The 91976-nt window shown below is 68.1% G+C and carries 94 protein-coding genes and 1 tRNA gene; 49 read left to right on the top strand and 46 right to left on the bottom strand.

The annotated features are described in order from the left end of the window. Positions 1-184: hypothetical protein (locus MBA17_RS44925; protein ID WP_238504719.1), on the top strand; the 184-nt coding region annotated here is incomplete at its 5' end. Between the two features lie 126 nt (positions 185-310). Here MBA17_RS44925 and mscL read toward each other — a convergent pair. From mscL to MBA17_RS44960, 7 genes are all read right to left on the bottom strand, one after another. Further along, positions 311-712, bottom strand: a complete 402-nt coding sequence (mscL, locus tag MBA17_RS44930) for a large conductance mechanosensitive channel protein MscL (protein ID WP_455432974.1) — start codon at positions 710-712, stop codon at positions 311-313. A gap of 57 nt (positions 713-769) precedes the next feature. After that, a complete protein-coding gene (gene cpaB, locus MBA17_RS44935; protein ID WP_238504721.1) occupies positions 770-1381 on the bottom strand; it encodes a Flp pilus assembly protein CpaB in 612 nt (203 codons plus the stop codon). A 567-nt stretch (positions 1382-1948) separates the two neighbouring features. After that, the gene (locus MBA17_RS44940) at positions 1949-2755 is read right to left on the bottom strand and encodes an S-methyl-5'-thioadenosine phosphorylase (RefSeq protein WP_238504722.1); all 807 of its coding nucleotides are present in this window, start codon (positions 2753-2755) and stop codon (positions 1949-1951) included. Positions 2756-2765: 10 nt separating this feature from the next. Beyond that, entirely contained in the window at positions 2766-4772 is a 2007-nt protein-coding gene (locus tag MBA17_RS44945) for an MFS transporter (RefSeq protein WP_238504723.1), read from the bottom strand. A gap of 31 nt (positions 4773-4803) precedes the next feature. Next, positions 4804-5139: an FmdB family zinc ribbon protein gene (locus MBA17_RS44950; RefSeq protein WP_238504724.1), complete on the bottom strand. Its 336-nt coding sequence runs from the start codon at positions 5137-5139 to the stop codon at positions 4804-4806. A gap of 157 nt (positions 5140-5296) precedes the next feature. Then, a complete protein-coding gene (locus tag MBA17_RS44955) occupies positions 5297-6805 on the bottom strand; it encodes a potassium/proton antiporter (RefSeq protein ID WP_238504725.1) in 1509 nt (502 codons plus the stop codon). Positions 6806-6871: 66 nt separating this feature from the next. Beyond that, positions 6872-7441: a 5-formyltetrahydrofolate cyclo-ligase gene (locus tag MBA17_RS44960; protein ID WP_238504726.1), complete on the bottom strand. Its 570-nt coding sequence runs from the start codon at positions 7439-7441 to the stop codon at positions 6872-6874. Positions 7442-7466: 25 nt separating this feature from the next. Here MBA17_RS44960 and galU point away from each other — a divergent pair, with 25 nt between their 5' ends. From galU to MBA17_RS44995, 7 genes are all read left to right on the top strand, one after another. After that, on the top strand, positions 7467-8366 hold the full coding sequence (galU, locus tag MBA17_RS44965) for a UTP--glucose-1-phosphate uridylyltransferase GalU (RefSeq protein WP_238504727.1): 900 nt from the start codon (positions 7467-7469) through the stop codon (positions 8364-8366). 93 nt (positions 8367-8459) lie between these two features. Further along, positions 8460-9671, top strand: coding sequence for a molybdotransferase-like divisome protein Glp (glp, locus tag MBA17_RS44970; RefSeq protein ID WP_238504728.1), 1212 nt, complete (start codon positions 8460-8462; stop codon positions 9669-9671). Further along, the gene (moaC, locus tag MBA17_RS44975; RefSeq protein WP_455432975.1) at positions 9668-10138 is read left to right on the top strand and encodes a cyclic pyranopterin monophosphate synthase MoaC; all 471 of its coding nucleotides are present in this window, start codon (positions 9668-9670) and stop codon (positions 10136-10138) included. Before glp ends, moaC begins: the two co-directional genes overlap by 4 nt. A gap of 91 nt (positions 10139-10229) precedes the next feature. Beyond that, positions 10230-10706, top strand: a complete 477-nt coding sequence (locus tag MBA17_RS44980; protein ID WP_238504729.1) for a MogA/MoaB family molybdenum cofactor biosynthesis protein — start codon at positions 10230-10232, stop codon at positions 10704-10706. Positions 10707-10709: 3 nt separating this feature from the next. Next, entirely contained in the window at positions 10710-11390 is a 681-nt protein-coding gene (locus MBA17_RS44985; RefSeq protein ID WP_238504730.1) for a GNAT family N-acetyltransferase, read from the top strand. Between the two features lie 124 nt (positions 11391-11514). Next, a complete protein-coding gene (gene sepX / locus MBA17_RS44990) occupies positions 11515-12309 on the top strand; it encodes a divisome protein SepX/GlpR (protein ID WP_238504731.1) in 795 nt (264 codons plus the stop codon). A gap of 73 nt (positions 12310-12382) precedes the next feature. Beyond that, a tRNA-Ala gene (locus tag MBA17_RS44995) sits at positions 12383-12456 on the top strand. Between the two features lie 68 nt (positions 12457-12524). Here the strand turns inward: MBA17_RS44995 and MBA17_RS45000 are convergent. From MBA17_RS45000 to MBA17_RS45035, 9 genes are all read right to left on the bottom strand, one after another. Further along, the gene (locus MBA17_RS45000; RefSeq protein ID WP_238504732.1) at positions 12525-13727 is read right to left on the bottom strand and encodes a tyrosine-type recombinase/integrase; all 1203 of its coding nucleotides are present in this window, start codon (positions 13725-13727) and stop codon (positions 12525-12527) included. Beyond that, positions 13727-13912 carry a helix-turn-helix transcriptional regulator gene (locus MBA17_RS45005; RefSeq protein ID WP_238504733.1) on the bottom strand — a complete coding sequence of 62 codons (186 nt, stop codon included), beginning with the start codon at positions 13910-13912 and terminating at the stop codon, positions 13727-13729. The genes MBA17_RS45000 and MBA17_RS45005 overlap by 1 nt, the downstream gene beginning before the upstream one ends. Then, positions 13905-15275, bottom strand: coding sequence for a replication initiator (locus MBA17_RS45010; protein ID WP_238504734.1), 1371 nt, complete (start codon positions 15273-15275; stop codon positions 13905-13907). The genes MBA17_RS45005 and MBA17_RS45010 overlap by 8 nt, the downstream gene beginning before the upstream one ends. A gap of 101 nt (positions 15276-15376) precedes the next feature. After that, positions 15377-15505, bottom strand: coding sequence for a hypothetical protein (locus MBA17_RS50065; RefSeq protein WP_274386931.1), 129 nt, complete (start codon positions 15503-15505; stop codon positions 15377-15379). Next, a complete protein-coding gene (locus MBA17_RS45015) occupies positions 15502-15675 on the bottom strand; it encodes a hypothetical protein (protein ID WP_238504735.1) in 174 nt (57 codons plus the stop codon). The genes MBA17_RS50065 and MBA17_RS45015 overlap by 4 nt, the downstream gene beginning before the upstream one ends. A 15-nt stretch (positions 15676-15690) precedes the next feature. Continuing rightward, positions 15691-16053, bottom strand: coding sequence for a hypothetical protein (locus MBA17_RS45020; protein ID WP_238504736.1), 363 nt, complete (start codon positions 16051-16053; stop codon positions 15691-15693). Positions 16054-16069: 16 nt separating this feature from the next. After that, positions 16070-16747 (bottom strand): DUF2637 domain-containing protein, encoded by a 678-nt coding sequence (locus MBA17_RS45025; RefSeq protein WP_238504737.1) that lies wholly within the window; start codon positions 16745-16747, stop codon positions 16070-16072. A gap of 30 nt (positions 16748-16777) precedes the next feature. Then, positions 16778-18154: an FtsK/SpoIIIE domain-containing protein gene (locus MBA17_RS45030; RefSeq protein ID WP_238504738.1), complete on the bottom strand. Its 1377-nt coding sequence runs from the start codon at positions 18152-18154 to the stop codon at positions 16778-16780. Continuing rightward, on the bottom strand, positions 18151-18486 hold the full coding sequence (locus tag MBA17_RS45035) for an SCO3933 family regulatory protein (RefSeq protein WP_238504739.1): 336 nt from the start codon (positions 18484-18486) through the stop codon (positions 18151-18153). The genes MBA17_RS45030 and MBA17_RS45035 overlap by 4 nt, the downstream gene beginning before the upstream one ends. 140 nt (positions 18487-18626) lie before the next feature. Here MBA17_RS45035 and MBA17_RS45040 point away from each other — a divergent pair, with 140 nt between their 5' ends. The 3 genes from MBA17_RS45040 to MBA17_RS45050 all read left to right on the top strand — a co-directional run bounded on the left by MBA17_RS45040 (position 18627) and on the right by MBA17_RS45050 (position 20907). Next, positions 18627-19019 carry a winged helix-turn-helix domain-containing protein gene (locus MBA17_RS45040; protein WP_238504740.1) on the top strand — a complete coding sequence of 131 codons (393 nt, stop codon included), beginning with the start codon at positions 18627-18629 and terminating at the stop codon, positions 19017-19019. 263 nt (positions 19020-19282) lie between these two features. Continuing rightward, positions 19283-20320 (top strand): P-loop nucleotide/nucleoside kinase family protein, encoded by a 1038-nt coding sequence (locus MBA17_RS45045; RefSeq protein ID WP_238504741.1) that lies wholly within the window; start codon positions 19283-19285, stop codon positions 20318-20320. Next, positions 20317-20907: a nucleoside/nucleotide kinase family protein gene (locus tag MBA17_RS45050; protein WP_238504742.1), complete on the top strand. Its 591-nt coding sequence runs from the start codon at positions 20317-20319 to the stop codon at positions 20905-20907. Before MBA17_RS45045 ends, MBA17_RS45050 begins: the two co-directional genes overlap by 4 nt. Here MBA17_RS45050 and MBA17_RS45055 read toward each other — a convergent pair. After that, positions 20846-21820: a hypothetical protein gene (locus MBA17_RS45055; protein WP_238504743.1), complete on the bottom strand. Its 975-nt coding sequence runs from the start codon at positions 21818-21820 to the stop codon at positions 20846-20848. The two genes, MBA17_RS45050 and MBA17_RS45055, sit on opposite strands and share 62 nt — an antisense overlap. A 406-nt stretch (positions 21821-22226) precedes the next feature. On the opposite strand from MBA17_RS45055, the gene MBA17_RS45060 reads away from it, so the two are divergent. Beyond that, complete coding sequence (locus MBA17_RS45060; RefSeq protein ID WP_238504744.1) at positions 22227-22640, top strand: GntR family transcriptional regulator; 414 nt, start codon at positions 22227-22229, stop codon at positions 22638-22640. Between the two features lie 216 nt (positions 22641-22856). Here MBA17_RS45060 and MBA17_RS45065 read toward each other — a convergent pair whose 3' ends face one another. Both MBA17_RS45065 and MBA17_RS45070 read right to left on the bottom strand, forming a co-directional pair. Beyond that, on the bottom strand, positions 22857-26024 hold the full coding sequence (locus MBA17_RS45065) for an NACHT domain-containing protein (RefSeq protein ID WP_238504745.1): 3168 nt from the start codon (positions 26022-26024) through the stop codon (positions 22857-22859). A gap of 778 nt (positions 26025-26802) precedes the next feature. Further along, positions 26803-27528: a Crp/Fnr family transcriptional regulator gene (locus MBA17_RS45070; protein ID WP_238504746.1), complete on the bottom strand. Its 726-nt coding sequence runs from the start codon at positions 27526-27528 to the stop codon at positions 26803-26805. A gap of 729 nt (positions 27529-28257) precedes the next feature. Here MBA17_RS45070 and MBA17_RS45075 point away from each other — a divergent pair. The 6 genes from MBA17_RS45075 to MBA17_RS45100 all read left to right on the top strand — a co-directional run bounded on the left by MBA17_RS45075 (position 28258) and on the right by MBA17_RS45100 (position 34087). After that, complete coding sequence (locus MBA17_RS45075) at positions 28258-28905, top strand: HAD family hydrolase (protein ID WP_238504747.1); 648 nt, start codon at positions 28258-28260, stop codon at positions 28903-28905. A 909-nt stretch (positions 28906-29814) separates the two neighbouring features. Continuing rightward, positions 29815-30294: a SigE family RNA polymerase sigma factor gene (locus tag MBA17_RS45080; protein WP_238504748.1), complete on the top strand. Its 480-nt coding sequence runs from the start codon at positions 29815-29817 to the stop codon at positions 30292-30294. Continuing rightward, complete coding sequence (locus MBA17_RS45085; RefSeq protein WP_238504749.1) at positions 30291-31445, top strand: hypothetical protein; 1155 nt, start codon at positions 30291-30293, stop codon at positions 31443-31445. Before MBA17_RS45080 ends, MBA17_RS45085 begins: the two co-directional genes overlap by 4 nt. Positions 31446-31507: 62 nt before the next feature. Next, positions 31508-31651, top strand: a complete 144-nt coding sequence (locus MBA17_RS45090) for a hypothetical protein (RefSeq protein WP_238504750.1) — start codon at positions 31508-31510, stop codon at positions 31649-31651. 294 nt (positions 31652-31945) lie between these two features. Continuing rightward, on the top strand, positions 31946-33490 hold the full coding sequence (locus tag MBA17_RS45095) for an MFS transporter (RefSeq protein WP_238504751.1): 1545 nt from the start codon (positions 31946-31948) through the stop codon (positions 33488-33490). A gap of 15 nt (positions 33491-33505) precedes the next feature. After that, entirely contained in the window at positions 33506-34087 is a 582-nt protein-coding gene (locus MBA17_RS45100; RefSeq protein ID WP_238504752.1) for a TetR/AcrR family transcriptional regulator, read from the top strand. Between the two features lie 359 nt (positions 34088-34446). On the opposite strand, the gene MBA17_RS45105 is transcribed toward MBA17_RS45100, so the two are convergent. From MBA17_RS45105 to MBA17_RS45130, 6 genes are all read right to left on the bottom strand, one after another. Continuing rightward, a complete protein-coding gene (locus MBA17_RS45105) occupies positions 34447-35100 on the bottom strand; it encodes a response regulator (protein ID WP_238504753.1) in 654 nt (217 codons plus the stop codon). After that, the gene (locus tag MBA17_RS45110; protein WP_238504754.1) at positions 35097-36335 is read right to left on the bottom strand and encodes a sensor histidine kinase; all 1239 of its coding nucleotides are present in this window, start codon (positions 36333-36335) and stop codon (positions 35097-35099) included. Before MBA17_RS45110 ends, MBA17_RS45105 begins: the two co-directional genes overlap by 4 nt. Positions 36336-36370: 35 nt before the next feature. Then, positions 36371-37156: an ABC transporter permease gene (locus tag MBA17_RS45115; protein ID WP_238504755.1), complete on the bottom strand. Its 786-nt coding sequence runs from the start codon at positions 37154-37156 to the stop codon at positions 36371-36373. A gap of 30 nt (positions 37157-37186) precedes the next feature. Next, on the bottom strand, positions 37187-38107 hold the full coding sequence (locus MBA17_RS45120; protein ID WP_238504756.1) for an ABC transporter ATP-binding protein: 921 nt from the start codon (positions 38105-38107) through the stop codon (positions 37187-37189). A gap of 231 nt (positions 38108-38338) precedes the next feature. Continuing rightward, on the bottom strand, positions 38339-38497 hold the full coding sequence (locus MBA17_RS45125) for a hypothetical protein (RefSeq protein WP_238504757.1): 159 nt from the start codon (positions 38495-38497) through the stop codon (positions 38339-38341). A 17-nt stretch (positions 38498-38514) separates the two neighbouring features. Further along, the gene (locus MBA17_RS45130) at positions 38515-39087 is read right to left on the bottom strand and encodes a dihydrofolate reductase family protein (protein ID WP_238504758.1); all 573 of its coding nucleotides are present in this window, start codon (positions 39085-39087) and stop codon (positions 38515-38517) included. Between the two features lie 225 nt (positions 39088-39312). Here MBA17_RS45130 and MBA17_RS45135 point away from each other — a divergent pair, with 225 nt between their 5' ends. The 5 genes from MBA17_RS45135 to MBA17_RS45155 all read left to right on the top strand — a co-directional run bounded on the left by MBA17_RS45135 (position 39313) and on the right by MBA17_RS45155 (position 42807). Then, entirely contained in the window at positions 39313-39657 is a 345-nt protein-coding gene (locus tag MBA17_RS45135; protein WP_238504759.1) for a MerR family transcriptional regulator, read from the top strand. Continuing rightward, on the top strand, positions 39654-40058 hold the full coding sequence (locus tag MBA17_RS45140; protein ID WP_238504760.1) for a carboxymuconolactone decarboxylase family protein: 405 nt from the start codon (positions 39654-39656) through the stop codon (positions 40056-40058). The genes MBA17_RS45135 and MBA17_RS45140 overlap by 4 nt, the downstream gene beginning before the upstream one ends. 276 nt (positions 40059-40334) lie before the next feature. Continuing rightward, positions 40335-40712 carry a hypothetical protein gene (locus tag MBA17_RS45145; protein ID WP_238504761.1) on the top strand — a complete coding sequence of 126 codons (378 nt, stop codon included), beginning with the start codon at positions 40335-40337 and terminating at the stop codon, positions 40710-40712. Positions 40713-40771: 59 nt separating this feature from the next. After that, positions 40772-42238, top strand: coding sequence for an alpha/beta hydrolase (locus MBA17_RS45150; protein WP_238504762.1), 1467 nt, complete (start codon positions 40772-40774; stop codon positions 42236-42238). A 14-nt stretch (positions 42239-42252) separates the two neighbouring features. Next, entirely contained in the window at positions 42253-42807 is a 555-nt protein-coding gene (locus MBA17_RS45155) for a hypothetical protein (protein ID WP_238504763.1), read from the top strand. 95 nt (positions 42808-42902) lie between these two features. On the opposite strand, the gene MBA17_RS45160 is transcribed toward MBA17_RS45155, so the two are convergent. The 4 genes from MBA17_RS45160 to MBA17_RS45175 form a co-directional block, all read right to left on the bottom strand. Next, positions 42903-44693 (bottom strand): ABC transporter permease, encoded by a 1791-nt coding sequence (locus MBA17_RS45160; protein ID WP_238504764.1) that lies wholly within the window; start codon positions 44691-44693, stop codon positions 42903-42905. A gap of 5 nt (positions 44694-44698) precedes the next feature. Continuing rightward, complete coding sequence (locus tag MBA17_RS45165; protein WP_238504765.1) at positions 44699-45439, bottom strand: ABC transporter ATP-binding protein; 741 nt, start codon at positions 45437-45439, stop codon at positions 44699-44701. Further along, positions 45436-45948, bottom strand: coding sequence for a PadR family transcriptional regulator (locus MBA17_RS45170; RefSeq protein ID WP_238504810.1), 513 nt, complete (start codon positions 45946-45948; stop codon positions 45436-45438). The genes MBA17_RS45165 and MBA17_RS45170 overlap by 4 nt, the downstream gene beginning before the upstream one ends. A 187-nt stretch (positions 45949-46135) precedes the next feature. Beyond that, a complete protein-coding gene (locus MBA17_RS45175; protein WP_238504766.1) occupies positions 46136-48244 on the bottom strand; it encodes a transglycosylase domain-containing protein in 2109 nt (702 codons plus the stop codon). A 343-nt stretch (positions 48245-48587) separates the two neighbouring features. On the opposite strand from MBA17_RS45175, the gene MBA17_RS45180 reads away from it, so the two are divergent. The 4 genes from MBA17_RS45180 (at position 48588) to MBA17_RS45195 (ending at position 51900) form a co-directional block, all read left to right on the top strand. Then, positions 48588-48794, top strand: a complete 207-nt coding sequence (locus tag MBA17_RS45180; RefSeq protein WP_238504767.1) for a hypothetical protein — start codon at positions 48588-48590, stop codon at positions 48792-48794. A gap of 94 nt (positions 48795-48888) precedes the next feature. After that, the gene (locus tag MBA17_RS45185; protein WP_238504768.1) at positions 48889-49389 is read left to right on the top strand and encodes a hypothetical protein; all 501 of its coding nucleotides are present in this window, start codon (positions 48889-48891) and stop codon (positions 49387-49389) included. Positions 49390-49613: 224 nt separating this feature from the next. After that, positions 49614-50786 carry an NAD(P)/FAD-dependent oxidoreductase gene (locus MBA17_RS45190; RefSeq protein WP_238504769.1) on the top strand — a complete coding sequence of 391 codons (1173 nt, stop codon included), beginning with the start codon at positions 49614-49616 and terminating at the stop codon, positions 50784-50786. A gap of 292 nt (positions 50787-51078) precedes the next feature. Then, positions 51079-51900, top strand: a complete 822-nt coding sequence (locus tag MBA17_RS45195) for a nitroreductase/quinone reductase family protein (protein ID WP_238504770.1) — start codon at positions 51079-51081, stop codon at positions 51898-51900. 347 nt (positions 51901-52247) lie between these two features. Here the strand turns inward: MBA17_RS45195 and MBA17_RS45200 are convergent, their stop codons facing one another. Next, entirely contained in the window at positions 52248-52655 is a 408-nt protein-coding gene (locus MBA17_RS45200; protein WP_238504771.1) for a MerR family transcriptional regulator, read from the bottom strand. Between the two features lie 49 nt (positions 52656-52704). Between MBA17_RS45200 and MBA17_RS45205 the strand changes: the two genes are divergently transcribed. Then, a complete protein-coding gene (locus tag MBA17_RS45205; protein WP_238504772.1) occupies positions 52705-53589 on the top strand; it encodes an NAD(P)-dependent oxidoreductase in 885 nt (294 codons plus the stop codon). Between the two features lie 292 nt (positions 53590-53881). On the opposite strand, the gene MBA17_RS45210 is transcribed toward MBA17_RS45205, so the two are convergent. Further along, the gene (locus tag MBA17_RS45210) at positions 53882-54589 is read right to left on the bottom strand and encodes a hypothetical protein (RefSeq protein ID WP_238504773.1); all 708 of its coding nucleotides are present in this window, start codon (positions 54587-54589) and stop codon (positions 53882-53884) included. A gap of 250 nt (positions 54590-54839) precedes the next feature. Here MBA17_RS45210 and MBA17_RS45215 point away from each other — a divergent pair, with 250 nt between their 5' ends. Beyond that, positions 54840-55385, top strand: a complete 546-nt coding sequence (locus MBA17_RS45215; RefSeq protein WP_238504774.1) for an NUDIX hydrolase — start codon at positions 54840-54842, stop codon at positions 55383-55385. A gap of 243 nt (positions 55386-55628) precedes the next feature. On the opposite strand, the gene MBA17_RS45220 is transcribed toward MBA17_RS45215, so the two are convergent. Continuing rightward, positions 55629-56552 (bottom strand): AraC family transcriptional regulator, encoded by a 924-nt coding sequence (locus MBA17_RS45220; protein WP_238504775.1) that lies wholly within the window; start codon positions 56550-56552, stop codon positions 55629-55631. Between the two features lie 69 nt (positions 56553-56621). On the opposite strand from MBA17_RS45220, the gene MBA17_RS45225 reads away from it, so the two are divergent. Beyond that, on the top strand, positions 56622-57395 hold the full coding sequence (locus MBA17_RS45225; RefSeq protein WP_238504776.1) for an SDR family oxidoreductase: 774 nt from the start codon (positions 56622-56624) through the stop codon (positions 57393-57395). A gap of 35 nt (positions 57396-57430) precedes the next feature. After that, complete coding sequence (locus tag MBA17_RS45230; protein ID WP_238504777.1) at positions 57431-57811, top strand: DUF4440 domain-containing protein; 381 nt, start codon at positions 57431-57433, stop codon at positions 57809-57811. Here the strand turns inward: MBA17_RS45230 and MBA17_RS45235 are convergent. After that, positions 57777-59543: a hypothetical protein gene (locus MBA17_RS45235; protein ID WP_238504778.1), complete on the bottom strand. Its 1767-nt coding sequence runs from the start codon at positions 59541-59543 to the stop codon at positions 57777-57779. The two genes, MBA17_RS45230 and MBA17_RS45235, sit on opposite strands and share 35 nt — an antisense overlap. A gap of 172 nt (positions 59544-59715) precedes the next feature. On the opposite strand from MBA17_RS45235, the gene MBA17_RS45240 reads away from it, so the two are divergent. The 5 genes from MBA17_RS45240 to MBA17_RS45260 all read left to right on the top strand — a co-directional run bounded on the left by MBA17_RS45240 (position 59716) and on the right by MBA17_RS45260 (position 65614). Continuing rightward, complete coding sequence (locus MBA17_RS45240) at positions 59716-60246, top strand: hypothetical protein (RefSeq protein ID WP_238504779.1); 531 nt, start codon at positions 59716-59718, stop codon at positions 60244-60246. A gap of 406 nt (positions 60247-60652) precedes the next feature. Then, positions 60653-61936 carry a S1 family peptidase gene (locus MBA17_RS45245; RefSeq protein ID WP_238504780.1) on the top strand — a complete coding sequence of 428 codons (1284 nt, stop codon included), beginning with the start codon at positions 60653-60655 and terminating at the stop codon, positions 61934-61936. A gap of 290 nt (positions 61937-62226) precedes the next feature. Further along, positions 62227-62910: a formylglycine-generating enzyme family protein gene (locus tag MBA17_RS45250; RefSeq protein ID WP_238504781.1), complete on the top strand. Its 684-nt coding sequence runs from the start codon at positions 62227-62229 to the stop codon at positions 62908-62910. A gap of 214 nt (positions 62911-63124) precedes the next feature. After that, positions 63125-64663 carry a hypothetical protein gene (locus tag MBA17_RS45255; protein WP_238504782.1) on the top strand — a complete coding sequence of 513 codons (1539 nt, stop codon included), beginning with the start codon at positions 63125-63127 and terminating at the stop codon, positions 64661-64663. Positions 64664-64690: 27 nt separating this feature from the next. Beyond that, positions 64691-65614, top strand: coding sequence for an arginase family protein (locus MBA17_RS45260; protein ID WP_238504783.1), 924 nt, complete (start codon positions 64691-64693; stop codon positions 65612-65614). Between the two features lie 2 nt (positions 65615-65616). On the opposite strand, the gene MBA17_RS45265 is transcribed toward MBA17_RS45260, so the two are convergent. From MBA17_RS45265 to MBA17_RS45280, 4 genes are read right to left on the bottom strand one after another with little or no spacing between them, the layout of a single operon-like run. Next, complete coding sequence (locus tag MBA17_RS45265; RefSeq protein ID WP_238504784.1) at positions 65617-66363, bottom strand: class I SAM-dependent methyltransferase; 747 nt, start codon at positions 66361-66363, stop codon at positions 65617-65619. Between the two features lie 20 nt (positions 66364-66383). Then, the gene (locus MBA17_RS45270; RefSeq protein WP_238504785.1) at positions 66384-66551 is read right to left on the bottom strand and encodes a hypothetical protein; all 168 of its coding nucleotides are present in this window, start codon (positions 66549-66551) and stop codon (positions 66384-66386) included. A gap of 5 nt (positions 66552-66556) precedes the next feature. Continuing rightward, on the bottom strand, positions 66557-67204 hold the full coding sequence (locus MBA17_RS45275; protein WP_238504786.1) for a response regulator: 648 nt from the start codon (positions 67202-67204) through the stop codon (positions 66557-66559). Then, entirely contained in the window at positions 67201-68340 is a 1140-nt protein-coding gene (locus MBA17_RS45280; protein ID WP_238504787.1) for a sensor histidine kinase, read from the bottom strand. Before MBA17_RS45280 ends, MBA17_RS45275 begins: the two co-directional genes overlap by 4 nt. Positions 68341-68449: 109 nt before the next feature. Between MBA17_RS45280 and MBA17_RS45285 the strand changes: the two genes are divergently transcribed. Together MBA17_RS45285 and pyrH are read left to right on the top strand one after the other, a co-directional pair. Then, the gene (locus MBA17_RS45285; protein WP_238504788.1) at positions 68450-69658 is read left to right on the top strand and encodes an alpha/beta hydrolase family protein; all 1209 of its coding nucleotides are present in this window, start codon (positions 68450-68452) and stop codon (positions 69656-69658) included. Between the two features lie 7 nt (positions 69659-69665). Then, on the top strand, positions 69666-70520 hold the full coding sequence (pyrH, locus tag MBA17_RS45290; protein ID WP_238504789.1) for a UMP kinase: 855 nt from the start codon (positions 69666-69668) through the stop codon (positions 70518-70520). A 208-nt stretch (positions 70521-70728) separates the two neighbouring features. Here the strand turns inward: pyrH and MBA17_RS45295 are convergent, their stop codons facing one another. Further along, positions 70729-71169 carry a PASTA domain-containing protein gene (locus tag MBA17_RS45295; protein WP_238504790.1) on the bottom strand — a complete coding sequence of 147 codons (441 nt, stop codon included), beginning with the start codon at positions 71167-71169 and terminating at the stop codon, positions 70729-70731. Between the two features lie 268 nt (positions 71170-71437). Between MBA17_RS45295 and MBA17_RS45300 the strand changes: the two genes are divergently transcribed. Beyond that, positions 71438-72451: a DUF3800 domain-containing protein gene (locus MBA17_RS45300; protein ID WP_238504791.1), complete on the top strand. Its 1014-nt coding sequence runs from the start codon at positions 71438-71440 to the stop codon at positions 72449-72451. 35 nt (positions 72452-72486) lie between these two features. Here MBA17_RS45300 and MBA17_RS45305 read toward each other — a convergent pair whose 3' ends face one another. From MBA17_RS45305 to MBA17_RS45320, 4 genes are all read right to left on the bottom strand, one after another. Then, positions 72487-74085, bottom strand: a complete 1599-nt coding sequence (locus tag MBA17_RS45305; RefSeq protein WP_238504792.1) for an ABC transporter permease — start codon at positions 74083-74085, stop codon at positions 72487-72489. Further along, complete coding sequence (locus MBA17_RS45310; protein WP_238504793.1) at positions 74082-75005, bottom strand: ABC transporter ATP-binding protein; 924 nt, start codon at positions 75003-75005, stop codon at positions 74082-74084. The genes MBA17_RS45305 and MBA17_RS45310 overlap by 4 nt, the downstream gene beginning before the upstream one ends. Next, on the bottom strand, positions 74998-75678 hold the full coding sequence (locus MBA17_RS45315) for a TetR/AcrR family transcriptional regulator (RefSeq protein ID WP_238504794.1): 681 nt from the start codon (positions 75676-75678) through the stop codon (positions 74998-75000). Before MBA17_RS45315 ends, MBA17_RS45310 begins: the two co-directional genes overlap by 8 nt. 100 nt (positions 75679-75778) lie before the next feature. Further along, positions 75779-76984: an MFS transporter gene (locus MBA17_RS45320; protein ID WP_238504795.1), complete on the bottom strand. Its 1206-nt coding sequence runs from the start codon at positions 76982-76984 to the stop codon at positions 75779-75781. A 68-nt stretch (positions 76985-77052) separates the two neighbouring features. Here MBA17_RS45320 and MBA17_RS45325 point away from each other — a divergent pair, with 68 nt between their 5' ends. Beyond that, positions 77053-77676 carry a helix-turn-helix domain-containing protein gene (locus tag MBA17_RS45325; protein WP_238504796.1) on the top strand — a complete coding sequence of 208 codons (624 nt, stop codon included), beginning with the start codon at positions 77053-77055 and terminating at the stop codon, positions 77674-77676. A 252-nt stretch (positions 77677-77928) separates the two neighbouring features. After that, positions 77929-78708, top strand: coding sequence for a S1 family peptidase (locus tag MBA17_RS45330; protein WP_238504797.1), 780 nt, complete (start codon positions 77929-77931; stop codon positions 78706-78708). Here MBA17_RS45330 and MBA17_RS45335 read toward each other — a convergent pair. Then, on the bottom strand, positions 78695-79603 hold the full coding sequence (locus MBA17_RS45335) for a helix-turn-helix domain-containing protein (protein ID WP_238504798.1): 909 nt from the start codon (positions 79601-79603) through the stop codon (positions 78695-78697). The two genes, MBA17_RS45330 and MBA17_RS45335, sit on opposite strands and share 14 nt — an antisense overlap. Before the next feature lie 113 nt (positions 79604-79716). Here MBA17_RS45335 and MBA17_RS45340 point away from each other — a divergent pair, with 113 nt between their 5' ends. Next, positions 79717-80541 (top strand): phytanoyl-CoA dioxygenase family protein, encoded by an 825-nt coding sequence (locus MBA17_RS45340; protein ID WP_238504799.1) that lies wholly within the window; start codon positions 79717-79719, stop codon positions 80539-80541. A 37-nt stretch (positions 80542-80578) separates the two neighbouring features. On the opposite strand, the gene MBA17_RS45345 is transcribed toward MBA17_RS45340, so the two are convergent. Beyond that, the gene (locus MBA17_RS45345) at positions 80579-81748 is read right to left on the bottom strand and encodes an ROK family transcriptional regulator (RefSeq protein ID WP_238504800.1); all 1170 of its coding nucleotides are present in this window, start codon (positions 81746-81748) and stop codon (positions 80579-80581) included. A gap of 173 nt (positions 81749-81921) precedes the next feature. Here MBA17_RS45345 and MBA17_RS45350 point away from each other — a divergent pair, with 173 nt between their 5' ends. From MBA17_RS45350 to MBA17_RS45380, 7 genes are all read left to right on the top strand, one after another. Continuing rightward, positions 81922-83244 (top strand): glycoside hydrolase family 36 protein, encoded by a 1323-nt coding sequence (locus MBA17_RS45350; protein WP_238504801.1) that lies wholly within the window; start codon positions 81922-81924, stop codon positions 83242-83244. After that, positions 83241-84179 carry a carbohydrate ABC transporter permease gene (locus tag MBA17_RS45355; RefSeq protein ID WP_238504802.1) on the top strand — a complete coding sequence of 313 codons (939 nt, stop codon included), beginning with the start codon at positions 83241-83243 and terminating at the stop codon, positions 84177-84179. The genes MBA17_RS45350 and MBA17_RS45355 overlap by 4 nt, the downstream gene beginning before the upstream one ends. Before the next feature lie 6 nt (positions 84180-84185). Beyond that, entirely contained in the window at positions 84186-84992 is an 807-nt protein-coding gene (locus tag MBA17_RS45360; protein WP_238504803.1) for a carbohydrate ABC transporter permease, read from the top strand. A 15-nt stretch (positions 84993-85007) separates the two neighbouring features. Further along, positions 85008-86327, top strand: coding sequence for an ABC transporter substrate-binding protein (locus tag MBA17_RS45365; RefSeq protein ID WP_238504804.1), 1320 nt, complete (start codon positions 85008-85010; stop codon positions 86325-86327). Positions 86328-86446: 119 nt separating this feature from the next. Further along, the gene (locus MBA17_RS45370; RefSeq protein WP_238504805.1) at positions 86447-88057 is read left to right on the top strand and encodes a beta-N-acetylhexosaminidase; all 1611 of its coding nucleotides are present in this window, start codon (positions 86447-86449) and stop codon (positions 88055-88057) included. A gap of 397 nt (positions 88058-88454) precedes the next feature. After that, complete coding sequence (locus tag MBA17_RS45375; protein WP_238504806.1) at positions 88455-89024, top strand: hypothetical protein; 570 nt, start codon at positions 88455-88457, stop codon at positions 89022-89024. After that, entirely contained in the window at positions 89008-89682 is a 675-nt protein-coding gene (locus MBA17_RS45380; RefSeq protein ID WP_238504807.1) for a class F sortase, read from the top strand. Before MBA17_RS45375 ends, MBA17_RS45380 begins: the two co-directional genes overlap by 17 nt. On the opposite strand, the gene MBA17_RS45385 is transcribed toward MBA17_RS45380, so the two are convergent. Together MBA17_RS45385 and MBA17_RS45390 are read right to left on the bottom strand one after the other, a co-directional pair. Continuing rightward, the gene (locus tag MBA17_RS45385) at positions 89669-90982 is read right to left on the bottom strand and encodes a hypothetical protein (RefSeq protein WP_238504808.1); all 1314 of its coding nucleotides are present in this window, start codon (positions 90980-90982) and stop codon (positions 89669-89671) included. The two genes, MBA17_RS45380 and MBA17_RS45385, sit on opposite strands and share 14 nt — an antisense overlap. Positions 90983-91096: 114 nt before the next feature. Then, positions 91097-91976 (bottom strand): dolichyl-phosphate-mannose--protein mannosyltransferase (locus MBA17_RS45390; protein ID WP_455432976.1); only part of this gene is annotated, 880 nt, incomplete at its 5' end.

Genomic DNA, 91976 nt, shown 5'->3' on the forward strand with positions numbered 1-91976 from the left:
GGCCATCGCTTTGTTCTCCTTCGATCTTGTACTTTCGCACTCGAAGGATCACGCGATGGCCGTCCTCATTAACGACGCCACGCCTGTCACCAGGCCAAACTCATACACCACTTCCGTGGACGCAACCCGCCGCGTGGCCGCAGCGCAGGCGGGTCGCCGCGAGTGCGTGCCTTGGGCGGCCTGATCGCGGACGGAACGGCGGATGCCGGGGGACGTACGCATTGAAGACGCCAGGTTGGTCAGGTGATGGGCCAGGCCACGCCGGGAGGCGTTCACCTGCATCCTCTCAGTCAGGCGAGGTCAGGCGAGGTCAGGCGAGGGCGTCCACTCCGGAGGTGCAGTGGGCGCAGCGGGTGGCGGCCCTGGGAATCTCGGAGAGGCAGTGCGGGCAGTCGCGGGTGGTGACCTCCTCCTGTCTGGCGAACCGAGCGCTGACCCGGGTGTAGGGGAGCACGACCAGGAAGTAGACGACGGAGGCGACGATCAGGAAGGCGACCACGGCGTTGATGAACGCGCCGTAGCGGAAGACGGCGTCGCCCACGGTGATGGTGAGGCCCTGGAAGTCGGGGAGTCCGCCGAAGGCGGAGATCAGGGGAGTGAGGACGTCTTTGACGAAGGAGTTGACGATCGCGGTGAAGGCGGCGCCGATCACGACTGCGATCGCCAGCTCGATGACGTTTCCGCGCATCAGAAACTTCTTGAACCCGCTCACATGGTCCTCCAGCACTAAAAAGGGGGGTTCGGCCTCGGAGAACATAGCGTGTGCCGGTTAACCGCGTGGCGCGATCGTGACGGACAGGTGGCCGCCGGTCTGGGCCGCGGCGAGGCGGGCGGCCTGCTCGGAAGTGGTGGCCAGCACTATGAGGGCGCCGGTTTCGGGCTTCGAGGGCGGGGTGCTGAGCACGGTGACGTCGTCGGCGACCGTTTCGGCCGGTGCGAGGTGGCCCTCAAAGCCGCCTTCGAGGGTCGCGAGCACATCGACGATGTCACCGGGGGTGAGCAGGCGGGCGGCTCCCGGGTCGGCGACGCGGATCGGAGTGGCCACCGTCTGCGGACCGTGGGCCGCGAGCAGGCCAGGGCCGAGCAGCCGGACGTCGGTGAGCGGCTCGCCTCTGCGGACGGGAGAGGCGAGGACCCGGCCGGCGACGCGGGCTCCGGACGGTAGTGCGCCGTCGGGCACCGTGGTGGCCGGGAGATCGATCGTGGTCAGGTCGCCCGGGGTGAGGACTCCGCCGTCGAGGTCGCGGGCGGCGGTGAGGACGCGCACCGAGTCGGCGGGTCCCGGGCGCAGGGCGGTGAGGGCGCAGGCCACCGCCAGCGCGGCGAGCGAGGCCGCGAGCAGGCGGCGATGCCGGGTGAGGGCACGGCTCAGGGCACGCATGACGGCTCCAGTTACGAGGTCTCGGGTGAGTACACCCGGAAACGGAAGGTGGGGAAGGGCAGGGGTAGGCCGCCTGGAAGCGGCGGCGACAGAGGTGAGAGCGACTGTGGATATGAGTCCGTTAGGCACGGAAGCGGGGGGGTGGGCGAATGTGCGGGCGGTAATGGTGCGCGTCGCTTGGCTCGGTTTGGAGGGCTGGGTGGGTGACTCCGATGTGCATGTGAGTCCGTTAGGCACGGAAGCGGGGGGGTGGGCGAATGTGCGGGCGGTAATGGTGCGCGTCGCTTGGCTCGGTTGAAGGGCTGGGCGGGTGACTCCCGATGCGCGTGTGAGTCCGTTAGACACGGACGCGGGGTGGGGCGAACGTACGTGCGGTCATGCCGAGGTGCTGCGTGCCGCCTGGCTCGGTTTAGAGGGGTGACTTCGGAATCGGGCGCCGGGCAAGGGAGAGCGACTGACTAGGCGCCCGGAAGCGGATGAAGGGGGGCGAGCAGAACTCGACGGAAGGTGGGCAGGGTGAGGCGGCCCGTTGTCCTGTGCAGAGGAGCGGGCGGGCAGGGCGGGGGGTTAAGGGAGGTCGAAGGGGAGTTTGATGCCGTCGAGGGCGCTGCCGCAGGGGCAGGTGCGTTCGTTGGGCAGGGCTTGGACGACGTCGGAGACCAGGGAGCGCATTCGGGTGATGTTGGCGGAGAAGAAGGCGAAGACCTCCTCGTGCGTCACGCCCTCGCCGGCTTCGAGGCCGGCGTCGTGGTCGGTGACCAGCGAGATCGAGGTGTAGCAGAGGGCCAGTTCGCGGGCGAGGATCGCCTCGGGGTGGCCGGTCATGCCGATGATGGTCCACCCGTTCGCGGAGTACCACCGGGACTCGGCGCGGGTGGAGAACCTGGGCCCTTCGACGACCACGAGTGTGCCCCCGTCGACCGTGTCCCAGCCGCCCGCCGTGGCCGTGGACACCGCGGCCGATCGGCCGGAGGGGCAGTAGGGGTCGGCGAAGGGCAGGTGGACGGCGCCGGAGGTGTCGTAGTAGGTCTGGACGCGGCCGATGGTGCGGTCGACGAGCTGGTCGGGGATGACCAGGGCGCCGGGCCCGTTCTCGGCGCGCAGGGAGCCCACGGCGCTCGGTGCCACGATCTGGCGGACGCCGAGGGAGCGCAGCGCCCACATGTTGGCGCGGTAGGGGATGCGGTGGGGCGGGAAACGGTGGTCGCGGCCGTGCCGGGGCACGAAGGCCACCGTGCGGGAACCGATTTTGCCGACCGTGACGACGTCGCTGGGCGGGCCGTACGGGGTTGTCAGCTCGACCTCCTCCGCGTCGTCGAGGAGAGAGTAGAAGCCAGAACCGCCGATGACGCCGATCTCCGCAGAAGTGACCATGGAGCAGACATTAGTGCTCGGTGTGGGGCTTCGTAGAGACCCGAATCTCATTCTGTGGATAACCGAAGGAGTCTTCGGCGAGTGTGCACAGGATGTCGGTCAGCTCGGGGTGGTCCTCGGGCTTCCAGTGCTCCACGTGCTCGCTGATCGCCGCCTGGCGGGCCGCCACGAGCCGCCTCGCCGTACGTTGTCCGAGGGGGGTGGTCACCAGAAAGCCGCCGTCCGTGCGGTCCACGAGGCCGTCGGTGACCAGGCGCTCGATGTGCGGGCGGCCCTCCGAGGGCGCGACTCCGGCGCGTTCCGCCAGGTCCACGCCGTGGATCCAGGGCTCGCGGGCGATCCTGCAGAGGGCCCACATGCTGCCGGGCGGAAGATCGATCCCGGCGATGGCGGCGAGCTTGGCGTACATCTCGCGGGCCCGCTCGTCGCGGCGGATCAGTGAGCTCAGCGCCCGCTCCGCCTCCGCGTGGGACGAGCGGTGGGTGGCGGTCCCGCCGAACCCCTCGCCGTAGTCGGGGACACGCGAGGTGCCACGCAGCGGCGTCTCCCTGAGCAGCAGCGCGAGCGCGAAGGCGAGTACGGCGAACGGCATCGCCCACAGGAAGACGGTCGTGATCGCGTCGGAGTAGGAGTAGACCAGGCCGGACCGTACGTCGGGCGGCAGCCTGCGGAGCGTGGTCGGGTCGGCCTGGACGGCGGTGGGTTCGAACCCGGGTGGCAACTGGACGCCGCGCAGGGCCGCCGCCAGGTCGGTGTTGAGGCGGCTCGCGAAGATCGAGCCGAAGAGGGCCACGCCGAAGGAGCCGCCGATGGACCGGAAGAAGGTGGCGCCCGAGGTGGCCACGCCTAGGTCCTCGTAGCCCACGGAGTTCTGCACCACGATCACCAGGACCTGCATGACCAGGCCGAGTCCCAGGCCGAGCAGCAGGAAGAAGAAGCCCATCGTGGTGGTGGACGTCTCCGGGTCCATGGTCGACAACAGGAAGAGCGCGACGGCGGTCAGCGCGGTGCCCAGGATCGGGAAGATCCGATAGCGGCCGGTGCGGGTGATGAGCCGGCCGCTGGTCACCGAGCTGCCCAGCATGCCGAGCACCATCGGCCACATGTACAACCCGGACAGGGTGGGCGTGACTCCCTGCACCACCTGCAGGAACAGCGGGATGAAGGTCAGAGCGCCGAACATTGCGAAGCCGACCACGAAGCCGATCGCCGAGCACATCGCGAAGGTGGGGACGCGGAACAGCCGCAGCGGCAGTACGGGCTCGGCGGCCAGGCGCTCCGTCCGGATCCAGACGGCCACCAGCACGAGTGCGGCGACGCCGAGACCGATGATCATCGGAGAGTCCCAGGCGTACTCGATCCCGCCCCACGACGTCAGCAGGACCAGGCAGGTGGCGGCGGCGGCGATCAGGAAGGTGCCCAGGTAGTCGATCGTGTGCCGTTCCCTGCGGCCCGTGGAGCGCAGGGCGGCCATGATGACGAACAGGGCCACCGCGCCGATCGGCAGGTTGATGTAGAAGACCCAGCGCCAGCTCAGATGGTCGACGAACAGGCCGCCGAGCAGCGGGCCGACCACGCTGGACACACCGAAGACCGCGCCGAACCACCCTTGGTAGCGGCCTCGTTCGCGCGGGGGCACCACGTCGCCGACGATGGCCTGGGACAGCACGATGAGTCCGCCGCCGCCGAGCCCCTGGAGCGCCCGGAAACCGATGAGCTGACCCATCGTGGCCGACTGGCCGGACAACGCCGAGCCTGCCAGGAAGATGATGATGGCGACGATGAACAGGCCCTTACGGCCGTACTGGTCGCCGAGCTTGCCCCACAGCGGCGCGGAGGCGGTGGTGGCCAGCAGGTAGGCCGTGACCACCCAGGAGAGGTGCTCAAGGCCGCCCAGGTCGCTGACGATCGTGGGCAGGGCCGTGGAGACGATCGTCTGGTCGAGCGCAGCGAGCAGCAGGCCCAGCATGAGCGCGCCGAAGACGGCTACCAGGCCGCGTTGCTGCTGCTCCTCCACAGGAGCAGCATAACGCTACGTATTCAGGCAATTACGTCGAGGTCGACGCCGCTGCGGGGGCGGGGGTGCTCGACTCCTTCTTCGCGGGCTTGGCCTCCGAGGACTTGCCGTTGTCGGAGGACTTCCCCGACTCGGCCGACGAGGAGGCCCCGGACGCGGCGGGGGTGGACGCGGTGGCGGGGGCGGTCGACGACCGGTTGTCGGTGCGGTAGAAGCCCGATCCCTTGAAGACGATGCCGACGGCCGAGAACACCTTGCGCAGGGAGCCGCTGCAGCTCGGGCACTCGGTGAGTGCGTCGTCGGTGAACTTCTGGACGACCTCGAACTGCTCGGTGCAGGCGGTACAGGCGTACTGGTAGGTGGGCACGCACTCCTCCTCTATGGTTCGCGTCGGCTGGCACTCGGCCGACGCGACTGCTAATGGTACGCAGCCGAAATGGTTAAACGCCACTTCGGCCCTGGCAATTCCGCGCGGCCGGTGGCCGGGCGGCCCCTGATCACGCCCAAGAGGCCCCTGCTCGCGCCTAGGAGGCCCCCTGCTCGCCGAACCAGCTTGCGAGCTTGCCACGGCGGCTCACCGCGCGCAGCCGTTTCTCCACGGCGTCGCGGCAGGCGGCGGTGGTCACCACCAAGAGCTGGTCGTCGACCCGGAGGCGGGTGGAGTCGGCGGGGACGAAGCTCTGCCCGTCGCGCACGATCAGGGTGACCGCCGCGCCCGACGGCAGCCGTAGTTCGAAGATCTCCACTCCGTGCAGCAGGGACGACTGCGGCACCCTGACCTGGAGCAGGTCCGCGTTGAGCTCCTCCAGCGGCGCCGACTCCACCTCCAGGTCACGCGTCTCGTCCGGCGCGGAGACGCGGAGCACCCTGGCCACGTACGGCAGCGTCGGGCCCTGGAGCAGGGTGAAGACGATGACGATGACGAAGACCTCGTTGAACACCGTCTCCGCCCCCGGCACCTCCGTCCCCCACGGGATCGTGGCCAGCACGATCGGCACCGCGCCGCGCAGGCCCGCCCACGACAGGAACGCCTGTTCCCGCCAGCTCAGCCGGTCGATCCTGGCCAGTCGCAGAAGCAGGGTGGAGATCACCACCGACGCGGGCCGGGCCACCAGCAGCAGGACCAGGCCGGCCACGAGACCGGGCACGATCGCCGACGACATGGACGCGGGACTGGCCAGCAGCCCGAGCATGACGAACAGGCCGATCTGGGCGAGCCAGGCCAGTCCCTCGGCGAACCCCCGGGTGGCGGATCGGTGGGGGAGACGGGCGTTGCCGAGGATGAGGGCGCAGATGTAGACGGCGAGGAATCCGCTGCCGTGCAGGAGCGCGGCTCCGCCGTACGCGACGATGGTCAGCGCGAGCACCGCGATGGGGTAGAGACCGGAGGCGGGGAGCGCGACGCGGCGCAGGGCGTAGGCGCCCAGGGGGCCGATCAGCAGGCCGGCCGCCGCGCCGATGACCAGCTCCATCCCGGCTTCCAGCAGGAAGTCGCCGAAGGTGGGCATGGGCAGCTGCGCGCTGCTGAGCAGGACGACCACGATGATCGCGGGGGCGTCGTTGAAGCCCGACTCCGCCTCCAGGATGCCGGCCAGCCGGGGCGGCAGCGGCAGCCTGCGCAGCACCGAGAAGACCGCGGCGGCGTCGGTGGACGCGAGCACCCCGCCGAGCAGAAGTGCCGTGCGCCACTCCATGCCGAGCAGGACGAGTACGGCGAGCGCGACGACCATGATGCTGACCGCCACGCCGACGGTCGCCAGGGTGAGGGCGGCGGGAACCGCGCGTTTGACGTGGCTCCAGTTGGTGGTGAGGCCGCCCTCGGCGAGGATGAGGGCCAGCGCCGACAGGCCGATCTGCTGGGCCAGGTCGGGGTTGTCGAAGACGATGCCGCCGGGACCCGACTCGCCGAGCAGCAGGCCGAGGCCGAGGAAGATGAGAAGGCTGGGCAGCCCGCTGCGGTGGGCGACACGGACCGAGGCGATGGCCGCGATGACGACGGCGGCGCCGAGGAGCAGCCAGACGTCGAGCTCCACCCGGCCCCCCTCTTCCGTGTCGGTGATGACATTGTGTCGTATGGGGCCGGGTGTCCGACTCGACGGTCAGCCGAGTTTGACGAGCCCCGAGGGCATGGCGACAAAACGGATGGTTCGGTCGTGTGGCTCGACGGGCACGCCCTCGATCAACTCACCGTCGTTGAGCAGGGCGACCGTGGGCACGTTGGGTCCCACTCTGGCCAGCGCCCGGTCGTAGGACCCGCCGCCCCTGCCCAGCCGTACGCCTGTCTTCTCGTCCACGGCGAGGGCGGGCACGATCACCAGCGCGGCCGTGCGGATCGTGTCGACGCCGCGGCGGGTGTCCACCGGTTCCATGATTCCGAATCGGCCGGGCGCGAGGGTGCCGGGACCGTCGTAGACCGCCCAGTCGAGGTCGTCGTCGTCGCGCAGGACGGGCAGGATGACGGTCGCGCCGTGCTTCCACAACGCGAAGACCAGCCCGTGGGTCGACGGCTCCTCCTCGTCCGACCAGTAGCACGCCACCAGGCCCGCCATCTGCACCCATGGCTGGTCGAGCAGGTTCTCCCTGATCGCCACCGAGGCCGAACGCCGCTCGTCCTCCGGAATCGCCGCGCGCGCCGCGCGGATCGCCCGCCGCAGCTTCTGCTTGTCCACAGGTCCCTCCACTAGGGTTTCCTCCATGGCTGACTTCGACCCCGTCACTAAAGCCGTCGTTCCCGCGGCGGGTCTGGGCACCCGGTTCCTGCCGGCGACCAAGGCGACACCCAAGGAGATGTTGCCCATCGTCGACAAGCCCGCGATCCAGTATGTCGTTGAGGAGGCGGTTTCGGCCGGGCTGCTCGACGTTCTGATGGTGACCGGGAAGACCAAGCGCTCGATTGAGGACCATTTCGACCGAGCCGTCGAGCTGGAGGACGCCCTTGAGGCCAAGGGCGACGACGAGCGCCTCTCCCAGGTCCGTGAGCCCGCCGACCTGGCGACCCTTCACTACGTACGGCAGGGCAAGCCTCGCGGGCTCGGTCACGCGGTGCTCTGCGCGAAGCAGCACGTCGGCGATCACCCGTTCGCGTGCCTGCTCGGCGACGACCTGATCGACGCCCGTGACGAGCTGCTCAAGCGCATGATCGAGGTCCGCGCGACGTACGGCGGCAGCGTCATCGCACTGATGGAGGTCCCGCGCGAGCAGGTCTCCCTGTACGGCGTGGCCACCATCGAGGCCACCGGCGAGAACGACGTCGTCAGGGTCACCGACCTGGTCGAGAAGCCGCCGGCCGAGGACGCGCCGTCCAACTGGGCGCTGATCGGCCGGTATGTGATCGATCCCGCCGTCTTCGAGGTGCTGGAGAACACCCCGCCGGGGCGCGGCAACGAGATCCAGCTCACCGACGCGCTGCGCGAGCTGGCCACCCGGGATTCCGCCGGCGGCGGGCCGGTCCACGGGGTGCTGTTCCGCGGGCGGCGCTACGACACCGGCAACAAGATCGACTATTTGCGGACGGTCGTCCAGTTCGCGGCGGATCGGCCTGATCTGGCGCCGGAGTTCCTGCCCTGGCTGCGGGAGTTCCTCGCCGGTCGCTGAGTCGGGAATGTCGTGACATCTGGTGAGTTACCTGTAAGAGAGCCCATAAGCGAGCCCGTAAGAAAGTCCATAAGAGAGCGCGGAGGAGCTGCGATGCGATCGGTGGACGAGCATCTCGCCGACATCCTGGCGACGGTTCGCACCCTGGCGCCGCTGGAGCTGGAGCTGGAGCGTGCGCTCGGCACCACCCTGGCCGAGGACATCACCTCACCCGTGCCACTGCCGCCCTTCGACAACTCCGCCATGGACGGCTACGCCGTACGCGCGGCCGACGTCGAGACCGCGACGGAGCAGGATCCCGTCGTGCTGCCGGTCGTCGACGACGTGGCCGCCGGAGACGGCGCGATGTACGCGGTGGGGCCCGGCATGGTGGCGCGGATCATGACGGGTGCGCCGGTCCCGGCCGGGGCCGACGCGGTGGTCCCCGTGGAGTGGACCGACGGCGGGACGGCGTCGGTGACCATCAGGCGTCCCGCTCCGCTCGGCAACGCGATCCGCAGATCCGGCGAAGACGTGCAGGCCGGCGACCTCGTCCTGCCCTCCGGGACCATGATCGGAGCCGCTCAGCTCGGTATCGTGGCGGGCGTGGGCCGTCGTCGCGTCCTGGTCCGGCCACGGCCCCGGGTGGTCGTGCTCTCGACCGGGGCCGAGCTGGTCGAGCCGGGCCTGCAACTCGGCGCCGGCCAGATCTGGGACTCCAACAGCTACACCCTCACCGCCGCCGTACGAGAGTCCGGTTCGGACGGCTACCGCGCGGGAGTCGTCGCCGACGACGCCGGTCAGTTCCTCGACCAGCTCGACGCGCAACTCCTCCGCGCCGACGCCGTGATCACCAGCGGCGGCGTGTCCATGGGCGCCTACGAGCCGGTCAAGGAGGCGCTCGCCCCCCTCGGCACCGTCCGCTTCGAACGCGTCGCCATGCAGCCCGGCATGCCCCAGGGGTTCGGCGTCGTGGGCGAGGACCAGGTCCCGATCTTCGCGTTGCCCGGCAACCCCGTGTCCTCGTACATCTCCTTCCTGCTGTTCGTACGGCCCGCGCTGCGCAAGATGCGCGGCCTGCCGCCCGAGCCCGGCCCGACCGTCACCGCGACGACCACCGCGCCGATCCGCTCCCCGCAGGGCAAACGCTCCTACCTGCGCGCGGTCCTGTCCGGCGCCGTCGGCGGCGCCGCGACGGTCACCCCTGTGCGGGGTCAGGGTTCCCACCAACTCGCCGCCCTCGCCTCGGCCAACGCCCTGGTGATCGTCCGCGAGCACGTCACCGAACTTCCGGAAGGAGCGATCGTGGAGGTGATCCCACTGTGAGCGGTCTCACCCATCTCGACGAGTCCGGAGCCGCCCGGATGGTCGACGTCTCGGAGAAGGACGTCGGCGCCCGTACGGCCCGCGCGTCCGGCAGGGTGCTGCTGTCCGCCGAGGCGGTCACGATCCTGCGCTCGGGGGAGGTCCCCAAGGGCGACGCGCTCGGCGTCGCCAGGATCGCCGGGATCATGGGAGCCAAACGCACCCCCGACCTGATCCCGCTCTGCCACCCGATCGCCCTGCACGGCGTCAAGGTCGACCTCACCGTCGTCGACTCCGGGGTCGAGATCGTCGCGCGGGTCAAGACGGCCGACCGCACCGGCGTCGAGATGGAGGCGCTGACCGCGGTCACCGTCGCCGCCCTCGCGCTGATCGACATGATCAAGGCGGTCGATCCCGCGGCGGTGATCAGCGACGTCCGCGTCGAGGAGAAGACCGGCGGCAAGACCGGCGTCTGGACCAGGCCGTGAGCGGCCGGCCCGGGGATCGACCGGGTCCGGCCGCGCGGTGACATGTCATGATGGGTTCCGTGATCACCATGAGTAACCACTGGAGCATGCCATGAGGGGCCTGGTGATCACCGTGTCCAACCGCGCGGCGGCCGGTGTCTACACCGACACCTCCGGCCCGCTGCTCGCCACCCTGCTCGCCGAGGCGGGCTGCGATCCCGTCGACGGCCCCCGGATCGTCCCCGACGGCGAACCCGTCGAGCAGGCCCTGCACACGGGCATCGCGGAGGGTTACGACGTCATCGTGACCACCGGCGGCACCGGCCTGACCCCGATGGACCTCACCCCCGAGATGACCCGACGGGTCCTCGACCGTGAGATCCCCGGAATAGCCGAGGCCGTACGGCAGGCGAACCGGGAGAAGGTGCCGGCCTCCGTCCTGTCCCGCGGCCTCGCCGGTCAGGCGGGCATCAGCCTGATCGTGAACCTTCCCGGCTCTTCAGGCGGGGTCCGCGACGGCATGGCCGTACTCGCGCCGATTCTCAAGCACGCCGTCGAACAGATGCGTGGCGGTGATCACCCGCGCTGAGGGATGCGCCGATTCGCCCCTTGGGGGGATGATGGAGTGGTGGATCGACTTCGTGGCTGGCCGGCGACCTTGGCTGAGGGTCCGGTGGGGCTTCGGCCGCTACGCCTGCGTGACGTGCGTGCCTGGCGGGACACCCGCATCAGAAACGCCGACTGGCTTCGTCCCTGGGAGCCGAGCAATCCCGAGACACCCCTGTTCAAGACGGGTCTCGGGCCCTATGTCTCGATGGCCGGCACGCTGCGGCGCGAGGCGCGGCAGGCGCTCGCTCTGCCCTGGGTCGTGACCTACGGCGGCGAGTTCGCCGGGCAGCTCACCGTGGGGGCCATCGTGTGGGGCTCCGCCCGCTCCGCCCAGGTCGGTTACTGGGTCGACGGCGCCCTCGCCGGTCGCGGCATCATCCCGACCGCCCTCGCCCTGGCCGTCGACCACTGTTTCTTCACCACCGGCCTGCACCGTCTCGAAGCGAACATCCGTCCCGAGAATCAGGCGAGCCGCCGAGTGGTGGAAAAGCTGGGATTCAGGGAAGAGGGCATCAGACGGCGTCAACTCCACATCGACGGGGCCTGGCGCGATCACATTTGCTATGCGATAACGGTTGAGGACGCCCCCAGAGGCCTTCTGGTCCGGTGGCGACGAGCAAGGGAGGCCGCAGCACACGGTGGCCCTCCCCATGAAGAGGTTTGACGATCTCGCGACACACCGCACCGAATGCTCGTCAATTAGTGACACGCGGTCTTACGGTGCGTGACGTGAGCACTTCGAGAACGCCGACAGTCGAGAGGCGTTTTCGTGCTGCCCGGGGGTGGTCGTGAGCAGCGCCCTAATCTACATCGCCATCGTCGTCATGTGGCTCGGTGTCCTGATCCCCATGTGGCTGCACCGGGACAAGAACCAGCTGGCAGAGGCCGAGGACTCCTTCGTAGCCGCCGCTGCGGACGATGACACGGGCGTACTCCCCATTCCGGTGCCGGACGCTGATTCCACGCAGGAGTACGTGCCCGGTTCCGTGCCGGATTACGCATCAGAAACGGCATCGGATTACGTGTCCGGCGAGGCACCGGATTACGCTCCGGCACACGTGTCCGGCGGGGCGGATCACACGCCTGGCCAGGTGCCGGAATACGCGGCCGATCAGGTGACCGGCTCCGCGCCGGAACATGCGGCCGACCCCGGTGACCTGGACACCCCAGAATCCGAGGCGGTCCGTACGCCCGCCGCCGACCCGCGTCGCGCCGCCTACCGTCGCAGGGCCGTCATCGTGGCCCGCCGCCGTCGTCGGCTCTTCTGGTGCACGCTGCTGGTCCTCGCCTCCGTGGTGACCGCCACGGCCGGTGTGATCCCCTGGTGGGGCGTCGTTCCCTCCGGCCTGCTCATGGCCGGCTACCTGACCGTCCTGCGGGTCGCCGTGGGCGTCGACCGCGAGCGCGCCCGCCGCGTCGCCGAGGCCCGCGCGGAAAGTGCCAGGCGCGCCCGTGAACGCCGTCGAGCCCTCGAAGCCGCCGCCCAGCAACACGAGGCCGAGATCATCGAGCTCGCCGCCCACCAGCAGGACGAACTCTTCGACCAGTACGCCGAGATGTCCCGCCGCGCGGTCGGCGACTGAGCGACCGGACCGGACGGTTCGCCTGGATGGCGCGGAGCCCTTCCAGAGTTTGCTAATCTAGTCGAGTCCCCATGGGGCTGTAGCGCAGTCTGGTAGCGCACCTCGTTCGCATCGAGGGGGTCAGGGGTTCGAATCCCCTCAGCTCCACCCATGTCGAAGGCCACTTCCTCTTGTCGGAAGTGGCCTTTTTGGTGCCGTACAGCAGCGAAATACAGCTACGTGAGCTTCCCGCCCAGTTTCTTGAGCGCTTCGCGTGTGTCCTCCAATGAGACCTCGCTGTACACGTTCATGGTGACCGCGATCTGGCTGTGGCGGAGGATCTGCATCGCGATCCGCGGGTGGACGTCGAGGGCGACCAGAAGCGACGCGCAGGTCTTGCGGGTGGCGTGGACGGGGACGGCGCGTACCTCAGCCCTCTTGATCGCGGCGGCGAAGCTGCGGTTGAAGTTGCGCGGCTCGACCGGCTGACCGGTCCTGGTCGTGAAGACGAGGCCGTTGTCCGTCCACTCCTTGGCCGCTTCGCGAGTCGCCTTCTGGGTCCTCCGTCGTTCGTTCAGGGCCGTGACGCAGATGTCCACGAGGGGAAGGACGGCGTCCGACGATTCGGTCTTGGTCTGGCGATGGAGAAGCCGGCCGCGTACCCGCTGGATCTGCCAGCCCACGGTGAGTTCGGCCTGGTCGAGGTCGACGTCTTCCCAGCGGAGCCCGAGCATCTCACCGCGCCGCAGCCCGAGGGCCAGAATCAGCACGTAGGCGGTGTAGAGCGGGTCTCCGTGCGTGCGTGCCGATTCGAGGAACTGCCGGGCCTCATCCACCGACCATGGCTTGACCTTGCGGCGTCGAGGTTTGGGCACGCGCATCAACGCGGCCACGTTGCGGGTCAGGACCTCTTCACGGACGGCGTTGCTGAGCCCCGCCCGGAGAACCGTCCAGGCGTCACGCACTGTCCGCTCGGATGCCGTCTGCCCGCAGCACATCCCCTTGTCGCAGCACTTCTTGGTGGAACGTCGCGCGTCCTTCCCCTGAGCGCAGCACTGGCAGGCCGTACGGAGCTTGTTGTGCCAGGTCTGGACGTCCCGGACGCCCAGCTTGTCGAGCCGTTTCCCGCCGAGCCCAGGCACGATGTACAGCCGGACGAACATCTCGTACGTCTCAGCTGTCTTCGGCGCCAGGTTGGGCTCTACGACCTCGCGGAGCCAGTACGCCAGGTAGTCGGCGAGCTTCGGCGACTTGGTGACGACCGGTCCCTTGCGCGCCATCTCGTGGAGCTTGAGCCACTTGTCGTGGGTCTCTTCGCGGGTCTTGCCGTAGCACCATTTGCGGGTCTTCTTGCCTTCTGGGGTGGTGACCCAGACGTAGCCGGCCCAGCCGTTCTTGTAGGGGAAGACCGAGCCTTCTCGGTTCGCGCGCTTGCTCATCAGGCGGCCTCCTCACACAGGCGGGTCACGTAGTCGCTGAGGGCGGATTCGGGGATACGGCGGCAGCGGACGCCGACCAAGATTGAGTCCAGCTCGCCCGCGTTCATGAGCTGGTAGAGCGTCCACCGGCTGACCTGGAGAGCAGCCATCGCTTGGGGGACGGTGAGCAGCTTGGGGCTACTCATGGACGCCTCCCGAATCGGTTGAGCGGCTTTCGGTGAGGGCGGCGGCGAGGAGGGCGTCACCGAGGGAGTAGCCCTTACCGGCGTACTCCCATTCGGCGATGACAAGGACGGTGTCCTCGTCGAACAGGGGGAGGCGGCCAGTGTTGATCTCCTCGTCGCGCATGTGGTCGGCGCGGTCGGCACGGAGTTCGCCGAGGGTGGTGGAGTAGTGGCGGCTTTTGGTGGAGAAGTGGCCGCGGAAGCCGAGCATGTGGGCCCATTGGGTGAGGCGGAGGTCGGCCAGGTCGTCGAGGTCGCCGAGGCGGAAGCATTCGGCGATGAGGCGGCGGGCATGGTCGCGGAGGGGAAGTGCGGCGAGGTCTTCCATGGGGTTGATTCGGCGGTCGAGGGTGCCGACGCATTCGGCGGCTTTGGTGGCGTACTTGGCGATGTAGCCGGCTACGGCCTGGTCGGTGAGTTCGCCGGTGGTGGTGATGGGGCGGGTGTCGACCTGGGTGCCCCAGCGGAGCGTTTCGGCGGGGCGGTTGTCGAAGGCGGGGATGGTGACGGTGACGGCGGAGGCGGCGTGTTGTATGGCTTGCGCCAGGAGGTCAGCGGTTGCCCAGCCGGGCGGGGCGGAGGTCGGGCCGCCGGGGCCGTCGAGGCGTACGACGGCGTGGAAGTGGACCAGGCCGCGCCGCTGGTATTCGGCGACCTTGGCGAAGGACACCGTGACGTGGTCGCGCAGTTCTCGCATGGTCAGGCCGGCGAGCTTGGCGAGGCGGCGGCGCAGGGCTTCGGTGAAGCGGCGCCACAGTTCCGGGGACAGGGCGTTGAACAGCACCGAGCCGGTGTAGTCGTAGCAGTCGGGGCACAGCGGTTCGCCAAGGCGTGCCTCGTCGGCTCCGTGGCGCGCGGTGCAGGACATGACCCGCCCGTGGGGGCAGGTGGGAGCGTCGCGGCGGGCGTGGCAGGGCAGCGGCTTGCCGTTCTTCTCGCGGCGGGTGTGGACCGCCCCGAAGGACGGGGCGGTGAGGGTGAGGAACAGCGCTGGGTGTGCGGTGACCGTCTCGGGGACGCCTTTCCCGCCGGTCAGGCCGGCGCGGATCAGGTGGTAAGTGTCGGCCCGGTAGGTCTCGGCGCAGGCGGGGCAGCGGGTGGCGCGGCGGGTCTTGCAGGGGACGCGGAGCACGCCGTCCGGCTCGGTGGCGGTGGTGTAGGTGTGCAGGCGTTGCCCGGTGGCGGTGTCGACGTGGATGACGTGGCCGCGGAGGTGGATTGGCTGTCGGCAGCCGCCGGTGTGGCGGATCTGGCTGGCCCACCGGTCGTATTGGGGGTCATGGAGCCGGGCGATGAGGCCGGCTACGGCGTGGTTGGTTGGCATGATGGGGCTGTCCCTTCCGGGCTTCGCGGTTCGGTGTGGGATGGCCCCCGACGTGACGCGTGTCTTGGCGGATGTGTGGTCACGCCGGGGGCGCTCGGGGTTCAGCAGAAGCCGAGGCCCTGGCAGTGCGGGCAGGTGTCGCCGTAGCTGTCGCTTCCGGTGCCGCCGCAGTGGCAGCACTGCCACCGCTTGGGCTCGATCTCGACCGGTTCCAGGTCGTCGAGGGTCATGCGATCCACCTCCTTTCGCGCTTGGGCGCGGTGTTGAGGAACACGCGCCAGGTATGGGGGCGGTGCTGGAGTGGGATGAGCGGGGTGATCTGCCGGATCGGCAGGATGGCGCGGATCTCGGTGATGGCGTAGGCGAGTTCGGTGTGGGTGCCGTCGATGCGGATGCGCATGGTGATCTCCGGTGGTCAGCCCGCGTGCGCGGCAGAGTCGGTGGTGGGGGCCGGGTCCATGACGATGGAGTCCCGGTAGCTGTTCTCGGCGTCGTGGCGGGCGCGGGCGTCGGCGAGGATGCCCACGGCGGTGTACTCGACCGGGCCGAGGTGGACGCTTGCGTAGTAGTGCCCGTAGATGGTGGCGTGGGGGTCGATCTCGGTCTCTAGGAGTGCGGCGACCCGATCAATCTCGGTACGGATATCGGCGTCGGTGCCGCGGGCGTAGTGGCAGACGCTCACGTAGTCAGGGGCGGGAAGGTCGGGGTTGGCCTTGAGAAGGACGGCGAGGTTGATCAGGCCGGTGATGAGGTCGGCGCGGTTGTCGGTGGTGTCCATCGGGTTCTCCTCTTGGTCAGGCGGTTTCTGGGGCGTTGCGCAGGGTGTGCAGGAGTTCGGAGGCGAGTTGGCTGGAGACGCCGAGCCGGGCGCGGAGGGTGTCGCGGGTGATGTGTTTGCCGTGCCGGGCGTGGTGTTCATCGGCGACGCGGCGGGCGTAGTCGAGCAGCGGCCCCGCCGTATCTGAGGAGCCGTCGTTCTTCGCGTCGTTCTCGGTGTCGTTCTGGCCGTTCTCGTCGAGTACGGCGGGCAGAACGGGAACAGGCGCGGGAACGAGGGACGGGGACGGTTCGGGACGGGGGTCGGTCGCGCGGCGTTCCAGCATGGAGACGGCGATGAGGAACGCGCCGGCGGGAGTGGCGGCGGTGATCCACCCCCAGGGGGAGGGGTCAGCTTGGGCGAGGTTCGCGGCCAGGGACAAGGCGACTCCGCCGACGAGAACGAGGGTGGGCCAGGAGATCCAGCCGCTCCGTTCCCGCCCGTTCTTCTTGTCGCGTTGCCGTTCGCGGGCGGCCATGACGCACGTGAGGTCGACGCAGACGGCTACGGCCCAGGCCATCCAGCCGTCTTGTCCGTGCTCGGTGGCGGTGTCGCGGATGTGGGTGAAGCTGCCGGCTCCGGCGATGAGGGCGAGGATCACCACGGGGGCGGAGTCGGCCAGCCGCAGGGCCAGGCGAGGCGTCGTGGTGGTCATGGTGGGTTCCTCCTTTCTCGGTGCGGCGGGTCAGGCGGCGAGTTCGGGGGTGGGGTCGGTGGCGGGGAGTTCGTGGCCCAGGCCGCTGGCGGCGAGCTGGGACCAGGAGGGGGTGATGTTGGCGTAGGCGCAGGCTGCTTGTTCGGCGGTGGTGGTGGAGACGTAGCCGGAGCGGGCGCGGTACCAGCGGCCGTCACTGTCGGTGATGACGGCGACGCCGGGGAGTTCGGGGGCGATGGATCGGGCGGCTACCAGGGCGTCGGGGTCGAGGTCGCCCAGGGTCATCACGGCGGTTTCGGGATCGTTGACCCGGTGGCAGACCCGCCCGCCGACCTGAGCACGCAGGGCGGTGACGCCGGGGCCCAGGTCGGAGCCGATGCGCTGGCCGGAGAGGACGAGGTGGATGCCGAAGGCGCGGCCGAGTTGGGCGATGCGCAGCAGGGCGGTAGCCGTACGGGTCACCTCGTCCTTCTCGCTCTTGTCGGCGGTGAGATACAGCTCCGCCAGTTCGTCGACCAGGACCACGGCGGGGATGGGGCGGACGTCGTCGGGGAGTTGCCAGATGTCGCGGACGTTGTAGCGGCGGCAGGCGAGCATCCGGGCGCCCATGACGGCGATCAGGTCGGCCAGCAGTGACACGCATTCGGCGCGGGTGGTGGCCAGGGCGGTGAGCCGAGGGTCGTAGGCGGCCAGTTCGACGCCGCCTTTGAGGTCGAACCCGATCAGGGCGATCGGTTGGGGGGCGAGAGCGACGAGGAGGGCGTTGATGAGGTTGGACTTGCCGGACTGGGTGGCGCCGGCGTTCATCCAGTGCGGGATGAGCCGGAAGTCCATCCGCCAGGCCGCGCCGGTCTCCAGGACGCCGACGATCGGGCGGAGCAGGTCGTCCGCGCGCCAGCCTTCGCGGGGTTCGGGTGGGGGTACGGCGGGCGTGGTCTGGGCTAACGGGTCGACGGTGACGCCCTGGAGGGTGACACGGCCGGGCCGGGAGCCGACGACCCGGACCGCTTCGACGCGCCAAGCGTGGGCCAGGCGTTCGCAGACTTTGGCGTAGTCGTCGGGCACCTGTCCGTCGAGCAGGTGGAAGGTGAGGCGGAAGCCGTACCGGATCGGTCGCGGGAGACCCATCCACGGTTTGGTGTCGACGGCGACCCGCTGGAAGCGCCGCCGGACGCGGACGACGCCGGTGGAGGCGACGAGGCCGGGGACGGTGGTGAACCACCAGCGGTGACGCTTCTTGGTCAGGGAGCAGCCGGAGGCGACGTGGCGCCAGGACCAGCGGAGCCAGATGGCTTTGCGGGGGAAGACCAGGGCGTACCAGTAGGAGACCGGGGCCCAGCGGCGCCAGGCCAGCAGGATCAGCAGCGCGCCCAGGACGAGGAGCACGGGTTGGTGGAGGGTGTTCATCTGGCCACCGCCGCAGGGGTGAAGGAGACGGCGCGGTAGGAGATGCCCCAGCGGGTGACGCCGTCGCGGGCCTGTTCCCAGACGTAGCCGACGAGGCCGACCGGGATGACTTCTTCACCGGCGGTGATCTGCGGTTCGGGGCTGGCGCTGACCTTGACCAGCTCCATGCGGCCCCTGTCGTCTTCCATCAGGAGCGTGACTTCGTACATGGTGTTGCCGTCTTTGTCGCGCTTGATCTCACCGGTTTCCTTGCTGACCAGGCGGGGGCGGGGTGCCTTGACGCAGGTGACGGTGAGGCGGGCGACGTCGACGGGGATCGGGATGTTTCGCATGATCGTTTCCTTGGATCGAGGTGGAGGTCTTGGAGTACATGGAACACTTGGCATTCTATGTTGTCAATGGCTTCTTCGGCGTCCTGGTTGGTTTCTTTACCGGGGTGTGCTCAACTGGTGAATGTTGAGGGAGGGCCCCGATGGTGGAGAAGAGTGGCCGACCGGCCTACTTGCAGATCGTCGACGACCTGCGCCGGCAGATCGACGCCGGGACGCTCGCGCCTGGTGACGCGCTGCCCTCGATCGCTCAGCTGTGTGACCGCTACGACGTGTCGGCGAGCGTGGTCAAGGCCGCCATCAGTGTCCTGCGGACCAAGGCCATCGTGGTCGGCCAGCAGGGCAAGGGCGTGTTCGTCAGCGAGGCCGCCATTGCCATCCCCTCCGACGATCCGGAGCCCGAGCTTGTCTCGCCCGGCGCCGCAGGGGAGATCCTTGACGAGCTGGCCAAGGTTCGCCGCGGTCTCAAGGATCTGGGGGATCGGCTGACCGCGCTTGAGTCGGCGGTGTTCCAAGAGCCGAAGCGATCTCGCTGACCCGGCATCCCAGCTCGTCGATCTCGGCCAGGATCGCGGCCAGTTCGCCGGCGATTCGTTCGGTGCTGTTCACGGTGGTCTGACTCCCTTGTCCCTCCCTTCGGCGCTTATCGCCTTTCGGGATGACCTAAGTTCACCGTGAGCTGGGGGTTTCCGGTATCACGAGCCCATAGCTAAGATTCTTCATTGCTGTCTAACAGCGTTTTACACAGCGTTTTCACATGCACCACCGCACCTGCCCCCGTGTCACGCGAAGGGACGCAATGAAGACGACCCAGCGACATGGCTGGACGCCCGCCCGGCTGCGGGAACACCGTGAGGCCCACGGTCTGACCTTGGAAGCCGCAGGTGAGCGGCTACGCGAGACGGCAACCCGGCACGGCTTGACCGTACTGGCAGGGAACTTTCAGACCATTTGGGGACATGAACAAGGGTCTATTTATCCCGGACCGCATTACCGGCGCGCGTACTGCCTCCTATACCAGGCGACCGAGCCCGAGCTTGGATTTCGCCCCGCTTTGCCCGGTGAGTCACAGAAAGCGGAAATCGTGATATCTGCCTTGCCTACGCCGAGCAACCCGGCAGCCGACAAGGCCGCCGCCCAGGTCATCGAGGAGGCGTTCACCAAGGTCTCCATCGGAGGGATCGACGCCGCGGAGTCCCCGCAGGGTCTCCTGCGCAGCCGGGTCGTCGACGCGTGGCGCCGCCGGCACGGCGGAGGCAGCCCCAAACCGATCCTCGTCCTCGTCGGCGGGTACGCAGGTTCGGGCAAGACCGAGTTCTCCCGCTTCCTGTCCGATATCACCGGTTGGGCGTTCCTGGACAAGGACTCGTTGACGCGGTGCATCGTGGAGCGGCTGTTGATCTCTCTGGGTGGTGATCCCAACGACCGGCACAGCGATCTGTATCTGAAGGAGGTCCGGCCGCTGGAGTACCGGTGCCTGATGGAGACCGCGTGGGACAACCTCGGCGTTGGTACCTCCTCCATCCTGTCGGCCCCGTTCATCACCGAGCTTCGCGATCCGGCGTGGTTCACCCGCCTGGAGAATCGGTGCGCCGCGAAGGGCATCGACGTGGCGGCCATCTGGGTTCGCTGTGATCCCGAGTCCATGCGTGAGTACATCGAATTCCGCGGGGCCGCCCGCGACGTGTGGAAACTGGACAACTGGGCCGCGTACGCCGACGGCCTGGACATCGAGGCCAGCCCGCCCACCGCACACATGACCGTCGACAACCGGCACGGGGCGGCGATCAGCCTTGCCGACCAGACCCGCGAAATGCTCAAACGGATCTTAACGTGACCGTCCAAGGCGTGGTCCTGTACGGCCCGCCGGCCAGCGGCAAGGACACCGTCACCGCGGCCCTGCACGAGCTGGACCCGCGCTTCGTGCTGCTGCCCAAGCTCAAGGTGGGCACCGGCCGGAGCGCGGGATATGAGTTCGTCTCCGCCGAGCACCTGGACAAGCTCCGAGAGGCGGGCCGCCTGATCGCCGAGACCCGCAGGTACGGCAACGTCTACGCCATCGACCGCCACGCCATCGAGACCCGGCACGCCGCCGGCTGCGTGCCGGTGGCCCACATGGGCAACATCCCCGACCTTCGCCGACTCATCGGCCGCATCCCCGACGCGTGGCTTCGGGTGCTGCTCTGGGTACCCCGGCACATCACCGAACAACGCTCGACAGAGCGCGGAGACCCCGACACCGCAAAGCGCCTGTCCGCGTGGGACGAGACGCTTTCCGACCTGGAGACCAACACGGACGCAGGCTTCTTTCATCTGCGCATCCACACCGACCGCCTCAGCCCCGACGCGGCAGCGAGCGAGATCATGAATGCCTACGATCGGTTGCACACGGCCGGTTCTTCTCCGAAGCGGTCTCGTCTGTGAGCCGCGCGGCGACATCCGCCGGGATCAGGTCCAGCCGCCACCAGGTGTCACAGTCACGACACCGCGCGCCATCCGGCAACGGACGCTGGTAGGTCCACTCAACCCGAAGGTGATCGCATGCTCCGCCGGGTTGGCGAGGTGGACGGTGGTCCCGCGCTTCCCCTCCTTGACGGGCGCGGGACCACCACTGACCGGGCGCCGAGTGTGGGTCGCAGCGCTCGGTCAGGTCTTCATTCGCCGCCGCATGCGCGGGACGAAGATTTTCGAGGATGACGACGAGTTGTTGTGACAGTGCGCAGGTGAGGCGCCGGAACTCTTCGAGCAGGACCAGGGCGTTGCGCTCGACCAGCGTCGCCCCATGTTCTGGATGCGGCTCGAAGGTGTGCGCCAGGACGGCGTACGGCGAGCAGTCGCTGACCGTGTAGACGCCGGCACCGCGCCTCAGGCGAGGGCAGGAGGCGATGGCGGCGGGGATGCATGACCGGCATGTGGGCGGAGCATTGGCGTAGCCCATGCCCAGATCAGAGTCTTCAGGATCATCGGCCAGCACCCACCAAGTGCGCCCCGTGTCGGCATCCACGGCGGTTCGGCCGCAGACCTGACAGAGCCGGTATTCCATGCAGCGCCACTGCCGAAGGGTGTTCACGAGCTGCCACACCGGTTGCCCACCGCGGGTGAGCCCTTGCCGAGCGCGTAGCACCCCGTAACGCCAATCCTGGTCAACCGGATCGGGGTAGGAGAGCCGCAGGCCCCCCGACTCGGGATCAGCGGCGAAGGTCAGGTTGAGCGGTAGCGCCTCACCCGACCAGGCTGTGATGTAGGGAACCGGCACGCTCGCGCCACTCACGATGCGCTCCCCGAATGAGGGGCGATCTTCGGGAACGACCACCGCACAGGAGTCGGCACGCGGCATTCTGCCAGGATCTCGGCCAGCCTCTCCAGGGTGGGCCCGTGGAACGTCCTCACGCAGGAGCAACCCGGACTCGGGCACGCCCCCGTCGCATGCCAGATCTGCCCCGCCTTCCAGATCGACCAGTCAGGGAACCGCGCGGCCACGTCACGGCTCGATATGGCAGACACCGCTACGTCACTGGCGCTCATGAGCACGGCCGGCCCTCTTCCCGTACCGGGGTGGGAGAGCTTGCTCACCAGCCTGCCGACCACGCGCGCACCTCCGCGACTCGCCTTTGCCGGTCCGCCGCCTGCGCGAGCCTGGCCCTGCCTGCGCACCAAGCGCGGGCTAATGTCAGTACGAATGTAGCTACATAGCTGTGTACGCACAAGGGAATGCACCTACCCTGCTACATAGCTTCGACCGCATGACGATCGACTCCAATGCGGACCGCCCGGTCTACAAGCAGCTTGCCGACCTGATCCGGGCTCAGATCCACGCAGGAGTCCTTCGCCCCGGTCAACGTCTCGCGGCTGAGAACGACTACGCCGCCGAGCACGGGATCTCCCGAGACTCGGTGCGCCGTGCCATGGCCGTGCTCCGAGGTGAAGGGTTGATCGTGACCGAACTACGCGGCTCACGAGTCCGCGAGACAGAGGAATCCGTGGTGGTTCAGATAAGCAGCGGTGTCACGATCACCACCCGCATGCCCACCGAGCCCGAACGCAAGAAGCTCGGCATCGGCGAGGGCACTCCCGTCCTCTTGGTCACCGATACTGACGGAGAGACCCGGCTGCTTGCAGGAGACCGGACCGTTCTCCAGGTCAGCGACGCCGAGTAGCGCCAACCAGGTCCGCTCCTCGTCAGAGCGGCAACGGCACGCCGGCTAGACCATCGAGCTACCAAGATCAAATTGGCACAGCCCAGGCGAATGAGAACTTTCTCTACGTCTTCAAGGCGAGGCGCCAGCGGCGCCTCGCTCGCCAGCCCGGCTGCGGCTCTTCGGCCGGTCCGGGCTGGCGCCGAACGCTTTTGCACCTAGCGTGAACCGCGACCACTACGAACTTGGCGCCGCGACCTCAGCGGTCGATTCTCCTTCCAAGGAAAGCAGAAGACCTTTCAGCGTAGTGACTTGATCCGTGAATGTGTCGCCATCCCTAAGGAGCTCCTTAGTTTGGGCTACCAGCTCATTCTTATCCCACATTACATCAAGCAAATAGGCTAAGACTAGAACTGCTGTTTCATGACTGCGGAAATGAACGCGGTCTCCACGGCGTCTACCCTTGAATTGCTCGCGCATAAAATCTACGAGAACCTGCTTGTCCATTTCGCAGGAGAAGGAAGTATCCAGCGGAAGGGCGTGGACTAGCCACGCATAGAGTCGACTACGCTCCCTGTCGTCGGTATGCATCCATAATTCCACAGCGCGATTGCGAAGCTTGTTAGTGGTATCTGATTCCAGATCTGCAGATCGACACCCCCAGCAAAGGGCCCATACTGCAACGTGATGCAGAAGCGAGCTGGGGTCGATAGACGAACCAAGAAACATATCGATGCACTTTGTAATAGCATCCTTAAATTCATTCTCCGGGGCTACGCCACCAACAAGTCTAGATCCGTGCGCGTCGGCGGCTGGGTCATCCTCAGGATGACATGCAGCATAGTAAGAAGTGATAGCGAGCGAAGCAACCCCATACAATCTGTCTTGTAGACGATCCGATTTAATAAGCCTTGGCAAACTACTGACTGAATCACGGTCCGCGAGCGCCTCATAACGGTATATGGTTCCTACCGTCGAGGATAGATCCAGTGATGCGTTTGGGCTTCTTGCTAATGCATCTAGACAGGCGTCCCTGAACACACTCGCATATCGACCTCCAGTTAACGAATTACTATAGCCCCGAGCTCCTAACACTTCTAGGTCGAAATATAGGCAAGCATCTATAGCCTCGCGAGCGACTTCCGGGGTGATGGGAACTTCATCCGTAAGACACGTCATAAGGCTATCGAGCGGGATTCGCACATTCGCCAACTCAGGCTCTGGCATATTCTTTCTGGAGTTTCGGCTTATCAAGTTTATAAGATGCTTCACAATATCAGTGGCTCCACCCCGCCTACTGAGTACAGCGGACAGAGCCACGGTCTCACGCCAACTATCGTCAACAAACCTGTCGCCGATAATGTCAACAAGACTGTACCCCGAGAATTCCTGCGGTAGATGTCCCTCGGCGATGGCGAGAGCAGCAAGATACTCTTGGAACGTGAGGTGTTTGAACTCATATACATCGACCAACGAGCCATGCTCTATTGCAACGCCACTGACGGTAAGGAGACTGCTGCGTTCTTCAACTCTGTTTAGAAAGTCGGTGACGGACAGGCTGGTATAAGCTAGCACTTCTGGCAGATCGCGACGTGCCTGAGTTATATACTCCTTCAATTTGGGAGCTGTGATTGTCGTGGCGCCCGAGCTCATCATGCAATAGGCTGCATATGAAAGCTGCGGTAGAACCTCCTCTTGATCAAGTGGCTCATGTCCTTCTACATTCCAAGTCATGAGAAGAACTTCAATAGCTTTTCGGTACAGTACGCTGCGTCTCCGGGGTAGCTGTCCCATCCAACGTCTCACGAGTAGAAGCGTTGTCAGCATGAGAGGATTCGTCGCGAGGCGAAGAACCCGATCAGAGGCGATGATTCCCGATGCTAGTTCCTGCGCTTCCCGCTGGATTGCAACACCGGGGCCAACCACATGACGATGCCATGTAAGGGTAAGCGCTACAATCGCCTTTTCGGATAGGGGGGAAACCCGTAGCGGGTGGCAGAAGCTGCGTATAGCGCCTGCGACAGCCTTATAGCCGGTTTCTCGCGATGTTATAATCAGAGGCGAGTTAGGGTATTGGGATAGAAAAGTTCTAAGTTGGGTAACGAACGCTTGTCGAGCGGACTGCATACGAATCTCGTCTAAACCATCTACCAAAAGCAGTACTTTGCCTTCACGCAACCGCGCCAAGATCATTTCGTAAAAGGCATCCGCTAGTTCAGGCATTTCTGCACGAATAGCCACGTTATGGATTACTTCGGATATTGGGCGAGATGCCAAATCTCCTAAGTGCCGGCAACGAATAACCAGTGGAAGCCAATCATGTGCAGGGAGGGGATCGCTGGATGACCGTGAAAAAGTGCTGCTTGCATATGAAACCGCTAGATGCTTGAGAAGAGTTGTCTTTCCAGCTCCTGGAAGTCCTAAAATTGCAACATGCTTGAATCGCTGCAAGGTACGCCCGACAGATATCTGTTCTTCTGGTTTGTGCGTACCCTCGTCTAGCTCGTCCATCTGGCTTTCTATAAACAGATCATTCTCAACTTCATTATTGCTCTGACTGATCACCTCTTCCATCTGCATATCGACGTAGAGATCCTTTAAGCTGAAGCTGCGAGCGCCAACTTCGTGGTCTGCGGGCAACCCTTCAAGAGTGATCGCGTCGCACTCTTTCCGCAAATGTTTGCGATACGTTTCCTCCGCCATGACAGTGTCTAGCGTGGAGTCCATTGCGGGAAGGTTGAGCAGAGAGTATCTAGAAGATTCGTGGCCAATGACACTTGCCTCGCTAAGTATCTCCTCACATATTTCCCTTGCAAGGATTTGTCCGTCGGCATGAACCAGGGTTACGTGCGTTCTAAGGCGGCCGTGGCGGATATAAATAGCCCAAATCCATCCATGTTCATGAGCAAGCAATTCAGCAGCTGGGTCGACGTAACCGGTCACACCGCGGGACTCACAGAGCCGAGCGACGCTTTCAATCGCACGACTTCGATCTACGACAACGCCACCCGTCACGAGTTGCTGTGTCAAAGTTTTGCTATCGATGAGCACTATACGCTTTGGGGTGAAATCTGCCTCTTGAGCTATAACGGAACTGCGGAATCCGCCAAGTGAGATGAAGTATCCGTGAATAGTGGCAGAGGGATCGCCGCGCCGTTCGGCGTCGAGAACCCCAACGAACTTATTAATATCTGATCCACCTATGGCGCCTTTAGATGCTTTGCATTCGGCGCGAATTTTTGATGGCTCGTAGCGATGAGTACCAGAAACGTCGAGTTCTCTTCCAGATTTGGCTGTATCGAAAATAAAGTCCTCATATCCTAATGAGTGGAAAAGGTCCGCTGATAGGCGTGTCAGCAAGTCGCCTTTGACGTTGTTATCGTGTGCAATTACGGACACCTTCATGTCAATTTGCCTGCTCGACACTTAGCCCTCCGAGTGGCTGGAGTGGAGACGTATGGTTACATTGCTACTATCGTACTTGATCGCTCTTGCGTTACAGTCGTCTGGGCCGCCTTCCCCCCCTGCAATGATCATCGATTCAAATTCGCCGATATTGCACGATGGGTGTGTCTGGTTCAGGGTGGCGGGCCCGGTTTCCTCCGTAACAAGCCAGGCTGTGACTCCTGGCGTCGAATAATCGAGGAACGGCGGCCGGCGAACGTACACAAGGGCAGAGCCTTACACTCCGATAGTCGGACGCCCCAAATGACCAGCGCGCGGGGTCCAGGTGTACCACCAGCGGTGCCACCACCGAACCGGACTTTCGGGCCTGCCTACGCCGGAGGGCAACTGTTGATCACCGAATGCCATGTGTTTCTCCGCCCGTCGCCGGGGTTCGGGTACGACAATGACGCGAGACAGGGTTGCAACCCCCGCAGCTCCCGCAGGCCATCGAGTCTTTCATCGTCCTGCGAGGCGTTGCAACTGCGAGAGGCAAGGGCTCGACAATTCCCAATGCGTTCCCATGGAGGGGATGCATCTTTAAGGATCTAGTTCGAAGCGTTTCGCGGCCCGACGTCGAGCGCGGGTAGAAAACGCGCGACGCGGGCTCGCTACCATCCCTGCCGGCGTGGGGGGCGCGAGCCTTATGGATCACGCCCCCGCTGTAACTCAGGGGAGGATGCCGCGTGGGGAAACTGCATGCCCCAAAGGGATTGAAGGGACGTGTCGAGCCGGGAATCTATCCCCACGCAGGCGGTTTCCAGTACGACGTATCCGATGTGTATGTCTCGTCCCCTAAACGTTTGACATCGAGAATTGATACCGAGGCATAGCTGGTTTTCACCAAGTTGGCTGTTCGCCACTGCCTGAACACTCTTGCGACTGACGTAGGGCTGGCCGCAGCCCAGGAGGCTAGGGTGTCCTGCGATAAAGGGGGGGCGAGAATATATTCTTTCCCTATGGCCTTCCGCTCGCCGAATCTATAAAGCATGATAAGGAGGATGCGAGCCAAACGGGGGCGGACGTCGAGGCTGCCCGTGGCGGCATGCAGTTGTTGTGCCATGTGGAGCTGTGTCCCAATGGCGCGGATGATAGCTTCTCGAAGTTCGTCTCTCTTTAAGATTTCTGAAATGGCTTTCGTTGGAATAATAAGCGCGCGCCCCTTTTGTATCGTGATACCGCGCGGTATCCCCGCTTCTCCTAGCCACGGGGGCCCGATGGGTTCTACGGCGTGTAGAGCATTGACGAGGTCGCCTGGGCCAGCTATATCGAGAACTGTATGCTTGTCGGGGCCAGACTCGATCTCGAGACGCACCCAGCTGTCTGATAGGGGAATGACCAGCTTGGGATCCTTGGCGGAGAACAAGTCGTCACCCCGGTAGGTGGTTACCTCTACACCAGCCTTCCGGAGCGCGGTCCTGCCTTCAAGCGATAGTTGCTGCCAGAACTTGTACCGTCGTTTCATTCTCGTACGTCTGTTCACGGGATCTTCCGGGGGATTAGCCACCATATAGGGCGTATAGGACGGCAGGCACGACGCCGAGCAGTGCGGCGAGCGCCAAGAGGGTGCGAGTGATACGGGTTGGCGTGGTCTTCGCCAACCTGGGGATGATGTAACCGGCGACTCCCAGTATCGCGACGATTACCATGACTCCAGCCATAAGGGCAAACGGATCTCGGGTCATCAGATTTTCCTCGCCTCTCCGCCGAGCGTTTTGGTCGATTTGTGGCGCTTGGTAGTGAGCCCCACAGAGGAAGACCATAGAGGAATAATGATCCGAGGGCATAGCTTATGCTCAGCTTCCCGGGATGGTGGCCATAAGTTCGCCTTGACGTGCGGATATGCAGCATTCGAGGGGATGGGAGTTACCCACATGGCTGGATCTCAGATAGAAGAGTACTTACTCGAATTGGAAGGAAATTCATCCGACGGGATAAGGATTTTCCTCTAGAGATCATTATGTACTGTAGTTTGGAAGCGCTGATGTTCCCCGTCGCTTCGCCGAGCGTGCTGGATCTCAGCTGGGGGTGGGGCTCCGGGGGTGGTAGCCCGCGGGCCTCACTCCTGCGAACCTGCCCCTGCTATGGGAGGGCGGCAGGCAAGCCGGCAAGCGAACAGAGCCGGCACCCACGGTGGGCTGTCTGGGAACCACTCCGGAATCTGCTGGGCGCCTCATCTCGTAGGGTGAGCAGCGTGCGGCTTGCGCTTTTCGATCTTGATAACACGCTGGTGAACCTTGACGAGGCTTTCTGCGGGTGGGTGGGCGAGTTCGTTGAGGCGCATGTTTTGGACGACCACGCGGCGGGTTGGTTGCGTGCTCTCGACGCTGCCGGCTACCCACACCGTGAGGTGTTCTTCGGCAAGGTGCGGGAGCGGTTCGGGTTGCGGGAGTCGGTGGATGAGCTGTGGCAGGCGTACCGGCGGCGTATGCCGGATCTTGTTCGGTGTCGCCCTGAGGTGATGGCTGGGCTGGCAAGGTTGCGGTCGGCAGGGTGGCGGGTCGGGATCGTCACCAACGGGACGGCGGACAACCAGCTCGGGAAGATCCAGCGGACGGGGTTGGCCGATGCCGTCGACGGGTACGCGCTGTCAGGTGTCGAGGGCATCCGTAAGCCTGATGTCGGGTTGTTCGAGGTTGCTGCTAAGCGGTGTGGGGTGAGCCTCGCTGACGGGGGATGGATGGTCGGTGACAACCTCGTTGCCGACATCGCTGGAGGGCGTGCGGCGGGGTTGCGAACGATCTGGGTTGACCGTGGCACGTGGCCGGGGGAGGAGCACCGTGCGGACCATGTGGTCTCGGATATTCTCGAGGCTATGGCGATCCTGCACGCCGAGGGATGAAGGGGAAGCATGCCGTCCGAGACAGGGGAAGGTTCACCCTCTGCCGCGCGGCTTCCGTTTCTCGGGCCTGGCGGCCCTGCGATACGGGTCCACTTGCCACCGAGTCTCCATGGCTGAGCGCGTTCGCCCAGGTGAATGCTCTTGCCGTACAGCACAGAAGTACAGCAACGCAGCCGCACACCGCCGGTCCACGCCGCCCCTCAACACACCTCCCAGCAGTCCAAGAAGGCTATGGCCACGCCTGTGCCTACAGTTCGCATCGAGGGGGTCAGGGGTTCGAATCCCCTCAGCTCCACCCAGGGCCGTTCTTGAAACGGCCTGAGAGACGTTGACGGGATCCCGTCTGATCATTGCGATCGGGCGGGATCTTGTCGTTTCAGGGGCTTTTGTCGAGTTCAAGGAGCTTGACGAGCGCTACGACTGGAGGGCCGCCTGGCTCGCGGTCATCGATCAGACCACAGGAGCATGGCTGACCGGCGAGTGGCTGGAGCGAGCACATCCGTTCATAACGGTTCGCATGCCCGGCGCTCGCCGGTGAGACACGGCGTGGATGGCGGCTCATGTGGTCGAAGCGGGGCAGTGGCTCGCCGCGTTGACGGCCGTGGCGGTGCTGACCCGGTCTGGGAGTGGCAGGCGGGTCGCTGGCGCCGGCTCCTTCATGGACAGCGACTTGGCGGCGGTCTCGGTCATCAAGCGTCTCTTCCTTGATCATCAGATCCGCCGTTGGTTTTACAGTCCCCATGTGGCGGTGCGCACACCCAGATGACCATATGCCTTGCCGGTGCCGTCGGCGGCTTCGTGATCCTTGAGACGATCGCTCTGGCCAATGTGCTCAGCATATTCCTGCATGATGCAACATTTCAGGGTCTTGGTACGTCTTAGCCGGGATGAACGAGAGGACTCCTCCCCGTGGATGACGCATCAGACTTTGCGCATTTCGCTGCCAATCGGGCTGATGCGCTGTTCCGCTTTGGCTACATGCTCACTGGCAACCCGCACGACGCCGCCGACCTGGTTCAGGAGGCGTTGGCACGGCTGCGCAGTTCGTGGCCCCGCGTGCAGCGCAAGCATGACCCGGAGGGCTACGTGAAAACCACGATCATCCGGCTGCACATCTCCATTTGGAGGCGGCGCAGGCGCGAAGTCCTGGCTTGGGAGGTGCCTGACCAGCCGCAATCGGTGACGGAGTCGCCGCTGGACCTATGGGACGAACTTGCCAAACTGCCCAAGCGGCAGCGTGCCGTACTTGTCCTTCGTTACTACGAGGATCGGTCGGATGCCGAGATCGCCCAGTTGCTTGGCATTTCTCCGGGAACAGTGCGGAGCCAGGCATCCCGCGCCCTGGACAAACTGCGCGACACCGTCGCCCCGCTGAGGAGTTTGCGATGAACGACGTTGAAAAGGTGCTGCGCCAGACGTTTGCCGGCGCGGAGGCACGGGTCCCGCCCACGCCTCCGGATCTGCTGCGCCAGGTGACCGTACGGCAGGCCCGGCGCAGACGCCGCGGCCGGGTGGCGGTTGCCGCGGTGGCCACCGGTCTCGTGGTCGGGGTGACGTCGGCCGTGGTATGGCGGGCTCCCGAAACGCAACCTGCCATCACGCCGCAACCCATCATCACGGAGAAGCTCGCGCCGCCGGTGGAACAGGTGCTGCCTTCGGTGACCGCGGAGGTCTCCCGGAAGGTCCCGAATGGTGAGGCGTTCACGCCAAAGCTGTTCATCGATTCACGGACCATGCTCGGATACGTGTCGAAGAAAGGCTACGATCCTGCACCTGAGTTGTGGACTTATCGCGTGGACTCGGAGACCTTTCGGCGTTTGACGACCATCGATTATCCCATCGCGCCGGTGGACTCACTGGCAATAGGCGAAGGCGTGATCGCCTGGTTTAAGTATGTGGACCGGAACATCCACATCATGACAATTCCGGTTACGGGGGGCACTCCCCAGACGGTGGTCTCGTTCCCAGCCGAGTTGGATGTGGACAAGGTGCACGGGGACTCCATATACGGTGTCGACCTGGCCATTGGGGATGGCAAGATCTTCTGGTCGTCGACCAAGTCGGGCGGTGTCAATCAAGTTCCGGTGTCGGGCGGCGAGCCGTCGTTCGCCGCAGGTACGGAGGGGCTGCGTCTCTTCCGTTGGCCCTGGGCGGGGCGTCCGACCGATGAACGGCCAGTGGGCATGACAAATCTGCTGAACGTGAGCACCGGGGAGAGGCTCTACGATCCCGTGCGGGCACAGTGCGACGTGATCTGGTGCATCACCGGCGACCAGGCAACCCGCCGAGACGGCAGCCAGACTGTGGACCTGCCGGGCAGTAGCCCTCGGTCACTCGTCGCCGATCGCTTCGTCACCATCGATCACGTCGACGAGCAGGGACGGAAGGCTCAAGCGATCTTTGATCTCGCCACATCACAGCTCGGCAGGCTGTGGATCCAAAACGACCGCGAGGCGTCCCCCACCCTCTACACCGACACGGACATGCTCTACTTCAAGCGTGGCGACAAGTGGGTCGTCATTCACAACCCCGACCGTTAGTCCCGCGCGACCACGAAGCTGTCAGTACCTGAAGGCGCCGAACAGCTGGGAAACGATCAGTTATGTTGCGGGAAGCGATCATCGCCATCCCCGACACGGTGCAGGCCACGCATATTCGTGAACACCCCACCCATGTCAAAGGCCACTTCCTCCTGTCGGAAGTGGCCTTTTTTTGGTGCCGTACAGCAGCGAAATACAGCCATTGACCAGCCGATCGATCTCCACGACCGCATCCGCTGGCAGCTCGCCGACCGGAACGGCATCGGCGGCGGCCGGTCGAGCATGGCGGCCACCCGCGAGCAGACGAGCCAAGTCGCAGGTCGCCGTTCGCATGATCTCTCGCAAACCTGCGGCCCGCTCGAAGCGGGCTCGACAGGAGCGCACGATGCGCTCGCCGCGCCCGGGCCGCTCCGCAGGGCTGCAAGGCGCCGCTGCCGTCATGACCGGGAACCGCTTCGTATGTATTTGTACGATAGTACTAGTTGTACTATCGTACAAACATGTCGTTGGAGAAGAATGTCACAACGCCTGCCGGGCCTCGGCGTGCCGGTGGGCGGGAGTGGTTCGGGCTGGGGCTGCTGGCGTTGCCGACCGTGCTACTGGGGCTCGACGTCACGGTGCTGTACCTGGTGTTGCCGAGCATGGCCGCCGAGCTGAACCCCACGGCCACACAGACGATGTGGATCATGGACGCCTACGGCTTCTTCATCGCCGGTCTCCTCATCACGATGGGGACGCTGGGAGACCGGATCGGCAGGCGACGCCTGCTGATGATCGGAGTTGCGGCGTTCGCGGCCGTCTCCGTCCTCGCCGCGTTCGCCCCGAGCTCCGGTCTTCTGATCCTGGCTCGCGCGCTGCTGGGCATCGCGGGCGCCACGCTCATGCCCTCGACCCTGTCGCTGATCAGCAACATGTTCGCCGACGTACGGCAGCGGGCCGTGGCCATCGGCGTGTGGGCGACCATGTTCGCCCTCGGTATGGCGGCCGGTCCGGTGGTGGGCGGTGCCCTGGTCGACCGGTTCTGGTGGGGAGCGGCCTTCCTGATCGCGGTGCCGGTGGCGGTGATCGTCTTGGCCTGCGCGCGTGCGCTGCTACCCGAGTACGCGGTACCCGGTGAAGGCCGGCTGGATCTCGTCAGCGTCGCCCTGTCGCTGGTCGCCATCTTGCCGGTGGTCTATGCCGTGAAGAACCTCGCCACGCACGGGGTCGATGCGCTGACGTTGGTACTCGTGCTGATCGGTGCGGCTGCGGGGATCGTCTTCGTCCGCAGGCAGCTCCGGCTCGCCTCCCCACTGCTGGACGTGACGCTGTTCGCCGACCGCGCCTTCTCCGCCGCCCTGGCGGTTCTGCTGATCGGGCTCGTCGGTGTGGGAGGCACGATGTACCTGGTCACCCAGTTCCTGCAACTGGTCGAGGGGCTCTCGCCGGCGGTGGCCGGATTGTGGATGGGTCCACCCGCACTGGCGATGTTCGCCGCCGCCATCGGCGCCCCGATCGTGGCCAGGCGCATCCGGCCAGGGACGGTCATGGCGGCGACCCTGGGGCTCTCCCTGATCGGATACGCGCTCCTCGCCACAGCGGACACCGACAGCGCGGTGAGCGTCGTGATCGGTTTCGCCTTCGTCTACCTCGGCCTCGGAGCCATCGCGGCGCTGGGCACCGACATCGTCGTCGGGGCCGCTCCAGCGACGAAGTCCGGATCGGCGGCGGCGATGTCCGAGACCGTGCAGGAACTCGGCCTCGCCGTGGGGGTCGCCCTGCTCGGCAGTCTCACCACGGCCGTCTACCGGTCTCAGGTCCAGGCGCCCTCGGACGTGCCGGTCGGGATCGCCGACCGTGTCACCGACAGCCTGAGCGGCGTCCTCGCGGTTTCCGGCCGGGTCCCGCCAGAGACACTCCACGGTGCCCGGGAAGCGTTCACCACCGGGCTGAACACCGCCTCCCTCATCGCGGGGGCCGCGATCGTCGCGGTGACCGCGCTGTGCCTGCTCACGCTCAGGCACATCCGCCCCATCGGGGAAACCTCGCCTGATCGTCTAACCTGATGTCCGGGAGGGAGCATGGGAGACGACGACAGGTCAACGGACGGACGCAAAGCCAGAGGCCACAAGCGCCGAACCGAGATCATCGACGCCACCTTGGCAGTCGTCCAGCGCGACGGAGCGGCCGGAGTGACTCACCGCACCGTCGCCAAGGAAGCCGGCATTCCCGTCAGCCTGAGCACCTACTACTTCGCCACCCTCGACGACCTGCTCGTCGCCGCCCTGACCAGCGTCACCGAGGCATACACCGCGCGCATCCGTCACATCATCGACAACCGCGACGACAAGCTGCGCGGCCTTGCCGAGCTCATCGCCGAATCCGCCGGCACCGGACGCGAACGCGCACTGGCCGAACGCGAATTGTCCACTCTCGCCGCGCGACGGCCCGCCCTGCGCCCCATCGCCCGCCGCTGGCGCGAGCACGTCGCCGAGCTCGCCCAGCGCTGCACCGACTCCCCCGACGCCGTGACCGCGGTGGTCGCGGCCTCTGACGGACTCTGCGCCGCCATCCTGATCGACAACGCACCCGGCGACCCCGGCTACGTGCACGCCGTCTTGCGGCAGGCACTCGGCGTCCAGCCCGAGGCGACCAGGCAGTGACCCGCAGTTCGCCCCGGCGACCTACTGGTGTCCCAAAGCGGGTCCGCGTGCTGCCGCGACTGCGGCGAAGACGGCGTGGGCCTGATCGATCGCCTCAGGGTAGGTCTGGGCCCTGTCGTGTACGGCGAGGGCGCGGTAGATGCCGGCCAGGCTCGGGCTCTGCCTTGCGTTTTGCCGGTGGGGATGATCAGGCCGGGCCGGAAGGCCCCCACGGTCTCGCCGGCAGCCTTTCGGCGCAGGATGGTGTGCAACATGTCGTCGGTGATGACCAGGGCCGGGCCGCCGTGCTTTTCCTCAGCACCGCCCACAAGCCATCTTCCGATTCAACACCTGAGCGGAGACCTTGAGGCGTCCGCGGGTCACGGCTGTCCGGGCGTCCGCGGAACGAGCAGCCCGCGGTTGAACGCCTCGGTGACGGCGGCGGCGCGGTCGTTCACCCCGAGCTTGGTGTAGATGTTCAGCAGGTGGGACTTGACAGTGGCCTCCGTGATGAACAGCCGAACGGCCGCCTCGCGGTTGGTGTTCCCGGCCGCCACAAGTTCGAGGACCTCCAGCTCGCGGGGGCTGAGCAGCTGCGGCGTGGGTGCCCGCATCCGGTTCATCAGCCGGGCCGCCACCGAGGGGGACAGCACGCTCTCGCCCCTGGCCGCGGCCCGCGCACCACGCAGCAGTTCCTCCCGGGGGGAGTCCTTGAGGAGGTAGCCGGTAGCGCCCGCCTCGATCGCCGGCAGGACGTCGGTGTCGGAGTCGTAGGTCGTCAGCACCAGCACGCGCGCGCTGACGCCGAGCCGGGCCAGCTCGATGATCGCGGCCAGCCCGTCCATGCCCGGCATGCGCAGGTCCATCAGAATCACGTCGGGCCGCAGTTCCTGGGCCAGCCGCACCACGTCGGCGCCGTCCGCGGCCGCGCCCAGCACCTCGAATCCGGGCGCGGAGGCGAACATGCTGCTCAGCCCATCCCTGACAACAGGATGGTCGTCGGCGATCAGCAGCCGGATCGGGGTGCCGGTCATGCGCCGCTCCCGGTCAGCGGACAAGGGACGCAGGCCGAGATGCCGGCGCCGGCGCCGGGCTCGGACTCGACGCGCAGACTGCCGGACAGCCCTTCCACGCGCTGCCGCATGATCGTCAGGCCGAACCCGCCAGGCTCAAGGCTCGCAAGGTCGAAGCCCTTGCCGTCGTCGCGCACGTCCAGTGCCACCTCCTGCTCCAGATAGGACAGTGTCACCCCGACTCTGCTCGCGCCCGCGTGTCTGGCCACGTTGGCCAGCGCCTCCTGCGCCGTGCGCAGCAGCGCGAACTCGGCCTCGGGCATCATCGGCCGCGCCGTTCCGGTCGTCGTGACCTGGACGGGCAGGCCATGCAGCTTCGACCACCGGTCGGCGACGCCGGCGAGCGCGTCGCTCAGGCGCGCGGTCCGCAGCGGCTCGGGCCGGAGCGCGTCGACCGAGCGCCGCGCCTCGGTCAGGCTCTCCCTCGCCAGGTTCTTGACGGCGTCGAAGGGCCGGCGCCACGGCGCCGGGACCTCGTGCATCTGCTCGGCCGCCTGGAGTTGCGCGATGATGCCGGTGAGCCCCTGCGCCAGAGTGTCATGGATCTCGCGGGCCATCCGCCGGCGCTCGTCGAGCACGCCCGCCTCCCTGGCCTGGGCGAGCAGTTGGGCATGCAGGCCGGCGTTCTCGGCGAGCGACGCCTCCAGCAGCCGGTTCATCCGGCTCAGCTCGTCGAGGGTCTGCTCGCGCCGCTCCTCCTCCTTCTCGGCGAGCCGCAGGACCCAGGCGCAGCTGCACATCATGGCGATGTTGAAGGCGACGATGGTCACGTGCATCGCCAGGCCGAGCGCGTCCGTCTTGGGGATGCCGGACGCCTGCGCCGTACCGGCCAGGACCGCCGCGGCGGCCACGCCCAGCAGCCGCCACGGCCAGCGCAGGACCGTGAAGGAGTAGATGTAGGCGGCAGGGGTGAAGAGCCCGAAAGCGGGGTGACGGGCCACCAGGACCGCGGTGATCACGAGCACCCCCGCGACGAACACCCCCATGATCCGTGGCCGGTCCCACCAGCCGGGACGCAGGGTGAACATGCCGAGCATCCACGCGGCCGCCAGCCCGCACAGGCCGAGGTCGATGAGCAAGGAGCCGCCCGCCCAGTCCTCCACGATCATCAGGATCGCGACGAGGAGCGCCAGTAGCGCGTACGGCACCACGTTGACCAGAAGGAACGGCGGCTGTTGCGAAATCTTCCTGCTCAAAACTCCCTCTCCCCGCGGGATTCTATTCCCAGCGTCTATTCCCAGCGGAACCAGCGGACCGCGACGAACGCGCACACCGTCGCATAGGCCGCCAAGGTCAGCAGCGGTACGGCGGACGGAAAGTGACCCAGGTACGCGTCCTGGAACGCCCCCATGCCCGCGCCGAGCGGGGTGTAGTGGGCGATGTTCGCCAGCAGCGGCGGCATCTGCGAGATCGGTATCCAGAGTCCGGCGAAGAACATCATCGGGAAGAACAGCACCGTGCCGATCGCCGTGGCCGGGCCACGCCCGGGCGCGAGCGCGGTGATCAGCAGGCCGATCGCGAGCAGCGCGGCCGCCGCGAGCAGCCAGGCGAGGGCGAAACCGGGAAGGTGCTTCGGCAGGTCGACGCCGAAGCCGAACCCGGCCACCGCGAGGAACAGGACCATCGCGACGACCGCGATGGCGAAGTTGGCCACGAGCTGGGCGGCTAGCACGCGGGCCGGGCCGACCGGCGTGGTCCGCATCCGCCGCAGCACGCCGTTCTCCCGGTATCCCGCGAGCGTGGTCGGCAGGGAGGCCGTGGCCAGGATGGCCAGATTGAACAGGATCAGGACAGGCACGTACAGGTCGAAGTACGTCAGGCCGCCGCCGGCCTCCACGGGCTCCCGCAGGTCGGGGACGCTGCCGAGGACGATCAACAGGATCAGCGGGAAGCCGATACCCCACAGGGGGCCGACCTTGTCCCGGACGCACAACGTGCTCTCGGCCTTGATGAGCCGCCACGTCGCGGAGCCTCGCTCGGCGGTGACGGGGGGTGCGGCGGTGCGCAGGGCTGACATGGGTATGAGGTCCTCTCTCTCTGCGAGTTGTTACCGCGGGCCGGGTTCGAGGCGCTTGCCGGTCAGCTGGACGAACGCGTCCTCCAGGCTTGCCTGCTCGACACGCAGCTGTTCGGCCACGATCTGGTTGCGGGCCAGCACGGTGGTGACGGCGTTGAGCGCGTTGTCGTTGCCGTTGACGATGACCAGCTCGCCCCGGCGGGTGACGCCGGAGACGTCGGGCAGGCTCGTCAGCAGGCGGTCGTCCATCGGCCTGGACGGGCGGAACTGGATCCGCTGCTCGATGCGCGCCCGCTCGGTCAGACCGGCCGGGGTGTCCACCATGACGACGCGGCCGGCGTCGATCAGCGCGAGCCGGTCGCACAGCCGCTCGGCCTCCTCCATGAAGTGGGTGACCAGCACGATCGTCACCCCACGAGAGCGCACGCCCTCGATCAGGTCCCAGGTGTCGCGCCGGGCCTGCGGGTCGAGACCGGTGGTGAGCTCGTCGAGGATCGTCACCCGGGGGCCGCCGATGAGCGCCAGCGCGATCGAGAGCCGTTGTTTCTGGCCGCCGGACAGCTTGGCGTACCTCGTCTTGGCCTTGTCCGCCAGGCCGAGGCCGTCCAGCAGCGCGCGCCAGTCGGCGGGCTCGGGGTAGAAGGAGCTGTAGAGCTCCAGGGCCTCGGCGACCTGTAGCCGCTCGGGGAGGTGGCCGGCCTGCAACTGGACGCCGAGCCGCCGGGTCAGCTCGGCGCGGTCCCGGAGGGGGTCGAGCCCGAGCACCTTGATCTCACCGCGATCCGGCGTGCGGAGGCCCTCGATGCACTCCACGGTCGTCGTCTTGCCGGCGCCGTTCGGGCCGAGGATGCCAAAGATCTCACCCTCCTGGACGGTGAGCGAGACGTCGTCGACGGCGACCTTGTCCGCATAGCGCTTGTGGAGGTCGCGTACCTCGATCACTGGTGGCATGCCCGTCCTTCCGGCGATGTGCTGAGGCTCCTCAGCCTGCTATGACCAGCGCTTTTCCGGCATCGACCAGTGGACGGGACCTGGCGATCCACCGATCGGTGGATCGCCGTCCGCCAGACGACGGACACCATGAGGTGGGCGATGATCATCGGCGCCGTGGTGCTCGGGTCGGGACCGGCGTCCTCAACCTGCATCTCGGCCGCCGGCGCGTGTGATGGCGCGCCGGTCCGCTCAGTACCCGCTGCGGCGGGGGGCCGCGGTCGGGCGGCGGGAGAGGTTGGTCCGGCCCGTGGGCTTGAGGTCGCGCGCCGGGTGCTCGTTCCGGTGCGACGACCGGGCCTGGTGGTCGGTCTTGGCCTGGGTGATCGAGGCGGGGAGTTTGATATGCATGCTTTCTCCTTGTCGTTCTAAGCCCTGGTGAGCCAGGTGACCTGGGCGCCGTTGTCGAAGGACTCACGCCGGGCGGGAGTGAACAGGGTGGGGCGGAACTGTCCGGAGAACATGGGGATGCCCGTGCCCGCCACCACGGGGTAGCTCTTGAGGATGATCTCGTCGATCTCCGGGAGCAGGGAGGCGGCGAGTTTGCCGCCGCCGCAGAGGTAGATGTCCATGCCGGTGTCCTCGGCCTTCAACCGCCGGACGAGCTCGATCGGGTCGCCTGTCTCCACCTGCACCGTCGGGTCGTCGATCGTCAGCGTGCTGGAGACGACGTACTGGCGCAGATGGGAGTACGGGCTGGTGGTGGGGACGTCCAGGGCCGGCTCGTAGGTGCCGCGCCCCATCACCAGGGTGTCGAAGACTTTGTTGGGCACGCCGTCGAGGCCGACGAGCTTGCGGACGTGGGTGGGGAGCGTCTCGGGATATCGGGTGTTGATCCAGGCGGCCATCTGGTCCGACAGGGGGTAGAAGTCGAACTCGGCGTTGGGTCCCGCGATGTAGCCGTCGAGCGAGACGGCGACGTAGTACACAAGCTTTCGCATTCGATCAGCTCCTTATGTAGTACTTTGTTTGGAGTGATTTAAACGTAGTACTACAAGCGGAGTGGTGTCAAGCGCGGAGGAATCCCGAGCGGGCGGCAGGCACTGATCGAGGCGCGCAGGACGAAACCCGCTATCCCGCTTGCGTTGGAGTGCGCTCCAACTCCTACTCTCGTTTCTATGGCCAGTGAAAAGCCACTACCTGCGGAAACGCTCACCATCACGGAAGTGGCCGACAGTACCGGACTGTCGCCCGACACCCTCCGCTACTACGAGAAGGCCGGGCTCATCAGCCCGATCGACCGCACCGCCGGCGGCAGGCGCCGCTACGCCACGACCGACCTGGCCTGGATCGAGTTCCTGCTCCGACTGCGCGACACCGGCATGTCCATCGCCGACATGCAGCACTTCGCCGAACTGCGGCGAGCGGGCACCGCAACGGTCCCCGACCGACTGGCCCTGCTCCGCGACCACCGCATCCGGCTGGACGAACGCATCGCACACCTGCAAGCCAACGGTCACGCACTGGACGACAAGATCCGTCACTACGAGCATCTCCTGGGGGACGCGTGAACCGCGAACAACAGTACGAGCACGGCCTGAAAGTACTCCAGCAGGTCGACGGAGCTGCCGGGCAGAAGGTCGTCGACTCGCTGGCCGACATCTCACCCGAACTCGGTCACCAGGTCGTCTCCTGGGCCTTCGGCGAAATGTACGCTCGCCCCGAACTCGCCCCCCGCGACCGGCAATTGGTCACCCTCGGCATGCTCACCGCCCTCGGCGGCTGCGAGCCCCAACTCGACGTCCACATCAACGCCGCCCTCAACGTAGGTCTCACCCCCGTCGAGATCACCGAGGCGCTCCTGCACGCCTCCGTCTACTGCGGCATGCCCCGCGCGCTGAACGCCACCTTCGTCGCCAAGAACGTCTTCAACCAGCGCGGCCTGCTCCCGGTCGACAACGCCACCACCTGACCGGCCCGGACCACCGACAGGGCCCCGGGACCTGAATCCGGGAAACGATCACGGCTGACCCGGGACTGGCCGGCCGTACTCGTGAACACCCCACCCAGGGCCGTTCTTGAAACGGCTTGAGAGACGTTGACGGAATCCCGTCTGATCATCTTGATCGGATGGGATTCCGTGGTGTTCAGGGCTGTGGGCCGCTGGATGGGCCGGATCGCGTCAGGGTGTCACCAGTGACGCCACGTCATGACTTCACCCTGCGACATGTCATGGCGGGGTCGTGACGTGGTCGCACTGCCGGAAAAGTGCCGCGACGGCTGTAATCGACCATATGAAGCACTACGTCCGGCCGCCGGCACGCTGGATCGGCAGGCGGCCGCCGGGATCGAGCGGCTCACATGCCGGCGGGCGGCGATCGCCGGCCCGCGCCGCCACGGCGCGATGCCCGAGCTCGGCCCGGACACCCCGGACGAGGAGATCGGGCCGCTCGCCGAGGACATGGTGGCGCACTATCTGCCCCTCCTGAAGAACGTCCCCGACACCGAGGTCGGCGCCGACGCGCCCTCGATGCTCGCCGCCTTCGGCGAGCACATGCTCAACGACCAGCAGCGCCGCGCGAACCGGCTGTTCCAGGAGCGGATGACCAACCCGGACGAGCGCTGATCACGCCTCCCGACGGCCCGTCTACGCCCATGCCCATCTAGTTCATAGAAAGAAATCAGATGCGAAAAGCCCTGACAGCCCTGGCCGTCGCCGCCGTGGCGACGACCCTCCTGCCGGGAGTGCCGGCCGCGGCGACGGCCACGCCGAGCGCGGTGCGATGGGGGCCGTGCCCGGAGAACGTCGCCGCGCCCGGTCTGGAGTGCTCGACGCTCAAGGTGCCGCTGGACTACCGCAAGCCGGACGGGCGGAAGATCGAGGTCGCGATGTCCCGCCTGGCGAGCAAGGACCCGGCGCGGCGGCGCGGCGTGCTGCTGCTCAACCCGGGCGGCCCGGGCGCGGCGGGCCTGCGGTTCCCGGTCGATCTCGTGGCCGCCGGTCTGCCGCGGAGGGTGCTGGACACCTACGACGTGATCGGATTCGACCCGCGCGGCGTCGGCCACAGCACGCCGGTGACCTGCGCTCTGACGCCGGAGCAGCAGTTGCGGGGCAACGTCCCGCCGTACGCGCCCACCGCGGCCGACGTCGCGAAGCGGGCAGCGGAGGTCAAGGCCATCGCCAGGCAGTGCGCCACGTCGAAGACGGCGTTCATGCTGCCGTACGCCACCACCGCCAACACCGCCCGCGACATGGACCGCATCCGGCAGGCACTGGGCGAGCCGAAGCTCTCCTACCTCGGCTACTCCTACGGCAGCCAGCTCGGCGCGGTGTACACCACACTGTTCCCGCAGCGCAGCGACCGGATCGTGATCGACAGCAACCTGCCCCCTGGCGGCATCAACCACGAGGACAGGAGTCTGTTCGCCCGAGGCGTCGAGGACCGGCTCCCCGACTTCGCCGAGTACGCCGCAGCCCACCCCGAGTACGGGCTGGGCAGCACGCCAGAGCGCGTGACCGAGAAGTACTTCGAGCTCGCCGAACGGTTGGACAGGACACCGGTCCAGGGAGCCGACGGTGCGATGTTCCGAATGGCCACGTTCGTCATGCTCTTCCGCGACGCGACTTTCCCTGCGCTGGCCGAGCTCTGGAAGTCGACCGACACCGGCCAGTCGTCGACACCGTCGTCGTCGGCATCGAAGGAGGCCGCGCCCAGTTCGGACAACTCGTTCGCCAGCCACCTGGCCGTGGTCTGCGGTGACTCGCGCTGGCCCAGGTCAATCCGTACGTACCAGCGCGACGTCGAGATCGACCGGAAGCGGTACCCGATGTTCGGCGCGGCGGCTGCCAACATCCGGCCGTGCGCGTTCTGGCCGTCCGACCCCATCGAGCCGCCGGTGCGCGTCCATGACCGGGGTGCGTCGAACGTCCTCATGGTGCAGTTCCTGCGCGACGCGGGGACACCGCTGGCCGGCGCCAGGAAGATGCAGCGGGCGCTCGGCGACCGGGCCCGGATGGTGACCGTCGACCAGGGCGGCCATGGTGTTTACCTGCTCGGCGAGAACACGTGCGCGGACACCGCGGTGACGACGTTCCTGACCACGGGGAAACGCCCGGTGCGCGAGCTGACCTGCGCGGCAGAGCCCGCCTGATCCGGTCCGCCGCGATGGGCCTGCTCGCGCCCACCCTGGCCCGATTGGCCGAGATCTGGCGCGCGCTCGACACCGGCAACCTGGTGCCCCGGTCCGCCGCCGGCGAACAGCCGTCCGGTATGAACGGAGCGCCCGCCGACAACTACATCGCCGGCCAGTCGCACGTGATCTGCAACGACTCCGACTGGCCGGAGTCGGTCCGGACCTACCAGAGCAACGTCGCGATCGACCGGATCCGGTACCCGATGTTCGGCGCGGCCGGGGCCAACATCACGCCGTGCGCGTTCTGGCCGACCGAGCCGGTCCAAGATCACGAGGCGTGCTATTTTCCTGTAGCAGTCGATCGATGCGAGGCAGCGATGTTCACGTACGAGTTCGCCATCGTCGAGTGGTTGTGGGATCAGCAGACCATCCGGGTCAACCTGCCCGGGAGCAAAGAGCGCATGTTCTCCGGCAGCTACGACGAGTTGGTCGCGGTGCTTTCCGAACTCGGTGGTCAAGGCTGGGACGTGGCCACGTGCGCGGCCACCGGCAACTGGCTGTTCTGGACGCTGCGACGCCAGCGCTGAAGCCATCGGCAAACGCTGGTGAGGCGGATGAGGTCTGCGGGGTTGTGCGGGCCTCGGCCCGCTGAGCGCTGCCGATGCCTGTTGAGCGGGGCCGATCACGCTGTTTCGGCGCTGAGGGCCTGTGCCACGGGCCGGCGCGCCGCCAGGCGTGCGGGCAGGGCGGTGAGTGCCGCCGTCGCCAGGAGAGTCGCGAGTACGGCGCCGAGCAGCCAGGAAGAGGGGGGTACGGTCCATTTCCCGAGAGGGAACATCGAGTACAGGCCGATGCCCAGGGGAACGCCGATGATGGCGCCGGGCAGGCTGGGCATGAGCTGGGCGGTGGACAGCCCCGCGGAGATCTGCCCGGGGGTGGCGCCGAGCGTACGTGCGATGGCCATGTTCGCCCGGGCCTCTATGGCAGTGGTCCAGGTGAACGTGATGGTGTTCACGACGGCGAGTGCGATCAGCAGGATGGTGACGGCGAGCATCAGCCGGCGGTCATGCTCGCCCCGCAGGTTGGGCAGGGCGGAGGAGCCATCCAGGCCGTAGCCCCTCTCCGGCTGGGCGTAGAGGGTCAGCAGGGCGACGATCGCGATCACTGTGGTGGCGGTGGAGCACGCCTGCAGTACGGCGCGGCCCGGCCGGCGGGCGGTCAGCCGCAGCCCGAGCAGAAGCGGCGTGGGCAGCAGCGCGGACAGCGCGGTGAGCCAGGGTCGGTGACGGGGCTGGTGTGCGGTGGCGGTCAGCGCCGTGACGGTCGCCGTACGCATGGCCCGCAGTGTGGGACGCAGTGTGGACAGCACCGCCACCGCCACGGCGAGGACGGTCGCCGTGGCAACGGTGGCGCCGGTCAGCCCGGCGGCGTCGCCGATCCGGCTGGCGGTGGGGTTGGCGATGGCGGGCACGGTCAGGCGGGCGATCACCAGCCCCAGCGCGTCCCCGACCAGCGCCAGCGCCAGGTACTCGGTGAGCAGGACGGTGGCGATCAGGCCCGGGGCGGCGCCGACGGCCTTGAGCAGCCCGGCCCGGCGCGTCTGCTCGGCGGCGCGTCCCGCGGCCAGCGCGGTCACTCCGGTGATGGCCAGGAAGCTGAGCAGCCAGCTACCGACGACCAGGATCGGCTGGCTGGAGTTGAGGATGCGGGTGTCCTGCTCGGCCTTGAACTGCCAGGTATGCAAGTTCACCCTGGCGGTGGAGATGTGGTGGGCGTCGCTGAAGGCCTCGGTCGCGGCGGGGTGGCGCAGCTTGAGGTCCAGGGCCATGGTCACCGGGAGATCGTGGGACGACGCCAGGGCCTGGGCATCTGATCGGGTCATCCAGGCCAGGCCGCTGTAGTCGCTGGGGCCGCCGCCAGGGCCGATCTGCGCCGCCCAGGGGTAGATGGAGGTGGCCGCGGTGACGGCGATCCCGACGACGGGGTACGGCCGGCCGGCGATGGTGACGTGGTCGCCGACGCTGATGCCCAGCGCGGTGGCGAAGCCGCGTTCGAGGACCGTGCCGCCGGAGCGTACCCAATGACCCGAGGTCACCAGCGGCCGGTTGACCGTGCCGGGCGTCTCGGCGAAGCCGTGCACCACCACTGGGGACGACGTGGAATCGCGCGTGGTGAGGTCGGCGTAGACGATGCGATAGGGGCCATGGTGGGCGATTACTTCGGGAGCGTTCGCCAGCGAGGTCAGGGCCGAGGTCACGGCGGGGCCCGTGTCGCCGGAGAGTGCCACCACGTCCGGCCCGGCGGTGGCCGCGCGGGTCTGCTCGTACAGCGCCTCGCTCACGCCGCGCAGGGACAGACCCAGTGTCATCGTGGCGGTGGCCACGGTCACCGCGAGCAGGAGCATCACGGCCTGGACCTTGTGCCGCCGCACGTCAGCCAGCACCAGACGCACGACGAGCACGAGAGAGCCCATGACGTTCAGCCCTCCAGCCCGATCAGTCCGCCGAGCCCGCGTGTGTGGGAGCCGGACAGCCGGGTGTCGTCGACGAACATCCCGTCGCGCATCGAGACCAGCCGATCCGCCGTGGCCGCCACCCGCTCGTCATGCGTGACGATCACGAAGGTCTGCCCCGTGGAACGCAGTTCCTCGAAGATCCTCAGCACATCGAGGGTCGCCGCAGTGCCGAGGTTGCCGGTCGGCTCGTCGGCCAGGACGACCAGCGGGTCGTTGACCAGCGCGCGAGCGACGGCGACCCGCTGACGCTGCCCGCCCGACAGTTGCGACGGCAGATGCCGGGCGCGCGCGGCGAGCCCGACCCGTTCCAGCAGCAGGCTCGCGCGCCGCCTGGCCTGGCGGCGCGAGCGCCCGGCCAGCAGCGCGGGCAGCTCCACGTTCTCGGCCGCCGACAACTCCTCCACCAGATGGAAGGCCTGGAAGATGTACCCCACCGACTGGCGTCGCAGCCGCGCCAGGGCCCGCTCGCTCAAGGTGTCGATGCGCCGCCCGGCCACCCAGACCTCCCCACCGGTGGGCCGTTCCAGGCCACCCAGCAGGTGCAGCAGAGTGGATTTCCCGCAGCCGCTGGGCCCCATCACCGCCAGCATCTGTCCTTGAGGCACCTCCAGGTCGACCTCATCCACCGCGCGGACCCGGCTCTGCCCCTGACCATGCGTCTTCACCAGGCCGCAGACCCGGACGGCGGCACTTGACACGTTCATCCATCCTCGACTTCGTCATCGACCTTGGACCAGGCCCGCTCACAGGCATCCAGCCAGCGCAGGTCCGCCTGCAACCGCAGCACGACCCCTTCCAGCAGCAGGCCGGCGCCCGACCCCGCCGGCTCGGCCAGCGCCGCCTGCTGCACCTCACGCAAGCGGCGCAGCAACTCACGGCGCTGCGCCGCCACCAGCTCCACCGGGTCGGCCAGCCGGGCCGCGGCGGCAGCGGCGAGCTTGAGATGAAACTCCGCCAGGTCTGGTTTCGGCCAGCCCACCTCGGCCAGCCAGGCGGCCACCCGTTGCTGCCCGGCCGGCGTCAGCGCATAGACCTTGCGCTCCGGCCGCTCGGGCAGGCCGTCCGCCCGCTCACAGACAACGAGCCCCGCTCGCTCCAACCGGGCCAACGTCACATAGATCTGACCACGGTTCATCGACTCGCCCAGCGGGCCAAGACTGCGCCGCAGCCGAGCGTGCAAGTGGTACCCGTGCGACGGTTCTTTGGCGAGCATCGCCAGCACTGCGTCTTGCACTCCAACCCCTAACGGTTAGCCAACAGATAGCGGTAGCCGTAAGAGGTGTCAAACGCCGTACGCCTGGCGATCACCACCGCCGGCTCGCAGGCCGAGGCAAGATCCCGGGACTCGACTCAAGAACCGCTCACCCTGCTTGCGCGGGTTCGGTATCGCACGCGGACCTTCAGCCGCCGCCGAAGGGCTGGGCGTCATCCGTAATGGTGGGATCGTCGTTGCCGTTCAGCGTCTCATCTCCGCCGTTCCCGAACGGGTCGTCATCACCGTCGAAGTCGCCGTCGTCCGGGCTGCTACAGGCCGGGTCGGCGAAGCAGGCGAGGTCGTCGTCTTCGGACGGGTCCTGGGTCGGCTCGGGCGTCGGCTCGGGCATCGGCTTCTGCACCAGGTCGTGCGTCTGACCGCCGAAGGCGGGCGCCGGGAACGGCTCGACCGGCTTGTCGGCCATGGCGATCGTCATGAAGTCACGCCAGATCTTGGTGGGCGTACCGGCACCCTGGATGTTCCCGAGGGAGACCTCCTTCTTCAGGGGATGGCCGTTGGCGTCCTTGATGACCTTCCTGGTCTTCGGGTCGGTCTGCGGGATCTCCTTGTACATCCCGACGGCCGATGAGAGCTGCGGGGTGTAGCCGACGAACCAGGCCTCCTTGTTGTCGTTGTTGGTGCCGGTCTTGCCGGCGATCGGACGTCCGCCGGGCAGCGAGGTGCCCCTGGCGGTGCCGTACTTGACCACCTGCTGCATCGCGTAGGTGGCGTCGGCGGCGGTGTCCGGGCTGATGACCGTCTTGGGCTGGCCGGCCTCCCTTATGACGGTCATCCCCTTGAACGTCTTGACCGAGAGGACCACGTGCGCGTCGTGGTGGACGCCGCCGTTGGCGAAGATGCCGTACCCGGCGGCCTGCTTGACCGGGGTGACCAGGCCGGCGCCGATGGACATGCCGTACGCGTGGTCCTTGATGGCCTGCGCCAGGTCGTCCTTGTCGATCCCGGCGCCCTCGGCGATCCTCTCGACCTCGTTCAGGCCGACCTCCTGCGCCATCGTGGCGAACGCCGTGTTCACCGATTCGGCGGTGGCCCGGTCGATCTGCACGGCAACTCCCACGTCGTGCGAGTTGCCGATCGGCTTGGTGCCCGGCAGCGTGACCGGTCCATTGCCGGACACGTAGCTCTTGAGGCTGTAGCCGTTCTCGAGCCAGGCGGCCAGCACGTACGGCTTGAAGGCCGACGCGGCCTGCTTGTAGGCGTCGAAGGCGTTGTTGGTGAAGCCCTTCAGGTAATCGTGGCCGCTGTAGAACGCGACCACCTGGCCGTTGCGCGGGTCCACGGCGGCCATGTTCGCGTGGATGTGCTTGTCGTGGACGGCGGTGAGGTTGGTCTCGACCGCCTTCTTCGCGGCCAGCATCAGCTTCTTGTCGAACGTCGTCGTGACGCGGTAGCCGCCGCTGCGCAGCTTTTCTTTGGAGATCTTCCGCTTCTCCAACTCGCGCTGGACGATGTCCACCATGTAGCCGTTGATGCCCTTGAGGGTCTCTTTCTTGTCCGGCCTGGCCAGCTTGGGGAACGTCGCCGTCTTGGGCAGGTGCCCGTACTTCGCCGGGTCGACGATCGCCATGCCGCCGGTGACGTAGGTGAACCGCTCCCGGGTCGGTGCCCAGTTCTTCTCCGCTTCCGCCCGGTCGAACGCGTCCGGGCGCTGGATCCGGCCCGCCAGGTAGGCCCCCTCGGCAGGGGTCAGCTTGTCCACGTCCGTGTCGAAGAAGGCCTGAGCGGCTGCCTGGATGCCGTCCGCGCCACGGCCGAAGTAGATCGTATTCAGATAGTTGGCCAGGATTTCGTTCTTCGACATCTCCTTACCGGCGCGGATGGCCACGAAGATCTCCTTGACCTTCCGCTGGAGCGTCCGCTCCTGGCTGAGGCCGTCGTAATAGCCCCGCGCCATCTCCTGCGTGATCGTCGAGCCGCCCTGGACCTGCCGGCCGGTCACCGTGCTCCACACCGCTCGCATGATGCCCGACACCGAGATGCCCGGGTCGGTGCGGAACGTGCGATTCTCCGCGGCGATGAAGGCGTCCTGCACATGCGTCGGGATCTTGGCGATCGGGACGATCTCGCGCTTGGTGCCGAGTCGCGCGATCTCGGTCTTGCCGTCCCGGTAATAGATGATGCTGCCCTGCTCGACGGCGTGCTGCTGGGTCCCCAGGGGTAACGGGGTGTTGGCGTACGCCACCATGATCATGCCGAAGAGACCCGCCACCAGGACCGTGACGCCGAGGACCACGATCTTCCAGCCGGGGATGAAACGCTTCCAGCCGGTACGGCGAGAGCCGCCGCCGTCCCCGTCCGACCACCCACGCCCGCCGCCGGGACCGTCGTCGCCCGGCCCGCTCAGCCCGCTGCGACCGCCTTGGTCACCTCGTCCCCGGCCACCGGACCTCCGTGACCCGGAGCGTCCTCCTGTACCGCCCGGACCTTCTGAACCGCCAGGCCCCCCGGCGCCGCCGGCGCCGCTCCTCCGCCGTAGGTGGCACCCGTGCGACGGTTCTTTGGCGAGCATCGCCAGCACTGCGTCTTCCACCCCATCCCCTAACGGTTAGCCAATAGATAGCGGTTAGCTATAAAGGGTGTCAAACGCCGTACGCCTGGCGATCCGGGCATGGCTGCCCCCGCACCGGCTTGGCCTGACGCTGCTGGTGAACGGCACGGAACTGGCCACCCGCCTGCCCAGCGGATTCATCCGATGGCCGGCCGACCTCCCTGCGCTCTTCTCGGCTACACCGGTTGGCGCGTTCGCCCAGCTCACACGAACGCGGCCGCCGTACCAGCAATGAGCTTTGATATCGTGCTTGATGCCTCCCCTGACCGAACGCGATCAAAAGTGCGTTCGAGACCCTGCTGTATCGGAGACGAAACGGGGGCATGGTCGTGAAGGCTCTGCTGAACTCGTTGACCGAGGTCGAGATGGACTTGGTGCGAGAAACCGACAGGGAGAAGCTGGCCGCGCTGGACGAGGATGAGCTCGTCGAACTGCACACGCGCATACGTCGCGCGCGTAATAAATACGTCAAGCTGTACCGGCGAGGAGCCAGCGCCCGGGTAGAGGAATTCGGCGGTCGCGGCACCGCACGACCGAAGAATCGTCGCAATGCGCAAAAGGCCGAAGTGTTCGAAGACGCGCTGGCCAGAGTAAGCCGCCACCTCGCCACCGCGGCCAGGCACAGCGCCGAGGAACTCAAGGCCGAACGGCTGGCCGCGGCACGTCAGCACCAGACCATTCCGCCACCCAGAGCGGCAAGCGGCAGGACGTCCCATTCAACGACGAGCCAGCTGGCCGATCGCCGCCCGGATTCAGCGGCTCTGCGCCGCCGCCAGGCCAAGACGTTGGCGGCCGGTGCGCGCCGGCAGGCCAAGCGCGACAGCTCCTGAGCGACGTCGGCCGTCCCGTCGTCAACGGCGCTCACCTGGTCGCACCCGTCCGCGCCGGCCTACCTCGGGGCGCTGACCCTGCCCAACGCCTCCGGCCTCGACGGCGAGCTCCTCATCCACGTCGGCCGCCGGTTCTACTGCTACCTCTCGGCAGAGGAGCAATCCACGGTCTCGAGTGTGGCGACGGTGTGGAGGTATGGGGCGGGTAGCGTGCAAACCATCGTATGGATGAGGCATCGCCCCTACCGTCGCAAGATATGCAGACAGTGGATGTACTGGTCGTGGGTGCGGGTCTGGCCGGCCTGCGCACAGCCCGCCTGCTCGCGCGACGGGAACTGAACGTGATGGTGGTCGACCGTCGCAGGTCGCTCTCGACGGGCATCCGCACGACCGGGATCTTCGTTCGCCGCACCCTCGATGACTTCGACGTGCCGGATCACCTGCTCGGGCCCGGTGTCCGGGACGTGCTGCTGTATCCGCCGTCGCGGCGGGCACCGATCCGGCTCACCAGTGACCGGGACGAGTACCGCGTGGCCGACATGGCTGCCGTCTACGCGCACGCGCGCCGCGAGGCGGAGTCGGCCGGGGCACGGGTCCTTTTGGGCGTGCGGTATGTCGATGCGTCGATGGGTTTTGTGCGGTTCGTGGGTGCGGAACCGGTGAAGGCCCGGTTCATCGTCGGCGCGGACGGCGCCCGCTCCCGAGTGGCCCGTGATCTCGGCCTTGATGTCAACCGGCGTTTCCTCGTCGGTGCCGAGCTCGTCCACCCGATCGCGTCGGGCACGACCACCCCGGCGTTCCACTGCGTGCTGGACCCCCGGGTCGCTCCGGGGTACCTGGGGTGGGTCATCGACGACGGCCGGCATGCGCACATTGGCGTCGCGGGATATCCGAACGCGATGAGCACCGGCATCCGCCACCTGCTGGACGCCTTCGCCGCGGATGCGCCCGGCAGTACACCGCCGACCGGGCCGGTCGAGCGCCGAGGTGGTCCGATCCCGGTCGGCGGTGTGCTGCGACGGTTGGCGTGCCCCGCCGGGCTACTGGTCGGAGACGCGGCGGGCGCGGTGTCGCCGCTGACGGCCGGTGGGTTGGACCCCTGCTTGCGCATGTCTGAACTGGCCGCGGCGGTCACCGCCGGGTACCTGCGTACCGGCGACCAACGCATGCTGAGCCGGTACGACGGGGACGCGTTGCGGACCCGGTTCCGAGGCCGGTTGTTGCTGCGCCGCGTGTTCGCCGGCATCCGATCCCCTGCCGCGGCGGAGGTGGCGGTGACTGCGCTACGCGGTCGTGCCGGTCGTGCCATGGCGGCGCGGATCCTGTTCGGCGACGGCTCGTTTCCCGAAGTCAACCCACGGCTCGCGGACCTGGCGGTCGACCACCCCTACCAGTAACGCCTGTAATAGAGCGGGCGCACAGACAGCTCGGTACCTGATCGATGGAACCATGCCTCTTGGCTCCGGGCTCGGCGGGACGTCCGGCCCTCCTAGAGATCGCCGGCACGCAGGTATGTCACTTTTGTGGAAAATATTCTGATGAAGTAGCGTGACCTGTGTGACTGCCGGGTCGGCCTTGGGCCACGCACCAGAGAGCAGCCCGGCTGACGCTTGATCGCCGGGCGGGCCCGCGGCCCGCCGTCTTCTTCTCCATTCAGTACGGCACAGCAGGAACCACCAATGGAGAAGAATGGATTTCAGCAAGCAGGTCATCGACGAGTTCCGCGCCAACAACGGCCAAGTCGGTGGCCATTTCGAGGGAGCGAGGCTGCTCCTGCTCACCACCACGGGCGCCCGCTCGGGCAAGCCGTACACGACCCCGCTCGCCTACCTGCCCGACGGCGTCAAGTGCATGCTGGTCATCGCCTTCGCCGGGGGAGCGCCGAACAACCCGGCCTGGTACCACGATCTGCAGGTCGACCCGCGCGCCACCGTGGAGACTGGCGTCCTCGTCTTCGATGTCGAGGCGGAGGTCCTGGAGGGCGCCGAGCGTGACGCGGCGTTCGCCCGCGCGGTGGAAGGCGACCCCGGCTGGGCCGACTATCAGGCCAAGACGACGCGCCCCATCCCGGTCGTCGCACTTCGCGTGACTGGTCCGCCCCGGGATAGCGCACCGTCGGGCGGTGCATACCTCAAACTGGTGCACGACGGCTTCCGCCGCGAACTCGCGCTGATCCGCAAGGAGCTGTCCGATTCAGGACGGCCAGGCCTGGGCGTGCAGCTAAGGATCAATTGCCTGACCGTCTGCCAGGGGCTGCACCATCACCACACGGGCGAGGACACCATGATGTTCCCCGGCCTGGCCGAGCAGCATCCCTCGCTCGCTCCGACCTTGGAACGGCTGGCCAAGGAGCACGAGCGCATCACCGTACTCCTGGAAGAGCTGAAGCAGGCCCTTTCCGGTGAGGATCCGCTGAAGGTACGGGCCGAGATCGAGCGGCTCGTCGATGAGCTCGAAGCGCACCTGACGTATGAGGAGGAGCAACTGATCCCGATTCTCGACCTCGCCTGAAGCCCGAGGAATCGGGAAACGATCTCGAACCAGCCGGGAAGCGGGCGGGCGGTCGCGGGCGGAGGCTAGGGGGCGCCGCATTGCCTTCCGGGTCGGCGAGGACGACCCACGGAGCTTCGGCGGGTTGGCCGATGTCGATGTGGGTGGCGCCGAGGGCGGTGAGGCGTTCCACTGGTAAGGCGAGGACGGTGCCTCATCCGGCCCGCCACCGCCATGGGTGACTGGGGGTCGTCGTCGCCGGAGCGTCTCGCCGCAGGCCATGCATGGAGAGATGCCCCCGCCTGGAGATTCTTGCGAACGGGGCAGGACGGGGACCCTGGGTTCCTAGCCGAAACCCAACAGATCGCTCAGGCGGGCACGGGCTCCTGGTCGGCATCGTCGAAGGGGGGATAGTTCTCGCCGGCCATTCGATCGGCCGCATCAATGTAGTCGGCAAGAGCGTCGCGGGACTGAGCGAGCCTGTCCATCTGATCGTCCAGTCGCTGCAGCCGTGACCGCATCGCGGCTAGCAACTCGGGACATCCGAGGAGCTCCGGGGCCTCTCCGACCGCACAGGGCAGCAGGTACGCGATGTCCTCAGAGGACAGACCTGCACCAAGCAGGTGCCGGATCTGCTTCACCCGCAGCACGGCGTTCTCGTCGTACTCGCGGTAACCGTTATGGCCGCGGTCTGCCTCCAGCAGACCCTGGGCTTCGTAGTAGCGCAACTGATGGGCGTTCACGCCCGTCCGACGACTAAGTTCCCCGATCAACATCGAAACCTCACTTGACCTTCACACCGGTATCAACGTTGACGATGCTGCCATGAACAGCAAAACCGATACACCCGTGACGGTCATCGGACTCGGACTGATGGGCCGGGCGCTCGCCGGCGCGTTCCTGAAAGCCGGGCATCCCACAACCGTGTGGAACCGCACAACCTCCAAAGCCGACCAGCTGGTGGCCGAGGGTGCACGGCTGGCGCCAACGGTTGGCGACGCGCTCAAGGCAAGTTCCCTGACGATCATCTGCGTCACCGATTACCAGGCCATGCACGAACTGCTCGGCGCGCGCGATATCGAGCCGGACGGCAAGATGGTGATCAACCTGACCTCGGGCGACTCGGCCCAGGCCCGGGAAGCCGCCCAATGGGCCGAGCGGCGCGGCGCCCATTACCTGGACGGCGCCATCATGGCCATCCCGTCGGCGATCGGGACCGCCGAAGCCGTGATTCTCCACAGCGGGCCGCAGTCGGACTTCGAGGCGCACAAGTCAACGCTCGACGCGCTCGGCACCGTCACCTACCTTGGTGCGGACCATGGGCTGGCGTCTCTGTATGACGTGGCCGGCCTTGCCATGATGTGGAGTGTCCTGAACGCCTGGCTTCAGGGCACCGCTCTGCTCAGGACGGCCGGTGTCGACGCCGCAACGTATGCGCCGTTCGCGCAGCAGATCGCTGCCGGTGTGGCCCAATGGCTGCCTGGGTATGCCGAGCAGATCGACAGCGGCTCCTTCCCGGCCGGGGTGTCGGCCCTGGAGACCGACGCGCGGGCGATGGCACACCTGATCGAGGAGAGCGAGGCGGTGGGCGTCAACGCCGAACTGCCAAAGTTGATCAAGGCGATGGCCGACCGCTCGATCGCCGCCGGACACGGTGCGGAGCAGTATCCCGTGCTGATCGAAGAATTCAGCAAACCCCGCAACGACTGACCGATCCCGATACCGGGATTTCAGCGGTCTAGAGAAACGATCATCACCATCCCGGGAAGCGATCTTCTAGGGCTCTCACCCACCCCAGGTCAGACCCGCTCGTGACCCCCCGCCCGGGCCGTTCTTGAAACGGCCTGACGGGATCCCGTCCGCTCATATTGATCGGACGGGATTTCGTGTTTCCGGGGTCTCGAGGCCGCTGGGTGAGCCGGTTTCTGGCTCAAGTAGGGGCGTGCGCCGGGTTATCCCGGTACTCCAGGCAGAGCACGCCGGCTGCGCGATCGCGAACCCCCTACGCGGGGTCCGCCCTGACCAGCCGCAGGAACGCCTTCAGCCCCGTGATCACCTCCTGGTTGTCGCTCAGCCCGTCCACGGTCTCGTCGAAACGGCGGGTAATGAGTGTCATGCGGCGGCCCAGATCGTGGTCGGCCAGCGCCAGCCCCCTGTCGGCGGCGGTCAGTTCTTCGATGCCCCTGCGCAAGTTCTGCGTGATCGTCTCCAGCTCCGCCACCCGGTCGCGCAGGGCGATCACGTCCACGCGCGGGTACCGTACCTCCTGCCCGAGGGTCCTGACCCTCTCGCGCAGATGCGAGGTGTACGCCGCGATCGGCCGGAACCCGGTCGCCAGCAGGTAGAACCCGGCAAAGTAGTAGCCGATCTGGGCCCCGGAGAAGTAGGTGACGACCGCGATCACCGCGGCGGACACGACGTGGCCGGAGATCGCGAGCGCGAGCATGCGCCGGGCGATGTGCCGCGCCTCGTCCTCGCGGTGCCGGGCCACCTCGATACCGGCCTCCCTGGACACCTGGACCTCGTGGAGGACGTGGCGGGCGGCGAAGCACAGGTTCCACGGGATGGTCAGGACGACGACCAGCCAGAGCAGGCAGACCGCCCCGGCGCCCAGCGACAGGAGCGTGGACAGCGCCACACCCGCGTAGAGGATCAGCCAGACGGTGAGCAACGTGACGATCAGGGACGCGAGGAGCAGCCACCATTTCATGGGCTTCAGGATGCGGTGATGTCGCGTATGAGCACGAGCGCTCTACTACTCAAATCCGGCCTGAGCATCCCACGGCGCCTACTGGTCACGCTGTTGCTGAGCAACGCGTTCAACCGGGTCTCCCCGCGCCACTGCCGCGGCTGGAGCGTGAAGCCCGCCCGTGAGCGTGCGGGACAGGTTCGCCGCGCCGGAGGGCCTCCTGCCTCGGTACGCTTCAACGGCTCCCATCACGCGATCATGGAGGACGTCGGTGAAGAGGCTGATCGCGCGGCTCTGGCTCGGCATCCGCGGGCCGATCCAGTGGCGGCTGCTCTACCTGTCCCAGGCCAAGTTCATCGCCGGGGTTACCGGTGTCGTCCGCGACCGCGACGGCAACGTGCTGCTGCTGCGGCACAGATTCTGGCACGAGAGCCGGCAGTGGGGGCTGCCGACGGGCGGCGCGAAGCGGGGCGAGACCTTCGAGCAGACGGTCGTCCGCGAGGTGCGGGAGGAGACCGGGCTGGAGGTGAGCGTGGGCGAGCTGGTACACCTCAGGAGCGGGTTCCGGCTCAGGATCGAGGTCGCGTACGCGGCCGCGTACGCAGGGGGCGGCACGATGCGGCTGAACCCGATGGAGATCCTGGAGGCCCGGTGGTGCGCCCCCGGCGACCTTCCCGACGGGCTGTTGGAGTCGCACCGCCGCCTGATCGAGTCGTCAGGTGGGCAGGGCGGCCGCGGCGGAGAAGGCGGGGTCGAGGTGTGCGGTGTCGTTGAAGCGGCACAGGATCCACCGGCCCTCGGCCGGCACCAGGTGTGACACCGACCCGCTGTCGGCGCCGAGGAACGCGAACGGCCGCCGCCGCCTCGGCGAGGGCGGACGGCATCGTGCCCGCCGGCACAAGCAGGCTCAGCCTCCGGCCCCGCCGATCCCCGACAGCGCCCATGGGCGTGACCCCAAGCGGTGCAGGACTTCACGGAGTCCAGTTCGCCTTTTGCACGGCCTGGCGACTGGGCTCTGGCTGTCGAGGTCAGTGACGCCGGACACTCGGCTCACCGCCGGTTATGCCACACCGGCATGACGGCGGCGGTACTCGCCCGGCGTGGCGCCGGCCCAGCGTCGGAAGGCCAGGTGGAAGCCGACCGCTGAGCCGTAGCCGACCCGTTCGGGGATGACAGCCTGCGGGACTGAGGTGTTGGCCAGCAGGTGCGCGGCCTCGCGCATGCGGCGGCCGGCCAGGTGGCGAGCCGGTGAGTCGCCGACCAGTTCCTGGAAGGCGGCGCTGAACGCCGATCGGGACATGGACGCCTCCTGGGCCAGGGCGTCGATCGTCCAGGACTCCTGGTAGCGGGTGTACATGGCCGTCAGGGCACGGCTGACTCCCGGGTGACGCAGCGCCTTGGCCGCCGGCATGTCCATCGTGCGCAGCGCCGTCCTCAGCGCGAGGATGAAGACCATCTCGAACGCGCGCAGGGCGACCAGCCCGGCGCCGGGCTGATCGCCCTGCTCTTCGGTGGCCAGGCCGCGCAGCGTGTGGTCCAGCAGCGGCTCGCCGGCCATCGTGGAACGGTCGAGCACGATCACCGCGGGGAGGGTCTGGTACAGCGGTGAGTCGCCGAGCTCGTCGTAGTGCAGCCCCGCGCACAGGAATCTCGTGGCGACTCCCTGCCCGCCGAGCTGGGCGACGGTCTGGTCACCGACTTTGCGGTCGGGGATCACGCGATCCAGCGGCACCGTCGGTCCATCGGCGTCATGGGCGAGGGCGTGAGCCGTACCGCGGGGGAAGACGGCCAGGTCGCCCGGACCGAGTGTCACCGGCTGGTGGTGGGGCAACAGCGCGTGGCACTCACCGTCCACCACGTAGTGCAGTACGGCGCACCGCTCCTCATCGCTGTGCACTCCCCAAGGAGCTCTCGCCGACCACCGGCTGACGAACACTCCTCGCAACCGAAGCGGAGCGAGCAGCTCACTGAGAAGATCGGGCATGGACGTTCCCTAAATGGATCCAGCTATTGGTTAATGGATCGTACTGTCCCCGGCCGCAAGACTGGACCCATGAGATCAACACTTGTGCTGGGTGCCGGCGGCGCCCAGGGAGGCGCGGTGGCCCGACGGCTGACCGCGCAGGGCTACCGGGTGCGCGAGTTCCGCCGCGCCGTGGGGGACCTCGGTGTGGCCGAGGATGTGCGTAACGCCTTCGAGGGGATCACGCACGCCTCGGTGGTCCTGCCGATGGTCCACGATGAACACATCGTCGCCCGCTACGTCACCAACATCATCGATGCCGCCCGCTCGACCGGCGTCGAGCGGCTGGTGTTCAACACCAACACCACCATTCCGGACAAGCCCACCCAACTGCCGGGCTTCGAGACCCGGCGGGCCGCCCAGGAGGCGTTCCTCGCCAGCGGCATCCCCACGGTCGTGCTGCGGCCGCCGGCGTACCTGGAGAACCTGCTCGCCCCCGGCCTCCTCGGTACCGACGCCGTGTCGTATCCGCTGCCGCCTCACGTGCCGGTGTCGTGGCTCGCTCAGGCCGATCTGGCGACCGCCACGGAAGTGGCCCTGACGACGCCCGGGCTGGAAGGCAGGGTGCTCGACCTGGGCGGCCCGGCCTCCTTGACCGGGCCCGAACTGGCCACCTCGCTGGGCGTCGACTCATACCGACCGCTGTCGCCGGCCTCGTTCGAGGCGATGGTCGGTACGGCTGTCGCCGACATGTACCGCTATCTGGCGACCGATGAGGGCGTTAATGTCTACGCCCCAGTCTCCGATCCCGCTCTCGGGATCGGCCTGACTTCGGTGGCCGAGTGGATGGCGGCCCGCTCGTGACACCCGCGGGGCTCTGCGAGGCAGAGGTACGGCACATGCACCGGGTCATCGCCGCGTGGCTCAGCGGCGGGGACACGGAGCTGGCCATGTTCGCCGAACCGCTGGCCGACGACTTCGTCATGATCAACCCTGATGGGATGGTGATCGGGAAACAGGGTGTCGTGGATGAGTTCGGGCATATACGCGGGGCTGTGCCCGAAATCGCCATCGAGATCAGGAATTTCCGCCTGGTGACCGCCGGACCCACGCACGCGGTGGCCGCCTACGAGGAGTGGCAACAATCGCCGGTGGGAAACAACAGCAGGCACAGCACGGTCGTCTTCACCGCCGACCCATCTGCCCGGTACGGCTACCGCTGGCGCCATCTCCACGAAACCTGGTTCACGCGAGCGGACATCGAATCGATTGCGCGGTGAGCGCCCTGGCCGCCGTCAGCCTCCGCGGTCGGAGGCTGACGCGGCTCAGGTGAGCACGACCGCGACGGGGGCGGACGCGGCCCGCCGTCCGGCGGGATCCACCATGACGACCTCCACGTTCGCCGCATCCCCGCGGTCGGGCACAGCGATCGAGAACCGCTCGGGTTCGGCGGCGTCGCGAACGTCGGCGGCGTCCACCCGGGCGAGCGTGACCGGCCCCGCGGTGTCGCGGACCTCGAACCGGAAGCGCCCGGCCGGGCCGTCCGGCGCCGTCGCGGTCCACGCTACGACGAGGTCGGTCCCGGCTGCCGGCCCGGTCGCCCCGTCGACGACGGGCGGGAGCGGGGCCTCGCCGCTGAGCGTCTCCACGCGGGCGACCGCGGAGGGCTCCGAGCGGCTGGCGGCCCCCGGTGCACTCGCCCGCGCGATGACGCGGTACAGGTAGGCGACCCACGGGAGCACGGCGGGCCTCGAGCACGAGCGCCACGCGCTGGCCCGGCACGAGCGGGACGTAGAGGCGGACCGCCTGCGATCCCCCGGCGGGCTGGTCGACCGTCGCCACGAGGTCGGCCTTGAGGCCGGCCGTCGCGGGGGTCGGGGGCGGGTGCTGGACGAGGACGGTGCGCTGCGCGCTGACCGGATTGACGCGGTGGTCGGTGACGTCGACCTTGAAGGTGTGCGCGCCCGGCGGGAGGCGCATCCACCCGAGATCCGGCTGGTTGACCCGTTCCGGGTTCTCCAGCTCGGCCGCCGCCGGCAGCGTCCACTTGACCTGGAAGCCGGCCGACGCCCAGCTCGGCGTGGCGACGAGGCGCACCTTGCGCGCGACCTCCGGCGCGATCGGGGCGGGGACGGTCGGGTCGACCTCGGCGGCGTCGACGCGCTGGCCGGAATCGGTGCGGAAGCTCACGACGACGGCGACCTGGGGGGCGTCCGGCGCCACGGCGTGGACGAGTTCACCCTCGAACGTCCCCGTGATCTCCATCGGGTCGAACCGCATGACGAAGTCGTGGACGCGCGCGATGCCCGACCAGGTGCCGACCTCATTCGGGTCGCCGACGAAGAGGCCGAGCTCCTGCAGGATGACGCCGGTGAAGGTGCCGTCGGAGGCGACGCCGGTCAGGTTGTCCAGGTTCTCCGGATCGATCTCGCCGTTGAGGTCGAGCAGCACCTCGTCACAGGCGAGGCCGAGGTCGGTTCCCGCGATGAGGAAGTGCGGTGGGACGAACCGGGCGGATGGAAAGCGCGGGTCGGCGCTGCCGTTCGCGCCGGTGAATCGCGCCGAGACGTCCGTGAGCCCCGCTCCGGCGAGCACGAGGGTGAGCCCTGGCCCGAGCAGACGGACGGTGCCGAGCGCGGGATTCGGGACAAGGCGGACGTAAGGATCCGTGACCAGGTCGGCGGGCACCAGGTCACGCGGGTCGGAGATGAGCTCGAACCGGCCGAGGTCGACCTCGATGCGGTCGAAGTCGTCGCTCCCACCCGGGAAGAACATCCGTACGGCGACGCGCGCGGTGCCGGTGCCGACCGGGATCAGCCGCAGGGTCCACGAGCCGATCGGGATCGACAGGTCGACCCCCGTCGGGGCGACGAGCGCGGCGGAGTACAGATCGGTACCGTCCGCCTGTGGCGTCGGACCGGCGATGTCTTCGATGAACGCCGGCGGTCGCGCGCCCGCGGGCAGGCGGCGCTGCAGTTGCTGCAGTGAGCGAACGACATCCTCGGCGGCCAAGGCCGGCTCCTATCGCTCACCAGACGCGGCTCGACGCGCACTGGGTGTGAATACCATTTGATACGGCCGCTTTACGCTGGTCGCCCCGTTGCCACGAGCGGTCCGGAGTCTGCCCAACGGCATTGACGGTGAGGCCGATGTGTTCGGCCCCGGCATCGGGCAAGATCGCCCCATGCGCCTGACTCGCAACCCCCGCGGCCTGCTCTTCACCGGGGGCGTCGGACTCGCCTCGCTCCTGACGTTCATCGAGGTGAGCACTCCCGGCCTGTCCTACTGGGCATTGGTGCTGGCGCTGTACTGGCTGGGGCTCGCCATCACCTGGTCCGTACTGCTGGGTCCAGGCGCGGGCCGGCGGGGGTGGGCGCGCTGGATGTTCGTCCCACTCGCACTGGTGCTGGGCACCGTGCTGCTGGTCACGGTCGACGCGCCCCTGCACGCGCGCTTCGCCCTGTCGGAATCGAGCCTGGAGCGCTACGCCCGGTCGGTGCGCGACGACGACGACGGCCGTGATCGGTGGCGGGGCCTGTATCGGGTGGGCTACACGGAGAAGATCCCGGGCGGAGCGCAGTTCATGGTCACCTCGTTCACCTGGGGTTGGAAGAGCTACGGCTTCGCCTACATCCCGGATCGGGTACCTGGCCCGGACGAGGTCTGGTACGAGCATTTGCAGGGCCCTTGGTACATCTGGACCGATGGGCCCTGAACCCCACGACGCATGACCTCCCGGTTCCACGCCGATGTGCTGGGCATGCCCGAGTCGGACTCCGGCTGTTTCAGCAATGGTCGCCCGCGGCTCAGGCCGGCTAACCAGACACCAGCGGCCCCTGCCGCGCTTTCCGCGTCGAGGCCAGCCCTGGCCGGGCCCTGGAGGCACCCTGGCAGGAACGAGGCCGTTCACGTGCGGCAACCTGACAAAGGCGGGAGGCCGCAACAGGAACGGCGTGAACTTCACCGACTTCCTGCCCGCGATCGGTAAGGGCGCCCTGAAGCGCGGGGCTGTCCAACTATATCGATTTGCCACTCCAGAAAATAAGTCAAGACATTGATTACATCGCAAATACATGAAATATCGGATGTATCCCCGTAATTAAGGCACGGAGGAGTATCCGGTGAAAATCCCCCCGATCACCGTAAGAGCCCCACGAGCCACCGGTCGACTGGCAGTGGCGCTGGGAGTCGCCCTCGCCATGGTCGCGACGGGCGCCGCCCAGGCCACCGCGGCCCCCACCCCCGCCCTCGTCAAGGGCGCCGACACCCGGGCCGTCGAGTCGGCCGACAAGATCCCGGGCGGTTTCGCCTCCTGGAAGGACCTGCTGGCCACCCAGGAGAAGCTGGTCAAGGCCGCCGACCGTGTCACCGCCGCCGTCAGGACGCAGGACGACACCGGGTTCGCCGGCATCGTCGCGGCGCCGGAGAACCGCGAGCTGCGCGTCTACTGGAAGGGAGACACCCCCGAGCGCATCAGCGCCCTGATCGGACAACTGCGCGGGGACGTCCCGGTCAGCGTCCTGCCCGCGGCCTACTCGGCCCGCGAGCTGGAGAGCGAGATGAACCGTCTCGCCCGCACCTCCGGCGACGCGATCACCTCGATCGCGCCGAACGCCGACGGCTCGGGCCTGACCGTCTCGGGCGCCGACTACGGCCTGACCCGCTCGAAGGTCGCAGACTCGGCAGTGCCGGTCACCGTGGAGGCCGGCGTCACGCCGACCCCGGCCAGCCGCTGGGACGACGCCGTGCCCTGGCTGGGCGGCGCGGCCTGGCGCAACGCCGGCACCGGCCGCGGCTGCTCGACGGGCTTCGCCGTCACCGCCGGCGGGACGAGCTGGATGCTGTCCGCTTACCACTGCGGCGGCGTCGGACAGACGGCCACCGACCCGACCGGTCAGGTGATCGGTCCGATCACCCATGCCAGCGCCAGCCGCGACGTGATGCTGATCCGCGCCGGCACCGCAGGCCGCGTCTACAACAACAACCCCGGCACCATATCGCCGGAGTTCACCAACCCGGTCGTCGGCACCTCCGCCTCCTACGTGGGCATGTGGCTCTGCACCTCCGGCGCCTACTCGGGCACCATCTGCCTTTGCCAGGTGAAAATGACCAACGTCACGATCTATCTTGCCGAGAGCGTGCTCTACGGCATGGTCCTCCTCGAGAATTCGACGCGCAAGAACGTGGCCGGCCAGGGCGACAGCGGCGGCCCGGTGGAGACGCCCGAACCGTCCAGCACCACCCAGCAGCACGCGGTGGGGGTCATCTCCCTCATCGACACCGGCGCTCAGGTGCCCTGCACCGGTTACGTCATCAGCGGCCGCATCTGCTCCTGGCGGCTGTACTACTCACCGTGGAGCAACGTGACCGCCGCCTTCCCGGGAATCGCCATCAAGACCGGCTGACGAATCGATCGAGCGAGAGGCCGGGCGTTCAGCACCGGCTCTCGTCTCGCTGGAGAAGCCCAAGCCATTTGGCACCCCGCCCACGCCACGTGGTCGTCAACGAGCTCCTCGTCCGCCCCACCGAACAGGCCTGATCCGACGGCACAGCGGCACTCGTCCGGACATGCGGGCATCATCCGGCACATTTCACAGATGGTAATTTCCTGAGAACACGCGGAGTCACAATCATCCTCATGCTGCTCGGGGAAGGCGTCCAGGCAGTTCACCATCGTCACGTGGAAGGACCTGAGATGCGCCCCGAATCGACGGCGATCGCGGAGAACATGGTCGAGATCCCCGCCGGGGAGATCGTCCTGCTGGACGAGGGGACGAGGACGAACTGGAAGGTCGAGGTCGAAGCCTTCCGGCTGGCGCCGTATGCCGTGACCCGCGAGCTGTACCACGCTGTTCGGGGCGAGGCGCCCGTGAGCTCGGCGGGGCCGCGGACGCCGGTGACCGAGGTCTCCTGGAAGGAGGCCGTCCGGTTCTGCAACCTGCTCTCGCGAGCGGCGGGGCTCGAAGCCTGCTACTCGATGGGCGACGACCCCGACGGACAGGACGTCGACTGCGACTGGGCGGCCGGCGGCTACCGGCTCCCGTCCGAGGCGGAGTGGGAGTACGCGTGCAGGGCCGGGACCTCCGGCGTCCGGTACGGCGAGCTGGACGAGATCGCCTGGCACCGGGGGAACTCCGGCGGCGAGGTGCACGATGTCGCGTCCAGGGCGCCGAACGCGTGGGGCCTCTACGACATGATCGGCAACGTGTGGGAGTGGTGCTGGGACGTCTACGATCCCACTGTCTACGGCCCGTACCGCGTGTTCCGCGGCGGGGGCGCGCATGATCGGCCCCGCGGGTTGCGGGCGTCGTGCCGCCGCAAGAGCCACCCGACCTTTCGCATCGACGACCTGGGGTTCCGGCTCGCTCGATCGCTGTGAGCGGGGACGGGCCGACGTCTCGGCGAGGTGTCCGCAGCGGACGATCCGACAGGTGTCGGCCACACCCGGCGGCACGCATGCGCTTTACCATGCTCAGCGTTAATCGTCAGGTGCGGCGGGGAATTCGCTGAAGGAGTGAGCGTGGTCGATCGCTCCTTGGCCGCCATGGCCCCGGCGGCCGGGTATTCGTGCCAGACATCCGACGGGAGCGATCATGCAGGCCGAAGATCTGACCGGGTACTACACATATCGAAGCTATCTGAACCGCCCGGAGCCGGTCGACGACTTCAACAAGCTCAAATTCGCGGAAGTGGAACTTTATCTGTCCGTCCAGGAGAACAGGACCGTCACCGGCACCCTGGCCTTTCCGGCCGCCCCGGGCGGGGACGAGAAGAACGTCATGGACGTCAACGGCGAGATTTCCGACTGGTCGCCGTTGCGATTGAAACTCACGGGACAGGGCCGTGCCAACAGCGCTATCGCCGACTATTATTATGAATACGACGGGATGCTTTCCCACCACTGGACGGCAGGCGTCAAACAGCGTCTCACGCTCACCGGGACCGTGCTCCGCGCCAAGGACCACGGCGCGGGTGACAGCGTGGCCAGAGCGGGGGTCACGGCCAGCTTCGTCGCCGTGAAGCGTGACTTCGTCGCTCCGCGAGACGTGCCGGGCAACGCGCTCCTGCCGGCTGCCGTCGCCATGCTCGCCGGACGGAGTCACCGGCTGCGCCACAGCACGTGGCACACCGTTCGAACCAGTTGGTGGCGCCCTCTCCAGGAGGCCGATCGCGCGGAGATCACCCAGCTCGGCTGGGGGTTCGCCCGCCCGCCGTTCAACGACAAGGGGCGACTCGATCTGATCAACGGCGCGGGCGAGGACTTCCTGTTCATGCACCGCCGGATGATCCGTATGGTGAACGACATCTATGAGCAGGCCGGAGTCCCGGTCATCGCGGCTTGGGGATCCATCCCCGGGCCGGACGTGCCGCAGTTCGTCTACGACGAGACCAAGGATCCCCAGAACCCCGGAAAAGTAATCATGAAGTACTCGGCCGCTCGTTCGGGATTCATGGTCCCCCCGGCCGAAGCGGCTTTTCTGGATATTTTCCCCGAAGCGGACCGGCGGACCATGAAGCTCTTGAAGTCGCCGGACTACCTCAACTTCGTCATGAGACCGCTGGAGCGCAGTTTCACCTCGTCGACGTATCTTTCCGGTCTTTCCCTCGGCGCCCTCGGAAACCTCCTCGAATTCACCATCCACAATCAGATGCACATGCGATGGGCGTCCATTCCCCGAGACGCTCAGGGGAACGTCGCGCAGCGGGACGACTTCGACTTCGCCGAGAAATGGGACGACCCGGCGTACGATTATCTCGGAGAGTTCTACTCTTCGCACGTCAATCCGGTGTTCTGGCGCCTCCACGGCTGGGTGGACGCTCGTATCGAGGACTGGTACCAGGCGCACGAGGCCGCGGCGCCGGGTGAGATCGAGCGCATAGAGCACAAGGGCGTGCGCTGGTTCAAACCCGGGAAGTGGGTCAAGGCCGCGGATCCCTTCGACTGGCCGGACAACGGGCATCATCGCCACGGTGACCACGAGGCCATCGCCGTCATGCTGAAGGTCCTCAGGATCGTGCAGGCGGCGCGGGAGCGGGCGAGCCGCAGTATGGCGGGGGCGGATCTGCAAGAAGGCCGATCTCTCGGCGCCATGAGTTTTCTGCGGTGGACCGAGCCGCCGCCCGATCTGTGACCGTCGCATGATGAAGATTGGTGCAGGGTGCGAATCGATGTTCTGGGCGCCGGATTCAACTCCGCGGGGCTGGACGACGGGGTGGCCCGGGCGCCGGGCGCGTTACGCCGCGCGGGTCTGATCACACGAGCTCTCACCGGGCACGAGGTCAGGGACCTCGGCGACGTCGAATTCCGCGAGCCGATACCGCGGCGTGGCGAGGTGACGGGGTTGCTGGCCGAGGAGGCGCTGATCTCCATGCTCGCCGGTGTCCGGCGCAACGTGGAGGCGATTCTGGCCCGCGAGCACTTCCCGTTGCTGATCGGTGGCGACTGCGCGGTGCTGCCGGGTGCGCTGGCCGCCTGCCGGGCCGTCCACGGTTCCGTCGGCCTGTTGTTCGTGGACGGCCATGAGGATGCCTGGCCGCCCGCGGACTCGACCACCGGAGAGGCCGCGGACTGTGAGCTGGGGCTGGCCTTGGGTCTCACGGCCGCCGACGTCCCGGCGGAGCTGGCACCCGTGCTGCGGCCGGAGGCCACCGCCCTGCTGGGTCCGCGTGACGGCGCGGAACTCCACGACCACGGCGTCGGTTCGTTGCGCGGATCGCTGTGGTTCGCCACCGACCGGGACCTCACCGGGCGGATCGCGGCCTCGGTGGCCGATGCCGTCGCGACCATCGAGATGGCCGCAGGGCACTGGTGGCTGCACGTCGACCTCGACGTCCTGGCCACCGACCAGCTGGCCGCCGTGGATTACCCCCAAGCCGGCGGGTTGAGCTGGGCGGAACTGACCGAGCTCACCGCCATCGCACTCCGGCGACCGGGCTGCGCGGGGTGGTCGATCACCATCTACAACCCGGACCTCGATGCGGACGGGCACGAAGCGCGGCGGGTCGTGCGATACGTCGAAGAAGCGCTGTCACCCACCGCCCACGGGCTCGACCGCGACCACGCCGAGCCGGGGAGCGGGTGAGGTCAGGCGGGCGCCTCGGCCGCGACGATGAGGAAGTTCGGCAGGTGGACGTACGCCTCGATCCCCGGAATCTCGGGGGCGGCGTGCGCGGCCACCGTGGGGTCGAGGCCGGGCTCGACAACCTCACGCAGGCGGCAGCCGAGGGCGGCCAGTTCATTGAGGTAGGCCGAGATGGGACGGTGGAAGTCCGTGGCGGCGGGCCCGGGGATCTCGTACGGTTCCAGGTATCGGCCGGCGCGGTGCTCGCCGTACTCCCGCCAGGAGCCCAGCAGTCGTTCGAAGGCGGGATGAACGAGGGAGAAGACGAACAGGCCGCCCGGGCGCAGGGCCCGCACGCAGGCGCGCATCGCGGGCTTCCACTCGGGAACGGCCATCAGGACCATGCTGCACACCACGGCGTCGAACGTGACGCCCAGGTCCGGCAGCCGCGCCAGGTCCGCCTGGACATAGGTGACTCCCTGCCGCAGTTCGTCCTCCTTTTCACGGGCGAAGGCGGACATGGTGTCGGTCGGCTCGACGCCCACGACCCGTGCTCCGCGCGTGGCGAGCATGCGGCTGAAGTATCCGTTCCCGCATCCGGCGTCGAGCACCCACTGGTCGCGCACGTCGCCCAGCAGCCGCAGCAGCACGGGATTGACGAGGTGGCCTTTGGCGAAGTCGCCCTCGTCCGCCGTCGATTCCAGCGATTCGCGCGTGGCGGAGGCGTTCCAACGCTCGATCGCGGCGTCGTTCGTCCAGTCGGCTGTCATTCGCATGATCTTAAGAGGTGTCAGGGGGCGATCACATCCGGCGGAACCACGGCGCCTCCGCCGAATGTGCCGCCCTCCGCCTTCTCGTGCACCACGCGATCCGCCTCGGGGCCGGCTCCTTCGTGCACGACGATGAACGCCTCGGACAACGCCTCCCCGGCCTCGAACCTCGCCCTGTACGAAGCCACGCCGGTCAGCCGAGGGCCGCGTCGTGCACCAGGATCGCCGCCTGCACCCTGTTCGCCAGGCCCAGCTTGGCGAGCAGGTTGCTGACGTGCGCCTTCACCGTCGCCTCGGTGAGCCTGAGCTCGAGCCCGATCTCCGCGTTCGACAGGCCACGGGCCAGCGCCCTGATCACGTCCTCCTCCCGGGCGGTCAGCGAGGCGAGCCGGCTGCGCGCGGACTCGGCGCGGGAGGGGGCCTTGTCGACGAAGGACGTGATCAGGCGCTTGATGACGGTGGGCGACAGCATGGCCTGGCCCGCCGCGACCGTGCGTACGGCGGCGGCCAGCTCCCACGGCGGGGTGTCCTTGAGCAGGAATCCGACCGCGCCGAACCGGAGCGCCTCGTGGACGTACTCGTCGAGGTCGAAGGTGGTGAGCATGATCAGCTTGGGGGAGTCGGGAGCGGCCAGGATGCGTGCCCCGGCGGTCAGGCCGTCGGTGCCGGGCATGCGCACGTCCATCAGCACGACCTGGGGTTTGAGCCTGGCGGTGGCGATGACCGCCTCGTCGCCGTCGCGGGCCTCGCCGACGACCACCATGTCGCCCGCCGACTCCAGGATCATCCGCAGGCCGGCCCTGACCAGCGCCTCGTCGTCGACGATCAGTACCCGGATCACGCGGTGGGGATCCTGGCGAGCACCTGGAAGCCGTCGTCGTCCCGCGGGCCGGCCTCCAGCCTGCCGCCGACCAGCTCGACGCGTTCGCGCAGGCCGATCAGCCCCCAGCCGGAGCCGGGCAGGTCGCCGTCCGTCCCGGCGGACGCTCTGTTGCGCACGATGACCTCCAGCTCAACGGGCCGATAGCGGACGAACACCTCGGTCTCGACGTTGCCCGCGTGCTTGTGCACGTTGGTGAGCGCCTCCTGGACCACGTGGTAGGCGGTACGTTCCAGGGTGGGACTGAGCGGGCGGGCGTCGCCCTCGTCATGACGGTTGACCACGATGCCCAGCGCGCGGGTCTGGTCGAGCAGCCGGTCCAGGTCGGCCAACGTGGGTTGCGGGCCGCGCGGGCCGTCCGGCGACCGCAGTACGCCCAGCACCTCGCGCAGGTTGGTCAGCGCCTCCCTGCCGGTGACCCTGATCAGCGCCGCGGCCTCGGCCGTACGCGCGTCGGGGGCGCCGAACTCCAGGGCGCCCGCGTGCAGGACCATCAGTGACACCCGGTGCGCGACCACGTCGTGCATCTCCCTCGCGATGCGCGTGCGTTCCTGGCCCCGCGCCTGGTTCGCGCGCAGGATCTGCTCGCGCAGCAGCTGCTCCGACCGTTCGCGCGCCGCGTCGAGCACCTGCCGTCTGGCACGGACCCAGAGCCCCGCGACGAGCGGCAGCCCGAGCATCGCGCCGCCCATCACGAGCACATTGGCGAGAGTGCCCGCGACCAGCGCCTGGTATCCGCCGTGCAGGTGGGAGACGAAGCCGCCGAGCGCGAAGACCACGATCATGCCGCCGACGTGGAGCCAGAGGTCGCGGCGGCTCAGCCGGGTGCCCGCGTAGTAGGAGCCCACGACGGCGGCGGGCCAGATCACCAGCCAGACGTAGGCGACGGCGCCCACCGCGACGAGCGGCCACAGCGAGCGCCTGCCGACGACCGCGGCCGCCCCCGACGCGGCGGCGATGGCCACGAGCACGGGGACGGGCAGCGTCGACTCGACGCCCATCGAACCGGACGCCGAAGCCATGGAGAGGAGGAACACCGCCACGCCCAGCGCCCACGGCATGATCCGCTCGACGACGTCTGAATCGCCGTATGTCATGGTCAAAGGCTATAAGGCGACCTGAACGGCGGGCCCCCTACGAAAGTCGCGGGTCCCGGGCGACTTTCGCCGGGGACCATTCGGCGAGGTCGCCCCGCATGGTGAGTGCATGAGAAAGCCAGCCCTCGCGAGCCTGCTCGCACTCTCCACCCTCACCGCACTCACCGCGCTCACCGGACCCGGTACGGCGAACGCCGCGACGCCCGTCTTGCCCGTGTCCACCGGTACGGCGAAGGCCGTGACGCCGGTCTTGCCCGTGTCCACCGACGCGAAGGCCGTGACGCCCGTTCTGCCCGCGCCCACCGGCGATCGCGCCGTAGGGCGATCGGTCCTGCATCTGGTCGACTCCAGCCGTCCCGACCCGTGGGTCGCCGAGAGGAAGGCGCGCGAGTTGATGGTCTCGGTCTGGTACCCGGCGCGCAGGGCCGTGGGCAGGCCGGCGCCGTACCTCACGCCTCAGGAGTCGGCATTGATCATCCAGAGTGTGCCGGAGCTGAAGGACGTGCCGCCGGGCACGCTCGCGAAGACGAAGTCGTACGCCCGTGTCGACGCGCCCGCGTTGAAGCGGAAGGGCGGGTGGCCGCTGGTGGTGCTGTCACCCGGCATGACGATGCCGCGCGCGACGATGACCTCGCTGGCCGAGGAGTTCGTGAGCAGGGGCTACCTGGTGGCGGGCATCGAGCACACCTACGAGTCGATCGGCACCACGTTCCCCGACGGCAGGACAGTGACGTTCGAGGCGGGCAAGGGCGGCCAGACGCCGGAACTCGGGGCGAAGGTCGCCCGGGTCAGGGCCGCCGACACGACGTTCGTGCTGGACCAGCTGGAGAGGAGGAAGCACTGGAACCGGCTGATCGACGAGACCAAGGTCGCGATGGTGGGGCACTCGGTCGGCGGCCAGAGCGCCGCGCAGCTCCTGGCCGTGAGTGACCGGGTCAAGGCGGTGGTCAACCTGGACGGCTCCTACAACCCGACGACGCCGGCGAAACCGGTCGAGAAGCCGTTCATGATGATCGGCAACCCGAGGCAGGAGCCGAACGCCGGCGGGGAGCCGAAGTCCTGGGACCTGTTCTGGCCGCACGTGACCGGTGACTGGAAGCGGTGGCTGACCGTGACCGGTGCCGAGCACACGAGCTTCGTCGACTACGCGGTGCTGCAACCGCAGCTCGGACTGCCGAAAGCCCCGATCGACGGCGAGCGGTCCATCAAGATCACCCGCGACTACGTCACCGCCTTCCTCGACCTGCACCTGAAGGGCGAGCGCCGGCCGCTGCTGGACAAGCCGTCGGCCGAGTATCCCGAGGTGAAATTCTGGTAGATGAGGTGTGGGCAGCGGGGTCGCCTCGCTGCCCGGCCGTCCCTTGACCGCACCCCGGGCGGTCGGGGCTGACACGCGGAGCAAACTAGTGTCGGCTCCAACAACGGGCACTCACGGGAGAGTTATGACATTCAGGCGCATCGTCATCAAGCTCAGCGGTCGTGCGATCGCGGGCCAGGATGAGTACGGGTTCAGTGCCGAGGCGCTGCACCACCTGGCCACTGAAGTGATCGCTGTGCGTGATCTGGGCATCGAGGTCGCGATCGTCGTCGGCGGTGGGAACGTCTTCCGCGGGACCCGCTCGGAGTCCTGGGGCATCGACCGGGTGGAAGCCGACAACATCGGCATGATGGGGACGGTCATCAACAGCCTCCTGCTTCGCGGCAAGCTCAACGCGCTGGGACAGGACGACGTCCGGGTCATGACGGCCGTGCCCATCGACGCGGTGGCCGAGCCCTACATCAGGTTGCGGGCCGTGCACCACCTGGAGAAGGGTGCGCTGATCGTGTTGGCCAGCGGCAACGGCCAGCCGTTTCTCACCACCGATTATCCGAGCGTCCAACGCGCCATCGAGATCGGCGCCGATGCGCTCCTGGTCGCCAAGCACGGTGTCGACGGCGTATACGACAGCGATCCCCGCGCCAACCCGGAAGCACGCCGGTTCCGCCAGCTGACCTATCAAGACGTGCTGGACAGCGATCTTCGGGTGATGGACCAGGCGGCGTTCATCCTCGCCAGGGATCACAGTATGCCGATCCATGTCTTCGACATCGAGAAGAAGGGCATCATGGCGGCAATCTGCGCCGGTGAGCACTATGGCACGGTGATCGACAAGGGTGTGGAGAAGGCCACCTACGCTTGAACCTGATCTTTCCCCACGTTGTTGGATCATCGTGCCCCTGCTGAAGCACGTGGAAGCGACGCCATGGTGCCCTTCAGCCCCAAGTCGGCGTATTCCGGTCGAGGCGACCGGCGCCCGAACGCCTCGCCGGCCGTACCGGCGTCATGAGAGCCGCGCTCGCCTCAACCCCTGACCAGGCTCGGCGGCTGATCCCGCGATGGGCATCGCGCTATTCGCCGTGTTTCTTCGCGTAGAGGGTGATGAGCTCGTCGGGGTCGACGTTCTTGGCGGGGGCGGGTTCCTGGCGGGTGACGACCCAGTTGCGGTCGGAGACCTGGAGGCGGTTCTGCCCGGTGGCGTCCTTGTCGTTGAGGATGTAGAAGCCGGCGGCCTGAAGCGTGTCCTGCGCCTCCTGCAGGTTCATCCCGACGACGTTGGGCAGCGTGGCCGTCGCGGCCCCCTCCGGTTCGGCCGGTTCGGCCGGTTCGGCCGGTTCGGCGGGCTGTGTCTGCGTCACTGTGACGGTGGGGGCCGGCGGCGTGACCGTGACCGTCGCCGGGGCGGCTGCGGGAGGGTCCCCGGCGCAGCCGAGTAACGCCAGCGGGAGAGCGGCGGTGAGCAGGAGCAGAGCGGTGCGCGCGAGCGGGCTGGGCGAGAGCGGCTGCTTCATGCCGTAGATCATCCTTGTTGCCGACACGCCTGAGCTAGATGGCGGCAGGTGAGGATCGTGTTGACGACGAGCTTCGGAGGCGGCGTCGTCAGGGTGGACCACCGGAGCGCCGCTTGACGAGGACATCGCCCTTCGCGGGTCGTCGAGAAAGCGGGTCGTCGAGAAAAGGGGTCGACTCACCGTCCGGCGATGCTGATAGAACGAGATCCATGGGAATCGACGTGACTTCCGTGTTTCGAAGCGGTCCCATTCGTGAGGGGAACGGGCGGTGACGGGAGATCGTGCGGAGTTTCCGGCGAACGGTCACCTTGAGATCGCCTGTGACGAGTCCGGCTCGGAGGGGGAGAAGCTCATCGGCGGGAACACCGATGTCTTCGCCCACGCCGGCGTACGGCTCCGCGCCGACTCGGCGGCGGAGTGCATCCAGGAGACGCGGAACAGAATCCGATCTCCGGCGACGGAGTACAAAGCAAACCATCTGCTTCGCGAGAAACATCGGCCGGTTCTCACCTGGCTGCTCGGGTCCTCGGGGCCCATTTATGGGAATGCGCACGTGTATCTGGCCGACAAGACGTTCTTCGCCATCGGCAGAGTCGTCGATCTCCTCGTCGGGCGGGTCGGCAGCGCGGCGGATGGGGATGCGCACCGGGACGGGCAGGCGCAGGCCATGGCCGTCACCCTGTACCGAGAGGGCCAGGCGACGTTCGGGCGCGAACAGTGGACGGCCTTCCTGGAGTCGTTCAACGACCTGATGCGGGCCAGGGTGTCCGTCGACTCGTTCTTCCAGGTGGTCGACGCCATGAGTCTTTCCGGTGCGCAGGGACGGGTCGGCGAGATCATGGGACGGCTCGCGCAGGCCAGGCCGTACGCCGACGATTTCCGGGCCCGGCTGCTCGACCGGCCGAAGATGGCTCCCGTGCTGGACCCCCTGATCCCGGCCATCGTCCAGGCCGTCGTCCGCTGGGGGGAAGGCGGAAAGCCGGTGTCGATCGTTCACGACGAGCACTACACGCTGACGCAGGGGCGGATCGCGCGACTGCAGGCGTCGTTCGTGGCGCCACATCCTCCCGGAGGCCGGCTGACCGGCCTGAGGCTCGTCGACTCGCGGTCGGACCCCCGGGTCCAGGTCGCCGACTTCCTGGCCGGGGTGGCGCGGAAGATAGCGTCGGACGAGCTCAACGATCGAGGCGACGCGGAACTCGTCGCGTTGCTCCGACCCTATGTGCATCCCTCCTCGATCTGGGGGGACGCGCGAAGCTGGTCCCTTCTGGGGCCCGCCTGAGGTCACGGTGACACGTGGGGGTGCTGGTAGCGGCCTTACCCGAAGTCGCGGCGGCGGAGGGCGAGCAGCCCGCCGCCGAGCAGGATCGCCGTGACGGCGAGCAGGGCCACGACCGGTCCGGCGTCCAAGGGCGCCGCGGCGAAGGCGTTGGGGATGTAGTGGAGCGGTTCCAGCGGGCTGCCGCCCCACCGCCCGTACAGGGGGCCGGCGACCTGCCCGAGCGCGGCGGTCAGGATCCAGACGGTCCAGGAGATCGCCACGCTCGCCCGCGGCAGCAGCCCGTAGGCGAGCACGCACACCGCCCCCACGCACCAGACGGCCGGCACGGCGCCCAGCGCCCCGGCCAGGAAGCGGGGCATGTCGGTGGCGAGGTCGCCCACGAGCACCGAGTACAGCGTGCCGAACACGAGCCCGGCGACGGCCATCAGCGCGGTCGTGCCGAGCCCGGTCACAACCAGGTGCCCGGCCGCCCACCGGAGCCGGGTCACGGGGGTGGCCTGGACGGCCTCCGCGCGGCCTGAGATCTCCTCCTCGCGCAGCCGCAGTGTCATGAGCACCGGGTAGAGGGCGATGGCGTACGCGAGGATAAGGATCATGTACCAGGAGTAGGCGCCGAGCGTCTCATCTGCGGGCACGCCGAGGGTGTTCCTGATGTTGTCGGCCAGGATGCTCGGTCGCGAGAGCAGATCCCGGCCCAGCGGGCTCAACCCGGCGGCCGCCGCCGTGAAGAACGCGACCCCGGCCGTCCATTTCACCAGCAGGCCGCGGTGCAGCCGCCAGGCCAGGCTGATCGGGCCGCGCAGCTCCGGGGCCCTCGCGCGCCCGAGGCGCTCGGACAACAGCCCGGCGCCGAGGTCGCGGCGGCCGAGCAGCTGATAGGCGACGGCGAGCAGGACGGCGCCGGCCAGGATCGAGACCCCGAGCATCCACCACCGCTCGTCCTGGTAGGCCTGCACCAGATGGCTCCAGCCGATCGGGGACGGATACTTCAGCCAGTACTGCCCGCTCGCATCACCGGCATAGCGCAGCACGTAGGAGACAGCGAGCGCCGACAGGCCGACCGCGGTGGCCGTACGAGCGTTGCGCGACAGCTGGGCGGCGACGGCGGCGACGCCGGCGAACACCCAGCCCGCCACCGTGATGGCGGCCCCGTAGGCGAGCGACCCGATCGGTTCGAGCCCGATCCCGATCAGCACGACGGCCGTCACCAGCCCGCCGAACAGGCTGACCCCCGTCGCCACCAGCATGGCGGCGGTCAGCTGAGCCCGGCGGCCCACCACGGCCGAGCGGACCAGCTCGCTGCGGCCGGCGTCCTCCTCCCCGCGGGTGTGCCGGACGACGGACATGACGGCCGCGAACGCGCTCGCCACATAGAGGAACCCGCCGCTGCGCCACGTGGCGAGCACCTCCAACCGCGGTTCGACGAATCCGCCGCCGAGCCCCTGGAGGAACGCGTTGCTGCGGATGAGGCCGATGTAGGTGAGTTTCAGCTCGTAGGTGCCCATGTTCCTGTTGATGTAGGCGACCATCGCCAGGGCCAAGGTCACGATCAGCAGGATCCACCAGGGGGCGATGGTCCTTTCCCGGCGCAGCGCCAGGCGGACCAGGTGGCCGGTGCCGGTGAGAGGGTTCATCGTGCCGCTCCCGCGTGCCGCCCGTTGCCCGCGCCGGTGCGGTCGTAGTGCCGGAGGAACAGCTCCTCCAGGGTGGGGGGCCGGCTGACGAGGCCGCGTACGCCGACGTCGGTGAGGTGCCGAAGCACGGCGTCCAGGGCGGCGGTGTCGACGTCGAACCACACCCGGTCGCCCTCGGCGCGCAGGTCGTGCACGCCGGGCAGGTCGGCCAGCCCGTCCGTCGGCGCCGCCAGGTCGGCCTGGATGGAGGTGCGGCTGAGATGGCGCAGGCCGGCCAGGGTGCCGCTTTCGACCGTTCGTCCGTCCTTGATGATGGTCACCCGGTCGCACAGTTCCTCGACCTCGGCCAGGATGTGGCTGGACAGCAGCACGGTCCGGTTCCCGCGGCGCTGCTCCTCGCGTACCGTCTCGCGGAAGACCTCCTCCATCAGGGGGTCCAGCCCGGTGGTGGGCTCGTCGAGGATGAGCAGTTCGGCGTCGGAGGCCAGCGCGGCGATCAGGGCGACCTTTTGCCGGTTGCCCTTGGAGTAGGCGCGGCTCTTCTTGCGGGGGTCCAGGTCGAAGCGTTCCAGCAGCTCGGCGCGGCGCCGCTCGTCGAGCCCGCCGCGCAGCCGTCCGAGCAGGTCGATCACCTCGCCGCCGGACAGATGGGGCCACAGCGTGACATCGCCGGGTACGTAGGCCAGCCTTCGGTGCAGTTCCGTCGCGTCGGCCCACGGATCGCCGCCGAGCAGCCGGGCGGTGCCCGCGTCGGCGCGAAGCATGCCGAGCAGGATCCGGATCGTGGTGCTCTTGCCCGCGCCGTTGGGCCCCAGGAAGCCGTGCACCTCTCCGGTGCCCACGACGAGATCGAGGCCGTCCAGCGCGCGGGTGGCGCCGAACGTCTTGACCAGGCCGGTCACCGATATCGCGTCACTCATCGGGGTGCTCCTTGGCCGAACGGAGTGTGGCCCCGGTGTCCGCTCGGGTCTTGTCCAGGGCGTCGCGGTACGCGGCGGCCTCTTCCGGGCTGAGCCAGGGGTGGGAGTAGAGGTCGAGCAGGGTCAGGGCGAGCAGGTGAGCGCCTTCCTGGCTGGACACGTCGGCACCCAGCCCTCGGGACACGTGTTCGTGCAGGATTCCCACGGCCAGTGCCATCGCAGTGCCCACCGTCGCCCTGGCCTTGCGGTCGGCGAAGGGGGGATCGGAGCGGCGCTCGTCGAGCCCTGCGAGCCACTGCTCGCTCATCTGTGCCATCGCGTCGAACACCGGCTCGGCCCGTCCCTCGGTCAGGGCGCGAGCGAGGTATCGCTGGTAGGGCCCGAGGGCCGCCATGGAGGCCGCGACGTAGTTCATGCCGCTGGCGGGGGTGTCGGCGCCGGCCTGCTCGTTGATCCTGCTGATCAGCTTGACCAGGTGGGCGTCGCACGCCTCGCGCAGCTTCTGCTTGGTCCCGAAGTGATGACGCAGCAGCCCCGGGGACACCCCTGCGGTCTCGGCGATGGCCCGGGTCGTCGCCCCCTCGAAGCCGTGCTCCCCGAAATGCCGCAAGGCCGCGTCTCTGATCCGCGCGCGGGCGGTCAGGTCCTCAGGGTCGGGTCGTGATGTCGTCACCACATGGCTCCTATCCAATCGCATAGAGAATTGCTCGATTGGAGAGGATACTATGCGCTTGCATAGGCGGGTGCGAGAGTGGCCTTCGGAGAGGCGGGGGTCAGACCGTGAGGGCTTCGCGGTGGGCCGGTACGGCCCGCGCGACCAGCGCGGTGGCCAGCATGCAGACGGCTACGGCGGTCACGAAGACGGCGGGCAGCCCCGCGAGATCGCCCAGCACGCCGCCCGCGGCCGCGCCGATCGGCATGCCGCCCATGCCGATGAGGCGGTAGGCGGAGTTGACTCGGCCGAGCAGTTGCTCGGGGATGAGGCGCTGGCGGAGAGAGATGACGATGACGTTGGACGCCGCTCCGGTCGCGCCCATGAGCACGGCGGCGGCATAGGTGGGCCAGGCGAGTGGCACCAGCACGGGCACGAGCAGCAGCAGGCTGTTGACCAGCCACGTGCCGACCAGCGTGCGTTTCTCGCCGAACAGACCCAGGGCACGCCCGGAGGCCAGCGAGCCCAGCACCGCCCCCGCGGCGATGGCGGTCATCAGCAGGCCGTAGGCGCCGGGCGTCAGGCCGATGGGCGATTGCTCGCCGACGGCCCACAGGACGAAGACGGCCCAGTATGCGGCGTTGGCGGTGTTGAGCATGCCCGCGGAGATCGCGACCGCGCGCAGCACGCGGTGGTCGCGCAGGTAGCGCAGGCCTTCGCCGATGTCGGCGCGCAGGCTGCGGGTGGAGGCGTTCTCCGGGCGGAAGCGCCCGCGCATGCCCAGCAGCAGTAAGCCTGCCGCCGCGTAGAGCAGGGCGGGCGCGCCGAAGATGGCCGCGGCCCCGACCCCGACCAGAAACCCGGCCGCCGGGCTGCCCAGGAAATCGTTGCCGACCGTCTGCGCGCCCACGATCCTGCCGTTGGCGTCGGCCAGTCGCCCCCGGGGCACCACCATGGGCAGCAGCGACTGCGCGGAGGTGTCGGCGAACACCTCGGCCACGCCGGCGACCAGCAACGCGGCGAGCAGTAACGGCAGCGACAGGTGTCCGAGGGCGGCGAGTACGGCGGTCAGCCCGAGCGCGCCGGTGCGTGTCCAGTTGGCCACCGTCATCACCCACCTGCGGTCGCGGCGGTCGGCGATCGCGCCGGCGTGCAGCGCGCACAGCAGCCACGGCAGCGTGGCGGCCGCGCCGACCAGCGACACCAGCGTGGGAGAGCGGGTCAGGCTCACCGCCAGCAGAGGCGCACCCACCTTCAGGACCCCGTCGGCCAGGTTCGACAGCCCGGTGGACGACCACAGGAATCCGAATGTCCTGCCCAGCGCCATGGGGGCCTCCGATAGTGTGTAAGGGAAACTGTGCATAGATTTCTTTGCAAAGATAGGTGTGCACACCCATGACACGCAAGAGCTTTTCGGCGCGCACTCTCGACGCCAAGGCGCTGAAGTCGTTCGCGCATCCGTTGCGGCTGCGCCTGTACGAGCTGCTCGACGAGCACGGGCCCTCGACCGCGACCCAACTCGCCGCCCGGGTGCACGAGAACACCGGCGCGACCAGCTATCACCTTCGCGAGCTGGCCAGGCACGGGATGATCGAGCCCGTGCCCGAGCTGGGCAGGGGCAAGGAGAAGTTCTGGCGCATCACGCCGGGCGGCTTCGCCTTCGGCTCGCCGCCCGACTCCGACCCGGAGACGGCCTCGGCGGTCGAGTTCCTGATCGCCGACGTGATCAGGCAGCGCGGTGCGGAACTGGCGCGCTGGCAGGAGGAGGAGGGCAGCACGCCCGAGGAGTGGGTGCGGGCCAGCGGGCTGACGCGCAGGTCGCTGCGGCTGACGGCGGAGGAGCTGACGTCACTGTCGCACCAGGTGCACGAGGTGCTGGCGGTCTACCGCGAGCTGTCGGACCGCCGCGAGCGCGAGTCGGCCGGCGACCCCGATCCTGCGACGGCCAAGGTCGTCATCCACTTCGACACCTTCCCTGTGGGCCGCCGGAACGCGCCGGAAAAGGGGCCGCAGGGCTGACGCGACGGTGACCGGGATCACCGGCCACAGGTGCCGCCGCTGGAAGAGCCGGGAGGGCGCCGGCGGTCAGACCGGCCCGCCGGGCACCTGGACCACGTGCATGGGCGTGGCATGCCCGCGAACCTTCGGCGCTGTCCCTGCGTGGTGATCCTCGCCTGTCAGGCAGGATCCAGTCCGGCCTCCAAGCGTGCAATCGAGTAGATCTTTTGCTCAATTGGGTCAAATGGAACCCTGTGCAGTTAAAGTCCCTTTATGCGATTCGTCCCATTCGTCATCATTTGTACCGCACTGGCCACAGGTGCCACCGTTTCCCCCGCGTGGGCCATCACCGACGGCACCGCCGACGGGAACGACCACCCCGAGGTGGGAGCGCTCATCGGCGACAAGCCGCACCCCGACGGCACCTGGTCCTACTGCACCGGCACCCTCATCTCGCCGACCGTCTTCCTCACCGCCGCCCACTGCGGATCGCGGAAGCAGAAGACCGCCAAGGTCACCTTCGAAACCCGCTACAAGCCCGGGTCCACCGTCTACACCGGCCGTTACGTGCCCGACAAGAGGTTCAGGCACAGCGGCGAACTCCACGACATGGCCGTCGTCGTCTTCGACAAGCCCGTGCCGAACATCAAACCGGCCACCCTGCCCGCCGAGGGCATGCTTGACGATCTTGAAGACAAGGGCGAACTGAAGTCGTCGACCTTCACCCCCGTCGGGTACGGCGCGCTGGGCCGGGCCAAGGGGCAGCGCGGCAAGAGGTTCAAGTACACCGACACCCGCAACCAGGCGTCGATCTCCTTCAGGGACCTCAACCGCAGGTGGCTCAAGTTGCACCCGGACTCCGACAAAGGCGACGGCAGCTCCTGTTTCGGCGACTCGGGCGGCCCGAACTTCCTGGGCGACCGTACCTCGCACGTCCTCGTGGCCACGACGATCACCGGGAACGACAACGCCTGCAAGGCGACCAACATCGACTACCGGCTGGACACCCCCACGGTCCGGCAGTTCCTCGGCAAGTTCGTCACCCTTCCCTGAACCGGCGGTGTGGCGGCTCCTCGCGCGCGAGCCGGTCCGCCTCGGCAGGGCCCGCCGAGGTGGGACGGTGCAGGTCACGGTGCAGGTCACGGTCCAGATCGCGGTACTGCGTCGGGGTCTGGCCGAGGGCGTCGCGGAAGGCGCGGTAGAAGCTCGACCGGGTCTGGAACCCGCTGGCGTGGGCGACGCGGTCGATTCCCCAGTCGGTGCCCGACAGGATCCGGCGGGCGTGTGCGACCCGGAGCAGCGTGACGTACTGCCAGATCGGCATGCCGAGGGACTGCTTGAACGCCTGGGCGGCGTACGTCGGGTGCAGGCCGACGGCACGGGCGATCTCCTCCACCGACAGCTTCTCGGTGTAGCGGCGCGCGATGACGGCCAGCATGCGCTCGGCCGAGCGGGCCTCGGCGACGCCCGTGTCGGTCGCCTTGGGCAGCCCGCGTGACATGCGGGCCAGCCTCGCGTGCATCTCCAGCAGGCACACCTCGGTCACGCCGGCCGCCGGATCGCCACCCAGATCGGCGTCCCAGCGGCGCATCAGGAACCGGTCGTGCTCGCCCTCGGCGGCCGTGCCGTACAGGAATTCTCCGTTCAGCAGGCGGTCCACGGCGGCCTGGAGCGGCGGGCGGCCGATCACCGCGCTCAGCGGGACGGTGACCCAGACGAAGTCGACGTCCCCGGCCGACAGCAGCCGATGCGGGTAGCCGCCCCAGAAGACGGCGAGCCGTCCGGGGGGCAACTCGACCTCGCCGGCGATCGTCGAGTAGCGGGCGGAACCCGACAGCGCGAGGTTGAATTCGAGCTCGGGATGGATGTGCGACAAGGGCATGGGCCCGGAGGTCACGTGGCTCGCTCGTAGGCCGACCACCTGCGCGAGGGAACGATCTTCGGTCACGCACCTGAGGATATGCGACAGGTCGGCGAACGCGGGCGGATGACTCATCGGCGTCCCGCGCAGCAGAGTTGTGGCGAGCGAATCCCACCCCCATCCCCTGGAGGCTTCCTCCCATGTCCGAACTCGATGACTTCATGTTCGACCTCAACGGCTACCTGATCCTCAAGGATGCGGTCGACGAGGACCTGCTCCGGCGGCTCAACGCGGAGTTCGACGCCTTCCCACGCGACCTCGGGCGCGGCGACTGGTACCGGGGCGGGCAGCGCCGCGACTACACGCCGGAGACGGGCTTCGAACTCCACCAGGCGGTGACGGCGGGCCGGCCGTTCGAGGAACTGATCGACCATCCGGCCTGGTTCGACCTGGTCAGACACTTCGCCGGCGAGGAAGGCAGCTACCTGCCCGGCGTCTACATCGATGAGACGATCGCGTCGATCCGGGAGTCGGGCGGGCACCACCCGGTGCACTCGGGCGGGTACCGGGGCGCGCTGCGGGGCAGCTACGGCGTCTCCCACGGCGCGTTCAGGTGCGGCCAGGTCAACATCATCCTGGCGCTCACCGACATCGGGGAGGGCGACGGCGCGACGATGGTGGTGCCGGGATCGCACAAGTCGAACTTCCCGCACCCGCTGAACGGCGACTACGCCAGGGGCGACCGCATGGACGCCCTGCCGGGGGCGGTGCCCGTGCACCTCGCCGCGGGCGACGCCCTGCTGTTCGTCGACGGCCTCATGCACGGCGGGTCCACCCGCACCAACTCCGGCGAGCGCCGCGTGGTCATCTACCGGTACGGGCCCATCTGGGCCGCCAGCCGGTACGGCTACGCCTACGACGAGACGTGGCTGGGCGCGTTGACGGAACGCCGCCGCCGGGTGCTGCTGCCCGTCCCGCCGGTCCGGGTCGGCGATCCGTGCCCGGCCGAACCCGGCGACCGCTGAAACACACCGCATGGCCCGCTGAACGCACCCGCCAGGGTCAGCGGCCCGCCGGGAAGGGCTGGGGGAGCGCCTGGCCCGACTCGGGGGCGGAGAACTGCTGATCGAGCCGGCCGACGGCGTAGTCGATCGCGCCGAGGACCACGCACTCGTCGCCGAGCGTGGAGGCCCGCAGGTCCGGCATGCGTACGCAGACGGCTTCGAGGCGGCGGCGCAACGGGGCCAGCAGCACGTCGGCGGACCGGGAGAAGCCGCCGCCCAGCACCACGACCTCCGGGTCGAGCAGGAGCACCATGGCGGCGGTGCCGATCGCCAGGTCGTCCACGTAGCGGTCGACGGCGGCCAGCGCGACCTGGTCGCCGTCTCTCGCGGCGGCCAGAGTACGGCCGGCGGCGTCCTCGGGGGAGGTGCCCTCGGGGACGACCGCGCAGTCGTTCAGATGCTCGGGGGCCTCGATCCAGCGGGCCTGGGGCAGCAAGGCGATCTCCCCGGCCGCCGCCCCGAACCCTCTGTGCAGCCTGCCGTTGATGATCAGACCGGCCCCCATTCGCCGGGCGACGTGCAGGAACACCATGTCCTGCACGTTGCGCGCCGTACCGCGTCTGGTCTCGGCCAGTGCGGCGAGCCGGCTGTCGTTCTCGATCAGCACCTCGCACGGGAACATCTCGCGCAGCCGGCCCGCCAGGTCGAGCCCGGTCCACGCGGGGATCGCGGAGCAGTAGGTGATGCGTCCCTCGCGGTTGAGCACGCCCGTGGTGCCGACGGCCACGGTCCACAGGTCGGTCATGGTCTTGCCGCTCAGGGACAGGGTGGCGCGCACCGCCCGTTCGATCGCGGCCAGGCGGTCGTCGAGCGGGGCGGTGGGCTCCACGGGCTGCCTGATCTCGGCCATGACCTCGCCGTCGAGGTCGGCCAGCGCGGCCCTGACGTTGTGCGCGCCGACGTCGACGCCGACCAGGTAGCCGCTGTCGGCGCGGAAGCGGTAGCGGCGGGCGGGCCTGCCCATCGTGCCGGGGGTCGGCGGGACCTCGGCCACCCAGCCCAACGCCATCAGCTCGTCCACCACCTCCTTCGTGGAGGGGCGAGAGAGGCCGGTCCACTCGGCGATCGCGGAGAGCGTGAGCGGTCCGGCTCCGCGCAGCGTCCTGATCGCGGACAGCGCGTTGAGCTGCCGGAGCCGGGACAGGTCTCCGCCGCGAAGGTTGGCCATCACCCTCCTTAACAAAGGTTTCCTACTTAACTACGCAGTATGCCAGCCCTCAGCCGGCTGCGGGTGCAGGTTCAGATCTTCGATTACCTGTCGGAACAGCGTTGACCCTGATGGCAGGACGGTGCTAGTAATGAAACTCTTCTTCGTAAGTAAAGAAGAGAGAAGGAAGGCTGATGTCGTTCTCTGACGTCGGAGAGGTCGTTCGCGGCCCTGAGGAGACGCTGGTCTTCGAGCACGGCTGGCAGTCGTGGAGCCCTACGGGCGCCTACCGTCTGGGCGGGCGACCGCCCCGGGCGGCCGACTCCGCCATCCAGGTGCTCTGCTACCGGCCGGAGACCCCCGTGCCCGAGGGCGTGTTCCAGGGGGAGGGCCTGCTCGCGATCGACCCCGGCGGCGGGGCCCCCGTCGAGCTCTGGTCGGCGCCGAGCCCGCTGGAGGTGCCCTCGATCCGGGCCCGCCAGGAGGGCGACCGCCTGCTCGTCTCCGCCGACGGCCCGGTACGGCACAGCCAGGCCGGCGGCGGGCCGGGCGGGCTCGACCAGGCGTTGCGAGCCTGGGCGGACTCCATGGCCGCCGGGTTCGCGCCCGAGAGCTTCCCCGCCGTGCCGCCCATGTGGTGCTCCTGGTACGGCTACTGGGACAAGGTCACCGACGCCGACGTCATCGAGAACCTGGAGCTGTCGCGGCGGCACGGACTGCCCGCCGACATGTTCCTCGTCGACGACGGCTACGAGGCCGAGATCGGCGACTGGCTGGAGCCGCGCCCCGGGTTCGGCTCGCTGGAACGTGTGGTCGGCGCGGTCACCGAGGCGGGCAGGCGGGCGGGGATCTGGGTCGCGCCCTTCCTCGTCGGCCACCGGAGCAGGATCTTCCGCGAGCACCCCGAATGGCTGGTCAAGGACGCCTACGCCGGTCACATGTGGGACCAGGAGCTGGCCGTACTCGACGTGACGCAACCCGACGCCGCCGCCCATCTGGTCGCGGTGTTCCGGACGTTGCGGAATCTCGGCATCACGCACTTCAAGCTCGACTACATCTACGCGGGCGCGCTGGCGGGCGGGCGCAGCGAGGAGCTGGGGCCGATCGCCGCCTACCGCCGGGGGCTCGAACTCATCCGCGAGGGAGCGGGGGCGGACGCCACGCTGCACGGATGCGGCGCGCCGATGCTGCCCAGCATCGGCCTGGTCGACATCATGCGGGTCAGCCCGGACATCGCGCCGACCCTGCACCCCAAGGCCGGAGACATCAGCCAGCCCTCGCAGCTCGGCGCCCGGCTCACCGGCGCGGCCCGCGAGTTCCTGCACGCGCGCTGGTGGGTGAACGACCCCGACTGCATCATGGCGCGGCCCGAGGTGGAGGCCCGCGAGGAATGGGCCGCGCACATCGCCGGCACCGGCGGGCTGCGCGGCTCCAGCGACCCGATCGCCTCGCTCGACGAATGGGGGCTGGAGACGACCCGGCGGCTGCTGGTTCCGACGAGCACGGAACCGTCGTGACGGCAGACGTCGCAGCGGGGGAGGACGGCGGAGCCACAGCCGTCCCGGCCAGGGCACGGCGGCGTGGAACCGGCACCTGGTACGCCTACCTCTTCATCGGCCCGAGCCTGTTCGGCGTCTTCGCCTTCCTGCTGCTGCCGGTGCTGATCGTGCTCGGGCTCAGCTTCTTCGACTGGGAGCTGCTGTCCGAGCCGACGTTCGCCGGGCTCGACAACTACCGGCGGCTCGCGGGAGACGGCCAGGCGTGGCACTCGCTGCTGGTGACGGTCGGCTACGTGCTGCTGTGCGTCCCGTTGCAGACCGGGCTGGCCCTGGTCCTCGCCCTGCTGCTGAACCAGCGGGTCAAGGGCGTCAGGTTCTACCGGGCGCTGTTCGTGGTGCCGTGGATGGCCACCCCCATCGTGCTCGGCCTGATCTGGAACTGGATCTTCGACCCGCGCGACGGCGCCATCAACAGCGCGCTCGCCCTGGTGGGCGTGACCGGCCCCGACTGGCTGTCCGACCCCTCGTGGGCGTTGCCGGCGCTCGCCCTGGTGAACGTCTGGCAGTACAGCGGCTACAACATGCTGTTCTTCCTGGCCGGCCTGCAGGGCATCCCGCAGGAGCTCTACGACGCGGCCGCCACCGACGGCGCGACCCCGGCGCAGCGCTTCTTCCGGCTGACGCTGCCGCTGCTCAACCCGACGATGTTCTTCGTCATGGTGACCAACCTGATCGGAGCGTTCCAGGTCTTCGACACGGTCTTCGTCATGACGGACGGCGGGCCGAGCCGGAGCACCGCGGTGCTCAACTTCACGATCTTCGGCACCGCGTTCAGGGAGTTCGACTTCGGCTACGCCTCGACCCTGTCCATGTTGCTCTTCGCGGTCATCCTCGTGGTGACGCTGGTGCAGGTCCGGTTCTTCAGCAAACGCACCACCTACGACCTGAGCTGAGGAGCCATGAAGCGAATCCTGCTGTACGCCGCGCTCCTGGTGGGCGCGTTCGTCTCCGTCTTCCCCTACCTGCTCGTGGTGCTGACCGCGCTGAAGACCCAGAGCCAGCTCAACTCGACCAGCCCGTGGCTGCCCGGCCTGCCGCCGACCACCGGCAACCTCACCGAACTGCTGGGCGGCGACTTCCCCCGCTACCTCGTCAACACGCTGCTGATGACGGTGGCGCTGACAGTGGGCCAGCTTGTGTTCACCACGTTCGCCGCCTACGCCTTCGCCCGGCTGCGGTTCCCCGGTCGCGATGCCCTCTTCTGGTTGTACGTGGCGACGATGATGGTGCCGAGCGCGGTCACCATGATCCCGCTGTTCCTCATCATGCGTGAACTGGACCTGGTCAACACCTGGTACGGGCTGCTGGCTCCATACATCCTGGGCACGCCGTACGGGATCTTCCTGATGCGGCAGTTCTTCAAGGGGCTGCCCGCCGGCCTCGAAGAGGCCGCCAGGATCGACGGCGCGGGGCCGCTGACCATCCTCGGGCGGATCATGCTGCCGCTCTGCCGGCCCGCCATCGGCACGCTGGCGATCATCACGGTGATCTCGTCGTGGAACAGCTTCCTGTGGCCGCTGATCATCACCAGCAGCGAGGACACCAAGGTGCTGACGGTGGCGATCGCCGGCCTCAAGGGCGGGGTCGGCGTCGACCACGGCCTCCTGATGGCCGGCGGCCTGATCGCGCTGGTGCCGATGGTCCTGATCTTCATTTTCTTCCAGAGGTACATCGTCCGGTCGGTGGTTCTCACCGGCCTCAAGTGAGAGAGGTCGGCGATCATGCCTGCCCCCCGAATTCGCCAGGCCGCAGCCCTGCTCGGTGCTGCCCTGTTCACCCTGACCGCCTGCGGTTCCGGCTCCGGCTCCGCCGGGGAACCAGAGCAGGTCACCCTCACCTACCGGCTCTGGGACGAGCAGCAGAAGGTCGGCTACGAGAAGGTCATGGCGGCCTTCGAGAAGGCCAACCCGACCATCGACGTCCAGATCGAGATGCTCCCCTGGGACCAGTACTGGACCAAGCTGACTGCGGACGCCGTGGCCGGCACCGCACCCGACGTCTTCTGGATGCAGCCCGCCGCGTTCCCCGAGTACGTGGCCAAGGGCGTGCTGGCCGACCTGAGCGGGCTCAAGCTCGACACCGCCAAGTACCACAAGAACGTCGTGGAATCCTCCAGCTACCAGGGCAAACTGTACGGCGTGCCCAAGGACTGGGGGATCGTCGGGCTGCTCTACAACAAGGACCTGTTCAAGAAGGCGGGCGTCGAGATGCCCGATGAGCTGACCTGGAAGCCTGACGGCTCGGGCACCCTGCTGGAGACCGCGCGCAAGCTGACCGTCGACGAGAACGGCAAGCACCCGGACGAGGCCGGCTTCGAGCCCGGCAAGATCGAGACCTACGGCTTCGGCTCCTGGAACCACTACCAGACCCAATGGATGAACTGGGTCGTCTCCAACGGGGGCAAGCTGCTCGACAAGCCCTTCGGGTCCTACACCTTCAACGACGCGGCCTCGGTGGAGGCCCTGCAGTTCGGCGTCGACCTGGTGAACAAGCACCACGTCGCACCGCCCGCCTCCCAGACCAACCTGCCCACCGGCAAGATGACCGAGATGTTCCAGGCGGGCAAGGTGGCGATGTTCCCCGCCAACAACGCGCTGCTGCCCTTCGTGGTGCCCGAGGCGAACTTCGAGGTCGGCGTCGCGCTGATGCCGGAGGGCCCGCAGGGGCGCGCGGTCTCCCTCAACGGCCTGTCCGAGGTCGTCTACGCCAAGAGCGAGCACCCGGAGGAGGCCATGAAGCTCGCCGCCTACCTGGGCACCCAGGAGCCGCAGAAGCTGATGGCGGACGAGGGCTACGTCTTCCCCGCCCTCGACGGCCTCGCCGACGGCTACGTCGACTACTGGAAGAAGACCAAGAACCTCGACGTCACGCCGTTCCTCGAGGAGTCGAAGGGCACCACCTTCAACCTGCCCATCGTGAACGGCTTCGCCGGATTCGAGACGACGCTGAACCAGATCTTCAACGAGATGTACCTCGGCAAGCTCACCCCGAAACAGGCCGCCGACAAGGCGGTCGCCGAGGGCAACGCCAGCACCGAGTAGGGGTCCACCTCACCGGCCGCCGGCGCCACCCGGCCGGATCCCCTGGTACGGCTCGCCGCCGGGGTGATCCGGCCCGCCACCCCGGCCTGACCCGACTCGCCCGTTCAGAAAGGACATAAATGATCGTCCCCAAGCCCGTCCGGCTCGAAGCCCGGCCAGGCGAGTTCGTCCTCGACCACACCACCGCCCTGGCGGCCGATCCGGCGCTGGCGAGCGTGGCCGCTTGGTTAAGGAGCGAGCTGAGCCAGGTCACCGGCGGTGAGCTGGCCCCGGGCGAGCCGGGCCCGGGGACGATCACGATCGGCCTGGCCGACCTGCCCGCCGAGGCCTACCGGCTCACCGCAGGGCCGGACGGCGTGCGGATCGACGGGGGCGGGCCCGCCGGGGCGTTCTACGGAGCCCAGACGCTCAGGCAGCTCCTGCCCGCGTGGTCGTACCGGAAGGCGCCGGTCGGCGACCGGCTGTCCGTGCCCGCCGTACGGATCGAGGACGAGCCGCGGTTCGGGTGGCGCGGTTGCCTGCTGGACGTCGCCCGTCATTTCATGACAAAGGCTGATGTGCTGCGGTTCATCGACCTGATGGCCGTCCACAAGCTGAACGTCCTGCACCTGCATCTCACCGACGACCAGGGCTGGCGGATCGAGATCAGACGCTATCCCCGGCTGACCGAGGTGGGCGCCTGGCGCAGGGAGAGCCAGACCGGCTGGGACGGCGCCATGGACGGCCGCCCGCACGGCGGCTACTACACGCAGGACGACATCCGGGAGATCGTCGCCTACGCGGGGCGCAGGCACATCATGGTCGTCCCGGAGATCGACCTGCCCGGCCACACCCAGGCCGCCATCGCCGCCCACCCGGAGCTGGGCAACCTCGACACCCCGCTGGAGGTGGGCACCACCTGGGGGATCGGCGTCAACGTGCTGAACGCCGAGGAGAGCACGGTCGAGTTCTTCCAGAACGTGCTCGACGAGGTGCTCGACCTGTTCCCGAGCCCGTACATCTGCGTCGGCGGCGACGAGTGCCGCAAGGACCAGTGGCGGGCCAGCCCGGCGGCGCAGCGCAGGGCCGCCGAACTCGGCCTGGACGACGCGGGGGAGTTGCAGAGCTGGTTCATCAACAGGTTCGAGGAGTATCTCACCGCGCGGGGCCGTCGCCTGATGGGCTGGGACGAGATCCTGGAGGGCCGGCTGGCTCCCGAGACGGTCATCGCGCCCTGGCGTGGCGATCTCGGCGCCGTCATCGCCGCGCGGGCCGGGCATGACGTCGTCACCTGCTCGAACGTCTCCGTCTACCTCGACTACCGGCAGGGCCCCGGCGCGGACGAGCCGGCCCCCTTCGGCACGGTGCTCACCCTGGAGGACGTCTACGCCTTCGAACCGATCCCGGCGGAGTTGGCGGCGGAGCCGGCGGCGACGCGGGTGATCGGCGCGCAGTGCGCCGTGTGGACCGAGTTGATCGACTCCAGCCGGGGCGTCGACTACATGGCCTTTCCGCGGCTGGCGGCGTTCGCCGAGACCGTATGGAGCCCGCCCGGCCGCGACCTGGCCGGTTTCCGCGCCCGGCTCGCGGCCCATCTGTCCAGGCTCGACGCGATCGGTGTGGAGTACCGCCGCGACACCGGGCCACTCCCGTGGCAGACCAGACCCGGTGTCCCCGGCCGTCCCGAGGACCCGCAGGAGTGGCAGGCCACGCTGTCCCGCTGGACCGGCAACCTGCGCGAACACCGGTGACTTGACGCGCTCTTCGACATGAATGCCGAAGACTCAGCCTGTACCGCACATGCGGCACTTCTGCGGCTTCCTGCTTCACCGACCTGAGCCACCGAGATGGTCTTACCGGGTCTCCACAGGCTTTCGAGCCTTCCGGCCCCGTTCCCGCCCGTCCGGCGGTACCTGACGCGATCAACATACCGGACGCCGTTCCGCCTTGGCGGCGAAACGGCTGGAAAATAGCCGGGGGGATTTTCCTGGATAAAACCATCAGGCCTTTTTCGCGAAACCGGCATAGCTCATTAATTGCCTTTCACCTGTCCCATCTTCAGGAAAAAATGCGGTCACCTTTGGGGGTGGCCTGGACGTCGGCGGGGAACGGAGCAGGCATTCATCAGATGGCTCTGGGGCGGTACAGGTGGGCGTGCTTCGTTCGGCGGCGACGGTGACGGTGGCGGGGGTGGTGCTGCTGCTGAATCCGGCTGGCGCCCTGGCCGGTGACGATCTGCGGGTGAATCCCCGGACGGTGCAGCCGGGAGAGGTGGTGACGCTCTCCCTCGGCTGCCAGGACTTCACGGACGCGTACGCCACCTCCGACGCGTTCGGCGAGGTGAAATTCGACGGCGACTCCCGGGTGGACGTCACGGTGACCAAGGACCCGGGGCGGTACCGGGTGCGGGGGAGATGCGACCACGGCGGCGAATGGGTGTCGGAAGACGCCTGGCTGCGTGTCGAGCGCGCGGGCCTGGACGAGGGCGGCTTCGGCGACGGCGACGGCGATGAGGACGGCGACGGTGTGTGCGGCGTCTTCGAAGACTGCGAGGAGCTGGAGCCGTGGCCCGACTTCGGCCCGGCGACCGGTGGCGGCGCGACGGCGCTGCGCACGGTGAGCCCGCAGCTGAGCGTCGGGGTCGGGGTGGGCGTGGTGGGGGTGGTCGCGATCGGCGTGGCCCTGGTGCGCCGCCGGATCGGTGCCCGCCGGCCGTAGGGGCTGGGGGCCCGGCGAGGCGGTCTGCAAGAGCTGCGCGCTCGTCCTGATGGCCGCCGGGGTGGCGCTGGCCGTCGACGGATACGCCAACCGTGACTACGCGCCGCCGCCGGCCCCGCCGTCGGTCACCGAGCCGGCGTCCGGGAAGATCCGGAAGGCCGTCCCCGCGATGCGCCGCTCCACCCCGGTACGGCTCGCCGTACCGTCGATCGGCGTCGAGGCCCCCATCGAGCCGATGGGCAGGATGCCGGACGGCACGGTCGAGGTGCCGCCCGCCTACCGGCCCGACCTGACCGGCTGGTTCGACGAAGGGGTCACCCCCGGCGAACGCGGCCCGGCCACACTGCTCGGCCATGTCGACACGACCACGGACGGCCCCGCCGTGTTCTACCGGCTCGGCGAGTTGCGCCCCGGCGCGCGGGTGCGCGTCACCCGGGAGGACGGCAGCGTGGCCGTCTTCGCGATCACAACCGTCCGCATGTACGCCAAGGACGACTTCCCCGCCAGAAGGGTCTACGGCCCCACCGACGCCCCCACCCTGCGCCTGGTCACCTGCGGCGGCCGCTTCGACCCCAGCAGGGGAGAATATCTGGACAACGTGGTCGCCTTCGCCGACTTCACCCGCGAGGTCCGCACCGCCCGGGTCACCCCAGGCTGACGTACTGGCGGGGGCGGAGGGCGTGGGCGCGGAGGGCGGCGAGGGCCGCCGCCTGGCCGCTGGGGCTCAGCCGTACGAGGTCGGGGGTGGGCGGGACCAGGCCGAACGCGGTGAGCCGGCGGAGCAGGGCGGTCAGCGGCGCGTCGAGGTCGTGACCGGAGGTGGACCGCCAGCCTTCGCCGCTGACCACCTCCGACACCCGGTCGCGCAGCTCGGCGGGGGTGACCGCGGCGCCGTCGGCGAGCAGCATCAGCGCCGCCTCCCGCGCGGACACCTCGAAGTCGTGCTCGCCGCGCGTCGGCACCAGCAGCGCGGCGACGACGGTCTCCCAGAGGCGCGCGGGCTCGTCGAGCAGCCGCCGTCCGGCGGGGGTCAGGACGAGCGCCCGCCCCGTACGGCACAGCGCCCCCATCTCCGCCTCGGCGACCTCCCTGAGCGTGCCCAGGACCGGCACGTCGGATTCGCCGCGAGGGTGCCGCCGCGGCCAGCCGAACCGCTCGGCGGCCTCGGTGCTGAGCGCCCTGGACAGGAAGTGCTTGCGGGTCAGGAGCAGGCCGTCGGCGCCCGCGGCGCGTTGGAGCAGCCAGCGCAGCGCGCCGAGGTGCTCCGCCGAGGCGGGTGGGACGGGGACCGGCGCGTGCAGCCGCACCTCGAACGGCTGGGCCAGCTCCCGCCTGACCGCACCCCTGCCGAGCACCCATCGGTTGAGCCGCTCGCCGTGGACCCGGTGCAGCCAGCTGTCGCCGCCGAGTTCGGCGCGCGGCGCGGTCAGCCAGCGGCGGGTGAGCGCCTCCCTGCGGACCTTCCAGGTGGGAGAGCCGAGCTCCAGCTCCCCCGAGACGATCGCCAGCTCCAGGGCGGCCGAGCAGGCCAGGTGGGCGCCGAGTTCCTCCGGTCCCATGATGGAGCTCCACCGCAGGTCGGGGACGTCGGGCGGGAGCACGCCCGTGGCGTCGAGGGCGGCCTGGTAGGCGGTGCTGCCCGCCTGGTCGCCCGATCGGGCGTACGCGCGCAGGATCTGCGCGGTCGTGGGCGACCGGCAGAGTGCGGCGTAGCGGTCGAGCCCGCCCAGCCGGAGCAGGCGGCCCAGCGCCTTGGCGATGGCGACGTGGTCGGGCTCGTCACCGGCGACCTTGATCGGCAGGGTGTACCAGAGGAACTCGCAGACATCGAGCTGGGTGACCGTCTCCAACGGATCACCGCCGGTGAGCCATTCGACCGCGGTCCTCGCGTCGTCGACGATTTCGGGTTCGGAACGCTCCAGCTCGGCGAGGAGCGCGGCGACGTCCGGTGCAGGCATGCCTCGAAGTCTGCCGTATGGACCCCAGCCATGACGATGACCGAAACCGGTGCGTATTGGGTCGTCCACGCCGCCCAGCCTAGGGAATCAGTGTTAAGCGGGACGTATCCAGAATCAGATCCAGCCCTTCTTGAACAGCATGCGGTCATACCAATCCTGGTAAGGCAGGATCTCAGCGGTGAACACCGGATACAACCACCAGAAGTTGATCAAAGCTAGCAGGGCGAGCGCGCCCACGGCAGCCGCTCCCAACATCCTGCGCCGCGGCTTGGCCCAGGCCGGCCCGATGAGCAGCCCCGCGGCGAGCACGATCGCCAGGATCATGAACGGCACGACGGGGATCATGTAGAACAGGAACATCGTCCGGTTGTCGGCGACGGCGTAGTAGAACCAGGGCAGCCATCCGGCGGCGTAGGCCAGCAGCACGCTCCCGGCCCGCCAGTCGCGGGTCGCGACGTACCACGCGATCATCGCGACCATGGCGGCCAGCGCCGCGAACCAGATGATCGGCGTGCCCACCCCGAGCACGGCCTGCGAGCAGTTCCCGCCCCCGCAGGCGTTCTGCGGCCCCTCGTAGAAGAAGGCGACCGGGCGCAGCAGCAGCGGCCACTGCCACGGCTCCGACTGGTAGGGATGCGTGGACGTCAGGTCGGTGTGGAAGCCGAGCACCATCAGGTGGTAGTCGATCCACGAGCGCAGCGAGTCGAAGACGAAGTAGAACGGCCCGTTGGAGGTCGCCTGGGCCCAGTTGCGGCCGTAGCCCAGCGAGGAGACGAACCAGCCGGTCCAGGAGACGAGGTAGACGACGCCCGGCAGGGCCGCCATCGCGACCAGCGCCGTCGGCAGGTCCCGCCTGGCCGCCGAGCCGTACGGCTTGCGCAGGCCGATCGCGCGGCGCGCCCCCGCATCCCACATCAACGACATCACCGCGAACGCCAGCAGGAAGAAGATCCCACTCCACTTCACCGCACACGCCGCACCCAGACACACCCCC

The organism is Dolomitihabitans soli, from assembly GCF_022213955.1.
In the GTDB taxonomy this organism is placed as follows: domain Bacteria; phylum Actinomycetota; class Actinomycetes; order Streptosporangiales; family Streptosporangiaceae; genus Streptosporangium_A; species Streptosporangium_A soli.

Bases quoted from the DNA above. Each gene is read 5' to 3' on its own strand.
- MBA17_RS45220 (WP_238504775.1), bottom strand. From the start codon at position 56,552: ATGCCCGATCTTCTCAGTGAGCTGCTCGCTCCGCTTCGGTTGCGAGGA.
- MBA17_RS45305 (WP_238504792.1), bottom strand. From the start codon at position 74,085: ATGAACCCTCTCACCGGCACCGGCCACCTGGTCCGCCTGGCGCTGCGC.
- MBA17_RS45195 (WP_238504770.1), top strand. From the start codon at position 51,079: ATGGATTTCAGCAAGCAGGTCATCGACGAGTTCCGCGCCAACAACGGC.
- MBA17_RS45190 (WP_238504769.1), top strand. From the start codon at position 49,614: ATGGATGAGGCATCGCCCCTACCGTCGCAAGATATGCAGACAGTGGAT.
- MBA17_RS44985 (WP_238504730.1), top strand. From the start codon at position 10,710: ATGCGCCGATTCGCCCCTTGGGGGGATGATGGAGTGGTGGATCGACTT.
- MBA17_RS45070 (WP_238504746.1), bottom strand. From the start codon at position 27,528: ATGAAACGACGGTACAAGTTCTGGCAGCAACTATCGCTTGAAGGCAGG.
- MBA17_RS44980 (WP_238504729.1), top strand. From the start codon at position 10,230: ATGAGGGGCCTGGTGATCACCGTGTCCAACCGCGCGGCGGCCGGTGTC.
- MBA17_RS45170 (WP_238504810.1), bottom strand. From the start codon at position 45,948: ATGCTCGCCAAAGAACCGTCGCACGGGTACCACTTGCACGCTCGGCTG.
- MBA17_RS45350 (WP_238504801.1), top strand. From the start codon at position 81,922: ATGTCGTTCTCTGACGTCGGAGAGGTCGTTCGCGGCCCTGAGGAGACG.
- MBA17_RS45100 (WP_238504752.1), top strand. From the start codon at position 33,506: ATGGGAGACGACGACAGGTCAACGGACGGACGCAAAGCCAGAGGCCAC.
- MBA17_RS45225 (WP_238504776.1), top strand. From the start codon at position 56,622: ATGAGATCAACACTTGTGCTGGGTGCCGGCGGCGCCCAGGGAGGCGCG.
- MBA17_RS45385 (WP_238504808.1), bottom strand. From the start codon at position 90,982: ATGCCTGCACCGGACGTCGCCGCGCTCCTCGCCGAGCTGGAGCGTTCC.
- MBA17_RS45130 (WP_238504758.1), bottom strand. From the start codon at position 39,087: ATGCGAAAGCTTGTGTACTACGTCGCCGTCTCGCTCGACGGCTACATC.
- MBA17_RS45105 (WP_238504753.1), bottom strand. From the start codon at position 35,100: ATGACCGGCACCCCGATCCGGCTGCTGATCGCCGACGACCATCCTGTT.
- MBA17_RS45065 (WP_238504745.1), bottom strand. From the start codon at position 26,024: ATGAAGGTGTCCGTAATTGCACACGATAACAACGTCAAAGGCGACTTG.
- MBA17_RS45365 (WP_238504804.1), top strand. From the start codon at position 85,008: ATGCCTGCCCCCCGAATTCGCCAGGCCGCAGCCCTGCTCGGTGCTGCC.
- MBA17_RS45015 (WP_238504735.1), bottom strand. From the start codon at position 15,675: ATGCGCATCCGCATCGACGGCACCCACACCGAACTCGCCTACGCCATC.
- MBA17_RS45000 (WP_238504732.1), bottom strand. From the start codon at position 13,727: ATGAGCAAGCGCGCGAACCGAGAAGGCTCGGTCTTCCCCTACAAGAAC.
- MBA17_RS45250 (WP_238504781.1), top strand. From the start codon at position 62,227: ATGCGCCCCGAATCGACGGCGATCGCGGAGAACATGGTCGAGATCCCC.
- MBA17_RS45035 (WP_238504739.1), bottom strand. From the start codon at position 18,486: ATGCGAAACATCCCGATCCCCGTCGACGTCGCCCGCCTCACCGTCACC.
- MBA17_RS45160 (WP_238504764.1), bottom strand. From the start codon at position 44,693: ATGGGCTCTCTCGTGCTCGTCGTGCGTCTGGTGCTGGCTGACGTGCGG.
- MBA17_RS45010 (WP_238504734.1), bottom strand. From the start codon at position 15,275: ATGCCAACCAACCACGCCGTAGCCGGCCTCATCGCCCGGCTCCATGAC.
- MBA17_RS45095 (WP_238504751.1), top strand. From the start codon at position 31,946: ATGTCGTTGGAGAAGAATGTCACAACGCCTGCCGGGCCTCGGCGTGCC.
- MBA17_RS45115 (WP_238504755.1), bottom strand. From the start codon at position 37,156: ATGTCAGCCCTGCGCACCGCCGCACCCCCCGTCACCGCCGAGCGAGGC.
- MBA17_RS45325 (WP_238504796.1), top strand. From the start codon at position 77,053: ATGACACGCAAGAGCTTTTCGGCGCGCACTCTCGACGCCAAGGCGCTG.
- MBA17_RS44940 (WP_238504722.1), bottom strand. From the start codon at position 2,755: ATGGTCACTTCTGCGGAGATCGGCGTCATCGGCGGTTCTGGCTTCTAC.
- MBA17_RS45205 (WP_238504772.1), top strand. From the start codon at position 52,705: ATGAACAGCAAAACCGATACACCCGTGACGGTCATCGGACTCGGACTG.
- MBA17_RS45230 (WP_238504777.1), top strand. From the start codon at position 57,431: ATGCACCGGGTCATCGCCGCGTGGCTCAGCGGCGGGGACACGGAGCTG.
- MBA17_RS45280 (WP_238504787.1), bottom strand. From the start codon at position 68,340: ATGACATACGGCGATTCAGACGTCGTCGAGCGGATCATGCCGTGGGCG.
- MBA17_RS45330 (WP_238504797.1), top strand. From the start codon at position 77,929: ATGCGATTCGTCCCATTCGTCATCATTTGTACCGCACTGGCCACAGGT.
- MBA17_RS45200 (WP_238504771.1), bottom strand. From the start codon at position 52,655: ATGTTGATCGGGGAACTTAGTCGTCGGACGGGCGTGAACGCCCATCAG.
- MBA17_RS45240 (WP_238504779.1), top strand. From the start codon at position 59,716: ATGCGCCTGACTCGCAACCCCCGCGGCCTGCTCTTCACCGGGGGCGTC.
- MBA17_RS45310 (WP_238504793.1), bottom strand. From the start codon at position 75,005: ATGAGTGACGCGATATCGGTGACCGGCCTGGTCAAGACGTTCGGCGCC.
- MBA17_RS45005 (WP_238504733.1), bottom strand. From the start codon at position 13,912: ATGAGTAGCCCCAAGCTGCTCACCGTCCCCCAAGCGATGGCTGCTCTC.
- MBA17_RS45120 (WP_238504756.1), bottom strand. From the start codon at position 38,107: ATGCCACCAGTGATCGAGGTACGCGACCTCCACAAGCGCTATGCGGAC.
- MBA17_RS45040 (WP_238504740.1), top strand. From the start codon at position 18,627: ATGGTGGAGAAGAGTGGCCGACCGGCCTACTTGCAGATCGTCGACGAC.
- MBA17_RS45165 (WP_238504765.1), bottom strand. From the start codon at position 45,439: ATGAACGTGTCAAGTGCCGCCGTCCGGGTCTGCGGCCTGGTGAAGACG.
- MBA17_RS45285 (WP_238504788.1), top strand. From the start codon at position 68,450: ATGAGAAAGCCAGCCCTCGCGAGCCTGCTCGCACTCTCCACCCTCACC.
- MBA17_RS45150 (WP_238504762.1), top strand. From the start codon at position 40,772: ATGCGAAAAGCCCTGACAGCCCTGGCCGTCGCCGCCGTGGCGACGACC.
- MBA17_RS45085 (WP_238504749.1), top strand. From the start codon at position 30,291: ATGAACGACGTTGAAAAGGTGCTGCGCCAGACGTTTGCCGGCGCGGAG.
- MBA17_RS45045 (WP_238504741.1), top strand. From the start codon at position 19,283: ATGAAGACGACCCAGCGACATGGCTGGACGCCCGCCCGGCTGCGGGAA.
- MBA17_RS45210 (WP_238504773.1), bottom strand. From the start codon at position 54,589: ATGAAATGGTGGCTGCTCCTCGCGTCCCTGATCGTCACGTTGCTCACC.
- MBA17_RS45020 (WP_238504736.1), bottom strand. From the start codon at position 16,053: ATGGACACCACCGACAACCGCGCCGACCTCATCACCGGCCTGATCAAC.
- MBA17_RS45265 (WP_238504784.1), bottom strand. From the start codon at position 66,363: ATGACAGCCGACTGGACGAACGACGCCGCGATCGAGCGTTGGAACGCC.
- MBA17_RS45345 (WP_238504800.1), bottom strand. From the start codon at position 81,748: ATGGCCAACCTTCGCGGCGGAGACCTGTCCCGGCTCCGGCAGCTCAAC.
- cpaB (WP_238504721.1), bottom strand. From the start codon at position 1,381: ATGCGTGCCCTGAGCCGTGCCCTCACCCGGCATCGCCGCCTGCTCGCG.
- MBA17_RS45155 (WP_238504763.1), top strand. From the start codon at position 42,253: ATGGGCCTGCTCGCGCCCACCCTGGCCCGATTGGCCGAGATCTGGCGC.
- MBA17_RS50065 (WP_274386931.1), bottom strand. From the start codon at position 15,505: ATGACCCTCGACGACCTGGAACCGGTCGAGATCGAGCCCAAGCGGTGG.
- MBA17_RS45255 (WP_238504782.1), top strand. From the start codon at position 63,125: ATGCAGGCCGAAGATCTGACCGGGTACTACACATATCGAAGCTATCTG.
- MBA17_RS45340 (WP_238504799.1), top strand. From the start codon at position 79,717: ATGTCCGAACTCGATGACTTCATGTTCGACCTCAACGGCTACCTGATC.
- MBA17_RS45370 (WP_238504805.1), top strand. From the start codon at position 86,447: ATGATCGTCCCCAAGCCCGTCCGGCTCGAAGCCCGGCCAGGCGAGTTC.
- MBA17_RS45060 (WP_238504744.1), top strand. From the start codon at position 22,227: ATGACGATCGACTCCAATGCGGACCGCCCGGTCTACAAGCAGCTTGCC.
- MBA17_RS45295 (WP_238504790.1), bottom strand. From the start codon at position 71,169: ATGAAGCAGCCGCTCTCGCCCAGCCCGCTCGCGCGCACCGCTCTGCTC.
- glp (WP_238504728.1), top strand. From the start codon at position 8,460: ATGCGATCGGTGGACGAGCATCTCGCCGACATCCTGGCGACGGTTCGC.
- MBA17_RS45360 (WP_238504803.1), top strand. From the start codon at position 84,186: ATGAAGCGAATCCTGCTGTACGCCGCGCTCCTGGTGGGCGCGTTCGTC.
- MBA17_RS45320 (WP_238504795.1), bottom strand. From the start codon at position 76,984: ATGGCGCTGGGCAGGACATTCGGATTCCTGTGGTCGTCCACCGGGCTG.
- MBA17_RS45125 (WP_238504757.1), bottom strand. From the start codon at position 38,497: ATGCATATCAAACTCCCCGCCTCGATCACCCAGGCCAAGACCGACCAC.
- MBA17_RS45025 (WP_238504737.1), bottom strand. From the start codon at position 16,747: ATGACCACCACGACGCCTCGCCTGGCCCTGCGGCTGGCCGACTCCGCC.
- MBA17_RS45030 (WP_238504738.1), bottom strand. From the start codon at position 18,154: ATGAACACCCTCCACCAACCCGTGCTCCTCGTCCTGGGCGCGCTGCTG.
- MBA17_RS45090 (WP_238504750.1), top strand. From the start codon at position 31,508: ATGTTGCGGGAAGCGATCATCGCCATCCCCGACACGGTGCAGGCCACG.
- MBA17_RS45055 (WP_238504743.1), bottom strand. From the start codon at position 21,820: ATGCCGCGTGCCGACTCCTGTGCGGTGGTCGTTCCCGAAGATCGCCCC.
- galU (WP_238504727.1), top strand. From the start codon at position 7,467: ATGGCTGACTTCGACCCCGTCACTAAAGCCGTCGTTCCCGCGGCGGGT.